At 74.9% G+C, this 111,998-nt stretch carries 98 protein-coding genes and 1 pseudogene; 56 read left to right on the forward strand and 43 right to left on the reverse strand.

Features of this window, described 5'->3' with window-relative positions; translation table 11 throughout:
- On the forward strand, positions 1-185 hold a 185-nt coding region (locus ACI6QG_RS11620), incomplete at its 5' end, for a hypothetical protein (protein WP_407024725.1).
- Here ACI6QG_RS11620 and ACI6QG_RS11625 read toward each other — a convergent pair.
- Together ACI6QG_RS11625 and ACI6QG_RS11630 are read right to left on the reverse strand one after the other, a co-directional pair.
- Complete coding sequence (locus tag ACI6QG_RS11625; RefSeq protein WP_407024726.1) at positions 160-2,352, reverse strand: glycosyltransferase; 2,193 nt, start codon at positions 2,350-2,352, stop codon at positions 160-162. The genes ACI6QG_RS11620 and ACI6QG_RS11625 overlap by 26 nt on opposite strands.
- Positions 2,353-2,414: 62 nt before the next feature.
- The gene (locus tag ACI6QG_RS11630) at positions 2,415-2,996 is read right to left on the reverse strand and encodes a D-sedoheptulose 7-phosphate isomerase (protein WP_407024727.1); all 582 of its coding nucleotides are present in this window, start codon (positions 2,994-2,996) and stop codon (positions 2,415-2,417) included.
- Positions 2,997-3,079: 83 nt separating this feature from the next.
- On the opposite strand from ACI6QG_RS11630, the gene ACI6QG_RS11635 reads away from it, so the two are divergent.
- The 6 genes from ACI6QG_RS11635 to ACI6QG_RS11660 all read left to right on the forward strand — a co-directional run bounded on the left by ACI6QG_RS11635 (position 3,080) and on the right by ACI6QG_RS11660 (position 10,661).
- Positions 3,080-4,054 (forward strand): NAD-dependent epimerase/dehydratase family protein, encoded by a 975-nt coding sequence (locus ACI6QG_RS11635; RefSeq protein ID WP_407024728.1) that lies wholly within the window; start codon positions 3,080-3,082, stop codon positions 4,052-4,054.
- On the forward strand, positions 4,051-5,466 hold the full coding sequence (gene rfaE1, locus ACI6QG_RS11640; protein WP_407024729.1) for a D-glycero-beta-D-manno-heptose-7-phosphate kinase: 1,416 nt from the start codon (positions 4,051-4,053) through the stop codon (positions 5,464-5,466). Before ACI6QG_RS11635 ends, rfaE1 begins: the two co-directional genes overlap by 4 nt.
- A 55-nt stretch (positions 5,467-5,521) precedes the next feature.
- Positions 5,522-6,892 carry a DUF1800 domain-containing protein gene (locus ACI6QG_RS11645; RefSeq protein WP_407024730.1) on the forward strand — a complete coding sequence of 457 codons (1,371 nt, stop codon included), beginning with the start codon at positions 5,522-5,524 and terminating at the stop codon, positions 6,890-6,892.
- Positions 6,889-8,070, forward strand: a complete 1,182-nt coding sequence (locus ACI6QG_RS11650) for a DUF1501 domain-containing protein (protein ID WP_407024731.1) — start codon at positions 6,889-6,891, stop codon at positions 8,068-8,070. The genes ACI6QG_RS11645 and ACI6QG_RS11650 overlap by 4 nt, the downstream gene beginning before the upstream one ends.
- A 74-nt stretch (positions 8,071-8,144) precedes the next feature.
- The gene (locus ACI6QG_RS11655; RefSeq protein WP_407024732.1) at positions 8,145-9,689 is read left to right on the forward strand and encodes a LicD family protein; all 1,545 of its coding nucleotides are present in this window, start codon (positions 8,145-8,147) and stop codon (positions 9,687-9,689) included.
- A 3-nt stretch (positions 9,690-9,692) separates the two neighbouring features.
- Entirely contained in the window at positions 9,693-10,661 is a 969-nt protein-coding gene (locus ACI6QG_RS11660; protein ID WP_407024733.1) for an NAD(P)H-dependent glycerol-3-phosphate dehydrogenase, read from the forward strand.
- 27 nt (positions 10,662-10,688) lie between these two features.
- On the opposite strand, the gene ACI6QG_RS11665 is transcribed toward ACI6QG_RS11660, so the two are convergent.
- Positions 10,689-12,170 (reverse strand): LicD family protein, encoded by a 1,482-nt coding sequence (locus ACI6QG_RS11665; RefSeq protein WP_407024734.1) that lies wholly within the window; start codon positions 12,168-12,170, stop codon positions 10,689-10,691.
- A gap of 86 nt (positions 12,171-12,256) precedes the next feature.
- A complete protein-coding gene (locus tag ACI6QG_RS11670; RefSeq protein WP_407024735.1) occupies positions 12,257-13,399 on the reverse strand; it encodes a hypothetical protein in 1,143 nt (380 codons plus the stop codon).
- A 77-nt stretch (positions 13,400-13,476) separates the two neighbouring features.
- On the opposite strand from ACI6QG_RS11670, the gene ACI6QG_RS11675 reads away from it, so the two are divergent.
- From ACI6QG_RS11675 to ACI6QG_RS11725, 11 genes are all read left to right on the forward strand, one after another.
- Positions 13,477-13,893 (forward strand): FAD synthase family protein, encoded by a 417-nt coding sequence (locus ACI6QG_RS11675; protein ID WP_407024736.1) that lies wholly within the window; start codon positions 13,477-13,479, stop codon positions 13,891-13,893.
- A 51-nt stretch (positions 13,894-13,944) separates the two neighbouring features.
- Positions 13,945-15,483, forward strand: coding sequence for a hypothetical protein (locus ACI6QG_RS11680; protein ID WP_407024737.1), 1,539 nt, complete (start codon positions 13,945-13,947; stop codon positions 15,481-15,483).
- Positions 15,480-16,715 (forward strand): glycosyltransferase, encoded by a 1,236-nt coding sequence (locus ACI6QG_RS11685; protein WP_407024738.1) that lies wholly within the window; start codon positions 15,480-15,482, stop codon positions 16,713-16,715. The genes ACI6QG_RS11680 and ACI6QG_RS11685 overlap by 4 nt, the downstream gene beginning before the upstream one ends.
- Positions 16,716-16,746: 31 nt before the next feature.
- The gene (locus ACI6QG_RS11690) at positions 16,747-17,568 is read left to right on the forward strand and encodes a hypothetical protein (RefSeq protein WP_407024739.1); all 822 of its coding nucleotides are present in this window, start codon (positions 16,747-16,749) and stop codon (positions 17,566-17,568) included.
- Positions 17,569-17,641: 73 nt separating this feature from the next.
- Entirely contained in the window at positions 17,642-19,066 is a 1,425-nt protein-coding gene (locus ACI6QG_RS11695) for a mannose-1-phosphate guanylyltransferase/mannose-6-phosphate isomerase (RefSeq protein WP_407024740.1), read from the forward strand.
- Positions 19,067-19,156: 90 nt separating this feature from the next.
- The gene (locus ACI6QG_RS11700; protein ID WP_407024741.1) at positions 19,157-21,340 is read left to right on the forward strand and encodes a peptidase domain-containing ABC transporter; all 2,184 of its coding nucleotides are present in this window, start codon (positions 19,157-19,159) and stop codon (positions 21,338-21,340) included.
- Entirely contained in the window at positions 21,337-22,677 is a 1,341-nt protein-coding gene (locus ACI6QG_RS11705) for an HlyD family type I secretion periplasmic adaptor subunit (protein WP_407024742.1), read from the forward strand. Before ACI6QG_RS11700 ends, ACI6QG_RS11705 begins: the two co-directional genes overlap by 4 nt.
- A 20-nt stretch (positions 22,678-22,697) precedes the next feature.
- Positions 22,698-24,017, forward strand: coding sequence for a UDP-glucose dehydrogenase family protein (locus ACI6QG_RS11710; RefSeq protein WP_407024743.1), 1,320 nt, complete (start codon positions 22,698-22,700; stop codon positions 24,015-24,017).
- Positions 24,018-24,022: 5 nt separating this feature from the next.
- Positions 24,023-25,003 (forward strand): KpsF/GutQ family sugar-phosphate isomerase, encoded by a 981-nt coding sequence (locus ACI6QG_RS11715; RefSeq protein WP_407024744.1) that lies wholly within the window; start codon positions 24,023-24,025, stop codon positions 25,001-25,003.
- A gap of 13 nt (positions 25,004-25,016) precedes the next feature.
- A complete protein-coding gene (gene kdsA / locus ACI6QG_RS11720; protein WP_407024745.1) occupies positions 25,017-25,835 on the forward strand; it encodes a 3-deoxy-8-phosphooctulonate synthase in 819 nt (272 codons plus the stop codon).
- Entirely contained in the window at positions 25,832-26,563 is a 732-nt protein-coding gene (locus tag ACI6QG_RS11725) for a 3-deoxy-manno-octulosonate cytidylyltransferase (protein WP_407024746.1), read from the forward strand. The genes kdsA and ACI6QG_RS11725 overlap by 4 nt, the downstream gene beginning before the upstream one ends.
- Positions 26,564-26,567: 4 nt before the next feature.
- Here ACI6QG_RS11725 and ACI6QG_RS11730 read toward each other — a convergent pair whose 3' ends face one another.
- The 5 genes from ACI6QG_RS11730 to ACI6QG_RS11750 are packed head-to-tail and all read right to left on the reverse strand — an operon-like array spanning position 26,568 to position 33,842.
- Entirely contained in the window at positions 26,568-27,842 is a 1,275-nt protein-coding gene (locus ACI6QG_RS11730) for a glycosyltransferase family 4 protein (protein WP_407024747.1), read from the reverse strand.
- The gene (locus tag ACI6QG_RS11735; RefSeq protein WP_407024748.1) at positions 27,839-29,551 is read right to left on the reverse strand and encodes a glycosyltransferase; all 1,713 of its coding nucleotides are present in this window, start codon (positions 29,549-29,551) and stop codon (positions 27,839-27,841) included. Before ACI6QG_RS11735 ends, ACI6QG_RS11730 begins: the two co-directional genes overlap by 4 nt.
- A 32-nt stretch (positions 29,552-29,583) precedes the next feature.
- On the reverse strand, positions 29,584-30,336 hold the full coding sequence (locus ACI6QG_RS11740; RefSeq protein WP_407024749.1) for an arginyltransferase: 753 nt from the start codon (positions 30,334-30,336) through the stop codon (positions 29,584-29,586).
- Between the two features lie 49 nt (positions 30,337-30,385).
- Positions 30,386-31,159 carry an enoyl-CoA hydratase/isomerase family protein gene (locus ACI6QG_RS11745; protein ID WP_407024750.1) on the reverse strand — a complete coding sequence of 258 codons (774 nt, stop codon included), beginning with the start codon at positions 31,157-31,159 and terminating at the stop codon, positions 30,386-30,388.
- 4 nt (positions 31,160-31,163) lie between these two features.
- A complete protein-coding gene (locus ACI6QG_RS11750; RefSeq protein WP_407024751.1) occupies positions 31,164-33,842 on the reverse strand; it encodes an Rne/Rng family ribonuclease in 2,679 nt (892 codons plus the stop codon).
- A 580-nt stretch (positions 33,843-34,422) separates the two neighbouring features.
- On the opposite strand from ACI6QG_RS11750, the gene ACI6QG_RS11755 reads away from it, so the two are divergent.
- Complete coding sequence (locus ACI6QG_RS11755; protein WP_407024752.1) at positions 34,423-35,214, forward strand: N-acetylmuramoyl-L-alanine amidase family protein; 792 nt, start codon at positions 34,423-34,425, stop codon at positions 35,212-35,214.
- A 133-nt stretch (positions 35,215-35,347) separates the two neighbouring features.
- Positions 35,348-36,946, forward strand: a complete 1,599-nt coding sequence (locus tag ACI6QG_RS11760) for an ABC transporter substrate-binding protein (RefSeq protein WP_407024753.1) — start codon at positions 35,348-35,350, stop codon at positions 36,944-36,946.
- 34 nt (positions 36,947-36,980) lie between these two features.
- On the opposite strand, the gene ACI6QG_RS11765 is transcribed toward ACI6QG_RS11760, so the two are convergent.
- The 4 genes from ACI6QG_RS11765 to ACI6QG_RS11780 form a co-directional block, all read right to left on the reverse strand.
- Positions 36,981-39,053, reverse strand: coding sequence for an EAL domain-containing protein (locus tag ACI6QG_RS11765; protein ID WP_407024754.1), 2,073 nt, complete (start codon positions 39,051-39,053; stop codon positions 36,981-36,983).
- A gap of 128 nt (positions 39,054-39,181) precedes the next feature.
- Complete coding sequence (locus tag ACI6QG_RS11770) at positions 39,182-39,808, reverse strand: DNA-3-methyladenine glycosylase family protein (RefSeq protein WP_407024822.1); 627 nt, start codon at positions 39,806-39,808, stop codon at positions 39,182-39,184.
- Complete coding sequence (locus tag ACI6QG_RS11775) at positions 39,808-41,184, reverse strand: hypothetical protein (RefSeq protein ID WP_407024755.1); 1,377 nt, start codon at positions 41,182-41,184, stop codon at positions 39,808-39,810. Before ACI6QG_RS11775 ends, ACI6QG_RS11770 begins: the two co-directional genes overlap by 1 nt.
- A complete protein-coding gene (locus ACI6QG_RS11780) occupies positions 41,181-42,056 on the reverse strand; it encodes a DMT family transporter (protein WP_407024756.1) in 876 nt (291 codons plus the stop codon). The genes ACI6QG_RS11775 and ACI6QG_RS11780 overlap by 4 nt, the downstream gene beginning before the upstream one ends.
- A 100-nt stretch (positions 42,057-42,156) precedes the next feature.
- Between ACI6QG_RS11780 and ACI6QG_RS11785 the strand changes: the two genes are divergently transcribed.
- Genes ACI6QG_RS11785 through ACI6QG_RS11795 form a run of 3 tightly spaced genes read left to right on the forward strand, consistent with a single transcriptional unit; the run spans position 42,157 to position 46,408 of the window.
- The gene (locus ACI6QG_RS11785; protein ID WP_407024757.1) at positions 42,157-44,043 is read left to right on the forward strand and encodes an AMP-binding protein; all 1,887 of its coding nucleotides are present in this window, start codon (positions 42,157-42,159) and stop codon (positions 44,041-44,043) included.
- Positions 44,040-44,810, forward strand: coding sequence for an enoyl-CoA hydratase-related protein (locus tag ACI6QG_RS11790; RefSeq protein WP_407024758.1), 771 nt, complete (start codon positions 44,040-44,042; stop codon positions 44,808-44,810). Before ACI6QG_RS11785 ends, ACI6QG_RS11790 begins: the two co-directional genes overlap by 4 nt.
- Complete coding sequence (locus ACI6QG_RS11795; RefSeq protein ID WP_407024759.1) at positions 44,807-46,408, forward strand: acyl-CoA synthetase; 1,602 nt, start codon at positions 44,807-44,809, stop codon at positions 46,406-46,408. Before ACI6QG_RS11790 ends, ACI6QG_RS11795 begins: the two co-directional genes overlap by 4 nt.
- On the opposite strand, the gene ACI6QG_RS11800 is transcribed toward ACI6QG_RS11795, so the two are convergent.
- From ACI6QG_RS11800 to ACI6QG_RS11830, 7 genes are all read right to left on the reverse strand, one after another.
- Entirely contained in the window at positions 46,392-47,555 is a 1,164-nt protein-coding gene (locus ACI6QG_RS11800) for an MFS transporter (protein ID WP_407024760.1), read from the reverse strand. The two genes, ACI6QG_RS11795 and ACI6QG_RS11800, sit on opposite strands and share 17 nt — an antisense overlap.
- Positions 47,555-48,154 (reverse strand): cysteine peptidase family C39 domain-containing protein, encoded by a 600-nt coding sequence (locus ACI6QG_RS11805; protein ID WP_407024761.1) that lies wholly within the window; start codon positions 48,152-48,154, stop codon positions 47,555-47,557. Before ACI6QG_RS11805 ends, ACI6QG_RS11800 begins: the two co-directional genes overlap by 1 nt.
- Positions 48,151-49,176, reverse strand: coding sequence for an ABC transporter ATP-binding protein (locus ACI6QG_RS11810; protein WP_407024762.1), 1,026 nt, complete (start codon positions 49,174-49,176; stop codon positions 48,151-48,153). The genes ACI6QG_RS11805 and ACI6QG_RS11810 overlap by 4 nt, the downstream gene beginning before the upstream one ends.
- Positions 49,173-50,150, reverse strand: coding sequence for an ABC transporter ATP-binding protein (locus tag ACI6QG_RS11815; RefSeq protein ID WP_407024763.1), 978 nt, complete (start codon positions 50,148-50,150; stop codon positions 49,173-49,175). The genes ACI6QG_RS11810 and ACI6QG_RS11815 overlap by 4 nt, the downstream gene beginning before the upstream one ends.
- Positions 50,151-50,298: 148 nt before the next feature.
- Entirely contained in the window at positions 50,299-51,207 is a 909-nt protein-coding gene (locus tag ACI6QG_RS11820) for an ABC transporter permease (RefSeq protein ID WP_407024764.1), read from the reverse strand.
- Positions 51,207-52,169 carry an ABC transporter permease gene (locus ACI6QG_RS11825; protein WP_407024765.1) on the reverse strand — a complete coding sequence of 321 codons (963 nt, stop codon included), beginning with the start codon at positions 52,167-52,169 and terminating at the stop codon, positions 51,207-51,209. The genes ACI6QG_RS11820 and ACI6QG_RS11825 overlap by 1 nt, the downstream gene beginning before the upstream one ends.
- On the reverse strand, positions 52,166-53,728 hold the full coding sequence (locus ACI6QG_RS11830) for an ABC transporter substrate-binding protein (RefSeq protein ID WP_407024766.1): 1,563 nt from the start codon (positions 53,726-53,728) through the stop codon (positions 52,166-52,168). The genes ACI6QG_RS11825 and ACI6QG_RS11830 overlap by 4 nt, the downstream gene beginning before the upstream one ends.
- Before the next feature lie 171 nt (positions 53,729-53,899).
- Here ACI6QG_RS11830 and ACI6QG_RS11835 point away from each other — a divergent pair, with 171 nt between their 5' ends.
- The 3 genes from ACI6QG_RS11835 (at position 53,900) to ACI6QG_RS11845 (ending at position 58,304) form a co-directional block, all read left to right on the forward strand.
- A complete protein-coding gene (locus tag ACI6QG_RS11835; protein ID WP_407024767.1) occupies positions 53,900-56,455 on the forward strand; it encodes a penicillin-binding protein 1A in 2,556 nt (851 codons plus the stop codon).
- A 10-nt stretch (positions 56,456-56,465) separates the two neighbouring features.
- Positions 56,466-57,597 (forward strand): peptide chain release factor 2 gene (gene prfB, locus ACI6QG_RS11840; RefSeq protein ID WP_407024768.1). Its coding sequence is split into 2 segments (ribosomal slippage): positions 56,466-56,534 and positions 56,536-57,597, totalling 1,131 coding nucleotides; the frame shifts between segments, so codons are not numbered across the junction.
- Entirely contained in the window at positions 57,594-58,304 is a 711-nt protein-coding gene (locus tag ACI6QG_RS11845) for a metallophosphoesterase (RefSeq protein WP_407024769.1), read from the forward strand. Before prfB ends, ACI6QG_RS11845 begins: the two co-directional genes overlap by 4 nt.
- Before the next feature lie 5 nt (positions 58,305-58,309).
- On the opposite strand, the gene ACI6QG_RS11850 is transcribed toward ACI6QG_RS11845, so the two are convergent.
- Both ACI6QG_RS11850 and ACI6QG_RS11855 read right to left on the reverse strand, forming a co-directional pair.
- Positions 58,310-59,524 (reverse strand): MFS transporter, encoded by a 1,215-nt coding sequence (locus tag ACI6QG_RS11850; protein ID WP_407024770.1) that lies wholly within the window; start codon positions 59,522-59,524, stop codon positions 58,310-58,312.
- Between the two features lie 79 nt (positions 59,525-59,603).
- The gene (locus tag ACI6QG_RS11855) at positions 59,604-59,936 is read right to left on the reverse strand and encodes a DUF1127 domain-containing protein (protein WP_407024771.1); all 333 of its coding nucleotides are present in this window, start codon (positions 59,934-59,936) and stop codon (positions 59,604-59,606) included.
- A 149-nt stretch (positions 59,937-60,085) separates the two neighbouring features.
- Between ACI6QG_RS11855 and ACI6QG_RS11860 the strand changes: the two genes are divergently transcribed.
- Positions 60,086-61,840 (forward strand): aminopeptidase P family protein, encoded by a 1,755-nt coding sequence (locus tag ACI6QG_RS11860; protein ID WP_407024772.1) that lies wholly within the window; start codon positions 60,086-60,088, stop codon positions 61,838-61,840.
- Here the strand turns inward: ACI6QG_RS11860 and ACI6QG_RS11865 are convergent, their stop codons facing one another.
- The 6 genes from ACI6QG_RS11865 to ACI6QG_RS11890 form a co-directional block, all read right to left on the reverse strand.
- Positions 61,841-62,281: an organic hydroperoxide resistance protein gene (locus tag ACI6QG_RS11865; RefSeq protein WP_407024773.1), complete on the reverse strand. Its 441-nt coding sequence runs from the start codon at positions 62,279-62,281 to the stop codon at positions 61,841-61,843. It abuts the gene before it with no gap.
- 31 nt (positions 62,282-62,312) lie between these two features.
- Complete coding sequence (locus tag ACI6QG_RS11870; protein WP_407024774.1) at positions 62,313-62,807, reverse strand: CreA family protein; 495 nt, start codon at positions 62,805-62,807, stop codon at positions 62,313-62,315.
- Positions 62,808-62,831: 24 nt separating this feature from the next.
- Positions 62,832-64,904 (reverse strand): NAD-dependent DNA ligase LigA, encoded by a 2,073-nt coding sequence (gene ligA, locus ACI6QG_RS11875; RefSeq protein ID WP_407024775.1) that lies wholly within the window; start codon positions 64,902-64,904, stop codon positions 62,832-62,834.
- 124 nt (positions 64,905-65,028) lie between these two features.
- Complete coding sequence (gene fahA / locus ACI6QG_RS11880) at positions 65,029-66,243, reverse strand: fumarylacetoacetase (protein ID WP_407024776.1); 1,215 nt, start codon at positions 66,241-66,243, stop codon at positions 65,029-65,031.
- Positions 66,243-67,556, reverse strand: coding sequence for a homogentisate 1,2-dioxygenase (hmgA, locus tag ACI6QG_RS11885; protein WP_407024777.1), 1,314 nt, complete (start codon positions 67,554-67,556; stop codon positions 66,243-66,245). The genes fahA and hmgA overlap by 1 nt, the downstream gene beginning before the upstream one ends.
- Before the next feature lie 5 nt (positions 67,557-67,561).
- Entirely contained in the window at positions 67,562-68,545 is a 984-nt protein-coding gene (locus tag ACI6QG_RS11890) for an MBL fold metallo-hydrolase (RefSeq protein ID WP_407024778.1), read from the reverse strand.
- Between the two features lie 75 nt (positions 68,546-68,620).
- On the opposite strand from ACI6QG_RS11890, the gene ACI6QG_RS11895 reads away from it, so the two are divergent.
- Both ACI6QG_RS11895 and ACI6QG_RS11900 read left to right on the forward strand, forming a co-directional pair.
- Positions 68,621-69,418 (forward strand): IclR family transcriptional regulator, encoded by a 798-nt coding sequence (locus ACI6QG_RS11895; protein WP_407024779.1) that lies wholly within the window; start codon positions 68,621-68,623, stop codon positions 69,416-69,418.
- 45 nt (positions 69,419-69,463) lie between these two features.
- Complete coding sequence (locus tag ACI6QG_RS11900; RefSeq protein ID WP_407024780.1) at positions 69,464-71,395, forward strand: sensor domain-containing protein; 1,932 nt, start codon at positions 69,464-69,466, stop codon at positions 71,393-71,395.
- Between the two features lie 10 nt (positions 71,396-71,405).
- On the opposite strand, the gene ACI6QG_RS11905 is transcribed toward ACI6QG_RS11900, so the two are convergent.
- On the reverse strand, positions 71,406-71,759 hold the full coding sequence (locus tag ACI6QG_RS11905) for a hypothetical protein (protein WP_407024781.1): 354 nt from the start codon (positions 71,757-71,759) through the stop codon (positions 71,406-71,408).
- Positions 71,760-71,838: 79 nt separating this feature from the next.
- Here ACI6QG_RS11905 and ACI6QG_RS11910 point away from each other — a divergent pair, with 79 nt between their 5' ends.
- The 4 genes from ACI6QG_RS11910 to ACI6QG_RS11925 all read left to right on the forward strand — a co-directional run bounded on the left by ACI6QG_RS11910 (position 71,839) and on the right by ACI6QG_RS11925 (position 77,122).
- Complete coding sequence (locus tag ACI6QG_RS11910) at positions 71,839-73,233, forward strand: FAD-binding oxidoreductase (RefSeq protein WP_407024782.1); 1,395 nt, start codon at positions 71,839-71,841, stop codon at positions 73,231-73,233.
- Positions 73,233-74,393 carry an MFS transporter gene (locus ACI6QG_RS11915; protein WP_407024783.1) on the forward strand — a complete coding sequence of 387 codons (1,161 nt, stop codon included), beginning with the start codon at positions 73,233-73,235 and terminating at the stop codon, positions 74,391-74,393. The genes ACI6QG_RS11910 and ACI6QG_RS11915 overlap by 1 nt, the downstream gene beginning before the upstream one ends.
- Before the next feature lie 110 nt (positions 74,394-74,503).
- Positions 74,504-75,967, forward strand: coding sequence for an NADP-dependent isocitrate dehydrogenase (locus tag ACI6QG_RS11920; protein WP_407024784.1), 1,464 nt, complete (start codon positions 74,504-74,506; stop codon positions 75,965-75,967).
- A 102-nt stretch (positions 75,968-76,069) separates the two neighbouring features.
- A complete protein-coding gene (locus tag ACI6QG_RS11925) occupies positions 76,070-77,122 on the forward strand; it encodes an alkene reductase (protein ID WP_407024785.1) in 1,053 nt (350 codons plus the stop codon).
- Here the strand turns inward: ACI6QG_RS11925 and ACI6QG_RS11930 are convergent.
- Positions 77,101-77,343: a hypothetical protein gene (locus tag ACI6QG_RS11930; protein ID WP_407024786.1), complete on the reverse strand. Its 243-nt coding sequence runs from the start codon at positions 77,341-77,343 to the stop codon at positions 77,101-77,103. The genes ACI6QG_RS11925 and ACI6QG_RS11930 overlap by 22 nt on opposite strands.
- A gap of 82 nt (positions 77,344-77,425) precedes the next feature.
- Positions 77,426-77,710 (reverse strand): annotated as a pseudogene (locus tag ACI6QG_RS11935) (methyltransferase domain-containing protein); the annotation flags it as partial.
- Positions 77,711-77,791: 81 nt separating this feature from the next.
- Between ACI6QG_RS11935 and ACI6QG_RS11940 the strand changes: the two are divergent.
- Positions 77,792-78,301 (forward strand): tripartite tricarboxylate transporter TctB family protein, encoded by a 510-nt coding sequence (locus tag ACI6QG_RS11940; protein WP_407024787.1) that lies wholly within the window; start codon positions 77,792-77,794, stop codon positions 78,299-78,301.
- A 5-nt stretch (positions 78,302-78,306) separates the two neighbouring features.
- Here ACI6QG_RS11940 and lysM read toward each other — a convergent pair whose 3' ends face one another.
- On the reverse strand, positions 78,307-78,786 hold the full coding sequence (lysM, locus tag ACI6QG_RS11945; RefSeq protein ID WP_407024788.1) for a peptidoglycan-binding protein LysM: 480 nt from the start codon (positions 78,784-78,786) through the stop codon (positions 78,307-78,309).
- A 38-nt stretch (positions 78,787-78,824) separates the two neighbouring features.
- On the opposite strand from lysM, the gene ACI6QG_RS11950 reads away from it, so the two are divergent.
- Both ACI6QG_RS11950 and ACI6QG_RS11955 read left to right on the forward strand, forming a co-directional pair.
- The gene (locus tag ACI6QG_RS11950) at positions 78,825-80,324 is read left to right on the forward strand and encodes a tripartite tricarboxylate transporter permease (protein ID WP_407024789.1); all 1,500 of its coding nucleotides are present in this window, start codon (positions 78,825-78,827) and stop codon (positions 80,322-80,324) included.
- Positions 80,325-80,372: 48 nt separating this feature from the next.
- Entirely contained in the window at positions 80,373-82,142 is a 1,770-nt protein-coding gene (locus ACI6QG_RS11955) for a stimulus-sensing domain-containing protein (protein WP_407024790.1), read from the forward strand.
- Between the two features lie 182 nt (positions 82,143-82,324).
- Here ACI6QG_RS11955 and ACI6QG_RS11960 read toward each other — a convergent pair whose 3' ends face one another.
- Positions 82,325-83,566, reverse strand: coding sequence for a Zn-dependent hydrolase (locus tag ACI6QG_RS11960; protein WP_407024791.1), 1,242 nt, complete (start codon positions 83,564-83,566; stop codon positions 82,325-82,327).
- A gap of 46 nt (positions 83,567-83,612) precedes the next feature.
- Here ACI6QG_RS11960 and ACI6QG_RS11965 point away from each other — a divergent pair, with 46 nt between their 5' ends.
- Positions 83,613-84,401 carry an aldolase gene (locus ACI6QG_RS11965; RefSeq protein WP_407024792.1) on the forward strand — a complete coding sequence of 263 codons (789 nt, stop codon included), beginning with the start codon at positions 83,613-83,615 and terminating at the stop codon, positions 84,399-84,401.
- 19 nt (positions 84,402-84,420) lie between these two features.
- On the opposite strand, the gene ACI6QG_RS11970 is transcribed toward ACI6QG_RS11965, so the two are convergent.
- Positions 84,421-84,663 (reverse strand): hypothetical protein, encoded by a 243-nt coding sequence (locus ACI6QG_RS11970; RefSeq protein WP_407024793.1) that lies wholly within the window; start codon positions 84,661-84,663, stop codon positions 84,421-84,423.
- Between the two features lie 138 nt (positions 84,664-84,801).
- Here ACI6QG_RS11970 and ACI6QG_RS11975 point away from each other — a divergent pair, with 138 nt between their 5' ends.
- The gene (locus ACI6QG_RS11975) at positions 84,802-85,761 is read left to right on the forward strand and encodes a tripartite tricarboxylate transporter substrate binding protein (RefSeq protein ID WP_407024794.1); all 960 of its coding nucleotides are present in this window, start codon (positions 84,802-84,804) and stop codon (positions 85,759-85,761) included.
- Between the two features lie 38 nt (positions 85,762-85,799).
- Here the strand turns inward: ACI6QG_RS11975 and ACI6QG_RS11980 are convergent, their stop codons facing one another.
- Genes ACI6QG_RS11980 through ACI6QG_RS11990 form a run of 3 tightly spaced genes read right to left on the reverse strand, consistent with a single transcriptional unit; the run spans position 85,800 to position 88,277 of the window.
- Positions 85,800-86,603, reverse strand: a complete 804-nt coding sequence (locus ACI6QG_RS11980; RefSeq protein WP_407024795.1) for an alpha/beta fold hydrolase — start codon at positions 86,601-86,603, stop codon at positions 85,800-85,802.
- Positions 86,594-87,382, reverse strand: coding sequence for an SDR family NAD(P)-dependent oxidoreductase (locus ACI6QG_RS11985; RefSeq protein WP_407024796.1), 789 nt, complete (start codon positions 87,380-87,382; stop codon positions 86,594-86,596). The genes ACI6QG_RS11980 and ACI6QG_RS11985 overlap by 10 nt, the downstream gene beginning before the upstream one ends.
- A 49-nt stretch (positions 87,383-87,431) precedes the next feature.
- Positions 87,432-88,277 carry an NUDIX hydrolase gene (locus ACI6QG_RS11990; RefSeq protein WP_407024797.1) on the reverse strand — a complete coding sequence of 282 codons (846 nt, stop codon included), beginning with the start codon at positions 88,275-88,277 and terminating at the stop codon, positions 87,432-87,434.
- A 64-nt stretch (positions 88,278-88,341) separates the two neighbouring features.
- Between ACI6QG_RS11990 and ACI6QG_RS11995 the strand changes: the two genes are divergently transcribed.
- The 3 genes from ACI6QG_RS11995 to rpmB all read left to right on the forward strand — a co-directional run bounded on the left by ACI6QG_RS11995 (position 88,342) and on the right by rpmB (position 90,932).
- Positions 88,342-90,225 carry an ABCB family ABC transporter ATP-binding protein/permease gene (locus ACI6QG_RS11995; protein WP_407024798.1) on the forward strand — a complete coding sequence of 628 codons (1,884 nt, stop codon included), beginning with the start codon at positions 88,342-88,344 and terminating at the stop codon, positions 90,223-90,225.
- A 70-nt stretch (positions 90,226-90,295) separates the two neighbouring features.
- The gene (locus tag ACI6QG_RS12000; protein ID WP_407024799.1) at positions 90,296-90,544 is read left to right on the forward strand and encodes a hypothetical protein; all 249 of its coding nucleotides are present in this window, start codon (positions 90,296-90,298) and stop codon (positions 90,542-90,544) included.
- 91 nt (positions 90,545-90,635) lie between these two features.
- A complete protein-coding gene (gene rpmB, locus ACI6QG_RS12005; protein WP_407024800.1) occupies positions 90,636-90,932 on the forward strand; it encodes a 50S ribosomal protein L28 in 297 nt (98 codons plus the stop codon).
- A gap of 19 nt (positions 90,933-90,951) precedes the next feature.
- Here the strand turns inward: rpmB and ACI6QG_RS12010 are convergent, their stop codons facing one another.
- A complete protein-coding gene (locus ACI6QG_RS12010; protein ID WP_407024801.1) occupies positions 90,952-91,803 on the reverse strand; it encodes an esterase-like activity of phytase family protein in 852 nt (283 codons plus the stop codon).
- Entirely contained in the window at positions 91,800-92,390 is a 591-nt protein-coding gene (locus ACI6QG_RS12015; RefSeq protein WP_407024802.1) for a TetR/AcrR family transcriptional regulator, read from the reverse strand. Before ACI6QG_RS12015 ends, ACI6QG_RS12010 begins: the two co-directional genes overlap by 4 nt.
- Before the next feature lie 82 nt (positions 92,391-92,472).
- Between ACI6QG_RS12015 and ACI6QG_RS12020 the strand changes: the two genes are divergently transcribed.
- The 6 genes from ACI6QG_RS12020 to ACI6QG_RS12045 are packed head-to-tail and all read left to right on the forward strand — an operon-like array spanning position 92,473 to position 99,107.
- Positions 92,473-93,285, forward strand: a complete 813-nt coding sequence (locus ACI6QG_RS12020; RefSeq protein ID WP_407024803.1) for an FAD binding domain-containing protein — start codon at positions 92,473-92,475, stop codon at positions 93,283-93,285.
- Positions 93,282-93,755 (forward strand): (2Fe-2S)-binding protein, encoded by a 474-nt coding sequence (locus ACI6QG_RS12025; protein ID WP_407024804.1) that lies wholly within the window; start codon positions 93,282-93,284, stop codon positions 93,753-93,755. Before ACI6QG_RS12020 ends, ACI6QG_RS12025 begins: the two co-directional genes overlap by 4 nt.
- Positions 93,752-96,145: a xanthine dehydrogenase family protein molybdopterin-binding subunit gene (locus tag ACI6QG_RS12030; protein ID WP_407024805.1), complete on the forward strand. Its 2,394-nt coding sequence runs from the start codon at positions 93,752-93,754 to the stop codon at positions 96,143-96,145. The genes ACI6QG_RS12025 and ACI6QG_RS12030 overlap by 4 nt, the downstream gene beginning before the upstream one ends.
- 26 nt (positions 96,146-96,171) lie before the next feature.
- A complete protein-coding gene (locus ACI6QG_RS12035) occupies positions 96,172-97,242 on the forward strand; it encodes a C4-dicarboxylate TRAP transporter substrate-binding protein (RefSeq protein WP_407024806.1) in 1,071 nt (356 codons plus the stop codon).
- 3 nt (positions 97,243-97,245) lie between these two features.
- On the forward strand, positions 97,246-97,791 hold the full coding sequence (locus tag ACI6QG_RS12040; RefSeq protein WP_407024807.1) for a TRAP transporter small permease subunit: 546 nt from the start codon (positions 97,246-97,248) through the stop codon (positions 97,789-97,791).
- Positions 97,791-99,107, forward strand: a complete 1,317-nt coding sequence (locus ACI6QG_RS12045) for a TRAP transporter large permease (protein ID WP_407024808.1) — start codon at positions 97,791-97,793, stop codon at positions 99,105-99,107. Before ACI6QG_RS12040 ends, ACI6QG_RS12045 begins: the two co-directional genes overlap by 1 nt.
- 167 nt (positions 99,108-99,274) lie before the next feature.
- Here the strand turns inward: ACI6QG_RS12045 and cobT are convergent, their stop codons facing one another.
- Genes cobT through ACI6QG_RS12060 form a run of 3 tightly spaced genes read right to left on the reverse strand, consistent with a single transcriptional unit; the run spans position 99,275 to position 102,794 of the window.
- A complete protein-coding gene (gene cobT, locus ACI6QG_RS12050; RefSeq protein ID WP_407024809.1) occupies positions 99,275-101,140 on the reverse strand; it encodes a cobaltochelatase subunit CobT in 1,866 nt (621 codons plus the stop codon).
- Between the two features lie 4 nt (positions 101,141-101,144).
- Complete coding sequence (gene cobS, locus ACI6QG_RS12055) at positions 101,145-102,152, reverse strand: cobaltochelatase subunit CobS (RefSeq protein WP_407024810.1); 1,008 nt, start codon at positions 102,150-102,152, stop codon at positions 101,145-101,147.
- Between the two features lie 60 nt (positions 102,153-102,212).
- A complete protein-coding gene (locus ACI6QG_RS12060) occupies positions 102,213-102,794 on the reverse strand; it encodes a J domain-containing protein (RefSeq protein WP_407024811.1) in 582 nt (193 codons plus the stop codon).
- A 64-nt stretch (positions 102,795-102,858) separates the two neighbouring features.
- Between ACI6QG_RS12060 and ACI6QG_RS12065 the strand changes: the two genes are divergently transcribed.
- The gene (locus ACI6QG_RS12065) at positions 102,859-103,134 is read left to right on the forward strand and encodes a BolA family protein (protein ID WP_407024812.1); all 276 of its coding nucleotides are present in this window, start codon (positions 102,859-102,861) and stop codon (positions 103,132-103,134) included.
- On the opposite strand, the gene ACI6QG_RS12070 is transcribed toward ACI6QG_RS12065, so the two are convergent.
- Entirely contained in the window at positions 103,127-103,708 is a 582-nt protein-coding gene (locus ACI6QG_RS12070; RefSeq protein WP_407024813.1) for a DUF2889 domain-containing protein, read from the reverse strand. The two genes, ACI6QG_RS12065 and ACI6QG_RS12070, sit on opposite strands and share 8 nt — an antisense overlap.
- 67 nt (positions 103,709-103,775) lie before the next feature.
- Between ACI6QG_RS12070 and secB the strand changes: the two genes are divergently transcribed.
- The 8 genes from secB to ACI6QG_RS12110 form a co-directional block, all read left to right on the forward strand.
- Positions 103,776-104,261: a protein-export chaperone SecB gene (secB, locus tag ACI6QG_RS12075; RefSeq protein WP_407024814.1), complete on the forward strand. Its 486-nt coding sequence runs from the start codon at positions 103,776-103,778 to the stop codon at positions 104,259-104,261.
- Between the two features lie 86 nt (positions 104,262-104,347).
- A complete protein-coding gene (locus tag ACI6QG_RS12080) occupies positions 104,348-105,493 on the forward strand; it encodes a DegT/DnrJ/EryC1/StrS family aminotransferase (protein WP_407024815.1) in 1,146 nt (381 codons plus the stop codon).
- Positions 105,490-106,701 carry a glycosyltransferase family 4 protein gene (locus ACI6QG_RS12085; protein ID WP_407024816.1) on the forward strand — a complete coding sequence of 404 codons (1,212 nt, stop codon included), beginning with the start codon at positions 105,490-105,492 and terminating at the stop codon, positions 106,699-106,701. Before ACI6QG_RS12080 ends, ACI6QG_RS12085 begins: the two co-directional genes overlap by 4 nt.
- On the forward strand, positions 106,698-107,825 hold the full coding sequence (locus ACI6QG_RS12090; RefSeq protein WP_407024817.1) for a glycosyltransferase: 1,128 nt from the start codon (positions 106,698-106,700) through the stop codon (positions 107,823-107,825). The genes ACI6QG_RS12085 and ACI6QG_RS12090 overlap by 4 nt, the downstream gene beginning before the upstream one ends.
- A gap of 7 nt (positions 107,826-107,832) precedes the next feature.
- Positions 107,833-109,752 (forward strand): polysaccharide biosynthesis protein, encoded by a 1,920-nt coding sequence (locus ACI6QG_RS12095; protein ID WP_407024818.1) that lies wholly within the window; start codon positions 107,833-107,835, stop codon positions 109,750-109,752.
- A 67-nt stretch (positions 109,753-109,819) separates the two neighbouring features.
- The gene (locus tag ACI6QG_RS12100; RefSeq protein WP_407024819.1) at positions 109,820-110,959 is read left to right on the forward strand and encodes a DegT/DnrJ/EryC1/StrS family aminotransferase; all 1,140 of its coding nucleotides are present in this window, start codon (positions 109,820-109,822) and stop codon (positions 110,957-110,959) included.
- Between the two features lie 46 nt (positions 110,960-111,005).
- Positions 111,006-111,689 (forward strand): DUF1194 domain-containing protein, encoded by a 684-nt coding sequence (locus tag ACI6QG_RS12105; protein WP_407024820.1) that lies wholly within the window; start codon positions 111,006-111,008, stop codon positions 111,687-111,689.
- Positions 111,690-111,732: 43 nt separating this feature from the next.
- A partial coding sequence (locus tag ACI6QG_RS12110; protein ID WP_407024821.1) for a hypothetical protein occupies positions 111,733-111,998 on the forward strand: 266 nt, incomplete at its 3' end.

Below are 111,998 nucleotides of genomic sequence, written 5' to 3' on the forward strand. Positions count from 1 at the left end.
GGGTGGCGGCCTCCCGCGCCTCCGCCCCCTTGCTGGCGCCGGGGCCGCGCGCCGCCTGCGACGCGCTGGCGGCGATGCTGGCGGCGCCGTCCTGGCGCCGGCCCGCCCTGGCGCGCGCCGCCGGCTTCCGCCACCACGCCGCGGCGGGCGAGGCCTGGCTCAGCCTGTGGCTGGCGCTGCCCTGAGGCGGCTGGCCGCCAGCGCCCGGCGGAAGCCGTCCTCCAGCGCGTCGCGCACCCCCTCGGGGGAGAAGCGCGCGGCGGCGTAGGCGCGCTGCGCCGCCACCTGCGCCCGCCAGGCGTCGTCATCCTCCAGCAGGCGCAGCGCCGCCGCCGCCAGCCCGGCCGCGTCCTCCGCCACCGCGCAGGGCGCGCCGTCCAGGCCCTGCACGCCCACCGGCGTGGTCACCAGCGGCAGGCCGGCATGCAGCGCCTCCACCACCTTCAGCTTCACCCCGGCGCCGAAGCGCAGCGGGCAGATGGCCAGCCGGGCGGCGGCGTAGCGGCGGCGCAACTCCTCGTCCGGGACGAAGCCGGTCACCTCCACCCCCGGCCCGGCCAGCGCCCGAACCTCCGGCGTGGGGCTGGAGCCGACGATGGACAGCGCCGCGTCCGGCCGCCGCGCGCGCACCAGCGGCATCACCTCCTGCACCAGCCAGGCCGCGGCGTCCACGTTGGGCGGGTGGCCGAAGCCCGCCACGAACACCAGGCCGGCGCGGCCTTCCGGCCCCGGCGGCGCCTCGGGCAGCGGCGGCAGCGTGAAGGACAGCAGCGTCATCGCCGCGGTGCCCGGCGCCAGGCGGCGCACCTGCGCCGTCTCCTCCTCCGACAGGTAGATGACCAGGTCGCTGCCGGCCCAGGCGGCGCGCTCCTCCGCCTCGGCGCGCCCGGCCTCGGCGCGCAGGGCGGCGGCGCGGGCGGGGTCGCGCGCCTCCACCACCGCGGCCTCGCGGCGCAGGCGCTCGTGGTGCAGGTCGTGGCCGTAGAACAGGCGCGGCACCGCGGGCGCCAGCGCCTCCAGCGCCGGCAGCAGCGCCGCCGCCACGTGCGGGCGCGACAGCACCGCCTGGTCCAGCTGCCCCGCGTTCTCGCGCAGCCAGCCGGCGAAGTCGGGGCGGCCGGGGCCGGCGATGCACTCCACCCCCAGCCGCTCCAGCGCGGCGCGGTAGGGCGGCAGGTCCAGCCCGTTCAGCGGCCAGAACTTCACCGCGTGGCCGGCGGCCAGCAGCGCCTGCACGACCGACAGCGTGGCGCGCGACCCGGCATCCTGGTCGGGGGTGGGGATGTTGTTGTCCGCCAGCAGCACCACGCGGCGCGCCCCGTCCGCGGGGGCGCGGTCGCGCGCGCGGATCAGGTGGGTGCCGTTGGGCTCGTGCCGCTCCAGCACCGCGCGGTGGCGCTCGAACAGGCGGCGCAGGTTGGTCACCTGGTGGGCCTTCACGCCTTGCGTCACGTCCGTCCCGTGCGAGGCGCCCTCGTGGTGCATCACCGTCGCCCACGGCACGTAGAGGGTGCGCCAGCCCGCCGCGCGCAGGCGGAAGGCGAGGTCGGTGTCCTCGCAATAGGCGGGCAGGAAGTGCTCGTCGAAGCCGCCCATCGCCTCCCAGGCGGCGCGCGGCAGCATGATGGCGGCGCCGGAGCAGTAGTCGGCCTCGCGCAGGTAGGTGAATTCGGGCTGGCGGGGGTCCTGCCGGTTGCCCCAGTTCCAGGCCGAGCCGTCGCGCCACAGGATGCCCCCGGCCTCCTGCAGCCATCCCCGGGGGTACAGCAGCCGCGCGCCCGCCAGCCCGACCGGCCCGGGGAAGCCGGGGTGGGGCTCGGTGAGCGCGGCGTGCAGCGCGTCCAGCGCGCCGGGCATCACCTCGGTGTCGTTGTTCAGCAAGAACAGGAACTGCCCGCGCGCCAGGGTGGCGGCGTCGTTGCAGGAGCGCAGGAAGCCCAGGTTCTCCGCGCGCTCGACGTAGCGCAGGCCGCGCACCGCGCGCAGCGCCGGCGCCTGCGGGTCGCCCGAGGCGTCCTCCACCAGCAGGACCTCGAAGGGCAGGGCAGGGGGGAAGGCCGCCAGCGAGGCGAGGCAGCGCAGCGAATGCGCCACCTGCCCGTAGGCCGGGATGATGACGGACAGCACCGGCGCGTCGGAGGTGGGCAGCACCACATCGCCGGGCCGCGGCACCGCCAGCTCGGGCGGCAGGCCCAGCGCCGCGCGCATGTCCAGGCGGCGTCCCAGGGCGCGCTGCCACAGGAAGCGCAGCCGCGCGGTGACGAAGCCGCGGCGCTTCCACACCTCCTCGCGCAGCCGCCCCTCCCGCGCCCAGCCCGCCAGCCGGCGGGCGCGGTGGAGCTGTCGTCTCACGAACGGGACTGCGGAGGCCATGCCGGCTTGTATCGCGCCGCGGCGGGGCGCGACAGGGCGGCTCACGGCGCCGGGTGCAGCGCCTCCTCCAGCCGCAGGCACAGCAGGTGGCCCGCCGCCAGCTGCCCCTGCTGGATCAGCGGCGTGGAGTCCGAGGGGATGCGCATCTCGGCATCGGCCAGCGCGGCCATGGCGCCGCCGTCGCGCCCGGTCAGCGCCACCGTTCCCAGGCCGCGGGCGCGCGCGGCGCGCATCGCTTCCACCACGTTGGGCGAGCGCCCGGAGGTGGAGATGCCCACCAGCACGTCGCCCGCCCGCCCCAGCGCCTCCACCTGGCGGGCGAACAGGCGCTCGAAGCCGTAGTCGTTGCCGATGCCGGTGAGGGCGGAGCTGTCCACCGTCAGCGCCAGCGCCGCCATGCCCGGGCGGTCGTGCATGAAGCGCGAGACCAGCTCGGCCGCCAGGTGCTGGGCGTCCGCCGCGCTGCCGCCATTGCCGCAGAACAGGATCTTGCCGCCGCGCCGCAGCGCCGCCTCGCACAGCGCCACGGCGGCGGCGATGGCGGCGTGCAGCGCCGCGTCGTCGCGCATGCGGTCCAGCACCTCGGCGGAACGGGCCAGGTAGTCGCGGGTCTCGGTCGGCATGGGGGCGTGTATCGCGCCCCGGCCGCGCCCGCGCAACTTGGGCGCGCTTCCCCTGCCGCGCGCGCCCCTGTAAGCACGCCGCCATGCCCATCCTCGTCACCGGCGCCGCTGGCTTCATCGGCGCGCACCTGGTCCGCGCCCTGCTGGCGCGGGGCGAGGAGGTGGTGGGCCTCGACAACCTCAACCCCTACTACGACCCGGCGCTGAAGCAGGCGCGGCTGGAGGCGATGACGGCGGCGGCCCGCCCAGGCCAGTTCCGCTTCCACCGGCTCGACCTCGCCGACCACGCCGCCGTGCTGGAGCTGTTCGCCGCCGAGCGCCCGGACCGCGTGGCCCACCTGGGCGCCCAGGCCGGGGTGCGCTGGTCGCTGGAGCAGCCCTTCGCCTACACCGCCGCCAACGTCACCGGCCAGCTCGCCATCCTGGAGGGCGTCCGCCGCTCGGAAGGGCGGGTGCGGCACGCGGTGCACGCCTCCACCTCCTCGGTGTACGGCGCGCGCACCGGCGGCCCCTTCGCCGAGGGCGACCGCACCGACCATCCCGCCTCGCTCTACGCCGCCACCAAGAAGGCCGGCGAGGTGATGGCCGAGAGCTACGCCGCCCTCTACGGCCTCTCGCTCACCGCGCTGCGCTTCTTCACCGTCTACGGCCCCTGGGGCCGGCCCGACATGGCGGTGTGGCTGTTCACCGCGGCGATGACGCAGGGCCGCCCCATCCGCCTGTTCAACGAGGGGCGGATGCGGCGGGACTTCACCTTCGTGGACGACATCGTCGCCGGCGTCCTGGCCGTGCTGGACCACCCGCCCGCCGCGCCGGGCCAGCGCATCTACAACATCGGCAACTCCCGCCCGGAGGAGCTGGGCACGCTGGTTGCCACGCTGGAGCGCCTGCTGGGCGTCACCGCGGCGAAGCAGCTGCTGCCGATGCAGCCCGGCGACGTGCCGGCCACCTACGCCGACATCTCGGCCATGCGGCGCGACTTCGGCTGGGCGCCCACCACCACGCTGGAGGGGGGGCTGGAGCGCTGGGTGGCCTGGTGGAAGGCCCGCGCGGCATGACGCCGCTGGAGGGGCGCCGCGTCGCCGTGCTGGGCGACGCCATGCTGGACCGCTTCCTGTACGGCGCGGCCGAGCGCCTGTCGCCCGAGGCGCCGGTGCCGGTGGTGCGGCTGGCCCGGCGGGACTCCATGGCCGGGGGCGCGGGCAACGTGGCGCGCAACATCGCCGCCCTGGGCGGGCAGCCCGCCCTGGTGGCCCTGGCCGGCGAGGACGCGGACGGCGCCGAGCTGGCCGCGCTGCTGGGCCCCGGCGCGCGGCTGCTGCGCGGCCCGGGGCGGCGCACCACGGCCAAGCTGCGCGTCATCGCCGCCCGCCAGCAGGTGGTGCGGGTGGACGAGGAGCACGCCGCCCCCGCCACCGCGGCGGAGGAGGCGGCGCTGCTGGTGGCGCTGGACGGCGCGCTGCCCGGCGCCGGCGCCCTGGTGCTGAGCGACTACGGCAAGGGCGTGTTGACCCAAGCGGTGTGCCGCGCCGCCATCGCCCGCGCCCGCGCCGCCGGCGTGCCCTGCCTGGTGGACCCCAAGGGCACCGACTACGCCCGCTACGCCGGGGCCGACGCCCTGACCCCCAACGCCAAGGAGCTGGCCGAGGCCACCGGCCTGCCCGTGGCCACCGACGCCGAGGCCGAGGCCGCCTGCCGCGCCCTGCTGGCCCGCGTGCCGGTGGGCGCCGTGCTGGCCACCCGCAGCGAGAAGGGCATGCTGCTGGTGCCGCGCGACGGCGCCCCCGCCCGCGTCCCCGCCGTGGCGCGCGAGGTGTTCGACGTCTCCGGCGCCGGCGACACCGCCATCGCCACCCTGGCGCTGGCGGTGGCCAATGGCCGCGGGCTGGAGGCGGCGATGCGCCTGGCCAACGCCGCCGCGGGCGTGGTGGTGGGCAAGCTGGGCACCGCCACCTGCTCGGCCGCCGAGCTGGACCACGCGCTGCGCGAGGCCGAGGGCGCGGAGGGCGCCGTGCTGCCCTGGGCCGACGCCGCCCGGCTGGTGCGCGAATGGCAGGGCCAGGGGCTGCGCGTCGGCCTGGCCAATGGCTGCTTCGACGTGCTGCACGCCGGCCATGTCCGCCTGCTGCGCGACGCGCGGCGCCACTGCGACCGCCTGGTGGTGGCGCTGAACGAGGACGCCTCGGTGGCGCGGCTGAAGGGTCCCTCGCGCCCGCTGAACCCGCTGGGCGACCGCGCGGCGGTGATCGGCGCGCTGGCCGCGGTGGACGCGGTGGTGGCCTTCGCGGAGGACACGCCGCTGCAGGCCATCCTGGCCCTGCGCCCCGACCGGCTGTTCAAGGGCAGCGACTACCGGCTGGACCAGGTGGTGGGCGCGGCCGAGGTGGCCTCCTGGGGCGGCGAGACGGTGCTGCTGGACCTGCTGCCGGGGCGCAGCACCACCGCGCTGGTGCGCCGCGCCGGCGGCTGAGGCGCGCCGCCGCCCGCCCGTGGACCCCCCTGCGGCCCCGGTGGTAGGCTGGGCCATGGCGCGCGACGACCGGCTCCTGCTCATCGCCAGCCAGCGCTTCGGCCTGGGCGGCGATGCCGGCGACATCGGGGCCGACCCGCGCGGCTGGGCGCGCGACCAGGCGCGCCGCCCCGCCGACCCGCTGCCCGATTCCCTGCCCGGCATCGCCGAGGCCATCGCGAACGAGCGCGCGGGCCGCGCCTTCAACACCCGGCTGCGCGCCGCCCGCGCCCTGGCGCAGGAGCGCGGGGAGGAGCCGCCCCGCCCGCCGCCGCGCGCCGAGCGCGGCTTCTCCGGCCCCAACGAGACCGCCAACGACCTGCTGGCCGCCTGGCTGGACCGCGCCCCGGCCACCGCCGCCCCGCTGGCCGAGCGCCTGGTGCTGCACTGGCACGACCACTTCACCACGAGCCGCGCCCGCACCATCGTCGGCCACTTCCTGCCGGACCTGGAGCGCACGGCCATCCGCCCGCACATCCACGGCCCCTTCGCCGCCATGCTGAAGGCGGCGGTGCTGCACCCGGCGATGCTGATCTACCTCGACGGCGCCGCCTCGGCCGGGCCGGATTCGCCCCTGGCCCGCCGCCGCCCTGGCCGCCTCGGCCTGAACGAGAACCTGGGCCGCGAGATCCTGGAGCTGCACACCCTGGGCGTGGATGGCGGCTACGGGCAGGAGGACGTGCGCGCCCTGTCCCTGGCGCTCTCCGGCTGGACCATCGGCTTCGGCGAGGACCCGCCGCCCTTTCCCTTCGACCCCGCCCGGCACCAGCCCGGGCCCAAGGTGCTGCTGGGCCGCACCTACGCCGAGGACGGGCCGGGCCAGGCGCCGGCCATGCTGGACGACCTGGCCCGCCACCCCGCCACCGCCCGCCACGTCGCCCGCCGCTTCGTGCGGCACCTGGTGGGCGGCGGGCTGCCGGGGCTGGAGGCGCGGATGGCCGCGGCCTTCGCCGCCTCCGGCGGCCAGCTGGGCGCGATGACCCGCGCGCTGGTGGAGGACCTGGAGTCCTGGGGGCCGCCGCGCAAGCTGCGCCCGCCCATCGAGCTGCTGCTGGGCGCGGCGCGCCTGCTGGGCGGGCTGCCGCCGCGCCCGGCGCCCGCCGCCGCGCTGGACGCCATGGGCCAGCCCTTCGCCACCGCGCCGCTGCCCGCCGGCTGGCCGGCGGCGGACGACGCCTGGACCTCGCCCGACGGGGTGAAGACCCGGCTGGACTGGGCGGCGCAGCTCGCCGCCGCCCTGCCGGCCGGCACGGACGCGCGGGCGCTGCTGCACCGCGCCCTGGGCCCGGCCGCCAGCGCCGAGACCCGCCGCGCCGTGGACCGCGCCGAGGACGGCCGGCAGGCGCTCGCCCTCCTCCTCCTGTCGCCGGAGTTCCAGCGCCGATGAGCCACCCCGCCGCCCGCCGCGCCGTGCTGGGGGGGCTGGGCACCCTGTTCGCCTGGGGCTTCGCGCCGCACCGCGCGGCGGCGCAGGGCCGCGACCCGCGGCTGCTGGTGGTGGTGCTGCGCGGGGCGCTGGACGGGCTGGCGATGGTGCAGCCGGTGGGCGACCCCGCCTTCGCCGCGCTGCGCGGCGCCGAATCCGGCACGCCGCACCGGCTGGACGACCTGTTCGCCCTGCACGCCGGCATGCCGCGCCTGCTGGCGATGTTCGCGGCGGGCGAGGCGCTGGCGGTGCACGCCGCGCACACCCCCTATCGCGGCCGCTCCCACTTCGACGGGCAGGACGTGCTGGAAAGCGGGCTGGGCGGCGTACCGGGCGGGGCGCGCACCGGCTGGCTGAACCGCGCGCTGGAGGTGCTGCCGCGCGGCGCCCGCCTGCCGGCGCCGCGCGGCCTCGCCATCTCGCCCACCGTGCCGGTCATCATGCAGGGCGCCGCCCCGGTGGAGACCTGGCAGCCCCAGGCCTTCCGCTACGCCGACCCCGCCCTGGTGGCCCGCCTGCTCGACCTCTACGAGGCGCGCGACCCGCGGCTGGCCGAGGCGCTGCGCCAGGGCGCGGCGCTGGACGACGCCCTGCAGGCCGAGGGCCAGGGCCGCGCCGCCCCCGGCCTGCCGCGCTTCGTGGCCGAGGCGCAGGCGGCGGCGCGCATCATGTCCCGCCCCGACGGGCCGCGGGTGGCGGCGCTGAGCGTCACCGGCTGGGACACCCACGCCGCCCAGGGCACGGCGCAGGGCGCGCTGGCGCAGCGCCTGGGCCTGCTGGACCAGGCGCTGGGCGCGCTGCGCGACGGGCTGGCGCCGGCCTGGGCCGACACGGTGGTGGCGGTGGTGACGGAGTTCGGCCGCACCGCCGCGCTGAACGGCAGCCGCGGCACCGACCACGGCGCGGCCTCGGCGGCGCTGCTGCTGGGCGGGCGGGTGGCCGGCGGGCGGGTGCTGGCCGACTGGCCCGGCCTGGCCCCGCACGACCTGCTGGACGGCCGGGACCTGCGCCCCACCACCGACCTGCGCGCCGTGCTGGCCGGGGTGCTGGAAGCCCAGCTCGGCCTGGGCGGGGCGGCGCTGCGGGCGGCCTTCCCGGACGCCGGGCTGCGCCCGCTGCGCGGCCTGCTGCGCGCGTGAGGGGGCGGCCCGGCTATCCCGCCGCGCCGGGAAATGCGACATGCCCGGGAGGCAAGCCGGGGAGCAAGGGCTGAATGTTCGCGCGTCTGAGCGACGGCAGGGCGAGGCTGCGGGCCGGCGCGCTCGCCATCCTGCCCGGGCTGGTGCATTTCGCCGCCGCCCCGCTGCGCCTCGCCCCGGCGGGCGGGCGGGTGTCCTGGCTGCGCCTGTTCCTGCCCGAGACGGAAATCCTCAACCTGCGCCAGCTGCGGCTGGAGGGGCCCCCGGCCGAGGCGCTGGCCCAGGCCACCGTCACCCTCTCCTCCATGCACCGCAGCATGCCCGCGCCCGACGCCTTCCTGCACGGCCAGCCCCTGCACACCGAGCGCGAGCCCTTCCCCTTCTGGCAGGTGCGCTTCCGCACCCCGGTGGAGGTGCGGCTGCTGGAGCTGGAGAACCGGCACGACGCCTGGTGCGGCCGCGCCTACGGCCTGTGCGCCGCGGTGGGCCACGCCGACGGCGCGGTCTGGAGCTTCGACAACCTGGACCCCGCCCTGCTGCGCCTGCGCCTGGGCGCCTTCGCCTGCCGCCTGCAGGACCTGGGCGCGCATGTGGGCGCCCTGCGCGGCCCGGCGCGGCCGCCCGAGGCGCTGGTGCGCGAGCTGCTGGCCGCCTCCGAATCCCTGCTGGCCCTGGCCGGCGAGCTGCTGGCCGGCGCCAGCCCGCCGCCCGAGGCCGGCCCCGCCGCCCGCGGCCGGCTGGTGGGCGTGCTGTCCGAGCTGTCGCACCTGCTGGAGGGGCGGCACCTCGCGGCCTTCCTGGGCCATGCCGGCCGGGTGGCGGACGCGCTGCTGCACCGCGCCGCCCGCCCGGCCGACGCCGCGCCCGAGCCCTTCGAGGCCGAGGCGCTGGCGCTGCTGTTCGGCGACATGGTGATGGCCGGCGGCAAGGCGCCGCTGGCCGCGGTGGGCGAGTGCGACGCCCTGCTGAAGGACGCCGCGCGCACCCGCCAGGTCGAGGCGCGGGTGAACGCGCTGTATGCCCGCGCCGGCAAGGACCCTGCCATCCAGCCCATCATGTTCCGCGCCCACGGCATGAGCGGCTCGGAGCTGCGGCGCGACCCGGCCTCCTTCGTGGCCGCGATGAAGGAGGTGGAGGCGGCGCTGGGCGCCCTCGGCCACCCGGCCGCCATCTGCTACGGCACGCTGCTGGGCGCCGTGCGCGAGGGCGACTTCATCGCCCATGACGACGACGTGGACATGGCCATGCAGGTGTCCGCCGCCGACGAGGAGGCGCTGATGGCGGAGCTGCGCGGCATCGTCGCGGGCCTGGCCGCGCGCGGGGTGAAGGCCATCGTCACCGAGGGCTACCGCTTCCTCAAGGTGCTGGCCCCCGCCGCCGGGCGCCACGTGGACGTCTTCCCCATCCTGCGCACGGCCCCCGGCACGGTGCGCATGTACATGGAGCAGCTTCGCATCCGCGACGTGCCGGAGGCCTGCGTGCTGCCCTTCGGCGCCATGGAGTTCCGCGGCGCGCGCTTCGCCATCCCCGCCGACCCGCCGCGCTTCCTGGAGGAGCGCTACGGCGCCACCTGGCGCACGCCCATGCGCGTCGTCGGCTCCAACAACCAGGAGGCCTGAGCCTTGGCCCGCATCGCCGTGCTGGGCGGCGGCTCCTTCGGGACCGCCGTCGCCGCCGCCGCCGCCCGCGGCGGCGAGGAGGTGGCGCTGGTGTGCCGCACCGCCCGCCAGGCCGAGGCCATCGGCCGCACCGGCCGCAACGCCGACTACTTCCCCGACATCGCCCTGCCGCCCGGCCTGCGCGCCACCGCCGAGGTGGACGCGTGCCGCGCGGCGGAGGTGCTGTTCCTCGCCATCCCGGCGCGCCACATGGACGACTACATGCCCCTGCTGTCCGGCGGGCTGCGGCCGGGGGCGGCGGTGGTGAACCTGGTGAAGGGGCTGGACACCCGCCGCCTGACCTTCGCCGAGCGCTTCGCGCAGGACGCGCCGGGCGTGGGCTACGTGGCGCTGAAGGGCCCGACCTTCGCCCGCCCGCTGCTGCTGGGCGAGTATTCCGGCCTGACCATCGGCACCGCCGACCCGGCGCTGGAGGCGCGGCTGCGCGCCCTGTTCGGCGGCGGCGCCATCGACTTCGACTCCTGCGCCTCCGCCGCCGCGGTGGACGCGGTCAGCGCGCTGAAGAACATCTACGCCATCATGCTGGGCGTGCTGGCCTCGCTGAACCTGTCGGACAACACGCGCTTCATGTTCATCACCCGCGTGCTGGCCGAGGCGCGGCAGGTGATGGAGGTGCTGGGCTTCGACCCCGGCGTCGTCTCGCTCTACTGCGGGGTGGGGGACATCCTGCTCACCGGCTCCTGCGACACCAGCCGCAACCGCACGCTGGGGCTGATGATCGGCAAGGGCATCCCGGTGGACCCCAACCGGCCGGACTTCCTGGCCGAGGGCGTGCGCTCCGTGCGCATCATCGCCGAGCACCTGCCGCCGGGCGCCGCGCCGCTGATCGGCGCGCTGACCGCCGTGCTGGACGGCGCCATCCCGCCGGGCGAGATGCCCGACATCCTGCTGCGCGGCCGCGCGGCGGCCTGAAGGGGGCGCGCCGAGGGGAAGGCGGCCTCAGCCGCCCACCATCTGGTGGCCCACCTTGCGCTGCGGCACCCGCCAGCCGGGGCCGTAGCGGTCGGCCAGGAAGTCCTCCGGCCGGGCGGGCGCGCCGAACTCCATCCCCCGGAAGGCGATGCGCCCCAGCGGCAGCACCAGCTCCCGCCGCACCGGGCGGATGCGCATGCCCTCCATCAGCATCGCCACCTGCCCGTCATCCAGCGGGATGATGGGGAACAGGTCCACCGCGAAGCGCCGGCCGGGCGGGCGCACCTGCGCGAACAGCCGCGGGTCGAGCCGGGCATGGAAGCCCAGCCCCTGCAGCCCCTCCACCACCGCCGCCATGCCGGCGGCGCCGTCCGCGGCGGGCAGCTCCACCGCCAGGTCCACGTCGTCGTCATGGGCGATGAAGTCGCCCTCGCGCACCGCGCCCAGCAGCGTGCCGTAGCACAGGGCGCTGCGGTGGCCGAGCGAGTCCAGCGCCGCCTGCACCTCCCCCATCACCGCCAGCACCATGGGGGCGTTGGGCGCCAGGAAGGGGCCGCTGAGGCCATGGACGCGCAGCATCAGCGGCATCTGCTCCGGCCGGCCGCCCAGGGCCGGGAACTCGGCGTTCACCGCCTGCTCGAAGGCGGCGACGGCGGCGGCGTCGGGCGGGATGCCGCCGCAGGCGCGCAGCCGCTCCACCGGCACCCGCGCGGCGGCCGGCAGGAAGTCGTCCAGCACGGCGAAGGCCAGGGCGCCCAGCGCCAGCTCCGGCGGGTCGGGCACCTCCGTCACGTCGCGGCCCATCAGGGCGCGCAGCAGGGCGGCGGCGGCGGGCAGGCGGGCGCGCCGCGCCTCGGGCGGCAGGGCGCGCAGCGCCGCCAGCAGCGCCGCCATCGCCTCCCACCGCAGGTCGCGCAGCGCCGCGGCGTCCAGCGGGCCGCCGGCCAGCGCGGCGCCGATGCCGCGGAACAGGCGCGTGGCGGCCAGCAGCGCCTGCGCCGGCGCCGGGTGGCCCGGCAGCTCCTCCGCCAGCGCCAGCACCAGGTCCTCCGCCGCGGCGCGCAGCGCGGCCACCCGCCCGGCCAGCCATGCGGGATCGTCGGTGGCGACGTCGAAGGGCTCCGTCCCCGCGCAGTCCAGCGTGATGCGCACCGCGCGGGTGCCGCGCCGCCCCGGCCGGCTGTGCAGCAGCAGCGCCGCCGCCGCCGCCGGCTCGGCGAAGCGCAGGCGCACCCAGGGGTCGCGCACCCAGCCCGTCGCCACCTCGCGGCCGCGCAGCGGGTCGCCCGCCATGTTGGTGACGTGGGAGGCAGTGACGGCGTAGCTGCCCTCCGGCGGCCGCGGCACGCCCTCCAGCGCCACCTTCACCAGCGCCACCCGGCTCATGCCGGTGGCGGCGACCTGCGCCTCGCGCAGGGGGGCGGGCAGGGGGATGCGCAGCGGCTCCAGGTCGAAGGTCATCAGGCCGGGCAGGGCCTCCAGCAACGCCGCGGCCCGCGCCTTCTTCATCGTCCCCGTCATCCCATGCCCCCCGGCCAGCCCATCCATGCGGGGGCCATCGCACGTCGCGCGGCGCCGGCATAGGCGCCCCGGCGTCAGCCGCCCGCCGTCATGGCCGCCATCGCGCCGAGCAGGGCAGGGGAGCCCTCCATCCCCTCGCCCTGCCAGACCGCGACGAAGGGCGCCTCCGCCGCGCCGGCCAGCCACAGGGCGGCCAGGCGGTGGTTGCCGTCCAGCATCGCGGCGTCCCAGCCGCCGCCGCCGCGGGTGCGGAAGGCGCCGCCGGGCACCGGGTCGAACAGCACCGCCGGGTGCGCCAGGCGGGCGGTGCACAGGATGTCCAGCACGCGCTCCAGCCGGCCCTCGATGCGCGCGGCCGCCCCGGGGCCGCGCAGCTCCGCCGCCATGCCGGGGTCGTAGGCGCCGCGGGCCGAGGCGTCGCGCAGGAAGGCGAGGTAGAGGTTGTCCTCCTCCATCCCGCCCCATTCGACGTGGCGCACCAGCCCCTTGAGCAACAGCATCCAGTAGCGCGCCGAGCCGAACCCCTCCGCGGGGCCGGCGGCGTCCTCCAGCCGGGCGGCGGCCCGGCGCAGGGCGGGCAGCAGGGCGAACCGCCCGCCGCCCGCGGCCGCCACCGCCTCGCGCAGCGCTTCCAGCGCGGGGGCGGCGGCGCGGTCGGCGCAGAGCAGGGCGGCGATGGCGGGCGAGGCGGCGACGTCCAGCCGCGGGCAGGCGGCGGGGTCGGCCGCCACGCCCAGGCGCAGCCCGATGGACCGCCCCCAGGCGCGCCGCGCGGCCAGGGCGGCGCAGGGCGGCGCGTCGGCCCGGCTCCAGCCCGCCGTCCAGGCCGGCAGGGCGGGGTGGCGGCGCAGCGCGGCCTCCAGCCCGGAAGCCGGCGCCGCGCCCACCAGCGCCTCCCGCGCCAGCGCCCCGGCTTCGGGGGAGAAGGCGCCGCCGTCATGCACCACGTCCCACTCCGCCGGGCCGCCGCGCGGGTCCGCCGCCAGGGCGGCCACGCCGGGCCCCGCCGGCCCCGGCCACGCCGCCGCCTCCTGCGCGCCGGCGGCGAGGGCCAGCGCGCCCAGGCCCGGCCCCTCCTCGCCGAGGTCCAGGAAGCGGCAGCCGGCGAGCGGCAGGGAGGCGATGAAATCCTTCAGGGCCGGGCGTCCCGCTGCTCGAAATCCGCGGAACGTCCCGCAGAATGCTTCGCGTCTTGCGCAAGTGTCGCGAAGAAGCAAGCAGTTTCACTTAGATTGACAGCAAGTAAAATCCTCAGGAATTTGATGCCAGGACAACAGCGGGCAAGGCGGGGCGCATGACGCGCAGCAAGACGGTGATCACCTTCGGGACCTACGACTTGTTCCACATCGGCCACCTCAACGTCCTCCACCGCGCGGCGGCCCTGGGCGGGCGGCTGGTGGTCGGCGTCTCCTCAGACGCGCTGAACTTCAGCAAGAAGGCCGCCTTCCCCGTCTTCTCCCAGGCCGACCGCATGGCGATCATCCGCGCCATCCGCGTGGTGGACGAGGTGTTCCTGGAGGAGAGCCTGGAGCAGAAGGGCGACTACATCCGCGCCCACCACGCCGACGTGCTGGTGATGGGCGACGACTGGGCCGGCAAGTTCGACATGTTCCGCTCCCTGTGCGAGGTCGTCTACCTGCCGCGCACGGAGGGCATCTCCACCACCGCCATCAAGCAGGGGCTGGAGCGCGAGCGCATCGTCCAGGCCTGAGGGGACGGCCGCCCCGTCGCCGCCATTCGCCATCGCAAGGAGCGGAGAGCCTTGAGCCCGCAGGATTCCACCTCGCCCGCGGCGCAGCTGCAGGCCGCCGAGGCGCTGACCACGCAGACGCTGCGCTTCCACCCCGACCACCAGGCCGGCTTCATCGAGTTCGCCGCGCCCGACGAATCCGGCCGCTGCTGGTTCGGCGGCTGGGTGCGCGACGCCGCGCCGGACGAGGACGGCGCGCTGCTGCTGGACCGGCGCAAGTTCCCCGGGCTGCTGCGCCTGTGCCGCTACCATCGCGACGACCTGCCGCCGGGCGCGTCGGGCTTCCTGGGCCTGTTCGAGGGCGAGTGGCAGCCCGGCCCGGCGACCACGGAGATCTTCCTCGCCCTCGCCGGGGCGGCGCCGGCGCACCTGCGCTCGCTGTCGCCGCTGCGGGTGGTGCCGCTGCGCGACGTCGCCCTGCTGTTCGAGCAGGTGGAGGGCTGCCGCCCCCGCGGCCCCTTCGCGGCGCTGCGCGACGCCCTGCTGGCGCCGGACAGCTGGATGGCCGGCAACGCCCAGGCCGCCGGGCTGCCGCTGCATTGCGGCTTCGACCAGGTGCTGCTGCTGCCCGGCTTCGGCTGCGTGGTGGAGGGCTGGGTGCTCAGCCCCGCCCGGCCGGTGGCGGGGTTCACCCTGCGGCTGGACGGCCTGTCCATCCCCGCCGCCGCCGAGGGCACGCGCCGCCGCGCCCGGCCCGACCTGCGCGAGGCCTTCCCGGCCCTGGCCCCCCTGGCCGCCGAGGCCGGCTTCGTGGCGCTCTTCCGCCACGCCGGGCCGCTGCCGCTGGCCGGCGCCATGCTGCGCTTCGTCCACCCCGACGGCACCGCCAGCAACGAGGAGCTGCCCGCCGCCCGCGCCGGCTGGGTGGAGGCGGGGCTGGGCGAGGCCGAGCTGCTGCGCGCCTACCCGGCGCTGGAATACGAGCCCTTCGCGCCCGCGCTGGCGCAGGCCCTGGCGGCGCGCCGGCTGGCCGGCCGCCCGGCCCCGCGCCCGGCCCTGCCGCCCGCCCCGGCGCCGCGCGCCGTGCTGCGCGCCGTCGGCGGCACCCGCAGCGAGGCCTTCCGCCTGTTCGACGAGGCCGCCGCCCACGCCCCGCTGCTGGCCGCGCGCGGCTTCGGCATCGCCTTCCTGGGGCTGGAGACGCAGCGCGACGTGCTGCTGCCGCTGTTCCACGGCTTCCGCCGCGCCTTCGCCGGGCCGGCCTCCCTGTTCCTGGCCGGCGGCGCCGCGCCCTCCCTGGCCGAGCCGGCGCCGCTGCTGGCCGCGCTGGGCACGGAGCGCTTCCTGGCCATGGAGGCCTTCACCCGCCTGCCCGCGCCGCTGCTGGAGCAGGCGCTGGACCACTTGGCGGCCCCCCGCCTGCGCGAGGCGGTGATCCTCGGCCAGGGGCTGGGCGCCGCCGCGGCCGAGCCCGCCGGCCTGCTGGGCCCGGCCGCGCCGGGCCGCGCCCGCCCGCCCGCCGTGCTGGGCACCGTGGCCTGGACCGGCCCGCGCCCGCGGCCCAGCGAGATGGAGCGCCGCCTGGCCCTGGCCGCGGCGGTGGCGGCATGAGCGCGCCCGCGGGGCCGGTGGCGGTCCTGTCCCACACGCATCCCTCCGTCTCCAAGGGCGGGGCGGAGATCGCGGCGCACACGCTGTTCCAGGGGCTGCGCCGCCTGGGCGTGCCCGCCATCTTCGTCGCCGCCGTGCCGCGCCGCCTGGCGGCCGAGGTGGTGCCCGGCGGGCCGGACGAGCACGTCCTCCTCCACGACGAGGAGCGCTACGACCACTTTTTCAACCTGGGCGACCCCGCCCTGGCGGCCGAGCTGGCGGCGCTGCTGCGGGCGCGCGGGGTGGCGCTGGCCTGCTTCCACCACTTCCTGAACTTCGGCGCCGGGGCGCTGCGCGCGGTGCGCCAGGGCCTGGGCATCCCCACCTTCCTGGTGCTGCACGAGTTCCTGGCGATGTGCGCCCACCATGGCCAGATGGTGACGCGCCCGGCGCGGCTGCTCTGCCCCGCCGCCACGCCCCTGCGCTGCCTGCGCTGCTTCCCCGAGGGCGGCATCGACCAGGTGGCCGCGCGCCACGACCTGATGCGCGAGGCGCTGGGGCTGATGGACGGGCTGGTGGCCCCCAGCGCCTTCCTGGCCGGCCGCTTCGCCGGCTGGGGCCTGCCGCCGGGGCGCATCGCGGTGATCGAGAACGGGCTGGCCGGCTTCGACGGCCTGGTGCCGCCGCCGCGCCCCGCCGACGGCAAGGCGGTGATCGGCGTGTTCGGCCAGCTCACGCCCTTCAAGGGCCTGAACACCGTGCTGGACGCCGCCGACCTGCTGGCCGCCGAGCCCGAGCTGGCCGCGCGGCTGGAGATCCGGCTGCACGGGCTGCTGGTGGGCCAGGAGCCCGCCTTCGCCGCGCGCTTCGAGGAGGCGCTGCGCCGCCACCCCTTCCTGCGCTTCGCCGGCCCCTACGAGAACGAGGGCGTGCGCCGGCTGATGGCCGCCACCGACGCCGTGCTGGTGCCCAGCACCTGGTGGGAGAACTCGCCCCTGGTCATCCAGGAGGCCTACGCCGCCGGCCGCCCGGTCATCTGCTCGGGCATCGGCGGCATGGCGGAGAAGGTGCCGGAGGGCGTGGCCGGGCTGCACTTCGAGCCGGGCAGCGCGGCGGGGCTGCTGGGGGCGCTGCGCGACTTCGCGGCGCGCCCCGCCGGCGGCTGGGCGCTGCCCGCGCCGCTGGACGAGCGGGAGATGGCGGCGCGCTACCTGCGCGCCTTCGGGATGGGCGCTGCGCGCCCGCGGGACTGAGACGGGACTCGAGGCTGGGGAAGGGCGGAGCATGAGCGGTGGATTCAAGGGTGCGATCGAGGCAGTGGCGCCGACGGAGGTGTCGGGCTGGGTGGCCATCCCCGGCCTGCCCCTGCGCGGGCAGACGGTGCTGGCCTTCCTGGACGAGGCCTGCATCGGCGCCGGCCGGGTGGAGATCTTCCGCGAGGACCTGGCCGATGCGGGAATCGGCGACGGCTTCGCGGGCTACGTGATCGAGACCTCGCCGGTGCCGGCCAACGACCTGGGCCGGGTGACGGTGCGCCTCGACGCCAGCGACTTCCTGCTGGTGCAGCCGGGCGCGCGCGTCTCCGGCGGGGGCGCCGCCGCGGCCGCGGCCCCGGCGCGCCGCCCGCTGGAGATCGGCCCGGCCAACCTGCAATGGATGGCCGCGCGCGGCTGGCTGAGCCAGCCCGACTACGACCTGCTGAAGTTCTTCGACCGCATGGGCGTCTACGAGCGCGCCCTGCCCGGCGCGGAGGAGGCGCGCGACCGCCCGGCCGCCCTGGCCCGCGCCAGCATGGAGCTGCTGTGCCTGCGCGAGGTGGAGGTGGAGAAGCGCCCCGCCAAGACCCTGGCGGAGCTGCGCGACCTGATGGCCGTGGTGGCCGCCGAGGCGCGCATGGCCCCCGTGCTGGCGCTGTGGTGCGCCGACCGCGTGCGCCTGGGCGTGCGCGAGGGCAGCCACGCCGCCGCCGAGGCCGCCACCGGCCCGCTGGTGGACTACGACCTGGGCCCGGACCGGCTGGTGCTGGTGGCCGCCGGGTTGGGCTTCGACCACCTGCGCGCCCTGCCGGGCGGCGGGCTGGTGGCCTATGTCGGCCGCCTGGCCTGACGGCGCGGGGGCTTCCGCGCGGCCCCGCGCCGTGGGATCGGAAGCGCCCCACCATCCTGGACGGACACCCCGCATGACCGACGACGCCCTGGTTCCCGTGATCCTTTGCGGCGGCTCGGGCACGCGCCTGTGGCCGCTCTCGCGCGAATCCCTGCCCAAGCAGTTCTGGCCCTTGCTGGGCGGCGAATCCATGCTGGTGGAGACGGCGCGGCGCGGGCAGGGCGCGGGCTTCGCCCCGCCCCTGCTGGTGGCCGGCGAGGCCCAGCGCTTCGAGGTGGCCGAGCAGATGCGCGCCGCGGGCATCGCCGGCGCGCGCATCCTGCTGGAGCCGGAGGGGCGCAACAGCGCCCCGGCCATCGCCGCAGCCGCCGCGCTGCTGGCCCGCCAGGACCCCGGCACCGTGCTGTGGATCCTGCCGGCCGACCACGCGGTGGCCGACGTGCCGGCGCTGCACGCCGCCCTGGCCCGGGCGGCCGCGGCGGCGCGGGCCGGCCGCGTCGTCACCTTCGGCATGGCCCCCACCGCGCCCGAGACCGGCTACGGCTACATCGAGCACGGCGCGCCGCTGCCGGGCCTGCCCGGCGCGCTGGCGGTGGCCCGCTTCGTGGAGAAGCCCGACGCCGCCGCCGCCCGCGCCCTGGCCGCCGACGGCCGCCATTCCTGGAACAGCGGCATGTTCGTCGCCACCGCCGCCACCCTGCTGCGCGAGCTGGCGGCGCACGCGCCCGCCGTGCTGGCCGCCGCCGAGGCCGCGGTGGAGGCCGCCGCGCACGACCTGGACTTCATCCGCCTGGGCGCCGAGGCGTTCCGCGCCGCGCCCTCCATCTCCATCGACTACGCGGTGATGGAGCGCACCGCCCTGGCCGCCGTGGTGCCGGCCGAGATCGGCTGGTCCGACGTCGGCTCCTGGGACGCGCTGTGGGCGGCCTCGCCGCGCGACGCCTCGGGCAACGCGCTGTCCGGCCCCGTCGAGGCGCTGGACTGCGAGGGCTGCCTGGTGCGTTCGGAGGGGATGCTGACGGCCGCGGTGGGGCTGCGCGACGTGGCGCTGGTGGTGACGGACGACGCCGTGCTGGCGGTGCCGCGCGACCGCGCGCAGGACGTCAAGCGCATCGTGGAGCGGCTGAAGGCGCGCGGCGTGACCCAGGCGGTGGAGCACCGCCGCATGTTCCGCCCCTGGGGCCACTACGAGGGCATGATCCGCGGCGACCGCTTCCAGGTGAAGCGCATCACGGTGAAGCCCGGCGGGCGCCTGTCGCTGCAGACGCATTTCCACCGCGCCGAGCACTGGGTGGTGGTGCACGGCACCGCGCGGGTGACCCGCGACGCCGAGGTGCTGCTGGTGGGCGAGAACCAGAGCGTCTACCTGCCTTTGGGCTGCGTCCACCGCATGGAGAACCCGGGCAAGATCCCCCTGGTGCTGATCGAGGTCCAGGTGGGCTCCTACCTCGGCGAGGACGACATCGTGCGCATCGAGGACACCTACGGCCGCGGCTGAGGGCGGCCGCCTGTTTCAACCAGGGCGCGAAGGCGCTACCATCGCGTGCAGACGAGGCGCCGCGCGGGACATCCCGGGGACCACCGCATCTTGGACCAGACCGCCGACATCCAGGCGCCGCCCCGCGCGGCGCTCCCGCCCCGCCCGGCGGCGCTGCACGCCCTGGGCCTGCGCATGGGCGTGGACATCGACCGGCGCACGCTGGCCATGCTCGCCGCCGCCGACGCGGTGGAGGCGCCGGCCCTGGTGCGCTGCGCCCAGGAGGCCGGGCTGGACGCGCGCGCCCTGCCCATGGGCTGGGCCGACGTGCTGAACCTGGCCGGCGGCGGCTCGGCCGCCATGCTGCTGCTCAAGGATGGCGGCGCGGCGCTGCTGGAGGGCCGGGTGCCGGGCCGCGACGCCGTGCTGCTGCGCGACCCGCGCGACATGACCGCCCCCGCGCGGGAGGTGGACCGGGCGCGGCTGGAGGAGAACTGGCTGCGCGGGGGCATCGTGATGCGCGGCGCCGACGCGCACCGCGCCGCCGAGACGCCCTTCGGCCTGCGCTGGATCTGGCTGACGCTGAGCCCCGACGCGAAGCTGGTGCGCGACATCGGGCTGGCGTCGGTGGTGCTGGCGGTGCTGGGCCTGGCGCCGGCGCTGATCTTCATGAGCATCGCCGACCGGGTGATGCTGTTCCAGACCTACTCCACCCTGGTGCTGTTCGCGGCGATGATGGTGGTGATCACCGCCTTCGACGTGCTGCTGGGCTGGGCCAAGCGCCACCTGTCGGCCGTGCTGGCGCGCCGGGTGGACGCGCGGATGAGCCTGTTCACCATGGAGCGCCTGCTGCGCCTGCCGCTGGACTTCTTCGAGAAGACCCAGGCCGGGGACATCCAGTCGCGCATCTTCCAGATGCACCGCGTGCGCGACTTCATCACCGGCCCGATGTTCCGCACCTTCGTGAACGTGGTCACGCTGGTGGTGGTGCTGCCGGTGCTGTTCCTGATCTCGGTGCCGCTGACTTGGCTGGTGCTGCTGCTCACCGCGATGCTGGTGCTGCTGATCCTGGCCTTCCGCCCGGCCATCCGCCGCGCCACCGCCCGCGCGGTGGAGGCCGAGCGCGCCAAGGCCGTGGTGCTGGCCGAGACGGTGCAGGGCATGCGCACCATCAAGGCCCTGGCCATCGAGCCGCAGCAGAGCGAGGTGTGGAACCGCCGCACCGCCGAGGCGGTGCGGGCGCATTTCGACCTCATGGCGCTGACCAACCGGCTGGAAACCCTGTCCGAGCCCATCGAGGCGATGTTCCAGCGCTCGGTGATGATCATCGGCGCGGTGCTGGTGCTGCGCAGCGGCGGCGACACCACCATCGGCTCGCTCTTCGCCTTCATCATGCTGGCCGGGCGCGTCTCCGGGCCGCTGATGTCGCTGGTGAACCTGCTGCACGCCATCGAGCACGTCCGCATGGCCGTGGGCGAGGCCGGCTCCGTCGTCAACCACCCGGCCGAGCGCCCGGCCGGCGCGCAGGGCATCCGCCCCGCCATCCGCGGCCGCGTCTCCTTCCACGAGGTGTCCTTCACCTATCCCGGCACCGCCGCCCCCGTGCTGCGCGAGGTGAGCTTCGAGGCGCCGGAGGGCAGCATCCTGGGCGTGGTCGGCCGCTCCGGCTCGGGCAAGAGCACCATCACGCGGCTGCTGCAGTCGCTCAACGCCGGCTACACCGGCCTCATCAAGGTGGACGGCATCGAGCTGCGAGAGCTGGACCTGCAGCACCTGCGCCGCAACATGGGCGTCGTGCTGCAGGAGAACTTCATGTTCCGCGGCACCATCCGGGAAAACGTCGCCGCCGGGCGCATGGGCGTCTCCTTCAAGGACGTCATCCACGCCTGCCGCCTGGCCGGGGCGGAGGAGTTCATCGAGCGCCTGCCGCGCTCCTACGACACGCTGATCGAGGAAGGCTCGCCCAACCTGTCGGGCGGGCAGAAGCAGCGCCTGGCCATCGCGCGCGCGCTGGTGACCTCGCCCCCCATCCTGGTGCTGGACGAGGCGACCAGCGCGCTGGACCCCGAGAGCGAGGCCATCGTCAACGCCAACCTGCGGCGCATCGCGCGCGGGCGGACCATCCTCATGGTCAGCCACCGCCTGTCCAGCCTGGTGGACGCCGACCGCATCCTGGTGCTGGAGCGCGGCGAGGTGGCCGGCTGCGCCCCGCACGCCGAGCTGCTGCGCACCGTGCCGGCCTACCGCGCCCTGTGGGCCCAGCAGAACCGCGACGTCCGGGAGGGCGCGCCATGAACGCCATGCCGGGCCGGCCGCGGCCGGAGGAGCCCACCCTCGTCACGCTGGAATTCGTCTCGCCCACCGCGGCCGAGATCGCGCGGCCGCCGCGGCGGCTGGCGCGCAGCATCGTGCTGATCCTGGCCGCGCTGTTCGCCTGCATCATGGCCGTGCTGATCCTGCTGCCGATGGACCGGGTGGTGGTGGCGCAGGGGCGGGTGGTCAGCACCGTGCCCAACGTGCTGATCCAGCCGCTGGAGCCCGCCATCGTGCGCAGCTTCCACGTGCGGGTGAACCAGGTGGTCCGCCGCGGCGAGCTGATCGCCCACCTGGACCCCACCTTCGCCGGCGCCGACGTGGCGGCGCTGAGCGCGCAGGAACTCAGCCTCGCCGCCGAGGTGGAGCGGCTGGAAGCCGAGGCCGCCGAGCAGCCCTTCGCCCCCGGGCCGGGCCAGGCCATGGCGCTGCAGGCCGCCATCTTCGGCCAGCGCCGGGCGGAGCGCGAGTTCCGCGTGGAAAGCCTGCGCCAGCGCATGAACGTGCTGCAGGAGGGCATGGCCCGCAGCCGGGCCGAGCTGGCGCAGCTGGCCCAGCGCGCCCAGATCGCCGGCCAGATCGAGACCATGCGCCGCGACCTGGAGCGCGTGCAGGTCGGCTCGCGCCTCAACTCGCTGATTGCCACCGATTCGCGGCTGGAGATCCAGCGCACCATCGCCGCGCTGGAGGGCCAGCTGCGCGGCAGCGCGCGGGAGCTGGCCTCCGTCGCCGCCGACCTCGACGCCTTCCTGGGCAACTGGCGCGCCCAGGTCTCGCAGGACCTGGCGGCGCGCCGGCGCGACCTGTCCGACGTGCGCGAGGGGCTGGCCAAGGCGCGGCTGCGCCACACCCTGATCGAGATGCGCGCCCCGGTGGACGCCGTGGTGCAGGAGCTTGGCAAGAACTCCCCGGGCTCCGTCCTCGCGGCGGGGGAGCTGCTGGCGGCGCTGGTGCCGCTGGAGGCCCGGCTGGAGGTGGAGGCCGAGATCCAGCCGCGCGACCTGGCGCATGTCGGCATGGACGACCGCGTGGCGCTGAAGTTCGAGACCTTCCCCTTCATCCGGCACGGCATGGGCTGGGGCCGCGTCCTCAACCTGTCGCAGGACACCACGCGCGCCCAGCAGGTGGCCAACGCCCCCGCCTTCTACCGCGCCCGCGTCTCGGTGGACGAGATGAACCTGGTGAACATCCCGCCCGAGTTCCGCCTCATGCCCGGCATGCCTGTCCAGGCGGACATCATGGTGGGCACGCGCACCCCGCTGCGGTATCTGCTCGAGCGCGCGCTGCCCAACCTGGTCGAGGCGATGCGCGAGCCCTGAGGCGGAGGATTGGAGACGCGATGAGGATTGCAGTCGTTGGCGCCGGCTATGTCGGCCTGGTCTCCGGGGCGTGCTTCGCCGAGTTCGGCGTGGAGGTGGCGCTGGTGGACACCGACGCGGCCAAGGTCGCGGCCCTGGGCGAGGGGCGCATGCCCATCTACGAGCCCGGGCTGGACAAGCTGGTGGCCGACAACGCGCGGGAAGGCCGGCTGTCCTTCACCACCGACCTTTCGGCCGCGGTGGCCGGGGCGGACGCCGTGTTCCTGGCGGTGGGCACCCCCACCCGGCGCGGCGACGGCCACGCCGACCTCACCTACGTCTTCGCCGCGGCCGAGCAGGTGGCGCGCGCCGCCCGCGGCCCGCTGGTGCTGGTGACCAAGTCCACCGTGCCGGTGGGAACCGGCCGGCGCATCAAGGCCATCGTGCAGGCGGCCCGGCCGGAGCTGGACATCGCCGTCGCCTCCAACCCCGAGTTCCTGCGCGAGGGCGCGGCCATCGGCGACTTCATGCGCCCCGACCGCGTGGTGGTGGGCGTGGAGGACGGCCCCTCCGGCGAGCGCGCGGCCGAGGTGCTGCGCCGCCTGTACCGCCCGCTCTACCTCATCGAGAAGCCGGTGATGGTCACGGCGCTGGAGACGGCGGAGATCATCAAGTACGCCGCCAACGCCTTCCTCGCCATGAAGATCTCCTTCATCAACGAGGTCGCCGACCTGTGCGAGAAGGCCGGCGCCGACGTGCAGGAGGTGGCGCGCGGCATCGGGCTGGACGGGCGCATCGGCCGCAAGTTCCTCCATGCCGGGCCGGGCTACGGCGGCTCCTGCTTCCCCAAGGACACGCTGGCCTTCGCCCGCACCGGACAGGAACTCGGCGCGCCGCTGCGGCTGGTGGAGACCACCATCGCGGTGAACGACGCCCGCAAGGAGGCGATGGCCCAGCGCGTGGTGGATGCCTGCGGCGGCAGCCTGGCGGGCAAGACGGTGGCCGTGCTGGGCCTGACCTTCAAGCCCGAGACGGACGACATGCGCGACGCCCCCTCGCTCGCCATCCTGCCGCTGCTGGCGCAGGCGGGCGCCACCCTGCGCGCCTTCGACCCCGAGGGGATGCCCTTCGCCCGGCAGATGCTGCCCGAGGGCATCCACTACGCCCGCAACGCGCTGGACGCCGCCCAGGGCGCCGACGCCCTGGTGCTGCTGACCGAGTGGAACGAGTTCCGCGCCCTGGCCCCCGCCCGGCTGGCCGAGGCGATGGCCGGCCGCGTGGTGGTGGACCTGCGCAACGTGTGGGAGCCGGCGGCGATGCGCGAGGCCGGCTTCGCCTACCACTCGGTGGGCCGGGCCTGAACGCGGTGCTGGACGGCGCGCGCGCGGCGACGGACGACCTGGCCACCGGCCGCGCGGTGATCCGCGCCGAGGCCGAGGGGCTGCGCGCGCTGGAGGCCTCGCTGGGCGAGGCCTTCGCCCGCGCGGTGGCGGCGCTGGCCGGCGCCACCGGGCGCGTCGTCGTCTCCGGCATGGGCAAGTCCGGCCATGTGGGGCGCAAGATCGCCGCCACCTTCGCCTCCACCGGCACCCCGGCGCAGTTCGTCCACCCGGGCGAGGCCAGCCACGGCGACCTGGGCATGATCGTGCCCGGCGACGCCGTGCTGGCGCTGTCCAACTCCGGCAACACGGCCGAGCTGACCGACCTGATCGCCCATGCGCGGCGCTTCGCCCTGCCGCTGGTGGCCATCACCGCCGGGGAGGACAGCGCCCTGGCCCGCGCCGCCGACGTGGCGCTGATCCTGCCCCGCGTGCCGGAGGCCTGCCCGATGGGGCTGGCGCCCACCACCTCCACCACCATGCAGCTGGCGCTGGGCGACGCGCTGGCGGTGGCGCTGCTGCACCGGCGCGGCTTCACCGCCGACGACTTCGGCACCTTCCACCCCGGCGGCCGGCTGGGCGCCCAGCTGTCCCGCGTGGCGGACCTGATGCACGGCCCGGCCGAGCTGCCGACCTGCGCCCCCGCCACGCCGCTGCGCGAGGCGGTGATCGTGATGACCGGCAAGCGCTTCGGCTGCGTCGGCGTGCTGGAGGAGGGGCGGCTGGCCGGCGTGATCACCGACGGCGACCTGCGCCGCGCGCTGGAGGCCGGCGAGGCCGGGCTGCTGGACCGCCCGGCCGCCGGCGTGATGACCCGAAACCCCCTGACCGTGCCCCCCGCCACCCTGGCCGCCGAGGCGCTGCGCCGCATGAACGAGCGCCAGGTGACCGCCCTGTTCGTGACGGAGGAAGGCCGCCCGGTGGGCATCCTGCACGTCCATGACCTGCTGCGCGCCGGCGTGCTGTGAGAAGGACCCCGCGATGACCGACGTCCCCGTCCGCGACCTGCTGATCGGCCAGGGCCGCCCGCTGGCCTTCATCTGCGGCCCCTGCCAGATCGAGAGCCGCCAGCACGCGCTGGAGACCGCCGGGGCGCTGGCCGCCATGGCGCGCGAGGCCGGCGTGCCGATGATCTACAAGTCCTCCTTCGACAAGGCGAACCGCACCAGCGTGGGCGCCGCGCGCGGCATCGGCCTGAAGGAGGGCCTGGCCATCCTGGCCGAGGTGCGCGAGCGCACCGGCCTGCCCACCCTGACCGACGTGCACGCCCCCGAGCAATGCGCCCCGGCGGCCGAGGCGGTGGACGTGCTGCAGATCCCCGCCTTCCTGTCGCGCCAGACCGACCTGCTGCTGGCGGCGGGCGAGACGGGCGCGGCCATCAACGTCAAGAAGGGCCAGTTCCTGGCGCCCTGGGACATGGTGAACGTGGCGGACAAGATCGCCTCCACCGGCAACCGGCGCATCCTGCTGTGCGAGCGCGGCGCGAGCTTCGGCTACAACACGCTGGTTTCCGACATGCGCTCCATCCCCATCATGGCGCGCACCGGCTACCCGGTGGTGTACGACGCCACCCATTCGGTGCAGCAGCCGGGCGGGCAGGGCGGCAGCAGCGGCGGCCAGCGCGAGTTCGCCCCCGTGCTGGCCCGCGCCGCGGTGGCGGTGGGGGTGGCGGCGGTGTTCATCGAGTGCCACCAGGACCCGGACGCCGCCCCCAGCGACGGCCCCAACATGATCCCGCTGCGGGAGATGCCGGCGCTGCTGGCGCGCCTCAAGGCCTTCGACGCGCTGGCCAAGGCGTGACGCTGGTCCTGATCCCCGCCCGGCTGCGGGCCACCCGCCTGCCGGGCAAGCCGCTGGCCGAGATCGCCGGCCTGCCGATGATCGTGCAGGTGATGCGCCGCGCCGAGGAAGCCGCCATCGGCGAGGTGGTCGTCTGCACCGACGCCGAGGAGATCGCCCAGGCCGTGCGCGCCCATGGCGGCCGCGCGGTGATGACCCGCGCCGACCACGAATCCGGCTCCGACCGCATCCACGAGGCCATCGAGGCGCTGGACCCGCGCGGCACGCAGGAGGTGGTGGTGAACGTGCAGGGCGACCTGCCCACCATCGCGCCCGCCGCCATCCGCGCCGTGCTGGCGGTGATGGAGGAGCCGGAGGTGGCGCTGGGCACGCTGGTGGCGGAGATCCACCGCGCGGAGGACCGCACCGCCTCCCAGGTGGTGAAGATGGTGGGCACCGAATGGGCGCCCGGCCGCTTCCGCTGCCACTACTTCACCCGCGCCACCGCGCCCTGGGGCGAGGGGCCGCTGTGGCACCACATCGGCCTGTATGCGTGGCGGCGCGAGGCGCTGCGCCGCTTCGTCGCCCTGCCGCCCTCCGTGCTGGAGCGGCGCGAGAAGCTGGAGCAGCTGCGCGCCATCGAGGCGGGGATGCGGGTGGACGCCCAGGCAGTGGACGACGTGCCGCTGGGCGTGGACACGCCGGAGGACCTGGAGCGCGCCCGCGCCCTGCTGGGCGCCGCGGCCTGAGCCCTCAGCTCCCTGCGGGCGCGCGGCGGCGGCGCGGCGCGGCGGGCGCGGCGCGTGGCGGCAGCGCGGCGTAGAGCGCCAGCAGCTCCTCCAGCCGGGCGCCGGCCGGGCGCGGCGGCGGCGTGCGCGCCTCTGCCGGCAGGGCGGCCATCCCGGCGATGCGCGCGACGAGGTCCAGCGGGTCGCCGGGGCGGAAGGTCACGCTGCCCGGCATCTGCGCCAGCTTCTCCCGGATGCCGCCGAGGTCGGAGCCGATGACCGGCCGCCCGGCCGCCGCCGCCTCCTGGATGATCAGCGGCGAGTTCTCCCACCAGATGGAGGGCACCAGCACGGCGTCCACGCCGCGCATCAGCGCCGTCACCTCCTCGTTGCGGTAGGGGCCGCGGGGGGCCAGGCGCGGCGGCGGCGCGGCCAGCACCTTGCGCACGTGCTCGCGGAAGCTGTCGGGCTGGTGCTCGGCGGTGCCGTGCAGCTCGATCACCGCGTCCACCCCCTGCTCCTCCAGCACCTCGGCGGCGCGCACCAGCACGTCCACCCCCTTCAGGCGCGAGAGCTGGCCGAAGAAGCCGGCGCGGAACGGCCCGCCGCCGGCGCGCGGCCCCGGCGGCGCCTCCGCGCCGGGCGCGGCGGGCAGCAGGTTCTCCAGCACCGCGAAGCGCTCGCGCGGCAGGCCCCAGGCGATGTGGCGCTCCATGAGGAAGCGCGAGGGGGAGATGAACAGGTCCACCTCGGCCAGGAAGCGCTTCAGCCACAGCTCGCGCAGGAAGAAGGCGCGCGGGTCGTGCTCGGGGAAGCAGCGGTGGCAGCGCTGCGGGCTGGCCTCGGTGCAGGGCGCCAGGTCGGGGCGCGTCACCATCTGGCCGAAATGCGCGCAGGGCAGCAGGTACTCGTGCAGGGTCAGCACCAGCCGCGCCTGGGGCGCGTGGCGGCGCACCGCCGCGAACAGCTCCACGCCCAGCCCCAGGTAGTGGTGGACATGGACGATGTCGGGCCGCAGCTCGGCCAGCAGCTCGGCGAATTCGCGCGCCAGGGCCGGGTTGGGGTTGGCGTGGCGGAAGTGGTCGTAGCCCGGCGCGTCGGCCAGGAACTCGTCCGGGCCCCAGGGGCGCTGGATGACCACGCCGCTGCGCCGCGCGTGCCAGCCGCCGTTGCCGGCCAGGAAGAAGGCGGTGACGCCCGGCGCCTCGCGCAGCCGGCGGAACTGCTCGTGGGCGGCGATCTCGGCCCCGCCGCGCGTCAGCCGCGGGTGGGTGTGCGAGACGGTGAGGATGCGCGTCATGCGCCGATGGTCCCGGCCCAGCGGCGGGCGTGGCGCCAGGCGTTGAACAGGGTGGCGTGGAAGCGCCAGCCCGCCCCCTCCTCCTGCGACTGCCGCTCCAAGTGGTACAGCCGGGCGCCGGTGTCCACGGCGCAGCGCAGGCCGCGCGCGCGCAGCCGCAGGCACAGGTCGCTGTCCTCGAAGTCGCCGATCACGAAGCCCTCGTCGAAGCCGCCCAGCGCCTCCCACTCGGCGCGGCGCAGCGCCAGGCAGGCGCCGGTGATGGCCGGCGCCTCCAGCAGCGCCGCGCCCGGCGGGGCGGGGTGGGCCTTGCGCGGGTGGATGGGGAAGGGCCAGGGCGGCAGGCCGCGCACCGCCTCGAAGCGCATGCCCTCGTGCTGCACGGTGCCGTCCTCGTACAGCAGCAGGGGGCCGACGGCGCCCAGCCCCTCATCGGCCTCCAGCCGGGCCGGCAGGGCGGACAGCGCCGCCATGCCCTCGCCGGGCAGGGGGAAGACGTCGCTGTTCAGCAGGCACAGGAAGGGGGCGCGGGCGCGCCGCGCGCCCTCGTTGCAGGCGGGCGCGAAGCCCAGGTTCTCCTCCAGCAGCACCAGGCGGAAGCCCAGGCCGAAGCGCGCCTCCGCCGCCAGGGCCATCTGCTCGCACTCGGCGCGGCGGGGCGGGTCGTCCAGCACGTAGATCAGCTCGATGCCCGGGTCCGGCCGGGCGGAGAACAGCGCCAGCTGCAGCTCCATGAAGTCCAGCCGGCCGTGCAGCGGCACCACCACCGACAGGCGCGGCCGGGCGGGCTGGGCGCCGAAGGCCAGCTCCTCCACCCGCCGCGGGCGTGCCAGGCGGGCGGCGTTCAGCGCCTCCACCGCCGGGCCCAGCGTGCCTTCCATCGCCGCTTCCAGCCGGCTGCCGGGGGCGCGCGGCAGCGCCAGCACCTGGCGGATGGTGGCCAGCCCGGCGGAATCGGCGGGTTGCAGCGCGCGCTCCCCCGTCTCGCCATCGGCCAGCTCCACCTCCAGCCACAGCGGGGTGCCGGGCGGCGCCTCCAGCGGCACGAAGGCGCAGAAGCCCCAGTCGTCATGGGTGGGGGCATAGGTGCGGGCGGCCTCGCGCACGTCGGGGCGCGGCACGGGGATGGCGGCCGCCAGGTCCAGCGCCGCCTCGCCCTGCGGCGTGCACAGGCGGATGGCGGAAACCGCGCCGCCCAGGTCCATGCGCCAGCCCCAGACCAGCAGCCCTGCGCCGGGCAGGCGCAGCACGCGGTCCACCTCCAGGTGGACGGCGCGGCTGGCCAGCAGGGGCACGGTGTCGGTGCCGCCGAAGGCGCGGCGCGGCAGCAGGGGGCGGATGGCGGCCTGCACCGCGGCCGGCGCGCCGGCCAGGGCGCGGCGCAGCGCCGCCAGGGCGTCCTCCGCCGGGGTGGGGCGGGCGGCGGCGATGGGCAGCACCCGCCCGGGCGCGACCTCCAGCGCGCGGGCCTGCAGGGCGGGCAGGTGCGGCAGCGCGAAGGCCAGGTGGAAGCGTTCCCCGGTGAAGACGGTGCGCAGCGGGCCTTCCACGCGGCCCAGGTTGGTGTGCAGCGCGCCGGCCTGCTCCCCCTCGGCCCAGGGGCGCGCGGTGGTGCCGGAAAGCAGGAGCAGCCGCTCGGCCGGCAGCACGGCGAAGCCGTCGCAGCTTTCCGGGGTGCCGGAGGGGGCGCCGTTGGGGGGCCTGGGCATCGGCGGCGGGATGGCACGCGCCCCGGGGCGCGTCAACGCGCGGCCACTGTCTCCGCCGGGGCCTCCGCCTCCGCCCCCAGGCGCGACCACTGGCCGTGCCGCAGCACCTCGGCCGGGCGGAAGGCGGCCTTGTAGGCCATCTTGCGGCTCTCCGGCACCCAGTAGCCCAGGTAGACGTAGGGCAGGCCGAGCCGGTTCGCCTCCGCCACCAGCCACATCACGGCATAGGCGCCCAGCGAGCGGCGCTCCTCCGCCGGGGCGTAGAAGGAATACACCGCCGACAGCCCGTCGGAGAGCCAGTCGGTCAGGCAGGCGCCCAGCAGCCGCCCGTCCGCCTCGCGGAACTCCACCAGCCCGGTGGTGATGGGCGTGTCCTCCACCATGGCGCGGTAATCGTAGAAACCCATGGAGGCCATGTCGCCGCCGGCGTGCCGCCCCTGCTGGTAGGCCTGGAACAGAGCGAACTGCTCGGCCGTCGCGCGGGCGGGCACCGGGCGCACCAGCAGCCCGGCGTTGCGCGCCGCCACCTTGCGCTGCGTGCGCGAGGGCGCGAACTCCGCCGCCACCACCCGGATGGGGATGCAGGCGCGGCAGCCCGGGCACACCGGCGAGTAGGCGATGTTGTGCGAGCGCCGGAACCCGGCGCGCGAGAGGCGGTCGTGCAGCGCCTCGCTGTCCGTGCCGGTCAGCTCGGTGACGATCTTGCGCTCCGTCCGGCCGGCCAGGTAGGGGCAGGGCAGGGGCGTGGTGGTGTAGAAGAACTGGGGGCGGCGGGGGCGGATCACCGCGCCAATATCGCGGCGCCGGGCGCGGGCTTCAATCCGCCGCCGGCCCTCACCTCGCCCATGCCGGGGCGCGCTTCCCGCGGAAGGCGGCGATGCCCTCGCGCGCTTCCTCGCCGCCCGCGGTGCGGCCGAAGGCGGCGGCGGCGGCGGCGCCGTAGCCCTCCGGCGCCAGGGCACCGAGGGCGGAGAGCAGGGCCTTGGTCTCGGCCAGGGCGCGCGGGGCGCCCTGCGTCACCTCGCGCAGGCAGGCCGCCACCAGCGCGTCCAGCCCTTCGCGGTCGGGCGCCATGGCGTGGACCAGGCCGATGCGCGCGGCCTGGGCGGCGTCCACCACCGCGCCTTCCAGCACCAGGCGGGTGGCCTGGGCGCGGCCCATGCGGCGCACCAGCCAGGGCAGGATCTGCGCCGGCACCAGGCCGCGCCGCACCTCGGGCGCGGCGAAGCGGGCATCGGCGGCGCAGAAGGCGATGTCGGCGCAGCAGACGAAGCCGATGCCGCCGGCATGGGCCGCGCCCTCCACCGCCGCGATCACCACCTGCGGCAACTCGCTGAGCGCGAGGTAGCGGGCGCCGACGGCGCGGTTGCGCGCCTCCTGCTCGCCGGGGGTGGCGGCCACCTCGGCCAGGTCCAGCCCGGCGCAGAAGTGCCCGCCCGCGCCGCGCAGCACCACCGCGCGGGCGGTGGCGTCCGCGCGCAGCTCCGCCACCAGCGCGTCCAGCGCCTCGCCCATGCCGCCGCCGATGGCGTTGCGCCGGGCGGGGCGGTTGAGCGTGACATGGACCACCGCGCCCTCGCGGGCGACGAGGACGGGCGGCTCGCTCACCGGCTCAGCGGCGCCAGAAGCCGGTGCGGCGCGGGGCGGCCGCGGCCGCTTCCTCCACCGTCCGCGGCTGGATGGCCGGGCCGACGACGACCGCGTCCGGCTCGGCCGCCGGCGCGGCGGGCGCCGGTTCCGACTGCGGCGCGGCGGCCTCGGGGGCGGCGGCCTCGGGCGCGCTCGCCTCCGGCTCCGGCTCCAGTGTGGCCGGCGCCGGCTCGCTGGCCTTGGGCGCCTCCGGGGCGGGCGAGGCCGGGTTCTCCGGCATCACCACCGGCGGCTGGCGCGGGGCCAGCGCCTCGGCGGCGGCGGCCTCGGCTGCCTCCATGGCGGCGATCAGCTGGTCCTCGTGGCCGTGGAACGGGTCGGCGGGGGTGGGGCCGGAATAGGAGCGGTGGGCCTCGGCCTGGGCGTGCACGGCCTCGGCCGGGGCTTCGGCGGGGGCGCCCTCCTCCTCGCGCCGGCGGCGGCCGCCGCGGCGGCCACGGCGGCGCTTCTCGGCCTCGCCCTCATTCGCTGCGGCGCTGTCCTCGGCCACGTCCTGCCCCTCCGGCTGAGCCGGTGGAACGTCGCCCTCCGCGGCGGGTTGCTCCTCCGCGCCCTCCTCCTGGCCCTCGGCGCGGGGCGCGCCCTCCTCGCGGCGGCCGCCCCGGCGGCGGCGGCGGCGGCGGCGCTGGCGCTCCTCGCTGGTCTCGCCCGCGGGGGCGGCGGCGTCCTCGGCCTCCTCGTCCTCCTCCGCGGCGGCCGGGGTGTCGGCGTAGTCCATGCGGATGGCGGCCGGGCGCTCCTCCTCCCGCGGCGGGGCGGGCGGCAGGCGCGAGCGCTCGATGCGCGTCTCGGCCCCCTGCAAGGCGGCGTCGGCGCTGAAGGCCACGTGCACGCCCCAGCGCGCCTCGATCTCCGTCAGGCGCTCGCGCTTGCGGTTCAGCAGGAACAGCGTCACCTCGGGGCGCACGTGCACGGTGATCTCGTGCGCGCGGCGGCGGGCGCATTCCTCCTCCACCGCGCGCAGCACGGCGATGGCGGAGGATTCGAGGCTGCGCACCGTGCCGCGCCCCAGGCAGTGCGGGCAGGTGACGAAGGCGGTCTCGTTCAGGGAGGGGCGGAGCCGCTGGCGGCTCATCTCCATCAGGCCGAAATGGCTGATGCGGCCTACCTGGATGCGCGCGCGGTCGTGGCGCAGCGCGTCCTTCAGGCGCTTCTCCACCGCCGCGTTGTCGCGGTTGCGGTCCATGTCGATGAAGTCGATGACGATGAGGCCCGCGAGGTCGCGCAGGCGCAGCTGGCGGGCGATCTCGTCCGCCGCCTCCAGGTTGGTCTTGAGGGCGGTGTCCTCGATGTGGCGCTCGCGCGTCGCGCGGCCGGAGTTCACGTCGATGGCGACCAGCGCCTCGGTCTGGTTGATGACGATGTAGCCGCCCGACTTCAGCTGCACCGTGGGCTCGTGCATGGCATCCAGCTGCTGCTCGACCCCGTAGCGGGAGAACAGCGGCACCGTGCCGTCGCGGTAGGGGTTCAGCTTGCGCAGGTGCTCGGGCATCAGCATGCGCATGAACTCGCGCGCCTGCTGGCAGGCCTCGTCGCCCTCCACCAAGATCTCGTCCATGTCGCGGGCGTGGCCGTCGCGGATGGCGCGCTTGATGAGGTCCGCCTCCTCGTAGATGAGCGCGGGCGCCGTGGAGGCCATGGTGCGCTCGCGGATGCTGTCCCACAGGCTCAGCAGGTACTCGCAGTCGCGGCGGATCTCGGTCTTGGGGCGCTGGGCGCCGGCGGTGCGCACGATCAGCGACATGCCGCGCGGCATCTCCAGCTCCTCGATCACCTCGCGCAGGCGGCGGCGGTCGGAGGAGGAGGTGATCTTGCGGGAGACGCCGCCGCCGCGCGGCGAGTTGGGCATCAGCACGGAGAAGCGCCCGGCCAGCGAGATGTAGGTGGTCAGCGCCGCGCCCTTGTTGCCGCGCTCCTCCTTCACGACCTGCACCAGCATGATCTGGCGGCGCTTGATGACCTCCTGGATCTTGTAGTTGCGCAGGAAGCGCGGCGATTCGCGGCGGCGCGGGGCGCGGTCGTCGTCGCCGCCCGCCTCCTCCGGCGCGTCCTCGGCGCCGGGCTGCGCCTCCTCCCCGATCACCTCAGGCAGGGGGGCGTCGTCCTCCGGCGGCAGCAGCTCGACGCGGCCGCGCGGCTCCTCGCCTTCCTCGGCCGCGCGGGACTGGGCCTCGGATTCCAGCTCGGCGGCCAGGGCCTCCTCCGGCTGCGGCTCGGCCTCATCGGCCGGCGCGGTCTCGGCCAGGATGGCCTCGGCGGCGGCCTTGCGGGCGGCGCGGGATTCGGCGGCCATGCTTTCGCGCTGGGCGCGGCGCTCGTCCTCGCGCGCCTCGGCCTCGGCCTCCTCGCGCGCCTCGGCCTCCTGCGCCTCCAGCAGCTTCTGCCGGTCGGCGACGGGGATCTGGTAGTAGTCGGGGTGGATCTCGCCGAAGGCGAGGAAACCGTGGCGGTTGCCGCCGTACTCGACGAAGGCGGCCTGGAGCGACGGCTCCACCCGCACCACGCGGGCCAGGTAGATGTTGCCCTTCAGGGGCAGCCGGTTGGCCGCCTCGAGGTCAAACTCCTCGATGCGGGAATTGTCCATCACGACCACCCGGGTTTCTTCCGGGTGGGCCGCGTCGATCAGCATGCGCTTGGTCATGGAAAGGGAACTCCGCGCCGCGGCGGGGCCGTGGGGCCAGGGGGCGGCGCATGGAAGATGGGACGGATTCCGGGCGGGGGCCGATCGGCGGCGATGTCACGGACACGCAGCGTCGTTCCTCGTTCCGGGGGCGCGGCCGCCGCGCGTCCCTGCATCGCAGGCGGCGGGGCGGGGCGCCCGATGGGGCAGCAGCCCCCGCGGCTGCGCGCGCCTGACGGCGCGGACGACCTTGCGGGGCGGGGCCGGCCGCGGCAAGGGCGGCGGGGCGCTGCATCGCGGGCGCGAAGGACGGGCAAGGCGGCCTGCTTCGCGCCGCCCGGGCCGGCAATGCGGGGGGCGGCGCTTGGCGCGCGGGGCGCGGCGACGGCCAGACCCTGGCTTCGCGCGGCTCCCCGAGCCTTGCCCGCAGCGCCGGTCGCTGGGGCAGGGCACCATTGCACCCCGCGCCCCGTCCCGCAAGGGGCGCGCCGCCGCCGCGTGCGGAGGGGGTGGCAGCCCTGCCGGGGCCGCGGGCGTCGGCGCTGGCAGGCGGGCCGCCGCCCGGCTAAGCTGGCGCGGTTGCGATGGGGGTCGCAGCGTCATGAGGGGACTTCACCGCCGCACCATCCTGGCCGCGCTGCTGGCGGCGCCGGGAATCGCCAGCGCCCAGGGCGCCCGGCCGCGCGCCGCGCCGCGCGCCAGCCTGCCGCTGGTGGTGCTGGACCCTGGCCATGGCGGGGCCGACCCCGGCGCCATCGGCCCCGGCGGCACGCAGGAGAAGCGCATCACCCTGGCCCTGGCGCTGGAGCTGAAGCGCCAGCTGGAGGGGCAGGGCCGGGTGCGCGTGGCCCTCACCCGCTCGCGCGACGTCTTCGTGCCGCTGAAGCGGCGGGTGGAGCTGGCGCGCGAGCGCGAGGCGGCGCTGCTGCTGTCCCTGCACGCCGATTCCCTGCCGCCGGGCCAGCCGCCGCTGCGCGGCGCCTCCGTCTACACCCTGAGCGAGACCGCGACCGACCCGCTGGCCGCCGCCCTGGCCCGGCGCGAGAACCTGGCCGACCGTGCCGGCGGCTTGCGCCTGCCCTCCGTCAGCCCCGAGGTGCAGCGCATCCTGCTCTCCCTGATGCGGCAGGAGACGCGGGCGGGCAGCGAGCGCCTGGCGCGGCTGGCGGTGAACGCGCTGGACGGCGACGTGCCGCTGCTGCAGCAGCCGCTGCGCCGGGCGCAGTTCGTGGTGCTCAAGGCGCCCGACGTGCCGGCCGCCCTGGTGGAATGCGGCTTCCTGAGCCACCCGGGCGACGAGCAGGCGCTGCGCCGGCCCGAGCACCGCGCCCGCGTCGCCGCCGCCCTGGCCGAGGCGGTGGGCGGCTTCGTGGGGCGGCGGGTCGCGGCGTAAGCCGCGCGTTCAAGATCGGCGTAAGCCGCGCGGGCATGGGCGGCGCAGGCCGCTTCGGCGAGAATCCCATTCTTCCCCGGCGCGGAATGGTCTAACGGGAAGTTCATCCGTTCCAAGAAGCCTGGGGGCCTGCATGACCGATTCCGTTTCCCGCCGCGCACTGGGCCTGGGCGCCGCCGGCGCCCTCGCCGCGCCCGCCCTCCTGCGCGCCCAGCCGGCCGGGCCGAACCTCACCATCGCCACCGGCGGCTCCATCACCTCGGTGGACCCGCACTTCTTCAACGCCGCGCCCAATTCCTCCCTGGCGCTGCACGTGTTCAACACGCTGGTGGACCGCACCCACGACGCCAAGCTGCAGCCCGGCCTGGCCACCTCCTGGCAGGCGGTGGCGCCCACCGTGTGGGAGTTCAAGCTGCGCGAGGGCGTGAAGTGGCATGACGGCCGCGACTTCACGGCCGAGGACGTCGCCTTCACCATGACGCGCGCGCCCAACGTGCCCAACTCGCCCGGCGGCTTCGGCGGCTTCATCCGCTCCATCGCGCGCTCCGAGGTGGTGGACCGCCACACCATCCGCTTCCACACCCACTTCACCAACCCGATCCTGCCGACCGAGCTGGCCTCCATCTTCATCATCTCGAAGCATGTGGGCGAGGGCGCCTCGACGGAGGACTACAACTCCGGCCGCGCCGCCATCGGCACCGGCGCCTACCGCTTCGTCTCCCACCGCCAGGGCGACCGCACGGAGCTGCAGCGCAACGAGGAGTTCTGGGGCGCGCGCGAGCCCTGGGCCCGCGTCTCCTACCGCTTCGTCGCCAACGACGCCGCGCGCTCGGCCGCGCTGCTGGCCGGCGACTTCGACATGGTGGACCAGGTGGCCTCCAGCGACCTCGCGCGCCTGCGCCGCGAGCCGCGGGTGAGCGTGAGCGAGACGGTGGGCCTGCGCGTGGTCTACCTGATGGCCGACTTCTCCCGCCGCGCGAACCTGCCCTTCGTGACGGACAACAACGGCAACCCGCTGGACCGCAACCCCTTCGACGACGTGCGGGTGCGCCGCGCGCTCAACCTCGCCATCAACCGCGAGGCGATCGCCGAGCGCGTGATGGAGGGCCAGGCCACCGCCACCGCGCAATGGCTGCCGCCGGGCGTGTACTCCCATGCGCCGGACGTGCGCCCGCAGGTGCTGGACGTGGAGGCCTGCCGCCGCCTGCTGGCCGAGGCCGGCTTCCCCAACGGCTTCCGCCTGACGCTGCACAGCCCGAACGACCGCTTCCCGAACGACAGCCGCATCGCCCAGGCGGTGGCGCAGTTCTGGACGCGCATCGGCGTGCAGACCACGGTGGACGCCATCCCCTGGGCCTCCTTCGCCGCGCGCTCCAACCGGCAGGAATTCGCCATGCGCCTCACCTCCTGGGGCAGCGTGACGGCGGAGGCGAGCTACATGCTGGTCAACATCATGAACACCTTCGACCAGCAGCGCCGCACCGGCGCCTCCAATGGCGGCCGCTTCAGCAGCGCCGAGCTGGACCGCATGACCGCCGAGGCCACCACCATCCTCGATGACGCGCAGCGCGAGCGCGCCCTGCAGGACCTGGTGCGCTGGGTGGCGCGCGAGGCGCCGATCATGCCGCTGGTGCAGCTCAACCACACCTGGGCGACGCGGCGCGGCCTGTCCTACCAGGCGCGCATGGACGAGCGCACGGTGGCGATGGGGGTGCGCCCCGCCACCGCCTGAGCCGGCCGGGACGGCCCGTGGCCCGCGGCGCGGGTCACGGCCCCGGCGGGCCGGCCGGCAGGGCGTGCCGGCCGGCCAGCCAGCCGCGCAGCGCCTCCCCGGCCATGGGCGGGGCCAGCAGACCGCCCTGCAGGCCGTCGCAGCCCATGGCGCGCAGCAGCGCGGCCTGGGCCGCGTCCTCCACCCCCGCCGCCACCACGGACAGCTGCAGCGAGTGGGCCAGGCGGATGACGCCCTCCACCACCCGCTCGGCGCGGCCGTCGGTGCCCAGCCGGGCGGTGAAGGCGCGGTCCAGCCGCACCGCGTCCAGCGGCATCCGCAGCAGCTGCGCCAGCCCAGCGTTGCCGGTGCCGAAATCCTCCAGCGCGATGGCCGCCCCCTGGCCGCGCAGCGCCGACAGGCGGGCGATGCTGGTGGCGGCCACCCGGTCCAGCAGGGCGTCCTCCGTGATGCCGAGCAGCAGCGAGCGCAGGTCCAGCCCGGCCTCGGCCACCTGCGCCTCCAGCACCTCCGCCACGTCGTCGCGCAGCAGCTCGGCGGCGGAAAGGCTCACCGCCGCCCGGCCATCGGCCAGCCCCTCGCGCCGCAGGGCGGCGAAGCGGCGCAAGCCCTCGGCGCGCAGCTGGCGGGCGACGCGGTGGGCCAGGCCCTGGCGCTGCGCCACGGCGAACAGCTCGCCGGCCGGCACCGCGCCCAGGGCGGGGTGGCGCCAGCGCGCCTGCACCTCCAGCCCCAGCAAGGCCCCGCCGGCCGAGAGCACGGGCTGCATCCAGGCCTCCAGCCCCGGTAGCGGGCCGTCGCCGGCCTGCGCCAGCGCCTGGGCCAGCTGCGCCTCGCGCGCCACGCGGGCGGAATCCTCCGGCGTGGCGCGGCCGACGCTGCCGCGGCCACGGCGCTTGGCGCGGATCAGCGCCTCGTCGGCGGCGCGCAGGATGCGCTCGGGGGTGTCGGCGTCGGTGGGGGCCAGGGCCACGCCCATGGTGGCGCCCAGGCGCAGGGAGCGCGGGCCGTGCGGCACCGGCTGGTGCAGCGCCTCCGACAGGCGCCGCGCCACCGCGGCCGCCTCCTCCTCCGAGGCGGTGTGGCGCAGGAAGGCCACGAACTCGTCGCCGCCCAGCCGGCCCAGGATGTCGCCGGGGCGCGTCGCCTCGCGGATGCGCGCGGCGGCGGCGCGCAGCAGGGCGTCGCCCGCGGCGTGGCCCTCGGCGTCGTTGGTTTCCTTGAAGTGGTCCAGGTCGATCGCGATCACCGCCACCGGCTCGCCGGTGCCCATCACCTCCGCCAGGGCGGCGGTCACGGCGCGGCGGTTCATCAGCCCGGTCAGGGCGTCCGACCGCGCCTCGTGGTCCAGACGCCCGGCCAGGGCGGCGATGCGCCCGACCAGGGGGCGGAACACCAGCACCGCCTCCACCAGCAGCAGCAGCAGCGCCGCGCCCACCGCCAGCTGGTGCACCAGCGAGAGGCGGCGCACGTCGGCGCGGGCCGCGTCCTCGTGCTGCGCCACCGCCTCGGACAAGGCGGGCAGCAGGCCGTGCAGGGCGGCGGCGCGCAGGGCGGCGGCGGCCTCCGGGCGGGCGGCGGCCTGGGCGGCGCCGTCCAGGAAGCCGCGCACCCGCGCGTCCAGCCCGCCCATGCCCAGGTAGAAGCGGCGCAGCGCCTCGCCGCGCTCGGCCAGGTCCAGGGTGCGGGCCAGCAGGCGGCGATGCGCGGCGTCCATCTCCTCCACGGCGGCGGGAAGGCGGGCCTGGGCCCAAGCGCGGTCCGCCGCCCCGGCATCCGCCGCCGTGGCGGCCAGGGCCGCGATCTCCACCGCGCGGGTGCGCTGGGCGCCGGCCTCGCTGATGAGCCCGGCATGCTCCGACTGCCGGTGCAGCAGGTCATAGACCAGCCAGCCGCCCCCCAGCGTCACCGAGGCCAGCAGCCCCAGCCCCAGCAGGTAGGCGTAGGTCAGCCCGCGCCAGGAGATGGAGCGCACATCCTGCGCGCGGGTGTCGGGCGCCTGGCGCACCCCGCCCCGCCGCAGGGTGGCGAGGGAGATGCGCGCGGGTTCCGCCTCGGCGGGGCGCAGCATGGCGGCCCGGCGCAGGGCGGCGTCACGGATGTTCAAGCAGGGCGGTCCGGCAGCGGAATGGAGGAGCGGAACCTGTGGCGTGCCTTTCCAGGACGCAACTCGTATGAATCCTCACTCATTTCTGGCCAGGATGCCCAATTGGCGGGCATGCAACCGGCCCGCCCTCACGGCGCCGGCGGCTTCACCTTCTTGTGCTCGTCCGCCGCGCGCCAGAGGTACCAGGCGGCGACCGAACGCCAGGGCGCCCAGGCGGCGCCGATGGTGGCCAGTTCCCTGGGCTTCGGCTGCGCCTCGGCCTTCGTGAGGATGCGGAAGCCCTCGCGCACGCCGAAATCATCCACCGGCAGGATGTCGGGGCGGCCCAGGGTGAAGATCAGCAGCATCTCCACCGTCCAGCGCCCGACGCCGCGGATGGCGACCAGGCGCTGCACCAGCGCCTCGTCCTCCAGCGTCGCGGCTTCCTCCAACGTCGGCACCAGCCCGCCCTGCGCCTTCTCGGCGATGTCGCGGATGGCGGCGACCTTGGACATGCTGAAGCCGCAGCCGCGCAGCGCCTCCGGCGGCAGGTCCAGCACGACGCGCGGCGGCGGGAAGCCGCCCGGGTGCAACCCGCGCAGCCGGCCCAGCACGGCGCGGGCGGCGTTGCCATGCACCTGCTGGTGCGCGATGGCGCTCACCAGCGCCTCGTAGGGCTCGCGCGGCTCCGGCAGCAGGGCGCAAGGGCCGATGCGCTTGAGCAGGGGGCGGAACAGCGGGTCGCGCCGCAGCGCCTTCTCGGCCTTGTCCCACATCAGCGCCACCACAGCATGAAGGCGGTCCCCCAGACGACGGCCAGCGCCATCGCTGGCCAGGCCCGCGCCCAGACCTGCCCCGGCCGCGCCGCGCCGTCCAGCGCGCAGAGCATGGAGGTGCCGGCGATGGCCATGCCCGCCCCCGCCGCCCCGGCGAAGTTGTGCAGCGCCGGGGCCACCAGCGGCCCCCAGCCCAGCGCCTGGCCCAGCGCCGCCTGCACCGGCATCAGGGCGGCATTGGCGCCGACATTGGAGCCGGTGACGAAGCCCGCCCCGAAGCCCATCGGCACCAGGGCGAAGGGCGCGGCGGCGCCCTTGCCGGCCACCAGCGCCGCCGCCAGCGCCGCCGCCACGCCCGAGCCCGCCAGCCAGCGCCCCAGCACCACGTAGAGCAGCATGGTCAGCGCCGGCCGCCCCGCCCGGCCCAGCGCGCCCCGCGCCGCCGGCAGCCGCCCGCGCGCCCCCAGCAGCGCCAGCGACACCGCCCACAGCACCACCGCCACATGGGTCAGCGGGAAGGCGGGCAGCCCGGCGAAGGGCGCCCAGGCCGGCGGGTGCGGCACGGCGCGCGCCGCCAGCAGGCAGGCGGTCAGCAACAGGTAGGGCCAGCAGGCCGCCAGCGCCGCGCGCATGGAGGGCGGCGGGTCGGCCCGCCACAGCGCCCAGGCGGCGACCGGCCCGGCGGCGGCGATTCCCGCCAGCTCGAACGGCAGCACGCGGTGGGCCAGCACCAGCAGCACGCCCAGCACGGCCAGGGCGGCGGCCTGCACCGCCGCCTCGCCCCCCGTCAGCCGCAGCCCGGCGGCGCGCAGCAGCCCCCACCCCACCGGCGCCAGCGAGGCCACCCAGAACGCGTTGGGCCAGGCGGCCAGGGCGGCGGCGTCATGCGCGCCCACCCCGGCCAGGGCCGCGCCCAGCGTGGTGCCCGGCCCCAGCCCGCCCCAGGGCACCAGCGTCAGCGCCAGCAGGGAGAGCGCGACCGCGACGGGCCCGCTGATGCCCATGCGCCGCAGCGCCACCAGCGCGAAGACCGCGCCGACCGCGAAGCCGGTGACGCTTTCCAGGAACATGCCCAGCGGCACGCAGGCGAAGGCGCGGGCGGCATTGGCCTCGCGCGGGGTGGCGTCGGCCGGGCTGGCGACGGCGGCCTGGAACAGCAGCCCGCCTGCCACCACCGCCATGGGCTGCGCGGCCAGCCAGGCGGCGCGCGGCGTCTCGGCCAGCAGGAAGGCGGGCAGCGGCCCCGGCAGGGTCAGCGCGATGCCGGGCAGGGCGGCCAGCAGCGCCGCGCCGCAGGCCGCCACCGGCCCCACCCGCCCGCTCGCCAGCAGGGCCAGCAGCAGGAGGAGCGGCAGCAGCTGCAGCGCCAGCGTCACCGCCGGCGGGCCTCCGCCACGGTGATGACCACGGCGCCGGAGAGGATGACCAGCGCCCCCGCCCAGGTCCAGGCGTCGGGCACCTCGCCCCACACCGCCCAGCCGAAGGCGGCGATGACGACCAGGCGCAGGTACTGGAACGGCGCCACCGCGCTGGCCTCGCCGGCGCGCAGCGCCTCGGTGATCAGCCAGATGATGCCCGGCGTGAACAGCCCGAACACAGTGAGGATGAGCAGGTCCGCCGCGCCGACCGGCTGCCAGGTGGCGATGGCGAAGGGCAGCGCCGCGGCGGTGGTGACGAGGCCGACCCAGGCGACGATGGTTTCCGTGCGCTCGGTGCGCGACAGCAGGCGGGAGGTCAGCGTGATGCCGCACCAGGTCAGCGCCGCGCCCAGCGCCACCAGCACGCCCAGCACCGGCAGGTCGGTGCCCGGGCGCAGCATGACGGCGACGCCGGCGAGGCCCAGCAGTGTGCCGGCCCAGCGCGCCGCGTCCACCCGCTCGCCCAGCAGCGGCCGGGCGAGGAGGGTGGTGAACATCACGTTGGTGAAGGACAGCACGGTGGCGGCGGCCAGCGAGAGCTGGGTGAAGCTGAGGAAGTACAGCCCCCAGGTGGCGGCGGAGGAGCAGCCGCGCAGCAGGTGCATCCCCACCCGCCGCGTGCGGAACACCGCCAGCCCGCCCGCCAGCACCACCGGCGCCATCCAGGCCAGCTGCCCGGCGGCGCGGAACAGCACCTGGGTGGCGGTGGGGATGCCGCGGTCGCCCATCCAGCGGATGAACAGCGCCTCGGCGGCGAAGATCAGCGCCGAGAGCGACATCAGGATGGCCCCGCGCAGGTTGCCGGGAAGCGCGGCAAAGCGCGTGGACATGACGCCATGCTGCGGCGCACCGGCGGGGGCTGGCAAGGGCATCCGCCGGGTCCTATGCTGCGCCGCAAGAAAAGCAATCCATCGCGGGAGGGGAACAGGCATGTCCAGCTACGAGGACCGCTACGCGGAATGGCGGCGCGACCCGCTGGGCTGGTGGCTCGACGCCGCGCGCGGGCTGGACTGGTCCCGCTTCCCCACCCAGGCCTTCGACGCCGCGCAGGGCCCCTATGGCCGCTGGTTTCCCGATGGCGCGCTGAACACCTGCCACAACGCGCTGGACCGCCACGTCCAGGCCGGGCACGGCGCCCGCACCGCCCTGATCTGGGACAGCCCGATGACCGGGCGCGTGCAGCGCTTCACCTATGCCGAGATGCTGGGCCGGGTGGAGCGGCTGGCCGGCGCCCTGGCGGCGCGCGGCGTGGGCAAGGGCGACCGCGTCATCATCTACATGCCCATGGTGCCCGAGGCCGCGGTGGCCATGCTGGCCTGCGCGCGGCTGGGCGCCATCCACAGCGTCGTCTTCGGCGGCTTCGCGGCGGCGGAGCTGGCCGCGCGCATCGCCGACGCCACGCCCAAGGCGATCATCGCCGCCTCCTGCGGGCTGGAGCCGGGGCGGGTGGTCGCCTACAAGCCGCTGCTGGACGCGGCCATCGGCATGTCGCCGCACAAGCCGGATTTCTGCCTCATCCTCCAGCGCGAGCAGGCCGTGGCGAGCCTGGAGCCGGGCCGCGACTTCGACTTCGCCGAGGAGGAGGCCAATGGCGCCTCGCACCCCTGCGTGGATGTGGCGGCGACCGATCCGCTCTACATCCTCTACACCTCCGGCACCACCGGGAAGCCCAAGGGCATCGTGCGCGACAATGGCGGGCATGCGGTGGCGCTGCACCGCTCCATCAGCCTGATCTACGGCCTGAAGCCCGGCGACGTGATGTGGACCGCCAGCGATGTCGGCTGGGTGGTGGGCCATTCCTACATCGTCTACGCGCCGCTGCTGGCCGGCATCACCAGCGTGATGTTCGAGGGCAAGCCGGTCGGCACGCCCGATGCCGGCACCTTCTGGCGCGTCTGCGCCGAGCACGGGGTGAAGCTGCTCTTCACCGCCCCCACCGCGCTGCGCGCCATCCGCAAGGAGGACCCGCAGGGCGCGCTGATGGCGAAGCACGACCTGTCGCTGCTCGAAGCCCTCTACCTCGCGGGTGAGCGCTGCGACCCGCCCACCGCGCTGTGGGCGGCGGAGACGCTGCGGGTGCCGGTGGTGGACCATTGGTGGCAGACCGAGACCGGCTGGCCGATCACCGCCGGCTTCCGCGAATGGGGGCTGTTCGCGCCACGCCCGGGCTCAGGCGGCCGCGCCGCGCCGGGCTACGACGTGGTGGCGCTGGGCGAGGACGGGCACGAGGTGCCGCGCGGCCAGCAGGGCGCGCTGGCCATCCGCCTGCCGCTGCCGCCCGGCTGCGCGCCGACGCTGTGGCAGGCGGAGGACCGCTATCGGCAGGCCTACCTCTCCACCTTCAGCGGCTTCTACGACACCTCGGACGCGGGGATGGTGGACGAGGAGGGCTTCGTCTGGGTGATGGGCCGCACGGACGACATCATCAACGTCGCCGGCCATCGCCTGAGCACGGGCGCGATGGAGGAGGTGCTGGCCAGCCACCCGGACGTGGCGGAATGCGCCGTGGTCGGCATGGCGGACAGCCTGAAGGGCCAGGCGCCGCTGGGCCTCGTCGTGCTGAAGGCCGGCGCGGCGCGCGACGAGGCGCAGGTGGCGAAGGAGCTGGTGGCCCTGGTGCGCGAGCGCATCGGCCCCGTCGCCGCCTTCAAGGATGCGCGGGTGGTGCACCGCCTGCCCAAGACGCGCTCGGGCAAGATCCTGCGCGCCACCATCCGCAAGATCGCCGATGGCGAGGACTACGCCGTGCCGCCCACCATCGACGACCCGATGATCCTGGAGGAGATCGGCGCCGCGCTGGGCCGCGCGCCGGCATGATCCGCGCCACGCGCGGGCCGGATGGCGTGGCGCTGCTGGTGCTGGACCGCCCGGCCGCGCGCAACGCCCTGTCGCTCGCCATGCTGGAGGCGCTGCGCGACGCGCTGCGGGAAGCCGAGGACGCCCGCTGCGTGGTGCTGGCCGCCGAGGGCCCGGCCTTCTGCGCCGGCCACGACCTGCGCGAGATGACGGCGGCGCGCGACGATGCCGATGGCGGCCGCGCCCTGTTCGCCCGCACCCTGGCGCTGTGCGCCGAGGTGATGCAGGCGGTGGTGAACCACCCCGTGCCGGTGATCGCCGCGGTGGAGGGCATCGCCACCGCCGCCGGCTGCCAGCTCGCGGCCTCCTGCGACGTGGTGCTGGCGGCGCCATCGGCGGGGTTCTGCACGCCCGGCGTGGCCATCGGGCTGTTCTGCTCCACGCCCTCGGTGGCGCTGACCCGCGCGGTGGGCCGCCGCGCGGCGATGGAGATGCTGCTGACCGGCCGCGTGGTCCCGGCCGCCGAGGCGGTTCAGATGGGGCTGGCGACGCGCCTGGAGGCCGAGCCGCGCGCGGCGGCGCTGGCCATGGCCGCCGGCATCGCCGCGCGCTCGGGGCGGGCCATCCGCCTGGGCAAGCGCGCCGTGCTGGACCACGCGGATTGCGACCTGCCCGAAGCCTACCGCCGCGCCTCCGCCGCGATGGAGGAGAACCTCCTGGCCGCCGACGCCGGGGAAGGCATCGCCGCCTTCCTGGCCCGGCGCGAACCGCACTGGACCGACCGATGAACGATACCCTGCCGCGCACCCCGGCCAACCACCAGCCGCTGACGCCGCTGCTGTTCCTGGAGCGCACGGCCCAGGTCTTCCCCGACGCGCCCGCCATCGCCTACGGCGCCACCCGCCGCCCCTACCGCGAGCTGCGCGACCGCTGCGTGAAGCTGGCCCACGCGCTGACGCAGCTGGGGCTGGGCCGCGGCGACACGGTGGCCGTGCTGCTGCCCAACATCCCCGAGATGGTGGAGTGCCATTTCGGCGTGCCGATGGCCGGCTGCGTGCTGAACACGATCAACACGCGGCTGGACGCTGCGACCATCGCCTACATCCTCGACCATGGCGAGGCGAAGGCGCTGGTGGTGGACCGCGAATGGGCGCCGGTGGCGCGGCTGGCGCTGGCGCAATGCGCCGCCAGGCCGCACATCATCGAGGTGAACGACAGCGAGGCGCCTTCGGACGACACGCTGGGCGGCACGGGCTACGAGGCGTTCCTCGGCACCGGCGACGCCGGCTTCGCCTGGCCGCTGCCGCAGGATGAATGGGACGCCATCGCGCTGAACTACACCTCCGGCACCACCGGCAAGCCGAAGGGGGTGGTCTACCATCACCGCGGCGCGCAGCTGCTGGCCATGGGCAACGTGGTGTCGGCAGGGCTGCCGCGGCATCCGCGCTACCTGTGGACGCTGCCGATGTTCCATTGCAACGGCTGGTGCTTCCCCTGGACCGTCACCGCCATGGCCGGCACCCATGTCTGCCTGCGCGCCGTGCGCGGCCCGGTGCTGTGGCGCCTGATCGCCGATGAGCAGGTGACGCACATGTGCGGCGCGCCCATCATCATGTCCACGCTGCTGGGCACCGACGCGGCGGAGAAGCGCAGCCTGCCCGGCCCGCTGACCTTCGTGGTGGCCGGCGCCCCGCCGCCCGAGGCGGTGCTGGCGGCGATGCGCCAGGCGGGCTTCGGCATCCTGCACGTCTATGGGCTGACGGAATGCTACGGCCCCTCCGTCACCAACGAGTGGCACGCGGCCTGGAACACGCTGCCCGCCGCCGACCAGGCGCGGCTGATGGCGCGCCAGGGCGTGCGCTACCTGCCGCTGGAGAACCTGGACGTGCTGGACCCGCAGACCATGGCGCCCGTCCCGGCGGACGGCGCGACGATGGGCGAGGTGATGATGCGCGGCAACGTGGTGATGAAGGGCTACCTGAAGGACCCCGATTCCACCGCCAAGGCCTTCGCCGGCGGCTGGTTCCACACCGGCGACCTCGCGGTGAAGTACCCGGACGGCTACATCCAGCTGCGCGACCGCTCCAAGGACATCATCATCTCGGGCGGCGAGAACATCTCCTCCATCGAGGTGGAGGACGCGCTGTACAAGCACCCGGCGGTGGCGGTGGCCGCCGTGGTGGCCCAGCCGGACGAGAAATGGGGCGAGGTGCCCTGCGCCTTCGTCGAGCTGAAGCCCGGCGAGGAGGCGGACGAGGCCGCGCTGGTGGCGCATTGCCGCGGCATCCTGCCCGGCTTCAAGGTGCCCAAGCGCGTGGTCTTCACCGAGCTGCCCAAGACCAGCACCGGCAAGATCCAGAAGCACGAGCTCAGGCGGCTCGTGTGACCCGGATGGCGGCGCGGAAGGCCAGCGCCGCCACCAGCCCCAGCAGGGCCAGCAGCCAGGGCGCCGCGGCGTAGCCGCCCTGCCATTCCCACAGCAGCGCCACCAGCACCGGCCCGGCCATGCGCGGCGCCACCGCCAGCAGCTGCAAGGCGCCGCTGACCGCGCCATAGCCCTCGCGCCCCAGGATCTCCGCCGTGCCGGCGGCGCGCACGATGGTCAGCAGCCCGTCGCTGACCGCCCAGAACAGCACGAAGGGCAGCAGCGCCACCACCTGCGCGGGCGACAGCGCCAGCCACAGCAGCGCCAGCGGCAGCAGCCATGTCGCCACATTGCCGGCCAGCAGCACCGGCAGCCGCCCCCCGGCGGCGAACAGCAGGGCGCGCGCCCCCACCTGCACCGGCCCGTGCAGCGCCGCCAGCAGGAGGACGCTGCCCTCGGCCAGCCCGGTCTCGCGCAGCAGGGGCACCAGGTGGGCGCCCAGCGCCGTGCCGATGAAGGAATGCGCCGCCAGGCACAGCGCCAGCGGCCGGAAGCCCGCCATGCGCCAGATGTCGCGCAGCGGCGGCGAGGGCGCGGCGGCGCGCGGCGCGTGCGGCGCGGCGCGGAACTGCCACCACGCCACCGCCGCGCAGGAGAGCTGCATGGCCGCCAGCACGCCCAGCGCGCCGCGCCAGCCCAGCTGCACCTCCAGCGCCGCCACCAGCGGCACGAAGACGGTGCCGGTGAAGCCGGAGATCAGGGTGATGCCGGTCACTGCTCGCGTGGGGTCGCGCGCCACCGCCACCACCACCGCCATCGCCGCCACCCACAGCGCGGTGGCGTGCGCCACGCCGATGGCCGCCCAGACGAGGTAGAAGGCGACCGGGTGCGTCACCAGCGCCCAGCCGGCCAGCGCCGCGGCGCCCAGCAGCGCCCCGCCGACCAGCGGCAGCCGCCCGCCATGCCGGTCGATGAACCGCCCGACCGGGATGGCCAGCACGCCGGCCACCAGCAGCCCCAGGGTGAAGCCGCCCGACAGCGTGGCGCGCGACCAGCCGAGGTCGCGCTCCATCGGCTGCAGCAGCAGGGCGAAGGGGATGAACAGGGTGCCCCAGCCCACCGACTGGGTGTAGGCGGTGGCCAGGACCAGCCCGGTGTCGCGCCGCATCACCCGAGCAGGATGCCGCGCTCGGCGTGGAAGCGCGCGAAGCTCGGCACGTCCAGGCGCGCGTCGCGCCGGGTGGCCGCCAGGTGGCCGGACGGGTTGTGGAAGCGCAGCCGGCCCTGCCGGTCGGTGCCGAACACCAGCACCAGGTGCCCGCCGGTCTGCGGCGGGTCGGCCGCCGGGGTGCGGATGGCCGGATGGACGGAGGCGACGTAGAGCCGCCCGGCTGCCAGCCAGCCGGGAATGGCGGCGGCGGGCTGGTCCAGGATGATCTCCGCCGGGATGCCCTGCCGGCGCAGCCAGGCGACGGCGCCGGCATAGACCAGCCCGCGGATGCTGCCATCCTGTTGCAGTTCGTAGCCGCCCAGGCGTTGCACGGCGCGGCGCAGGGCGTGGATGGTGGGCACCGGACGGCCCAGCGCGCCCAGCGCCATCTGCAGGCAGGCCATGCCACACAGGTGATTGGCCCAGCGCGCGTATTCGGCGCGGGAGCGCGCGCCGGTCTGGGCCCAGGCCGGGTCGTCCTCGAACGCGCCCTGGCCGAAGGCGAGGCGCCGCAGCAGCCGCGGCGTCGCCACCTGCGCGAAGAAAGGCGGGATCACGCCGCCTTGTCGTTCAGGTGGCAGGCCGAGAAATGGCCCGGCGCCACCTGCTTCAGCGCCGGCACCTCGACGCGGCAGCGGTCGAAGGCGTGCGGGCAGCGCGGGTGGAAATGGCAGCCCGGCGGCGGGTTGAGCGGCGAGGGGATCTCGCCCTGCACGGTGTTGAAGGCCCGCTTGCGCGCCTCGATGCGCGGCACCGCCGAGAGCAGCGAGACGGTGTAGGGGTGGTTGGGGCGCTTGAAGACCTCCTCGGCCGGCGCCTGCTCCACCACGCGGCCCAGGTACATGATGACCACGCGGTCGCTCAGGTGCTCCACCACGCCGAGGTCGTGCGAGATGAACAGGTAGGTCAGGTCCAGCTCGCGCCGCAGCGCCATGAACAGGTTGAGGATCTGCGCCTGGATGGAAACGTCCAGCGCCGCCACCGCCTCGTCGCAGACGATGAATTCGGGCTGCACGGCCAGCGCGCGGGCGATGCCGATGCGCTGGCGCTGGCCGCCGCTGAACTGGTGCGGGTAGCGCTTCTTGAAGGCGGGGTCCAAGCCGGCGCGGCGCATCTGCGCGTCCACATAGGCGTCGAACTGGCCGCGCGGCACCATGCCGTGGAAGGCGGGTGCCTCGCCCACGATGTCCTCCACCCGCATGCGCGGGTTGAGGCTGGCATAGGGGTCCTGGAAGATCATCTGCGTGCGCAGCTTGGCCTCGCGCTTCGCGGGGCCGTCCAGCGCGGCCACGTCCCGCCCGCGCCACAGCACGGTGCCGTCGGAAGGCGGCAGGATGCCGGCGACCATGCGGCCCAGGGTGGACTTGCCGCAGCCGGACTCGCCGACGAGGCCCACCACCTCGCCCTTGCGGATGGAGAGGTTCACGCGGTCCACCGCGTGAACCGTCTCCTCGCGCACCGGCGCGCCGAGGCGGCGGGCGATCTTGCCGGCGAAGTCGAGCTTCTTCTCGAAGCGGCGGGACAGGTCGCGCAGCTCGATGATTGGCCGCTCCGCGGCGGTGATGGGCGCGTCGCTCATGCCGGCACGCCTTCCAGGTGCGGGTGGAAGCAGCGGGCGCGCTGGCCCTCGCGCAGAGGCGTCAGGGCCGGTTCCTGCAGGCAGGCCTCGTCGGCGCGCTCGCAGCGGGTGCGGAAGGCGCAGCCGGCAGGCAGCTTGAGCAGGGAGGGCGTCATGCCGGGGATCTGGCGCAGCGGCTCGCCGCGGCGGTTGCGGCTGGGCACGCTGCCGATGAGGCCCACCGTGTAGGGGTGCAGCGGCGCGTCCAGCACCTGGCCCACCGGCCCGTCCTCGACGATGCGGCCGGCATACATCACGGCGATGTCGTCGGCGAGGCCGGCGACCACGGACAGGTCATGGGTGATCCAGATGATGCTGGTGCCGGTGGTGGCGGCCAGCTTCTGCACCTCGGCCAGGATCTGGCCCTGGATGGTGACGTCCAGCGCCGTCGTCGGCTCGTCGGCCACGATGAGGTCGGGGCGGTGCAGCAGGGCGATGGCGATGGCCACGCGCTGGCGCATGCCGCCGGAGAACTGGTGCGGATAGGATTTCAGCCGCTCGTCGGGGGAGGGGATGCCGACCATGCCCAGCGCGTCGCGCGCGCGCTGGCGGGCGGTCTCGCGGTCCACCTGCTCATGGGCCAGCACCGTCTCGATCATCTGCGTGTCCACGCGCAGGACCGGGTTCAGCGTCATCATCGGGTCCTGGAAGATCATGGCGATGCGGTTGCCGCGGAGCTTGCGCATCTCCTCCTCATCCAGCTTCGCCAGGTCCTTGCCCTGGAACAGGATGGAGCCGCCGACCACGCGGCCCGGCGCATCCACCAGCCCGATGACGGAGAAGCCGGTGACCGACTTGCCCGAGCCGGATTCGCCGACGAGGCCCAGCACCTTGCCGCGGCCGACGGTGAAGGAGACGCCGTCCACCGCCTTCACCACGCCGGCGCGGGTGAAGAAATGCGTCTTGAGGTCGCGGACCTCCAGCGTGGGAGTCATGGGCAAACCTTGAATGACATTCCGGCCGCACGGCGGCCGGCGCCGCCAGACCGGCTGCGAGGCAGGGCGCACCCGAGGCGCGGCGAAGCCAAGCGCGCGGAGCGCGCGCCCGGCGTCTGAGGGCACGAAAGAGGGCTCAATCCCAGGCTCATTTCTTCAGCCTGGGATTGAGCACGTCGCGCAGGTGGTCGCCCATCAGGTTGATGGAGACGATGGTGATGAGCAGCGCCACGCCCGGGTAGAAGCTGATCCAGTACTTGCCGCTCAGCATGTACTCGTAGCCATTGGCGATCAGCAGCCCCAGCGAGGGCTCGGTGATCGGCACCCCCAGGCCGAGGAAGCTCAGCGTCGCCTCCAGCGCGATGGCGCGCGCCACCTGGATGGTGCCGACCACGATCAGCGGCGGCAGGCAATTGGGCAGCAGGTGGCGGAACAGGATGCGCCGCGTGGGCAGCGCCAGGCATTGCGCGGCCTCGATGTATTCGCGCCGCCGCTCCACCAGCGCCGAGCCGCGCACGGTGCGCGCGTAATAGGCCCATTCGACGATCACCAGCGCGATGACGACGTTGAGGATGCCCTTGCCCAGGAAGGCCAGGATCATCAGCGCCGCCAGGATGGTGGGGAAGGAGAGCTGCAGGTCCACCACGCGCATGATCACGCTGTCGGTGCGGCCGCCGGCATAGGCCGCCAGCATCCCCAGCGAGGCGCCGACCAGCCCGGCGATCAGCGCCGACCCGGCGCCGACGGTGAGCGAGATGCGCAGCCCGTAGAGGATGGCCGAGAGCATGTCGCGCCCCTGGTCATCCGTGCCCAGCAGGTGGGTGATGCCCGAGGCGCCGACCGCCCCCGGCTCCAGCCGCCCGTCCATGATGTCGATGGTGCCGAGGTCGTAGGGGTCCTGCGGCGCGATCCAGGGCGCGAACACCGCCAGCAGCACGATGCCCGTGAAGACGATGAAGCCGCCCAGCGCGATCTTCGACGCCGCGAACTCGCTGAGGAAGCGGCGGAGGGGCGTCTCCTCCTTCGCCGGGGCGGGGGTGGCGGTGGTGGCGCTCATCAGCCCTGCCCCTCCAGCCGCACGCGGGGGTCGAGCACGCTGTACATGATGTCCACCACCAGGTTGATGACGATGAACATCAGCACGATGATCATCAGGTAGGCCACGATCACCGGGCGATCCAGCACGTTGATGCTGTCGATGATCAGCTTGCCCATGCCCGGCCAGGCGAACACCGATTCCGTGACGACGGAGAAGGCGATGGTCGAGCCCAGCTCCAGCCCCACCACCGTCACCACCGGGATCAGGATGTTCTTGAACACGTGCACGTAGGTGACGCGCGCCGGCGACAGCCCCTTGGCGCGGGCGAACTTCACGTAGTCCATCAGCATCGTCTCGCGCACGCCCGAGCGGGTGAGGCGGATCACCAGGCTGATCTTGAACAGCGCCAGGTTGATGGAGGGCAGGATGAGGTGGGAGATGCCGTTGGCGGTCAGGAAGGACCAGCCCCACAGCGTCTCCCCGCGGCCGGTGGAGGGCAGCCAGCCCAGCTGCACCGCGAAGACCATGATCAGCATCAGCCCGACCCAGAAGGTGGGCAGCGAGAAGCCGAGGATGGAGCCGGCCATGATGGCCTTGGCCCCCGCGCTGTCCGGGTGCAGCCCGGCATAAAGGCCCAGCGGCAGCCCGACCAGGATGGCGAAGATGGTGGCGCCGAAGGCCAGCTCCATCGTCGCCGGCATCTTCTGCAGGATGAGTTGCAGCGCGGGCTCATTGAACACGAAGGACCGCCCCAGGTCGCCGCGCAGCGCGTTCTGCACGAAGACCAGGTATTGCTGCCACAGCGGCCGGTCCAGCCCCAGCGCCACGATGGCGCGCGCGCGCTCCGCCTGGTCGGCGTCGGGGGAGATCAGGATCTCCACCGGGTCGCCCACCGCATATACGCCGACGAAGACGATGATGCTCATCGCGATGAGCACCAGCAGCGACTGGAACAGGCGCCGCAGCAGGTAGACGGTCATCGGGCGGGCTTCACGTCCTGCGCGCGCGTCAGCTCGTCGGCGCGCGAATCATGCCGCAGGTGGCGGCGCATCGCCCAGATGTTGGTCTGGATGTGCAGCGGGATGATCGCCACGTCCTCCAGCGCCATGCGCTGGGCGCGGATCAGGATCTGCTCGCGCTGCGCGTCGTCGATGGTGCGCAGCGCCTCGGTCAGCAGCGCGTCCACCTGCGGGTTGGAGTAGCGCCCGCGGTTGGAGGCCCCCCAGCCGCGCGAGGCGTCGAAGCCGGCGATGAGGTTGCGCAGCGGGTGCGATCCCTCGGGGTTGGAGCCCCAGCCGATCAGGAAGGCGCTGAACTCCTGCCGGCCGGCGCGGGCGACGAAGGTGGTCCAGGGCTGCGCCTCCACCGCGGTGCGCACGCCGATGCGCGTCCACATCTGGCCGATGGCCTGGATGATGCGCCCGTCATTCGGGTAGCGGTCGTTCGGCCCGTGCAGGGTGATGCGGAAGCCCTGCGGGAAGCCGGCCTCGGCCAGCAGGCGGCGCGCGCCCTCGGCGTCGAAGCGCGGCGGCGGCAGGTCGGGCACGTAGGAGAAGATGCCCGGCGGGAAGAACTGCCCCGAGGGCGTGGCCGCGCCCTCCATCACGCGCTCGGTGATGGCGTTGCGGTCGATCGCCATGGACAGCGCGCGGCGCACCCGCAGGTCGCGCAGCGGGTTGCGCTCGATCGGCCGCCCCTCGTTGTCGGTGACGAAGGGCGAGGCGCCCTCGCGCGGGTGGTCCAGCGAGAGGTAGATGATGCGCAGGCCCGTCACCTCGCTCATGTGCAGGCGGTCGTCGCGGCGCAGCCGCGCGAGGTCGGCGGTGGGCACCTGGTCGATGAACTCGACGTCGCCGGCCAGCAGCGCGGCGGTGCGCGCGCTGTCGTTGACGATCATGCGGTAGGTCACGCGCTGCCAGTGCGGCTTGTCGCCCCAGTAGGCGTCGTTGCGCTCGAACTCGATGCGGTCGCCCAGGCGGTGGGTGGCCACGCGGAAGGGGCCGGTGCCCACGGCGGCGCGCCCGGCGTTGAAGTCCTCGGTCGCGGCGTTCTGGTGGGTCTCGCGGTCCAGGATGTAGATGTTGGTGAGGTCCTGCGGCAGCAGCGGGTAGGGGCCGTCGGTGCGGAAGCGGATGGTGTGGGGGTCCACGACCGTCACCTCCCGGATCGGGCGCACGAAGGCCGCGAAGGAGGAGGGGGAGTTCGGCACGTTGGGGACGCGGCCCAGAGTGAAGGCCACGTCCTCGGCGGTGAAGGGGTTGCCGTTGTGGAAGGTGACGCCGCGGCGCAGCCGGAACTCCCAGGTGTCGGGCGCCACGGTGGACCAGGATTCCGCCAGCCCCGGCACCATGCGCGCCTGGCCGTCGGTGTTCACCAGCCGGTCGAACACCATGGCGGCGACGGCGTTGTTGGGCGAGAGCTGGTGGAAATGCGGGTCCAGGCTGGTCACCGGGGCGCCGACTGCCATGGACAGCGTCTGCGCCGAGGCGGGCAGCGCCAACGCGCCGGCCAGCGCCAGCGCCGCGAGGGTCATGCGCATCTCGTCTCTCCTGGAAGCCCCGTCAGGGTGACATGTCTAGCAGCATCATTCCGTCACGCGCCAGATGGCCTTTCCGTCATCTTCCGCGCCCCGCGCGGGCCAACCCGCCGGAAATGCCGGGCGTTGGAAGCCTGCCGCCTGTGCTAGAGTGACCCCACCATGCCGGAACCGATGCCCGAACCCACCGCCGCGCCCGAGGCGCGGATGGCCCCGCCGCCCGCGCCGCCGCCCGCCAAGGCGAAGGCCCGGCGCCGCGGCGTCGGGCTGTTCGGCGGCTTCGTGAAGCTGCTGCTCATCCTCGCGGTGGTCGGCGCGGTGGGGGCCGGGGTGGCGGGCTGGGGCTTCTACCGCCAGCTCTCGGCCGACCTGCCGGACCACAAGTGGCTGGCCGACTACCAGCCCCAGCAGATGAGCCGCATCTACGCCGCCGATTCCCGCCTGATGGCCGAGCTGGCGGCGGAGCGCCGGGTCTTCGTGCCCATCGAGGCGATTCCCCAGCGCCTCCAGCAGGCCTTCATCTCCGCCGAGGACCAGCGCTTCCGCGAGCACCAGGGCGTGGATCCCATCGGCATGGTGCGCGCGGGCGTGTTCTTCGCGCAGAACTACGGCAGCGGCCGGCGCATGCAGGGCGCCTCCACCATCACCCAGCAGGTGGCCAAGAACATGCTGGTGGGCAGCGACCGCACGGTGCTGCGCAAGGCGCGCGAGGCCATCCTGGCCGTGCGCATCGAGCAGGCGCTGAGCAAGGACCGCATCCTGGAGCTCTACCTGAACGAGATTTTCCTGGGCGCGCAGGCCTACGGCGTCGCCGCCGCCGCCCAGGCCTACTTCTCCAAGAGCCTGGACGAGCTGAGCCTGGGCGAGATGGCCTTCCTGGCCGCGCTGCCCAAGGGCCCCAACAACTACAACCCCCAGCGCTTCCCCGAGGCCGCGCGCATCCGCCGCGACTGGGTGCTGGATCGCATGGCCGAGGACGGCGCGGCCACGGCGGAGGAGGTGGCGGCCGCCAAGGCCCAGCCCATCCAGGCCCGCCCGACCCGCCGGCCGGAGGTGGTGCCGGTGGGCGGCCACTACACCGAGGAGGTGCGGCGCGAGCTGCTGCAGCGCTTCGGCGCCGAGCAGACCCAGGGCGGCGGGCTGGTGGTGCGCACCGCGCTGGACCCCGCCCTGCAGGCCGCCACCGAGGCGGCGCTGCGCCAGGGCCTGCTTTCCTACGACCGCCGGCGCGGCGGCTGGCGCGGCCCGGTGGCGCGCATCGCCGCCGGCCCGACCGAATGGCTGCCGGCGCTGGACGCCCTGCCGCCCACGCCCGGCATGCTGCCCGAATGGCGCCGCGCCGTGGTGCTGGAGGTCCGCAACACCGAGGCCCGGCTGGGCTGGATCGAGCGCCCCAACCCCCGCGCCCCGGCCGAGCCGCGCACCGGCACGCTGCCCTTCCAGGACATGGGCTGGGCGCGCCCGGTGCTGCAGACGCCGCCCCTGGTCGCCTTCCGCATCGGCCCCTCGCCGCGCCGCATGCAGGACGTGGTGGCCCCGGGCGACGTGGTGCTGGTGGAGGTGGAGCCCGCCCGCCCCGCCGAGGGCCGCACCCCGGCCCGCCCCGGCCGGCTGGTGCTGCGCCAGATCCCCGAGGTGGAGGGCGCCATCGTCGCGCTGGACCCCCATTCGGGGCGCGTGCTGGCGATGGCCGGCGGCTGGAGCTTCGACAAGAGCCAGTTCAACCGCGCCTCCCAGGCGCTGCGCCAGCCCGGCTCCTCCTTCAAGCCCTATGTCTACCTGGCGGCGCTGGAGGCCGGCATCCCGCCCAACCAGCGCTTCCTCGACGCGGCGGTGGAGGTGGCGACGCCGCAGGGCGTGTGGCGGCCGGGCAACTACTCGGGCAACGCCTCCGGCGGCTACGTCTCCATGCGCAACGCCATGGAGCGCAGCCTCAACCTCGTCACCGTGCGCATCGCGCAGGAGGTGGGGATGGACAAGGTGAGCGAGCTGGCCGGGCGCGTCGGCGTCATCGACAACATGCCGCGCTTCCTGGCGCTGAGCCTGGGCGCGGGAGAGACGACGGTGCTGCGCCAGGCCGCCGGCTACGCCGCCATGGTCAATGGCGGGCGGCGGGTGGAGCCCTCCTTCATCGACAGCGTGCAGGACGGGCGCGGCCGCGTCATCTGGCGCAACGGCGCGCGCGGCTGCGAGGGCTGCGACCGCGGCCCGGAGGCCGGCCCGCCGGAGGTGACGGACACCCGCCGACAGGCGCTGGACCCCATCGCCGCCTACCAGATGACCTCCATCCTGCAGACCGCGGTGCAGTCCGGCACCGGCACCCGCGCCGGCGCCGGGCTGAACCGCCCGGTGGCCGGCAAGACCGGCACGACGGACGACTACCGCGACAACTGGTTCGTCGGCTTCACCCCCGACATCGTGATCGCGGTGTGGATCGGCCATGACGAGCCGCGCTCGCTTGGCTCGGGCGAGACCGGCGGCACCAACGCCGCGCCCATCTTCCGCGAGGTGGCGGCCGCCGCCCTGCGCGACAGCCCGGCCGTGCCGTTCCGCGCCCCGCCCGGCGTGGCCCTGGTGCGCATCACCGACGACCGCGGCCGCTCCTTCCTGGAGGCGTTCCGCCCGGGCACGGAGAACAGCGCCACCGCCGGCATCGGCGGCATGACGCCCGCCGGCGGCGCGGCGGAGGCCGCGCGGCAGGTGGACACCGGGCTGGGCGGGCTGTATTGACCGCCCCGCCATGCGCGCCGATGCCACCCAATTGCAAGAGCAGATCACGGAATCCGTGTCCCTGCTGAGGAGGCATCTTTGACTGGGATGCCGCCACCGCCCGCCTCGCGGAGCTGACCAGCTTCTCCGAGGACCCCGACCTCTGGAACCGCCCCGCCGAGGCGCAGAAGGTGATGCGGGAGAAGAACCGCCTGCAGGACCAGCTCGACGGCGTGCGCGCCCTCGAGCAGGGCGTGGCCGACGCGCTGGAGCTGATCGAGCTGGCCGAGGCCGAGGGCGACGCCGCCACCGCCGACGCCGCGGTGGCCGACCTCCAGGGCTACGCCGCCGAGGCCAAGCGCCGCGAGATCGAGAGCCTGCTGTCCGGCGAGGCGGATTCCAACGACGCCTACGTGGAGGTGAACGCCGGCGCCGGTGGCACCGAGGCGCAGGACTGGGCCGAGATGCTGCTGCGCATGTACATGCGCTGGGCGGAGAAGCGCGGCTACAAGGTCACGCTCACCGAGCAGTCGGATGGCGAGCAGGCCGGCATCAAGTCCGCCACGCTGCAGGTGAGCGGCCCCAACGCCTATGGCTGGCTGAAGACCGAGAGCGGGGTGCACCGGCTGGTGCGCATCTCCCCCTTCGACGCCGCCAAGCGCCGGCAGACCTCCTTCGCCAGCGTCTATTGCTACCCGGTGATCGACGACAAGATCGAGATCGAGATCAACCCGGCCGACCTCAAGACCGACACCTTCCGCGCCTCCGGCGCCGGCGGGCAGCACGTCAACAAGACCGAGTCCGGGGTGCGCTTCACCCACATCCCCACCGGCATCGTCGCCGCCTCGACGCAGGACCGCTCGCAGCACCGCAACCGCGAGATCGCGATGAACATGCTGAAGGCGCGCCTGTACGAGCTGGAGCTGAAGAAGCGCGAGGCGATCAGCGACGCCACCGAGGCCGGCAAGACCGACATCGGCTGGGGCCACCAGATCCGCTCCTACGTGCTGCAGCCCTACCAGCTGGTGAAGGATCTGCGCACCAGCGTGGAGAAGGGCAACCCCGACGCCGTGCTGGACGGCGACCTGGACGAGTTCATGGCCGCCGCCCTGGCCGCCCGCGTGGGCGCCACCCGCAGCGAGGCGAGCGCCTCGGCGCAGTGAACTGGCAACCGGCCCCGGCGGCGCTGGAACCCGGGCACCGCCTCTATGCCATCGGCGACGCGCATGGCTGCGCCGAACGGCTGCGCGCCCTGCACCGGGCGGTGCGCGACGACCTGCGCGCCCGGCCCTGCGCCCAGGCCACCCTGGTCCACCTGGGCGACCTGATTGACCGCGGCCCCGACAGCGCCGGCTGCCTCGACGCGGCGCTGGGCTTCGACGCCTGCCCGTCGCTGAGCCTGCGCGGCAACCACGAGGACACCGCCCTGCTGGCCCTGGCCGGCGAGGGCTACGCCTGCGCCGACTGGCTGGACACCGGCGGGCGGGCGGCGCTGCGCTCCTGGGGCGTCAGCGACCTGTCGCCCCGCGCGACCTGGGCGGCGGGCGTGCCGCTGCGCCACCGCGACTACATGGCCGGCATGGCGCTGCACCACCGCGCCGGGCCCTACCTGTTCGTGCATGCCGGCATCCGGCCGGGCGTGCCGCTGGAGGAACAGTCGCGCGACGACCTGCTGCGCATCCGCCGCGCCTTCCTGGACAGCGAGGCCGACCACGGCTGCGTGGTGGTGCACGGCCACACCCCCACCCGCGACCGCCGGCCGGAGCTGCGCCCCAACCGCATCAACCTCGACACCGGCGCGGTGTTCGAGGGCGGGCAGCTCACCCTGGCGGTGTTCGAGGCGGACCGCGTGGGCTTCGTGCAGGCCTGAGGCCGTCAGGCCGGCGCCAGCCGCTGCCCCGGCGCCTTGGCCATCCAGTTCAGCACGGAGGCCCCCAGCCCCACCGCCACCATCACCGGCCAGAAGGCGGCGTAGGAGCCGACGGTGGAATACAGCACCGCCCCCGAGGCGGCGCCGATGAAGCCGCCGATCTGGTGGGAGAAGAACGACACCCCGTACAGCGCCCCGAGGTTCACCACCCCGAAGCGCCGCGCGATGGCCGCGCTGGTCAGCGGCACCGTGCCCAGCCAGACGAAGCCCATCACGGCGGCGAAGACCATCGTGCCCCAGGCGGTGGGCGGCGCCAGGGCGAAGGCGGCGATGGCCACGGTGCGCAGCAGGTAGATCCAGCCCAGCGCCGCCTCCGGCTTCACCTTGCCGGCCAGCCAGCCGCAGAACCAGGAGCCGGGGATGTTGAACAGCCCGATCAGCATCAGCGCCGTCATGCCCAGGGAAGGCGGCAGGCCGCACAGCGCGATGTGCGAGGGCAGGTGCACCGTCAGGAAGGCCAGCTGGAAGCCGCAGGCGAAGAAGCCCGCCGTCAGCAGCGCGAAGTCGCGGTCGGCCAGGGATTCGCGGGCCAGCCGCGGCAGCCCCGCCAGCCCGGCCGGGGCGGCGCCGGCGGCGCGCGGGGCGGGCTTCCACTCGATCAGGCGCGCCAGCGGCAGGATCAGCAGCGCGGACACCGCCAGCAGGGCCATGGCCCCGGCGGCGCCGAACCAGCCGATGCCGGCGAACACGAAGGGCACCATGGCCGCCTGCCCCAGCGAGCCGCCGGCCGAGGCGAGGCCGATGTATTCGCCCCGCTTCTCCGGCGGGGCCATGCGGCCGATGGCGGCCAGCGCCATGCCGGTGCCCGCCGAGGCGACGCCGAAGCCCGACAGCACGCCGATGCCCAGCAGCAAGGTCAGGTTGGAGGGGAACAGCGCCGCCAGCCCGCAGCCCAGCAGGTAGAACACCCCGCCCGCCGCCATCACGCGCCCGGCGCCCCAGCGGTCGGCCACCGCGCCGACGGCCGGCTGCGCCAGGCCCCAGGTGAGGTTGTGCAGCGCCACCGCCAGGCCGAAGGCCCAGGCATCCACCCCGTGCTCGCTGACATAGGGCAGCAGCATCAGCCCGTAGGTCTGGCGGATGCCCATGCCGATGGAGGAGGTGAGGGCCGCCGCCCCGAGCGCGATCCAGAGGGCGGAACGGGAAAGGCCGGGCGTCATGGTCGGCGATGCTGCGGGAGGGCGGCACCCTCCCGCAACGCGCAAGAACGCCGGGCGGGCCATGCGCCCGGCGCGGGCCTCAGGCGGCGCGGCGGCCGTCCTGGGCGTCGTTGGCCGGCAGCGGCGTCGCGGCGGCCGCGGCCCCGGCGATGCCGGCACGGTTCAGGCCGATGTCGGCCAGCTCGCGGTCGCTCAGGGCACGCAGCTGCGCGATGGTCTCGCGCCGCTGGCGCAGCGCGGTCATCAGCGCGCGCAGGCCGCGGAAGCCGGCGCGCAGGCGCGCGGCCAGGGCGGCGTCGCGGGCGCGGCGCGCCTCGGCGACGATGGCGCGGATGCGCTGGGCCTCCAGCGGCTCGCCGGAGGTGAAGGGCATCAGCAGCGCGGCTTCGGCTGGGGTGATGCGGGAATTCATGGTCGGGTTCCAATCGGTTGCGCCCTTGCGGCCTCGCCGCGGGCATGCCGCTGATGTAAGGCGGAATCCGGCGTCGCACTCGCGCGAAGCCCATGTCGCTCCCATGCGTGGGACGCATGCCATAAGGCGGACACATGTGTGAAGCGCAGATGAACGACAGGCTGGCGGCGTTAAGGGACGGCATGGCCAAGGCGGGCGTGGACGGCTTCCTGGTGCCGCGCTCCGACGAGCACCTGGGCGAGTACGTGCCCCCGGCGGGCGAGCGGCTGCGCTGGATCAGCGGCTTCACCGGCTCGGCCGGGACGGCGCTGGTGCTGGCCGACCGCGCGGTGCTGTGGACCGATGGCCGCTACACCACCCAGGCGCGCCAGCAGCTCGACCCCGCCGCGTGGGAGCTGCGCCACCTGGTGGACGACCCGCCGGCCGCCTGGATGGCGCGGCACGCAAGCGGGCTGCGCATCGGCCACGACCCCTGGCTGCACCCCGCCCCCGCCCTGGCCAAGCTGGCCGAGGCCGGGGTGACGCTGGTGCCGCTGCACCCCAGCCCGCTGGACGCCGCCTGGACCGACCGCCCGGCCCCGCCCGCCGCGCCGCTGCGCGCCCATGGCGTGGAATTCGCCGGCGAGGCGGCGGCCGACAAGCGCGCCCGGCTGGCGAAGGAGCTGGACGCCGATGCCGCCCTGCTGGCCGACGCCCATTCGGTGGCCTGGCTGCTGAACCTGCGCGGCGCCGACCTGGCGCATACCCCCATGGCCCTGGCCTTCGCCATCCTGCACGCCGACGCCACGGTGCAGCTGTTCCTGCACGCGCCGGAGCGCGCGGCGGCGGTGGCCGCCCACCTGGGCAACGGCGTCGCCGTGGCGGGGCGTGAGGCGCTGCTGCCCGCCCTGCGCGCCCTGGCCGGCCGCCGCGTGCGGGTGGACCTGGACGCCACCCCCGCCGCCCTGGTGGAGGCGCTGCGGGATGGCGGCGCCGAGGTGGTGGCGGGCGAGGACCCGGTGCGCCTGCCGCGCGCCTGCAAGAACCCCGCCGAGCAGCAGGGCGCCCGCGACGCCCAGCGCAGGGACGCGGTGGCGCTGGCGCGCTTCCTGCACTGGCTGGCGCGGGAAGCCCCGGGCGACGGGCTGTCGGAAGTGGCGGCGGCGCGGCGCCTGCTGGCCTTCCGGCGGGAGGTCCCGGGCTTCGCCGGCGAATCCTTCCCGGCCATCGCCGGCGCGGGCGGGAACGGCGCGATCGTCCATTACCGCGCCACCGCCGCCAGCGACCGCCGCATCCGGCCGGACGAGTGCTTCCTGATCGACAGCGGCGGCCAGTACCCGGAAGGCACCACGGACGTCACCCGCACGGTCTGGACCGGCCCCGGCCCGGCGCCGGCGGCGCTGCGCGCGCGCTACACCGCCGTGCTGCGCGGCCACGTCGCGCTGGCCACCGCCCGCTTCCCCGAAGGCGTGGCCGGCCCGCACCTGGACGCCATCGCCCGCCGCCCGCTGTGGGAGATGGGGCTGGACTACGACCACGGCACCGGCCACGGCATCGGCGCCTTCCTGTCGGTGCACGAGGGGCCGGTCAGCATCTCCCGCGCCGCCAAGCCGGTGCCGCTGCGCGCCGGCATGATCCTGTCCGACGAGCCGGGCTTCTACCTGCCCGGCCACTACGGCATCCGCATCGAGAACCTGCTGCTGGTGCGCGAGGCGGCGCGCCAGCCCGACCAGGCGCGCCCCTTCCTGGAGTTCGAGACGCTGACCCTGGCGCCCTACAGCCGCGCCCTGCTGGACCCGGCCCTGCTGGCGCCCGCCGAGCGCGCCTGGGTGGACGCCTACCACGCGCGGGTGCGCGCCGAGATCGGCCCGCTGCTGGACGCCCCGGCGCGCGCGTGGCTGGAGGCCGAGGCGGCGCCGCTGTAGCTACGCCCCCGCCACCTCCAGCCGCACGTCCACGTTGCCCCGCGTGGCGTGGCTGTAGGGGCAGACCTGGGCGTGCGCCGCCTCGGCGATGGCGCGCAGCTCCGCCGTGGGCATGGAGGGGTCCTGCACGCGCAGCACCACGGCCAGGCCGAAGCCGCCGCCCTCGCGCGGGCCGATGCTGACCTCCGCGGTCACCTGGGCGTTCTTCGCGTTCTTCTTCTGCTGGGTGGCGACGAAGTCCATCGCGCCGCCGAAGCAGGCGGCGTAGCCGGCGGCGAACAGGTGCTCGGGCGTGGTGGTGCCCTCCCGGCCCGGCCCGCCCATCGCCTTGGGCACCGACAGGTCGGCCGCCACCGAGCCGTCATCGGCCGCCGTGCGCCCGTTGCGCCCGCCGGTCGCGGTGGCGGTGGCGGTGAAGAGTGGGGTGATGCTGTCGGTCATCGGGCGTGCCTCCTGCTGGTCCTCGGGTGGATCATCGCCCCGGCGCGCCGGATGCGTAGGGGACGGCGGCCACCGCGTTCTCCGGCGAGCCGTCGATGAGGCGGGTGGACCAGGCGAGGTAGACCAGGGTGCGGCTGCTCTCGTCCACGAAGCGGTGCACGCGGGTCTCCTTGAAGAACAGAGAGGTGGAGGCCTCCCAGATCTGCTCGCCGCGCTCGCCCCGGCGCACGCGCTCGTCGATGGCGACCGGGCCGGTGGCGATGCAGTGCAGGGAGAAGCGCGCCGGGTCCTCCGCCAGCCCCACCATGCCCGACAGCCCGCCGGTGCGCGCCTGCGAGACGTAGCACTGCACGTTCGGCACCTCCGGGTCGCCGAAGCGCTCCACCACCACCTGGTGCGAGCGGGTGAGCCCGAGATTGGTGATGGCGGTGTTGACGTGGCCCACCCGCGCCGTGTCCTCGGCGGCGACGGGCCCGGGCGCGAGGAGGGGGGCGAGCAGGGCGAGGGCGGGGAGGGTCTTGCGCATGGCCCATCAAGCCACGCCCGGCCCTCAGGTTGCCAGCCTTTGCAGGAACTCCCCCTCCGTCAGCACCGCCACTCCCAGCGCCGCCGCCTTGGCCGCCTTGGAGCCGGCATCGGCGCCCACCACCACGAAGTCGGTCCTGGCCGAGACGCTCTTGGCGATGCGCCCGCCCGCCGCCTCGGCCTTCGCCTCGGCCTCGGCGCGGGACATGGTTTCCAGCGTGCCGGTGAACACCAGCGCCTTGCCGGCGAAGGTGCCGCCGGCGGCCACCTGCGCCGGCTCGGGCGCCACGAAGCCCAGCAGGTCGTCCAGGGCGCGCAGGTTGTGCGGCTCGGCGATGAACTCCACCACCTCGGTGGCGATGGCCGGGCCGATGCCGGCGATGCCGCCCAGCTCCTCCCGCGCCTCGCTGCCCACGGTGCGCGCCGCCAGCATCGCCGCGCGCCAGCGCTCCACCGTGCCGTAGTGGCGGGCCAGCAGCTTGGCGTTCTGCTCGCCGATGCGGCGGATGCCCAGGGCGAACAGGAAGCGCTCCAGCGGCACCGTGCGCCGCGCGGCGATGGCGCGGAACAGGTTGCGGATGCTCAGCTCGCCCCAGCCTTCCAGGGTGCGCAGCTCCGCCTCGCGCGCCGGCAGGCGGAAGATGTCGGCGGGCGCGCCCAGCCAGCCCTTGTCGTGCAGCAGCAGGATGCGCTCCTCGCCCAGCCCCTCGATGTCCATGGCGCGGCGGGACACGAAGTGCTTCAGGCGCTCCGTCGCCTGGGCCGGGCAGGTCAGCCCGCCGGTGCAGCGGCGCACCACCTCGCCGTTCACCCGCGCCGCGTGGGCGCCGCAGGCGGGGCAGGTGGCGGGCGGCACCCAGGGGGCGGCGCGCGCGCCATGCAGGGGCGGCAGCGCCTCCACCACCTGGGGGATGACGTCGCCGGCGCGCTGGATGGTGACGCGGTCGCCCTCGCGCACGTCCAGCCGGGACACCTCGTCCTCGTTGTGCAGGGTGGCGTGGGTGACGGTGACGCCGCCCACCGCCACCGGGTCCATCACCGCGCGCGGCGTCAGCGCCCCGGTGCGCCCCACCTGGATCTCGATGCGGCGCAGCGTGGTGGTGGCGCGCTCGGCCGGGAACTTCCAGGCGATGGCCCAGCGCGGCGCCCGGCCGACGAAGCCCAGCCGGGCCTGCCAGTCCAGCCGGTCCAGCTTGTACACCACGCCGTCGATCTCGTAGGCCAGGGCCGGGCGTTCGGCGGCGATGCGGGCCTGGAAGGCCTCGGGGTCGGTGACGCGCGCGCTCAGCGGGTTCACGCGGAAGCCCTTGGCCGACAGCCATTCCAGCCATTGCCAGTGGGTGTCCACCGGCACCGCGCTGGCCGCGCCCATGGCGTAGGCGAACAGGCGCAGCGGCCGCTGCGCCGTCACCTGCGGGTCCAGCTGGCGCAGGGAGCCGGCGGCGGCGTTGCGCGGGTTCACCGGCACCGGCACCGCGGGGCCCAGCTTCTCGCCGCGCTCGCGCCGCGCCTCGCGCTCCTCGGCCGCCTTCTGCTGCTGCGCGCGGAAGGCGGCGAAGTCGGCGCGGTCCATGAACACCTCGCCGCGGATCTCGATGCGCTCCGGCACCTCGCCCGGCAGGTCGCGCGGCAGGTCGGCGAGCGTCAGCAGGTTCTCCGTGACGTCCTCGCCCTCGGCGCCGTCGCCGCGGGTGGCGCCCTTCACGAAGCGCCCGCCTTCGTAGAGCAGGTTGACCGAGAGGCCGTCGATCTTCGGCTCGGCCACGAAGTCCAGCGCCTCCTCCTCCCCCAGCCGCAGGAAGCGGCGGATGGACGCGGTGAACTCCGTGAAGTCGGCCGGGCCGAAGGCGTTGTCCAGGCTCAGCATGGGCGCCAGGTGGCGCGACTTGCGGAAGCCTTCGGCGGCGGCGCCGGAGACGCGGCGGGTCGGGCTGTCGGGGCTGGCCAGCTCCGGGTGCGCGGCCTCCAGGGTCCGCAGGCGGCGCATCAGCCCGTCATAGGCGGCGTCGTCGATCTCCGGCGCGTCGGCCTCGTAGTAGAGGCGGTCGTGCCGCCGGATCTCGGCGGACAGGAAGGCGATTTCCTCGGCGGGCGTCATGCGGGGAAGGATAGCCGATTCACGGCGGGGCGTGACCCGCCCGGGGCTGCGCCGCGGGCGGGCGGCGCCTCCTCGCTCCGCGGGCGCGATGCGCCTCCTCACCCCGCGGGCGCGATGCGCATCCTCACTCCGCGGGCGCGATGCGCCCGACGCAAGGCCCGAAGCCGATGCCCACGGCGCCGGGCGCGCTGGCGCGTGCGGTCAGCGTCACCTCGTCGCCGTCCTGCAGGAAGGTGCGCGTCTCGCCGCCGGGCAGGGTGATGGGCTCCTTGCCGCCCATGCTGGTTTCCAGCAGCGAGCCGGCGCCCGCGCGGTCCGGCCCGCTGATGGTGCCGGTGCCCATCAGGTCGCCGGGGTTGAGCGGGCAGCCGCCGGAGGCGTGGTGCGCCAGCATCTGCGCCGGGGTGAAGTACAGGTGCTTCGCGTGGCTGAGGCTGATGCGCTGCGGCGCCAGCCCGGCCGCGCGCATGGCGGCGGTGGAGAGCAGCACCTCCAGCTCCAGGTTCAGGGCGCCGCGCGCCTGGTCCGCCTCGTCATGCAGGTAGGGCAGGGGGGCGGGGTCGCCCTCGGGCCGCGGCGGCACGGGGATGCGGAAGGGCTCCAGCGCCTCGGGGGTGATGATCCAGGGGCTGATGGTGGTGGCGAAGCTCTTGGCCAGGAAGGGGCCCAGCGGCTGGTACTCCCAGCCCTGGATGTCGCGCGCCGACCAGTCGTTCAGCAGGCAGTAGCCGGCGATGTGGTCGGCCGCCTGCGCGATGGGGATGGCCTCGCCCATCGCGTTGCCGGGGCCGACCCAGAAGCCGAGTTCCAGCTCGTAGTCCAGCTTGCCGCAGGGGGCGTAGCGCGGACCTTCGGAGGACGGGAGCTGCCCGCGCGGCCGCCGCACGGCATGGCCCGACGGCACCACGGAGGAGGCGCGGCCGTGGTAGCCGATGGGGATGTGCTTGTAGTTGGGCAGCAAGGGGTTGTCCGGCCGGAACAGCTTGCCGACCGCGGTGGCGTGGTGGATGCCGACGTAGAAATCCGTGTAGTCGCCGATGGTGGCCGGCAGGTGCATGGTCACGGCGGATTGCGGGTGCAGCCATTCCGGGCGGGGCGTCGCGCCGTGCGCCAGCAGCGCCGTCACCCGCGCGCGCAGCTCGCGCCGCGCGGCGGCGCCGCGGGCCAGGAAGGCGTTGAGCGGCACCGGCACGGCGATGCCGGCCGCCGCCAGGTCCAGCACCATGTCGCCGATGGCCACCCCGGCGCGCGGGGCGCCGCCCAGCGAGAACACGCCCAGCGGCAGGTTCTCCAGCGGGAAGTCCGGGTGGCCGTTCGCGGATTCGACCCAGGAGCGCATCACGGGCGCCCCGCGTCGAAGTGTCGCTTCAGCGACAGGCCGTAATGCTCGTAGGCGCGCTCGCGCTGCGGCAGGCCGGCGGCCCAGTCGGTGACGCGCTGCGGCAGCCGGGTCTCGAACATGAAGGCCATGGTGCCCTCCAGCTTGTGCGGCGCCAGCGCGGCGCTGGACGCGCGCTCGAAGGCGTCCACGTCCGGGCCGTGCGGCAGCATCTGGTTGTGCAGGGAGAAGCCGCCGGGCTTGAACCCCTCCGGCTTGGCGTCGTAGGCGCCGTAGATCAGGCCCATGAACTCGCTCATCACGTTCATGTGGTACCAGGGCGGACGGAAGGTGTTCTCCGCCACCATCCAGCGGTCGGGGAAGATCACGAAGTCGATGTTGGCGGTGCCGGGCGTCTCGCTGGGCGCGGTCAGCACGGTGAAGATGGACGGGTCCGCGTGGTCGAACAGCAGCGGGCCCACCGGGCTGTAGCGGCGCAGGTCGTACTTGTAGGGGGCGTAGTTGCCGTGCCACGCCACCACATCCAGCGGCGACCACGGGATCTCGCCCTCCCACAGCCGGCCGCCCCACTTCACCAGCAGGCGGTGCGGGGTCTCGCGGTCCTCGTAATGCGCCTCGGGGGTCAGGAAGTCGCGCGGGTTGGCCAGGCAGTTGGCGCCGATCGGGCCGCGCTCGGGCAGGGTGAAGGCGCCGCCGTAGTTCTCGCACAGGTAGCCGCGCGAAGGGCCGTCCACGTCCACCGCGAACTTCACGCCGCGCGGCACCACGGCGATCTCGCCGGGTTCCAGCGCGATGCGGCCGAACTCGGTGCGGAGGCGGATGGCGCCCTGCTGCGGCACCAGCAGCATCTCGGCGTCGGCGTTCCAGAACACCTCGTCCACCATGGAGCGGTCGCACAGCCACAGGCTGGCGGCCATGCCGGCCTGGGCGGCGGCGTCGCCCGCGGTGGTGGCGGTGTGGATGCCCTCGATGAAGGTGCCGCCGGTGACCGGCACCGGCGCCCAGCGCATCGGCGCCGGCGGCAGGTCGCGCCCCTCCTCGCACGGGGCGGCGCGCCAGGCGCGCATCGCGGCCGGGCGCATGGCGCCCCAATGCGCGATGGTGGGCCGGATGCGGTAGAGCCAGGAGCGCTCGTTGGACGCCCGCGGCGCGGTGAAGGGCGAGCCGGAGAGCTGCTCGGCGTACAGCCCGTAGGCGCAGCGCTGCGGCGAGTTGCGCCCCACCGGCAGCGCGCCGGGCAGCGCCTCCGTCTCGAAGCCGTTGCCGAAGCCGGACATGTAGCGCAGCCCGGCGAGCGCGGTGACCTGGTTCATCGCCCTCAGCCCCTCTCGATCTCGGCGGACTTCATGTCCGTGCCGTGCTCCAGCGCCTTCCACATCTCCACGTCGCGCTCGGCGGTCCAGATGCGCGGGTGGTCCAGCCCCTTCGCCTCGTCGAAGGCGCGGGAGACGTTGAAGGGCATGCAGTGCTCGAAGATCACCCAGTGGCCGTAGCGCGGGCGCATGGCGGCCATCGCCTCGTCGTACACCTGCTTCAGCGTGGCGCCCTTGGCCGCGCCGGCCTGGGCGATGCGGAACAGGTCCTGGGTGAAGGCCTCCGTGCCGTCCAGCGCCTCCGCCACCTCCGCCTTGCCGACCAGCGCGCGGCCGCGGCCGGGCACCAGCTTCTCCGCCCCCAGGGCGCGCACCGCGGCCAGCGTCGCCGGCCAGTCGCGGAAATGGGCGTCGCCGCAATAGGGGGTGGCGCCGTACTCCACCACGTCGCCGGCGAAGCACACCTTCTCCTCCGGCAGCCAGACCACCGTGTCGCCCGCGGTGTGGGAGCGCCCGACATGGATCACCTGCACCTCCCGCCGGCCCAGCCACAAGGACATCCGCCCGTGGAAGGTCAGGTGCGGCCAGGTGAGGCCGGGGATGCCCTCCTTGCCGCGGAACAGGCGCGGGAAGCGGCCGATCTCGCTGTCCATGTCCTGCTGGCCGCGCTCGGCGATGAGGTCGCGCGTCACGTCGGAGGCGATGACCTGCGCGCCCGGGTAGCCGGAGGCGCCGAGCACGCGCACCGCGTGGTAGTGCGTCAGCACCACCTGGGTCACCGGCTTGTCCGTCACGCCGCGCACCTTGGCCACCACGTCGGCCGCCATGCGGGGCGTGGCCTGGGCATCCACCACCAGCACGCCCTCCTCGCCCACCACGACGCCGCTGTTGGGGTCGCCCTCGGCGGTCCAGGCGAAGGCGCCGGGCGCGAGTTCCTGGAAGGTGACGGCCTTCTCGGCCAGGTCGGTGGTGGAGGCGAAGCCGGACATGCGCGTTTCCCCAGTTGCTACGCGATGCGTAGCGCGTTACGTTATGCATAGCAGATGTGCAGGGGGCGGGGTCAAGTGCCGCGCGATGGCGAGGAAGAGGCCCGCCGGGGCGGGGTGAACGCGGTGGAGGTGGCCGGCGGGCTGCTCCGCATCCTCGCCGAGGCGCCGGGCCCGCTGCGGCTGGCCGAGGTCGCGCGCGCCGCCGCCATGCCCTCGGCCAAGGCGCACCGCTACCTGGTCAGCCTCCAGCGCGCCGGCCTGGCCGAGCAGGAGCCCGCCACCGCCCGCTACGCCCTTGGCCCGCTGATGCGCCGCGCCGGGCTGGCGGCGCTCGGCCGCTCCGACGCGCTGAAGCGGGCCGAGCGCGCGCTGGAGGACATCGTTTCCCGCACCGGCGAGACGGCGGCCGCCGCCGTCTGGGGCACCCACGGGCCCACCCATGTGCGGCTGGTGGAGGCGCGGCACGACCTGGCCGCCACCGTGCCGCCCGGCCATGTCTGCCCGCTGACCTACAGCGCCTCCGGCTTGGTGTTCTGCGCCTGGGGCGAGGCGGCGCAGGTGCGCCCGCTGGCCCAGCGCGAGGTGGCGCAGGGCCGCGCCATGGGCCGCCCCGGCGTGCCGCGCTCCATGGCGGAGCTGGACCGCATCGCCGCCGCCGCCCGCGCCCGCGGCTTCGCCGCCACCGATGGCGAGGGCGACACCGGGCTGGCGGCGGTGTCGGTGCCGGTGCGCGCGGCCGGGGGCGCGCTGCGCATGGCGCTGACCGTGTTCAGCCGCGCCGGCCGCCTGAACACGGAGGCCGGCGGCCCGGTGGCGGCGCTGATGCGCGCGGCGGGCGCCGCGCTGGAGGCGGAGCTGCGCGACGGCGCCTGAGGCGGGCGCAACGCGGCGTTAACCCCCCACGTCCATCCTGGACGCATGCAATGGCTCCTCGCGGCAACGGGCATGGCCCTGGTCCTGGCGCTGGCGGCGCGCGCCGCGGCGCGCTGGCCGGTCGGCCTCGCGCTGCTGGACGGCGCGCAGCGGTGCCGCTGGCGCAACCCCCGGCTGGCCGGAGCGCCCGCCGGCTGCGGACTGGCGGCGCTGCTGGCGCCCTGGGCGCCGGAGGCGGAGGCGCTGGCCGCCCGCTGCCGCCGCCCGGACTTCGCGCCGCCGCCGGGCGGGCTGCCGGCCATCTTCCTGCCGCTGCCCCTGGGCTGGCGTTTGCTGCTGCTGGGCGGCCCGCCGCCCGTCCTGCCCCGCCTGCTGGATGGCGCGCCCATCGGCCTGTGGCAGCTCGACGCCCGCGGGCGCACCGTCTTCGCCAACCACCGCCTCTGCGCCCTGTTCGGCGGCGCCGCGCCGGCGGGGCTCGAGGCCGCGCCGCTGCGCCTCTGCGGCCCGGCCGACGGCGCCGGGCCGCTGGGCCTGCCGCTGGGCGAGGAGCGGGAGGCCGCCCTGGCGCTGCCCGGCCGCCCGGTGCGGCGGCTGGTGGTGATGGCCGGCGCGGCGGAGGACGGCGCGGGCCACCTGCTGTCCGTGCTGGACGTCACCCCCCTGAAGGCCGCGCAGGAGCGCATCGAGCACCTGGCCGAGCACGACCCGCTGACCGGCCTAGCCAACCGCGCCACCCTTGCCGCCGCGCTGGAGGCCCTGGCCGACGACCCGGCGGGTGGCGTGCTGATCCGCGTGGACATGGACAACCTGCGCGCCGTGAACGACCGCCACGGCCATGCCGCGGGCGACCACGTGCTGCGCGAGGCCGCCGCCCGGCTGCGCGACGCCGTGCGCCCCTCCGACCTGGTGGCGCGGGCGGGCGGGGACGAGTTCGCCGTGCTGTGCTTCGGCGCCCCCTGCGACGAGGCGGTGCACCTGGGCGACCGCCTGCGCGAGGCGCTGCGCCTGCCCTATGGCGAGGGGCTGGCCCTGACCGCCAGCCTGGGCCTGGCCTGCGCCCCGGCCCATGGGCGCGACGCCGCCGCGCTGCTGCGCGCCGCCGACCTGGCGACGCTGGAGGCGAAGGCGCAGGGCCGCGACGCCCTGCGCGTGTTCGAGCCCGCCCTGCTGGCCCGCGCCGAGCAGCGCGCCGAGCTGCGCGAGGCCTTCGTGGAGGCGCTGGCCGCCGGCGAGCTGGAGCTGCACGTGCAGCCGCAGCTGGACCACCGCACCGGCCAGATGGAGGGGGGCGAGGCGCTGATCCGCTGGCAGTCCCGCCGCCTGGGCCGCTGGGTGCCGCCGCCCGACATCCTGGCCGCGGCCGGCGAGGCCGGGCTGCTGCGCGAGCTGGACCTGTGGGTGCTGCGCACCGCGGCGCGGCTGCAGAAATCGTGGCTGGGCCTGCCCGGCGCCCCGGCACGGCTGGGGGTGAACATCACCTCCGTGACCCTGCACGACCCCGACTTCGCGCGGGAGCTGCGGGCGGCGCTGGAGGAATGCGCCCTGCCGCCCGACGCCCTGGAGATCGAGATCCCCGAGGACTTGGCGGTGCAGGACCTGCCGGCGGTGGCCCGCACCATGGCCGCCATCCAGGAGATCGGCGTGCCGCTGGCGCTGGACGACTTCGGCGCCGGCCATTCCAACCTGACCCACGTGGTCAACCTGCCGGTGCAGCGGCTGAAGCTGGATCGCTCCACCGTCTCGATGCTGCCCGATGACCCCAAGGCCTACGCCATCCTGCGCGCCACCATGGCGATGGCGCGCTCCATGGGCATCGAGGTGGTGGCCGAGGGCGTGGAGACGCCGGAGCAGGCGGAAGCCTTGTCCCGCCTGAACTGCCACGTCATCCAGGGCTGGCTGATCGCCAAGGCCATGCCGCCGGAGGACCTGCTGCGCCGCTTCGCGCCGCCGCCGGCCCAGGTGGCGGCAGGCTAGCCGCCAGGGGTCAGGAGGCGCAGGACACGCGGGACTGCGCCAGCGCCGCCGCCACCTCCGGCCCCGGCATGGCGGCGAAGCGCCCCAGCGCCACCCGCCCCGAGCCGTTCTGCGACAGCGAGAACTCCTGCGAGGCCTGGCGCCCCTGCATCCCCGGCACCTCCGGGGTTTCCACCGTGCCGCGCAGCGCGCCGCTGCCGGCCACCAGCGTCAGCCAGGCATCCACCCCGCCTTCGGCCGGCAGCATCTGCACCCGCGCCACGTCCAGGCGGTTGCGGCAGCCGGGGTCCACCCGCACCTGCACCTCCTGGGCGGCGGCGGGGAGGGAAAGCAGCAGGGCGAGGGCGGGAAGGATGGTGCGCATGGCCGCCCAACGCGCCAGGCGCACGCGGGTGGCAGCGCCCCCCGCGATGGGCCATGATGCCGCCAGGAAGGACAATGCCATGGACACCCTCGCGCCGACGCCCGTGCAGGCCGTCATCGCCGCCGCCCGTCCCATGTTCGGGGACCGCCTGAGCCTGAACGAGGCGGTGCGCGACGGCCATGCCCGCGGCGAGGACACCACGGTCCCCACCCGCCCCGACGCGGTCGTCTTCGCCGAATCCACCGAGGAGGTGTCCGCCCTGCTGCGCCTGTGCCACCAGCACGGCGTGCCGGTGACGCCCTTCGGCGCCGGCACCAGCCTGGAAGGCCACGTGAATCCGGTGCGCGGCGGCATCTCCCTGGACCTGTCGCGCATGGACGCCATCCACGAGGTGAGCGCCGAGGACATGGACTGCATGGTCGGCCCCGGCGTGACGCGCCAGGCGCTGAACGAGCACCTGCGCGCCCAGGGGCTGTTCTTCCCGGTGGATCCGGGCAGCGTGTGCTCCATCGGCGGCATGTGCGCCACGCGGGCGAGCGGCACCAACGCCGTGCGCTACGGCACCATCCGCGAGAACGTGCTGTCGCTGGAGGCCGTGCTGGCCGATGGGCGCGTCATCACCACGGGCTCGCGCGCGCGCAAGGCGGCCAATGGCTACGACCTGACGCACCTGCTGATCGGCAGCGAGGGCACGCTGGGCGTCATCACCAAGGTGCGGCTGCGCCTGCACGGCATCCCGGAGGCGACCAGCGCCGCCATCTGCCAGTTCCCCGGGCTGGGCGACGCGGTGAACACCGTCATCGCCACCTTGCAGGCCGGCATTCCGGTGGCGCGGATCGAGCTGCTGGACGAGGTGCAGATGGGCGCCTGCATCGCCTATTCGAAGCTGGATGGCCTCGCCGCCGCGCCCACGCTGTTCCTAGAGTTCCACGGCAGCGCCGCCGGCGTGGCCGAGCAGGCCGAGGGCGTGCAGGCCATCGCCGCCGATCACGGCGGCAGCGCCTTCAGCTGGGCCACCCAGGCGGAGGAGCGCAACCGGCTGTGGAAGGCGCGGCACGACGCCTACTGGGCCTGCCTGGCGATGAAGCCCAACCACCGCGGCATCGCCACCGATGTCTGCGTGCCGATCTCGCGCCTCGCGGAAGCCCTGCTGGGCGCGCAGGCGGACATCGCGGCCAGCGGCCTGACCGCGCCGATCGTCGGCCATGTGGGCGACGGCAACTTCCATACCGTCATCCTGGTGGACCAGGCGGACCCCACGGCGCTGGACCGCGCCTGGGCACTGGACCGCGCCATCGTCCACCGCGCGCTCAAGCTCGGCGGCACGTGCAGCGGCGAGCACGGCGTCGGCCTGGGCAAGCGCGAATTCCTGGAGATCGAGCACGGCGCCGATGCCCTGGCGGCGATGCGCGCGGTGAAGGCGGCGCTGGACCCGCGCGGCATCCTCAACCCCGGCAAGATCTTCCGCAACTGATGGCGCCCTGGCTGCCGGCGCTGCTGGCGCTGACCCTGGGCCATGTCTTCTCCAATGCCGTGCGCACCCTGCCGGCGGTGGCGGCGGACGTGCTGGCGCGCGACCTGGGCATCTCCACCCAGCAGCTGGCCGTCATCACCGGGGCGTTTCCCGGCGCCTTCGCCCTGGCGATGATCCCGGTCGGCGTGGCGCTGGACCGCTTCGGGGTGAAGCCGGTGGCGCTGGTGCTGCTGGGCATCGCCACCTGCGGGGCCGCGCTGGCGGCGCTGGCGCCCAGCGCGGGGACCATGCTGCTGGCGCAATGCGTGCTGGGCATCGGCTGCTCGGGCATGCTGATGGCGCCGATGACCTTCGCCGCCCGCACCATGGATGCGCCGCGCTTCGCCCTGTGGTCCGGGCTGGTGCAGGCCATCGGCAATTCGGGGATGCTGCTGACCGCCTCGCCGCTCGCCTGGCTGGTAGAGGCATCGGGCTGGCGGGCGGGGTTCTGGGCCTGCCTGGGCCTGGCCGGCCTCGCCGTGGCCGCGGTGGCGCTGCTGGTGCCGCGCGACCGCCCGGCGCCGTCGGGGCGCTCCCTGCTGGGCGATGCGCGGGAGGTGGTGCGGATCATGGGCCGGCCGGGGCTGCGCGGGCTGTTCGCGCTGGCCTTCGTCTCCTTCGGCGCGGTGCTGGGGGTGCGCGGGCTGTGGGGCGGCCCCTGGCTGATGGAGGTGCGCGGGCTGGACCGCATCCTGGCCGGGCACCTGCTGCTGGGCTGCACCGTGGCGCTGGTGGCCGGTCCGGCGCTGGCCGGCTGGGCGGTGGCGCGCACCGGGGCCACGCGCGGGCTGCTCGTCGGCGGGCACCTCTGCGCCGCCTTGCTGGCCTGCGCGCTGTTCCTGCGCGGGCCGGCGTGGCTGGACGCGCTGGTGCTGGCGGGATTCGGGCTGGCCATCGCCTACCAGGTGCTGTGCTTCTCCCTGCTGCGCGGGCTGGTGCGGACCGAGGAGGCGGGGCGCGCCATGTCGGCGATGAACATGTTCTTCTTCGGCGGGGCGGCGGTGCTGCAGTGGCTCTCGGGCCTGGCGGCCTGGTGGGGCGGGCCGGGGGCGGCGCTGCTGACCTTCGCCGGGGCGCTGGTGCTGGGCTGCGCGCTGTTCTGGCGCTGGCAGCGCGCCTGAGGCGCGGCCGGCGCGGGATGCCGCTGGATGCCGCCGCATCCCGCGCCGCGCGGCTTGCGCCGCGTTCCCCCGGCGCGCATATCCGCGGCGCGAACGACAGGAGCAGCCTGATGGACGGCACCCCCACCACCACCCGCACCAAGGTCACCGCCATTCCCGGCGACGGCATCGGGCCGGAGGTGATGCGCGCCACGCGCCAGGTGCTGGAGGAGGCGGGCGCGCGCATCGAGTGGGAGGAGGCGCTGGCCGGCGCCGAGGCCTTCCGCAAGGGCATCGGCGCCGGCGCCCCGAAAGAGACGCTGGACAGCATCGCCCGCAACGGCGTGGCGCTGAAGGGCCCGCTGGAAACCCCGGTCGGCTTCGGCGAGAAGAGCGCCAACGTCACGCTGCGCAAGGTCTTCGAGATGTACGGGAACATCCGCCCCGTGCGCGAGATTCCCGGGCTGCGGACCCCCTTCGCCGGGCGCGGCATCGACTTCGTGGTGGTGCGCGAGAACGTGGAGGACCTCTACGCCGGCGTGGAGCACATGCAGACGCCCGGCGTCGCGCAGTGCCTCAAGCTGATCACCGAGGTGGGGTGCGAGCGCATCGTCCGCCTCGCCGCCTGCCTGGCCGAGGCGGAGGGGCGCCGCAAGGTGACGGTGGCCACCAAGGCCAACATCATGAAGCTCACCGAGGGCATGATGAAGCGCGTGGGCGAGAGCGTGCTGAAGGAGCACGCCAACCTGGCGCACGAGCACATGATCGTGGACAACTGCGCGCACCAGATGGTGATCCGCCCCGAGCAGTTCGACGTGGTGGTGATGACCAACATGAACGGCGACATCCTGAGCGACCTCGCCGCCGGGCTGGTCGGCGGGCTGGGCGTGGCGCCCTCCGCCAACCTGGGCGACGGCGTGGCGATGTTCGAGGCCGTGCACGGCTCCGCCCCGCAGATCGCCGGCAAGGGGCTGGCCAACCCCACGGCGCTGCTGCTCTCCGCCGTGATGATGCTGCGCCACATCGGCGACTTCGCCACCGCCTCCAAGGTCGAGCACGCGCTGTACGTGACGCTGGAGGAAGGGGTGGACCTGACGGGCGACCTCGCGCCCGAGGGGCAGGGGGTGGGCACCGACGCCTACGTGGCGCGCGTGATGGCCAACCTGGGCCGGCGCAGCGAACGGCTGGTGGAGCGCGACTACCGTCCCATCGCCATGAAGAAGTGGCCGCAGATCACCTGGTACAAGGCGGCCTCGACCCGCGAGCTGGTGGGGGTGGACGTCTTCGTCGAGAGCGAGCGCGACCCGCACGCCATCGGCATCACCCTGCAGGCCGCCGCCGAGGGCTCGGCCTTCGACCTCAAGATGATCAGCAGCCGCGGCGCGCAGGTCTGGCCGCACATGGGCGGCAACACCTTCCTGGTGGACCACTTCCGCGCCCGCTTCATGTTCCGCGAGCCCCCCAAGGGCGACGCAGTGGCCGAGATCACCGACCTGCTCTCGCGCATCGGCCGCCAGCACCGCTGGATGCACATCGAGAAGCTGCAGCGCTTCGACGGCGCGGATGCCTTCACCAAGGCGCAGGGCGAGGGGTGAAGCCCCGGCGGGGAAATGACCATCATCACCAACGGCCATTTCCCCGCCCCCACATCCTCCCCACCTGCGCACCGGGGCCCCTTCGGGCCAACGGGACGCATGATGACCGACCTCTTCTCCCCCATCACCATGGGCGCGCTGTCGCTGCCCAACCGCATCGCCATGGCGCCGATGACGCGCAACCGCTCGCCCGGCGGCGTGCCCACGGCGCTGAACGCCGAGTACTACGCGCAGCGCGCCTCGGCGGGGCTGCTGATCGCCGAGGGCACGGTGCCCGACCCCTCGGGCTACGGCTACATGGACATCCCCGGGCTGCACGACGCGCGCACCCAGGAAGGCTGGCGCGGCGTGGCGCGGGCGGTGAAGGCGCGGGGCGGGCACATCTTCGTGCAGCTCATGCACATGGGCCGCATCTCGCACCCCGACTTCCTGGGCGGCGCGCAGCCGGTGGCCCCTTCCGCCCTGCAGGCGCCCGGGCAGGTCTGGACCCATGCCGGCCAGAAGGACCACGGCACCCCGCGCGCCCTGGCGGCGGAGGAGGTGGCGCCGCTCGCCGCCACCTATGGCCGCGCCGCCGCCCTGGCGGTGGAGGCCGGGCTGGACGGCGTGGAGATCCATGGCGCCAATGGCTACCTGATCTCGCAGTTCCTCGCCTCCAACACCAACCGCCGCACGGATGAGTGGGGCGGCAGCCTGGAGAAGCGCGCGCGCTTCCTGCTGGCGGCGACGGATGCGGCCATCGCGGCCATCGGCGGCGGGCGGGTGGGGGTGCGGCTCTCGCCCGGCTCCACCTTCAACGACATCCATGATGAGGATCCGGAGGCGACCCACGCCTTCGCCATCGCCGAGCTGGCGAAGCGGCCCATCGCCTACCTGCACATCCTCGACAGCCGGCCGGGCTGGGACGTGGCGGCGCAGGCGCGGCGGCTGTTCGGCGGCACGCTGATGCTCAATGGCGGCTTCGACCGGGCGCGGGCCGATGCGGCCATCGCCTCCGGCGCGGCGGAGATGGTGAGCTTCGGCACGCCCTTCATCGCCAACCCGGACCTGCCGGCGCGGCTGCGCGCGGACGCGCCGCTGGCCCCCGCCGACACCGCCACCTTCTACCGCGGCGGGGCCGAGGGCTACACGGACTACCCGCCGCTGGCGGCCTGAGCCAGCCACGCCGTCCGCCCGCCGCAGCCCGGATCCCCGGCGCGGTGGGCGATGGCGGCGAAGCCCTGCGCCGCCAGCAGCGCCCGGTATTCCGCCGGGCCCAGGCTGGCATGGTGCAGGGCTTCGCCGCCGAATTCGCCCCAGGCCTCGCCGGCGGCGGGGCCGGCGGTGAACATCAGCGCCGCCCCCGGCAGGGCATGGGCGGCGAGGACGGGCATCATGGCGCGCTGCTCCGCCGCGGGCAGGTGGAACAGGCTGTCCCAGCCCAGCAGCCCGCCGGGGGCGGCGGCCCAGCGCCAGATGGCGGATGTCGCCCTCGATCCATTCCCCCGCCGGCAGCCGCGCGCGGGCCAGGGCCAGCAGGGGGGCGCTGGTGTCCACGCCCGTCACCGGGTGGCCCTGCGCCAGCAGCCAGCCCGCCACCGGCTCCCCCATGCCGCAGCCCAGGTCCAGCACGGCGCCGCCGGGCGGCAGCAGGGCGCGGAAGCGTTCCAGCCAGGGCCGCTCGAACAGGCTGCGCTGGCGCAGGCAGTCGAACAGCGCGGCGTGGCGGCGGTGGATGCCCTGGACATCCATGTGCGCGAGCATGACGCGATTGCCATGCAGGAACCAGTTGCGCCGGGCGGAAATCCCGGGATTCCATCGCCGCAGCTTGGGAAGGAAGCGCCGATGCGCCGTTCCGTTTCCCGCGCCGACCTGGGCGCGGGGCTGTTCGTGGTGGCGCTGGGGGCGCTGGGGTGCTGGCAGGCGGCGGTGATCCCGGCCTCGCCGCTCTACGCCCAGGTGGGGCCTACGGTGGTGCCCTGGCTGGTGGCCGGCGTCATGCTGCTGCTCGGCGCGGGGCTGGTGGCGGCGGCGCTGCGCGGCGGCTGGTCCGCCGATGTGGCCGAGGTGGCGGAGGCCGGGCCGCCCAACCGCCGCGCGCTGGCGCTGATGGCGGCCGGGCTGGGCGCCAACCTGCTGCTGATCGGCCCGCTGGGCTTCTCGCTGGCCGCGGCGGCGCAGTTCGTGCTGGTGTCGGCGGCGTTCGGCTCGCGCTCGCTGCTGCGCGACGCCCTGCTGGCGCCCGTCCTGTGCCTGGGCGTGTGGTTCCTGTTCGTGCAGGCGCTGGGGGTGAACATCGGCGCCGGCCTGCTGGAAGGCGCCGTGCTCACCCTGCTGGGACAGGAGGTCCCGTGACGGCGCTACTGCGCCGGGATGCGCAGCACCTGGCCGGGATAGATGCGGTCCGGGTGCTCCAGCATCGGCTTGTTGGCCTCGAAGATGCGCATGTAGGCGTTGGCGTCGCCATAATGCGCCTTGGCGATGGCCGAGAGGGTGTCGCCCTTCTTGACCTCGTAGAAGGTGCTGGCGGGCGCGCCGGCCTGCCCAGCGGCCGCTTCCGTGCGGTCATCCACCTGGGCGATGCCGGCGGCGTTGCCGATGGCCAGCACGATCTTCTCCTGCACCGCCGGGTCGGCCTTGGCGCCTTCCAGGATGGCGGTGTTGCCCTCCACCCGGATGGTCATGCCGCCGAAGGGCAGGCCCAGCCGGTTCAGCTCCTGCTGGAGCATGTCCACGCTGGGGGCGGGGGTCGGCGTGGCCGCCTGGGCCTCCGCCGCGGTGGCCGTGGTGCCGAGGCCCAGGCGCCGGCCGACGTTCTGGATGAAGCTGAAGAGTCCCATGCCGCCCCAACGCGGCATCCCATGAAAGGTTGCGGCTGATGGATGCGATCAACGGGCTGGCGCTGGGCTTCGGCCACGCGCTCAGCCTCACCAACCTCGGCTGGGCGATGCTGGGCTGCTTCCTGGGCACCGCGGTGGGGGTGCTGCCGGGCATCGGCCCGGCGCTGACCATCGCGCTGCTGCTGCCCATCACCTTCCAGGTCAGCGCCACCGGGGCCTTCATCCTGTTCTGCGGGGTGTTCTACGGTGCGATGTATGGCGGCTCCACCGCCTCCATCCTGCTGAACGCGCCGGGCGAATCGGGCTCCATCATCACCGCGCTGGAAGGGGCCAAGATGGCGCGCAACGGCCGCGCCGGGCCGGCGCTGGCCACCGCCGCCATCGGCTCCTTCGTCGCCGGCGTGGTGGGCACGCTGGGCATCGCCTTCCTGGGCCCGGTGGTCGTGGACCTCGCGCTGCTGCTGGGGCCGGCGGAATACTTTGCCCTCATGGTGCTGTGCTTCGTGACGGTCTCCGCCGTGCTGGGCGGCTCGGCGCTGCGGGGGCTGGTGTCGCTGGGCTTCGGGCTGATGCTGGGGCTGGTGGGCATCGACCTGCAGACCGGCCAGCCGCGCCTGACCTTCGGCGTGCCGGAACTGCTGGACGGGGTGAACGTGGTGCTGGTGGCGGTGGCGCTGTTCGCGGTGGGCGAGGCGCTGCACATGGCCTGGCGCCACCGCGGCGGCACGCCCGAGGTGCGGCCGGTGGGCCGGCTGATGCTGTCGCGGCAGGACCTGCGCCGTTCCTTCTGGCCCTGGATGCGCGGCGCCGGGCTGGGCTTTCCCTTCGGCGTGCTGCCCGCCGGCGGCACCGAGATGCCGACCATGCTGAGCTACTACGCCGAGCGCAAGCTGGTGGCGCCCGAGCACCGCGCCGAGTTCGGCACCACCGGCGCCATCGAGGGCGTGGCGGGGCCGGAGGCCGCCAACAACGCCGCCGCCGCCGGCGTCCTGGTGCCGATGCTCACCCTGGGGCTGCCGACCTCCGCCACGGCGGCCATCATGCTCTCGGCCTTCCAGTCCTACGGCATCCAGCCCGGGCCGCTGCTGTTCCAGACCCAAGGCGAACTGGTGTGGACGCTGATCGCCTCGCTGTTCATCGCCAACGTCATGCTGGTGGTGCTGAACCTGCCGCTGGTGGGGCTGTGGGTGCGCATCCTCAAGATCCCGCAGCCGCAGCTCTACGCCGGCATCCTGGTCTTCGCGACCATCGGCACCTACGGCATCTCGAACTCCGTGGTGGACCTCGTCCTGCTCTACGCCATCGGCACGGTCGGCATGTTCATGCGCCGCTTCGACTTCCCGGTGGCGCCGGTGGTGATCGGCATGATCCTGGGCCCGATGGCCGAGCAGGCGCTGCGGCAGGCCCTGACCATCAGCCAGGGCGACTGGAGCGTCTTCCTCACCCGCCCGGGCTCGCTGGCCATCCTGCTGGCGGCGGTGGCGGCGCTGGCCGGGCCGCGGCTGTACACGCTGTGGCGGGTGCGGCGGGCGGCGTAGCGGTGCTTGACCGGCGATGCCGCGACGCCAAACTCCGGCGCATGAGCGATGCAGGGCGGGAAGCGGCGCCGGGGCCGGGCAGGGGCGCGCCCGCCGGGCGCCGGACGGCCTGAGGATGGCGCGCCGCGACCCGCACCGCCGGCCGGGCGGCCGCTGAGGGTGGACACCACCCCCGCCCCGCTGCTGCGGCCGGAAGCCGCCCCGGCCCGGCGCCGCCGCGTCTCGCCGCTGCTGCGGCGCATCCTGCTGGTGAACGCCCTGCCGCCGGCCCTGCTGGCGGCCTCGCTGCTCTACCTCGATCAGTACCAGGACGGGCTGCTGGCCGCGGAGGTGGAGGCCATGCGCACCCAGGCGCGCATCTACGCCGGCGCCATCGCCGAGGCCGCGGTGCGCGTGCAGGAGGACCGCGCCGCCCTGGTGCCCGAGCAGGCCCGCCCGCTGCTGCGCCGGCTGGTGGAGCCCAGCCCCGCCACCCAGGCCCGGCTGTTCGACGCCGCCGGGCTGGTGGTGGCCGATTCCCGCGTGCGCGAGGGCGCCGGCGGCACCGTGATCGCCGAGCCGCTGCCGCCGCCGGTGGCCGGCACCGGGCTGGTCGCCTCGCTGTCCTCGCTGACGGAGCGCGCGGGGGCGCTGCTGCCCCGCCCGCGCCGCGCGGTGCCGCTGGACACCTCGCCCGGCGCGCAGAGCTTCGAGTGGCAGCCCGACCTGGGGCCGGAGCGCCAGGCGGAACTGCGCCTGGCGCTGGAAGGCGGCGTCGCCCCCTACATCCGCCGCACCCCCGACGGCCGCCTGCTGGTGAGCGTGGCCGAGCCGGCGCGGCGCGGCGGGCAGAACCTGGGCATCGTGCTGCTGACGCGCGAGGCGCGGGAGGTGGACGCGCGCATCCTGGAGATCCGCCTGAGCGTGCTGGGCCTGTTCGTGCTGGCGCTGGTGCTGACGGTCGCCGTCTCGGTGTTCCTGGCGCGCACGCTGGCCACGCCGATGCTGCGGCTGGCGGCGGCGGCGGCGGAGATGCGGCAGGGCAAGGGCCGCGGCGGCTCGGTGCCCGAGGCGCTGCTGGCCCGGCGGGACGAGATCGGGGTGCTGGCGCGCGACCTGCAAGCGGCCGCCCGCGCGCTGTGGGCGCGCATCGACGCCAACGAGCGCTTCGCCGCCGACGTGGCGCACGAGCTGAAGAACCCGCTGACCAGCGTGCGCAGCGCCATCGAGACGCTGCGCCGCGTGGAGGACCCCGCCCAGCGCGCCCGCCTGCTGGCCATCATCGCCGAGGACGCGGTGCGGATGGACCGCCTGATCGGCGACATCTCCGACTCCTCGCGCGTGGATGCCGAGCTGTCGCGCGCGGTGGCCGAGCCGGTGGAGCTGGGGCCGATGCTGTCCGTGCTGGTGGAGCTGCACAACGCCACCCGCAAGGAGCGCGACCCGCGCATGGTGCTGGAGATGGAGGACGGGCTGTCCGTGCTGGGGGTGGAGGACCGGGTGGTGCAGGTGCTGCGCAACCTGCTGGGCAACGCCGTCTCCTTCAGCCCGGACGAGGGCACCGTCACCGTCTCCGCCCGCGCCGCCGGGCAGGAGGTGGAGATCACGGTGGAGGATGAGGGGCCGGGCATCCCCGAGGCGAAGCTGCTGGGCATCTTCGACCGCTTCTATTCGGAGCGCCCGCGCGGCGAGCGCTTCGGCCAGCATTCCGGGCTGGGGCTGAGCATCTCCAAGCAGATCATCGAGGGGCTGCGCGGCCGCATCAGCGCCGGCAACCGCCGCGACGCCGACGGGCGCGTGCTGGGCGCGCGCTTCGTCGTGCGGCTGCCGAAGGCGTAGCCGCGCGCGGGGAAGGGGTGCGGCTGCCGAAGGCGTAGCCGCGCGCGGGGAAGGGGTGCGGCTACCGAAGGCGTAGCCGCGCGCCACGAACGGGTGCGGCTGCCGAAGGCGTAGCCGCGCGCCGGGAAGGGGTGCGGCTGCCGGAGGGGAGCCGCGCCGGCGTGGGCGTGGCCGCCGAAGCCCTAGGCGCGCCCGGCGCGGGCCAGCACCGCCTCGAACAGCACCTGGCAGCCGGCCTCGGCCTCGCCGGGCTCGATGCTCTCCGCCTCGTTGTGGGACAGGCCGTCCTTGCAGGGGGTGAAGATCATCGCGGTGGGCACGTGCCGCGCGACGTAGACGGCGTCATGCCCGGCGCCCGAGACGATCTCGCGCGCCGGCAGGCCCAGCCGGGCGGCGGCGTCGCGCACCAGCCCCACGCAGGCGGGGTCGAAGGGCTGGTGGGGGAAGCGCAGCTTCTCCTTCAGCTCCAGCCGGCAGCCGGCTTCCGCCACCAGGGCCGCGGCCTCGGCGGGGAAGGCGGCGGCCAGCGCCTCGACCTCCGCGGTGCGCGGGTGGCGGAACTCGACGGAGAAGCGCACCTCGCCCGGCACCACGTTGCAGGAATTGGGGAAGACCTGCAGGAAGCCCACCGTGCCGCGCCCGTCCTCGCCCCGCGCGCGCATCAGCGCGTCCACATGGGCGATCACGCGGGCGGCGGCGACCAGCGCATCCTCGCGCGCCGAAGGCGGCGTGGTGCCGGCATGGGCGTCCTGGCCGGTGATGACGGCGTCATACCACACCTGCGCCTGCCCGCCGGTGACGATGCCGATGGCCTTGCCCTCGCGCTCCAGGATGGGCCCCTGCTCGATGTGCAGCTCGAAATAGGAGTCGGCCGGGAAGGGGCGGGCCGGGTGCGGGCCGCGATAGCCGATGGCGTCCAGCGCCTCGCCCACGCTCACCCCCTCGACGTCGCGCAGGCCGTTCACCTTTGCCTCGTCATAGACGCCGGCCCAGATGCCGGAGCCCATCAGCGAATGGCCGAAGCGGCTGCCCTCCTCGTCGGTCCAGTTCACCAGCTCGATGGGGGCCTCGGTCTCGATGCCGTGCTCGGCCAGCGTCCGCATCACCTCAAGCCCGGCGATCACGCCCAGCGCGCCGTCGAACTTGCCGCCCGTCGGCTGGCTGTCGAGGTGGGAGCCCATCAGCACCGGCGGCCGCGACGGGTCGCGCCCTTCGCGCCGGGCGAAGATGTTGCCGATGGCATCCACCCGCACCTTGAGGCCAAGCGCCTCGCACCAGCGGATGAAGGTGTCGCGGCCCTGCCGGTCCACCTCCGTCAGCGTCAGGCGCTTCACCCCGCCCTTGGGGGTGGCGCCGATTTCCGCCATGGCCATGAGGCTGTCCCACAGCCGGGTGCCGTTGATGCGCTGGTTGCTGCTGCTCATGCGCGGCAGTCTTCATGCCGGGCGGGGATTCCGGCAAGATGGCCCCATGGCCCATGCGCTCGACCTCGCCGCCCCCGCCGCCGCCCGGCTGAACCTGGACTTGGAGACGGAGGAGATCCGCGCCGCCCGCGTGGACCTCGCCGCCTGCTTCCGCATGGCGCACCGGCTGGGCCTGCACGAGGGCATCTGCAACCACTTCTCCGCCGTGGTGCCGGGGCACGAGCAGCTGATGCTGGTGAATCCCTATGGCCTCAGCTTCGGCGAGGTCACGGCCTCCAACCTGCTCATCACCGACCTGCACGGCGCCGTGGTGGCCGGCGAGGGGGTGCCGGAGGCGACGGCCTTCTTCATCCACGCCCGCGTCCACCTGAAGCAGCCGCGCGCGAAGGCCGCCTTCCACACCCACATGCCCAACGCCACCGCGCTGAGCATGACGGAAGGCCCGCCCCTGGTCTGGGCCGGGCAGACCGCGCTGAAGTTCTGGGGCCGCACCCTGGTGGACGAGGACTACAACGGCCTGGCGCTGGACGAGGCCGAGGGCGACCGCATCGCCGCCGCACTCGGCGACGCCGACATCGTCTTCATGAAGCACCACGGCGTGATGGTGCTGGGTGCCTCCATCGCCGAGGCCTGGGACGACCTCTACTACCTGGAGCGCGCCTGCGAGGTGCAGCGCCTGGCCATGTCCACCGGACGCGCCGTGCTGCCGGTGCCGGAGGATGTCGCCCGCCGCACCTACGAGCAGATGCGCGCCGGCGACCGCGAAAGCGCCCGCCTGCACCTGGAAAGCGTGAAGCGCGAGCTGCGGCGCACGGAGCCCGGCTTCGAGGCCTGACCCCGCCGCCCGCGCGCCGTCAGCCCCGGCGGGCGAGGGGCGCGGCGGCCGGCGCGGCGGCGCGGATGAAGGGCAGCACCCGGGCCGGACCTTCCTCGCGCAGGGTGCGGTGGATGGCGTCCGTCACCGGGCGCGGGGCGCGGGGCAGCAAGGCCCCCAGCTCGCTCAGCCCGGCCACGCGGTCGGGCTCGTGCGCCGAGCGCATCCGGCGGCAGGCGGACCAGAAACGGGTGGCGAGGGACTCGGTCTCGGACATCGTCATGCGTCGTGGCCTCCTGCTGTCGCAACGCGGCTTAGCAGGCGGGTGCGACAAGAACGGACGGAGAACGCGCGAAAAAACTTTCCCGTTGCGCCAGGCGGCCCGCCCGGCAAGATGGCGCCAAGACCGGAGGACCGCCCGATGTTCCTGCGCCGCCGCGCCTTGCCGCTGCTCGCCTGCGCCTTGCCCGTCGCCGCCGCGGCGCAGGAGGCGCGGACCATCCGCGTCGTCGTGCCCTATCCGCCCGGCGGCTCCAACGACATCATCGCCCGCTTCTTCGCCGAGGCGCTGCGCGAGGAGCTGGGCCAGGCGGTCATCGTGGAGAACCGCGCCGGGGCCAACGGGAATGTCGGCGCCGAATCGGTGGCGCGCGGCGTGGCCGACGGCACCGCCCTGCTGCTGACCGCCCCCAGCCCGCTGGCCATCAACCAGAGCCTGCACCGTTCCCTGCCCTACGACCCCGCGCGGGACTTCGCGCCGGTGGCGCTGGTGGCCAGCGTGCCGCTGGTGCTGATGGTGAATCCCGCCCTGCCGGCGCGCGACGTGGCGGGGCTGGTGGCGCACGCGAAGGCGCAGCCCGGCCGGCTGTCCTTCGGCTCCTCGGGCATCGGCTCCACCAACCACCTGGCGGGCGAGATGTTCCGCGCCATGGCCGGCATCGAGATGACGCACGTGCCCTATCGCGGCGCCGCCCCGGCGATGACCGACCTGGTGGCGGGGCAGATCCAGGTGATGTTCGACAACATGCCCGCCGTGCTGCCGCAGGTGCGGGAAGGCCGGGTTCGCGCCCTGGCGGTGGCCGGCGCGGCGCGGGCGGCGGCACTGCCGGAGGTGCCGACGGTGGCGGAATCCGGCCTGCCCGGCTTCGAGGCGGCGGCCTGGTTCGGCCTGGCCGCGCCGGCCGCGACGCCCGCCGCCACCCGGCAGCGCCTGGAAGCCGCCAGCCGCGCCGTGCTCGCCCGCCCCGCCTTCCGCGAGCGCCTGGCCGGTGCGGGCGCCGAGCCCGGCGCGCTGTTCGGCGAGGGCTTCGCCGACTTCCTGGTGAGCGAGCGCGCCAAGTGGGGCCGCGTGGTGCGCGACAGCGGCGCCACGGCCGACTAGGCCACGGGCCGCAGCGCGCGCCGCGCCACCGGGGCGCCTCAGGCCGCGAACAGGAAGTCTCGCACTATCGCCGCCGCCGCATCGGCGTCGGAGGCGGCGACGTGGTAGGAATCGCTCTCGATCACGGCGAGGCGCGAGCCGGGGATGCGCTCCTGCCAGGCGCGCACCTCCGCCACCGAGCCCAGGCCGCTGCCCGTGGTGGTGACGACCAGGGTGGGGGCGGTGATGCGCGCCACCTCCTCCGTCACGTCCACGCCGGGCACCATCTGCAGGAAGCCCTCCAGGGTGGAGGGCGCGGTGCGCGCCATCAGGCTGGCCCACCAGTCGAGCTGCGCGGGCGTCATCGCGCTGCCCATCCGGCCATCATTGGTGGCGTCCACCCAGGCGCGCACGCCCTCGCGCGCGATCTGCGCCCGCCAGCCCGGCGTGCGCCCGGCCATCTGCGTCAGCGAGGCCGGGGCGCCCAGCGTCGCCAGCCGGTCCACGCGGTCCGGGTGGCGCGCCGCCAGCGCCAGGGCGATGGTGCCGCCGATCTTGCCGCCGACCACATGCGCCTTCGCCACGCCCAGGTGGTCCAGCAGGGCCAGGGCGTCCTCCAGCAGCGTGCCGAAGCGCCAGGGGTAGTCCGCAGCCATGGGCGTGGAAGCGCCATAGCCGCGCAGGTCCAGCCGCACCACGCGGGCATGGCGCGCCAGGGCGGGCACGAAGGCGCGGAAGGCCTCGCCGCTCTCGGCCAGGCCGTGCAGCAGCAGCACGGTGGGCGCGGGCGCCCAGGGGTCGGAAAAGTCGTCCACCGCGTAGGCGAGGCTGACGCCCGCCTCGCGCTCGAAGCTCAGATGCACCGCGTGCCTCCTCCGTCCACGTCGATCATCGTGCCGGCGATGAAGCCGGCGCGGTCCGAGCACAGGAAGGCGACGAGGCCCGAGACCTCCTCCGCCGTGCCCAGCCGGCCCAGGGCGATGCCGGCGATGGCCGCCGCGTTCTCCGCCCCCGCGTCGCGCCCGGCGCCGGCCGCGCCCTGCGCCACCAGCGCGTCCCAGCGCGGGGTGGCGATGGGGCCGGGGTTCACGCCCGTCACCAGCACGTTGTCCGGCGCGCATTCGGCGGCCAGGGCATGGGTGAAGGCCAGCAGGGAAGCGTTGACTGAGGAGCCGACGATGTAGTTCGGCCGCGGCTGGTGCCCCGAGCGGCCGATGACGTTCACCACCCGCCCCCATTTCCGCGCGCGCATGGCCGGCGTCAGCCGCCGGGCGCAGCGCACGTAGCCCATCAGCTTGAGGGAGAGCGACTTGGCCCAGGTGGCGTCGTCGCTCTCGCCGATCCGGCCCATGGGCGTGGCGCCGGCGTTGTTGACCAGGATGTCCACCCCGCCCAGCGCCGCCTCCGCCGCGTCCATGGCGGCGTCCAGCGCGGCGGGGTCGGCCAGGTCGGCGGGGATGGCGTGGCAGGGGCTGCCCGATTCGGCGGCGATGGCGGCGGCGGCTTCCCCCAGCCGCTCCGCCCCGCGGGCGATGAGCGCCACGGCCACGCCCTCCATCGCCAGCTCGCGCGCCACGGCGCGGCCGATGCCCATGGAGGCGCCGGTGACGACGGCGCGCTTCCCGCGCAGGCCCAGTTCCATGCGGCGCCTCCCCCTGCCGGCGCGACGGTGCGCAGCCGCGGGCAGGGCGTCAAGCCGGGCCCTGGTCCAGCGCCGGGCGCAGCTCCGCCGCCTCGGCCTCCCCCAGCATCCCTTCGCGGATGAACAGGTCGATCAGCACCAGGTTGACGTTGAACTTCACCGTGTCGCGCTCGCGCACCTCGGCCAGCAGGCGGGCGGCGGGCCACAGCTCGAAGCGCTCCACCTCGTCGTCGTCCGGGCGCGGCTCCCACCCCTCGGGCAGCTCCAGGTCGAAGCAATGCAGCACGTCGCGGCGCAGCCCCTCCTCATTGGCCATGACGTAGGAGAGGCGGCCGGCGCGGCGGGCCTGCGCGGCCAGCCCGGGCGGCAGGGAGGCCTCCTCGGCGGCCTCCTTCATCAGGGTCGCCTCCGGCGTCAGCCCGGCCGGGATGCCGCCGGCCACCAGGTTGTCCAGCTGCCCGGGGGCCACCGCCTTGTCCCTGGCCCGCACGCCGACCCAGACGTGCAGCCCGTCCGGGCGGCGCACCAGCCCGTTCAGGTGCACCCCCTGGCCGATGACGCCGAACTGCGGCACCAGCCCGCGGTCCAGCGTGCCCAGCACCGGGCCTTCGGCGGTGGCGCGGATGTCGAACAGCTCCCCCCGCACCCGGCCGAAGCCCTGGCGGGCCAGGCCGGGGCCCAGCCGGGCCAGGGCGTCGCTGCGCTGCGCCGGGCTGCGCAGCCGGGCGGCCATCGCCACGCCGCGGCCGTCGAAGTGGAACTCGGCCGGGTGGAAGGTCAGCGCCTGGGCGAGGTCCGGCGCCAGCCAGCCCACCTGGGCGTCGCCGAGGCGGAAGGGCAGCAGGCCGGCGGGGGAGGGGGCGTTGTTGCAGGCCCGGACGTGGCGCATCAGCATGGCCGCCATGTGGCACGGCCCGCCGCGCTTTCCAAAGGGCGGGGGCTGCGCCATGTCAGGGCGCATGGCGACCAACCACGGCGCGGCGGTGCGCGCGATCCTCCCCTTCCTCTGGCCCTCGCCGCGCATGGAGGGCGCCCAGGGCGACGAGAACGGGCTGCGGCTGCGCACCACCCTGGCGGTGCTGTTCCTGGTGGCCGGCAAGGTGGCCAACGTCATGGTCCCCATCCTCTACGCCCGCGCGGTGGACGCGCTGGCGCCCAAGGACGGCACGGGGGCGATGCTGGCCATCCCGGTGGCGCTGGTGGTGGGCTACGGGCTGGTGCGGCTGATGGCGGCCGGCTTCAACGAGCTGCGCAACGCCGTCTTCGCCAAGGTGCAGGCCCGCGCCGGCCGCCGGGTGGCGCTGAGCCTGTTCCGCCACCTGCACGCCCTGTCCATGCGCTTCCACATGGACCGCGCGACCGGCGGGCTGAGCCGCGTGATCGAGCGCGGGGTGCGCGGCATCGCCGTGGTGCTGAACTTCATGCTGTTCAACATCCTGCCCACCATCGTGGAGATCCTGTTCGTCTGCGCCCTGCTGGCCTGGATGTTCGACGTCTCCTTCGCCGTCACCATCCTGCTGACCATCGCCGCCTACGTCGCCTTCACGCTGACCTTCACCAACTGGCGCCTGCGCTTCCGCCGCCAGATGAACGACATGGACCAGGAGGCCAACACCAAGGCGGTGGACAGCCTGCTGAACTACGAGACGGTGAAGTACTTCAACAACGAGCGCCACGAGGGCCGCCGCTACGACGAGAGCATGACGCGCTACGAGACCGCCTATGCGCGGTCCGAGACGACGCTGAACATGCTCAACGCCGGGCAGGCCGCCATCATGGCGGCCGGGCTGACGCTGGTGATGCTGCTGGCCGGGCGCGGCATCGCCAGTGGCGGCATGTCGGTGGGCGACTTCGTGATGGTCAACACCTACCTGATCCAGCTCTACCTGCCGCTGAACATCCTGGGCTTCGCCTACCGCGAGATCCGCCAGGGCCTGACCGACATGGAGGAGATGTTCCGCCTGCTGGACGTGCCGGCCGAGGTGAAGGACGCCCCCGGCGCCCCCGCCCTAACCGTGGCCGCCGGCGCCGTGGCCTTCCGCGACGTGCGCTTCTCCTACCGCCCGGACCGCGAGATCCTGAAGGGGGTGAGCTTCGAGGTGCCGCCGGGGCGGATGCTGGCCATCGTCGGGCCGACCGGGGCGGGCAAGTCCACCATCTCGCGCCTGCTGTTCCGCTTCTACGACGTCACCGGCGGCAGCGTGGAGGTGGACGGGCAGGACGTGCGCCAGGTGACGCAGGACAGCCTGCGCCGGGCCATCGGCGTGGTGCCGCAGGACACGGTGCTGTTCAACGACACCATCGCCTACAACATCGCCTATGGCCGCCCGGGTGCCTCGCAGGAGGAGGTGGAGCACGCGGCCAGGCTGGCCCAGGTGCACGACTTCGTGCTGCGCCTGCCCGATGGCTACCGCACCAAGGTGGGCGAGCGCGGCCTGAAGCTCTCGGGCGGGGAGAAGCAGCGCGTCGCCATCGCGCGCACCATCCTGAAGGACCCGCGCATCCTCATCCTCGACGAGGCGACCAGCGCGCTGGACACCCGCACCGAGCAGGAGATCCAGGCCGCCCTGCGCGGCGTGGCCCAGGGCCGCACCACCCTGGTGATCGCGCACCGCCTGTCCACCGTGGTGGAGGCGGACGAGATCATCGTGCTGCAGGACGGCCGCATCGCCGAGCGCGGCGACCACGCGGCGCTGATGGCGCAGGATGGCCTCTACGCCGAGATGTGGCGGCGCCAGAGCGAGGCGGTGGCGGCGGCGGAAGCGGCGGCGCGCGCCGAGGCCGAGGCGCGCTTCGGCGAGGGCATGTCCGCCCGCCGGCAGGGGGAAATGTCGCAGGGTTAACCCGGCGGGGTCTTTGCCGGGGCGCCGCCTCGCCCCATCTGCGGCCCGGATGCGAGGAGAAAGCCGGGACATGCAGCACGAGATGGGCGACGCGCCCGAGGACCTCAGCCACGCCGGGTCCGTCGTGGACAAGGCCATCGAATACATGCTGGAGCAACAGATTGCCCCGGTTTCCGCCGCTTCCGCCCTGCTGGGCGGGGCGCTGGGGCTGCTGGCGCGCTCCATGGATGACCGCTCCATCGCCGGCATCCTGCGCCAGGCGCTGCACAGCGTGGAAAGCGGCGAGCTGCGCTCCCTGCCCAGCCTCCCCAAGGGTTGACTCCGCGGCCCGGGCGGGGCATCTGCCCGGCTTCCGTTTCACCCGTGCGCCGGGATTCCGGCGCGCGTCACCGTGCTTGAGGGTACAGACCATGGCTCGCCGCTGCGGCATCACGGGCAAGGGCGTCATGTCCGGGAACAACGTGTCCCACGCCAACAACAAGACGCGGCGCCGCTTCCTGCCCAACCTGCAGGAGCAGTCCTTCTTCAGCGACGTGCTGGGCACCTCCATCCAGATCCGGCTGACGACCAACGGCATCCGCACCATCGAGCACAATGGCGGCCTGGACGCCTTCCTGCTCGGCACGCCGGACCGCCGCCTGCCGGCCGAGGCGCTGACGCTGAAGAAGCGCATCGCCAAGGCGCAGGAGAAGAAGTCCGCCGCTTGAGCGGAGGGCGCATCGCCCGCTAACGCTCCTCCAGCCGGAACACGGCGAAGAGGCTGCGCTGGAAGGGGCTCTGGTTGTCGTCGGAAACGAGGACGACCAGGGCCCCTTCGCGCGTCCGGGCCGCCGCCACGCCTTCCCAGTTTTCCGCCGGGATGCCGCCGGGCATCTCCAGCCAGGTCTCGCCGGCCAGCAGGGGCGCCGCCGGGTCTGGCAGGAAGGCCAGCCGCCCGCGGAAGCCGCCCAGCAGGGAGAAGTCGCGCTCCAGCACCAGGGCGCCGCCGCCGGGCAGGGCGGCCGCGTCCACCGGCAGCAGGCCGGGGGCGGGCTGGAAACGCCTCTCCGCCCAGGTGCCGTCGCTGCCCAGCCAGGCGCGGGTGCCGGGCGACTCCGCGATGGCCAGCAGCCGCCCGTCCGGCAGCAGCGCCAGCGCCTCCAGCCCCCCATTGGCCGGCGACTCCGCCAGCCCGGGCGGCGCGGGGAAGGGCAGGGCGGGCCCGTCCAGCCGCAGGTGGCGCTGGATGCGGTGCTCGCGCTCGAACCCCACCAGCCAGGAGCCGTCGGGCAGGCGCACCAGGGCCTCGGCGTCGCCGGCGCGGCCGCGCAGCGGGCGACCGGCGGCGTCCAGCAGCGGGCCGTGCCGGGCGGGGCCGAAGCCCGGCGGCGCCAGGCGCAGCGGCGCCTGCCACCAGCGGCCGCGGTCGCTCACCATCGTCACCGTCAGGTCCGCGGCCAGGTGCACGGCGGAGAAGCCGCCGAAGCCCCAGGGCGCCGTGTCCATCTCGATCACGTCCAGCAGCGACAGCCGCGCGCTGCGCGCCTGGGCGCAGGCGGGCAGCGCCAGGGCGGCGGCCAGCAGGGCGCGGCGCCTCATGCCCGCAGCCCGGCCAGGAAGCGCGCCACCGCGCGCGCGATCGGCTCGCGCGCATCCTCCGGCGTCGGCAGGCGGTAGATGAAGCGGCGGATGCCCAGGTAGACCAGCGAGCCGTGGAGGTTCCACAGATCCTCCATCACCGGTTCGCGCAGCCCCGGTTCGGCCGCCACCTCGGCCAGCAGGGGGCGCAGGTAGTCGCGCCCCACCTGCTCCAGGTAGCGGCGGTTCAGCGCCTCGCCCGCCAGCCCGGCCCACATGAAGATGCGCATCCATTCGGGGGTGAAGATGGCGGTGGTGTAGGCCTCGTAGAAGCGGCACAGGCGGTGCTCCAGCGGCACTGCGCGGTCGCGCAGCGCCTCCAGCCAGGCGGGGTCCAGGCGGTTCAGGTAGACGCGTTCGAACACCGCCTCCAGCAGCACCGCCTTGGCGGGGAAGTAGCGGTACAGCAGCGGCTGGGTCACGCCCGCGCGGGCGGCCAGTTCGCGGGTCGGCACGTCCAGCCCCTTCTCGGCGATCAGGGGCACCGCGGCGTCCAGGATGGCGCGGCGGCGGTCCTCGGGCGGCAGGCGGCGGCGGGCGGGGGGCATGGGTTGACGCCACCCTACCGCTTGTTGTTCGATTGACCAACAAGCACGGGCGCATCGTTGCGCGCCCGAGGGAGAAACATCCATGAAGTGGCCAGCGACCGCCTATCGGCGCGCGTCGAGCCTGGACGACGTGTGGCAGGCCTTCGCCGCGCAGGGTTCGGGCGTGCAGCTCCTCGCCGGGGGGCAGACGCTGCTCGCCACCCTGGCCTTCCGGCTGAGCGAGCCGGCCCTGCTGCTGGACATCACGGGCATCCCGGCGTTGCGCGGCATCGCGCTGCAAGGGAACACGCTGCGCATCGGCGCGCTGACCCGCCACGCCGAATTGGGCCGGGACCCTCTGGTGGCGCAGCACGCGCCGCTGCTGCACCAGGCGGTGCCGCTGATCGCGCACCCGGCCATCCGCAACCGCGGCACCATCGGCGGTTCGCTGGCCTATGCCGACCCCGCCGCCGAACTGCCCGCCTGCGCCGTGGCCCTGGGCGCGACGCTGGTGCTGGCCTCGGCCAAGGGCGAGCGGCGCGTGGCGGCGGAGGCCTTCTTCACCGGCCTGTTCACCACCGCGCTCGAACCGGACGAACTGATCGTCGCGGTCGAGGTGCCGATCGGCCAGGGCGGCAGCATCACCGAGGTGGCGCGCCGCTCGGGCGACTACGCCATGTGCGGGCTGGCGCTGGTGGGCGCGCGCCCGGTCTTCTTCGGCGTCGGCCCCGGCCCGGTGCTGGCGCGCGGCGCCGCCGCCGCCCTGGCCCGCGGCGAGGTCGAAGCCGCCTGCGCCGCGCTGGACACCGACCTCGACCCCCCGGCGGACCTGCACGGCCCGCCCGCCATGAAGCGCCACCTGGCGAGGGTGCTGCTGCGCCGCGCCACCGGCACGACGACGGAGATCGCGGCATGAACGCGCGCGTGGACATCACCCTGACCGTGAATGGCGAGCGCGTGACGCGCAGCGTCGAGGCGCGCCGCCACCTGGTGGACTTCCTGCGCCTGGACCTCGGCCTCACCGGCTCCCACCTGGGCTGCGAGCACGGCGTCTGCGGCGCCTGCACCGTGCGGGTGGATGGCGAGATCGTGCGCGGCTGCCTCGTCGTCGCCGCCAGCCTGGACGGCGCCACCGTCGAGACCATCGAGGGCCTGACCGACAGCGGCGAGGCGGCGGCGCTGCAGGCCGCCTTCGTCGCCCGCAACGCCGCGCAATGCGGCTTCTGCACGCCGGGCATGGTGATGACCGCCGCCGACATCCTGCGCCACCACCCCGACGCCACCCGCGCCGAGATCCGCGAGCACCTGTCGGGCAACTACTGCCGCTGCACCGGCTACCAGGCCATCGTGGATGCGGTCGAAGACGCCCTGGAGGCCGCACGATGAACGAGATGGGCCCTAACTCCATCGGCCTGTCGCGCGAGGACCTGCCGAACTCCTACATCGGCCGCTCGGTGGCGCGCCCCAACGCGCCCAAGCTGGTTCAGGGCCGCGCCACCTACACCGACGACATCACCCTGCCGCGCACCCTGCACGCGGCCTTCCTGCGTTCGCCGCACCCGCATGCCCGCTTCACCGTGCGCGGCACCGACGCCGCGCGGCAGGTGCCCGGCGTGGTCCGCGTCTTCACCGGCCAGGACCTGGAGGGCGCCTGCACCCCCTGGGTCGCGGTGCTGGAGCACCTGAAGGGCATGAAGTCCGCCCCCCAGCGCCCGCTGCCGCTGGACCGCGCCACCTGGCAGGGCGAGCCGGTGGTGGCCGTGCTGGCCGATACCCGCGCCGCCGCCGAGGATGGCGTCGCCGCTCTGGATGTCGAGTGGGACCCGCTGCCCGCCCAGGTGGACATGGAGACGGCGCTGGCCCCCGGCGCCGTGCTGATCCACCCCGAACTGGGCGACAACCTCGTCTTCCGCCGCACCGCCACCCAGGGCGACGTCGAGGCCGCCTTCGCCAAGGCGCACCGCGTGGTGGAAGCGCGCTTCGTCACCGGCCGCCACACCGGCGTGACGCTGGAAGGCCGCTCCATCCTGGCCGACTTCAACCGGGCCGAGGGCACGCTGACCGTGCACCACGCCACCCAGGCCCCGCACATGATCCAGGAGGTGCTGGCCCAGCACCTCAACCTGCCGGCGCACAAGGTGCGCGTCATCTGCAAGGATGTCGGCGGCTCCTTCGGCATCAAGGTCCATGTCTATCCGGATGAGGTGGCGGTGGCCGTCATGTCCGTGCTGCTGGGCCGCCCGGTGAAGTTCGTCGCCGACCGCTTCGAGAGCTTCGCCTCCGACATCCACGCGCGCGACCACCGCATCCTCGCGCGCATCGCGGTGGAGGCGGATGGCACCATCATCGGCTTCGACGTGGATGACCTCACGGGCATCGGCCCCTATTCGGTCTATCCGCGCACCAGCGCGGTCGAGGGCAACCAGGTGGTGAACCTCTGCGGCGGGCCGTATCGCTTCGACCACTACCGCTGCACCACCACGGTGGTGCTGCAGAACAAGGCGCCGACCTGCCAGTACCGCGCCGTCGGCCACCCCATCGCCACCACCGTGACGGAGGGCCTGGTGGACCTCGCCGCCGAGGCGCTGGGCATGGACCCGGTGGAGATCCGCCGCAGGAACCTCATCGCCGACGACGCCTACCCCACCACCTCGCCCGCCGGGATGCGCTTCGAGGGTCTGTCCCACCACGCCTCCCTCGACAAGCTGCTGGAGATGGTGCCGGTCGAGCGCATCCGCACCGACCAGGCGGAGGCGCGCCAGCGCGGCGTCCATCGCGGCCTGGGCTTCGCCAGCTTCATTGAACTCACCAACCCCTCGCCCTTCATGTACGGCATCGGCGGCGCCCGCATCTCGGCGCAGGATGGCTGCACGGTGCGGATGGACCCCGACGGCTCCGTGGTGGCGTCCTCCGGCGTGACCGAACAGGGCCAGGGCACCGAGGCCATCCTGGCGCAGATCGTCGCCCATGGCGTCGGCGTGCCGGTGGAGAAGGTGCGGGTGGTGACCGGCGACACCCTGGCCACCCCCTATGGCGGCGGCACCTGGGCGTGCCGCGGCGCCGGCATCGGCGGCGAAGCGGCGCTGCAAGGCGCGCTCGCGCTCAAGGCGCAGATCCTGGAAGTGGCCGGCAGCATGCTCCAGGGCAAGCCGGATGCGCTGGACGTGGTGATGGGCGAGGTGGTGGACCGCGCCACCGGCACGCCACGCCTCGCCTTGGGGGAACTCGGCCGCATCCTCTACTTCCGCGGCGACACCCTGCCGAAGGAGCTGCCGCGCGAGCTGGTGCAGACGCGCCACTTCATCACCAAGGAATACCCCTTCGCCTTCACCAACGGCATCCAGGCGAGCTGGGTGGAGGTGGACCCCGACACCGGCATGGTGAAGCTGCTGGAGCACTGGTGCGTGGAGGATTGCGGCCGCGTGATCAACCCGCTGCTGGTGGATGAGCAGGTGAAGGGCGGCATCGTCCAGGGCATCGGCGGCGCGCTCTACGAGCACTGCGTCTATGACGGCGAGGGCAACCTGCTGACCACCACCATGGCCGACTACCTGGTGCCCATGGCCGCCGAGATGCCCGAGATGCATGTGGGCCACGTCGAGACGCCCACCCGCGAATCCCTGCTGGGCGCCAAGGGCGCGGGCGAGGCCGGCACCGCCGGGGCGCCTGCCGCCATCATGAACGCCATCAACGACGCGCTGCGCCCGCTGGGCGCGCGCGTCACCGAGCAGCCCTTCACCCCCGCGCGCATCCTGGCCGCGCTGGGCCGCATCTGAACCAACGCAAAGGGAGGACCCGAGACATGACCACCCATCGCCGCAGCCTGCTGCTGGGCGCCTCGTCGCTGCCCCTCGTCGCCTACCATGCCAAGGCGCAGTCCGCGCTGAACCTCACCATCGCCAGCAGCCACCCGGTGGCCAACTTCTGGGTGGCGATGATGAAGAACGTGTTCCAGCCGGAGGTGGACAAGCACCTGCGCGACAACGGCAACACGCATCGCATCAACTGGCGCGAGGCCTATGGCGGCACGCTGTATCGCTTCCAGGACACGATGGAGGCGGTGCGCGACAACATCACCGACATCGGCTACGTGGGCACGCTCTGGGAGGGCAGCACCATGCCGCTCCAGAACGTCACCTACTTCACGCCCTTCGCCACCGGCGACCACGGGCTGATCGCCAACATCTTCGACCGCCTGAACGAGACCCAGCCCGCCATCCGGCAGAACTGGAACTCGCTCAACATGGTGCCGCTGAGCTCCTACATCACCGACACCTACCACATCTGGTCCAACTTCCCCGTCCGCACGCTGGATGACCTGCGCAACCGCAAGATCTCCGCGCCCGGCACCTCGGCCAACTGGCTGCAGGGCACGGGGGCGACGCCGGTGGATGGCGCGCTGACCACCTACTACACCGACATCCAGACCGGCGTGTCCGAGGGCGCGCTGAGCTTCTTCGTCGGCATCCTGCCCACCCGCGTGCACGAGGTCGCGCGCTTCATCACCAAGTGCGACGTCGGCGCGATGTACGTGGGCGGCATCGCCGCCAACCGCCAGCGCTTCGAGCGCTGGCCGGAGAACATCCGCCGCGCCATGGTGGCCGCCGGCAAGGCGGCGACGGCCGCGCACATCCGCGACGTCAGCGACCGCATCAGCAGCGCCGAGGCCGAGATGGTGCGCCAGGGCGCCCAGGTCTCCACCCTGCCGGCCGCCGAGCGCGAGCGCTGGATCCGCGGCCTGCCCAACCTGGCGCGCACCTGGGCCGACAGCTCCGGCCCGGCGGCGCGCGACGTGCTGGCCGCCTACTTCGCCGGCATCCGCGAGGCCGGCGGCCGCCCGGGCCGCGACTGGGACCGCGAGTTGACCGCCTGACCGATGGCCGATGACGTCAACATGGCGGCGCTGGAAGTCACCGCGCCGCCGCAACCCTTCGACCCCGTCCGCCTGGCGCTCGACGCGCTGGCGGCGATCGGCACCATCTGGACCTTCGCCCTGATGCTGCTGATCTGCGCCGACGTCATCGGCCGGTCCTTCCTCAACGCGCCCATCACCGGCGTGGCGGAAATCGCCGCGCATTCGGTGGTGGGCATCGTCTTCCTGCAGATCGGCGCCACCATCCACGGCAGGCGGATGACGCGCGCCGACTTCCTGATCGAGCGCATCCACCGCGCCGCCCCCGCCCTGGGCCGCGGGCTGGAGGTGGCCTTCTGCCTGGCCGGCGCCGCGGTCATGGCCTTCGTCGCGCAATCGGCCTGGCCTGGCATGTGGAACAGCATGGCCCTGCGCGAGTTCTTCGGCGTGCAGGGCCTGTTCACCGTGCCCACCTGGCCCTTCCGCGCGCTGATCGTGCTGGGCGGCGTGGCCGGCGCCATCGCCTTCCTGGTGGTGGCCTGGGCCGAGCTGCGCGGGAGGCGCGCCTGATGGACGACGTCTCCCTGGGCTTCGCGCTGATCGGCGCGATGGTGGCGCTGATCGTCATCGGCCTGCCCATCGGCATCTCGCTGATCTCCACCGGCGCGGCCGGCGTCTGGCTGATCCGCGACAACCCGGACCTGGCCTTCCGCTTCACCGCCCTGGCCACCTATTCCGGCATCCAGGACTACATCTTCGCCACCATCCCGCTCTTCGTGCTGATGGGGCTGCTGGTCAGCGTCTCCAATGTCGGGCGCGACACCTTCGAGGTGGCGGCGGCGCTGCTGGCGCGGCTGCGCGGGGGGCTGGGCATCGCCACGGTGGGGGCCAACGCGGTCTTCGCCGCCGTCACCGGCGTGTCCATCGCCTCGGCGGCGGTGTTCACCAAGGTCGCGGTGCCGGAGATGGTGCGCCACGGCTACTCCATGCGCTTCGCCGCCGGCACGGTGGCGGGCTCCTCCATCCTGGGCATGCTCATCCCGCCCTCGCTGCTGATGATCGTCTATGGCGTGCTGGCGGAGGTTTCCATCGGCGCCATGTTCATCGCCGGCGTCATCCCCGGCCTCATCATCGCGCTGGGCTTCGCGGGCATGATCTGGGGCTACGCCACCTTCGCGCCCGGCCGCATCATGCAGGGCGGCCCGCCCCCCGCGGCGAGCGAGCGCCCGCTGACCGGGGGCGAGATGGCGGCCAAGTCGGTGCCCATCCTGGTGCTGGTCGCGCTCATCCTCGGCGGGCTCTACACCGGCTTATTCACGCCGACCGAGGCCGGGGCGGTGGGCGCGGCCGGCGCGCTGGCGATCGCGCTGGCGCGGCGGCAGCTGGGCTGGCGCAAGCTGTGGCGCGTGCTGAAGGAGACGGGGCTGGTCTCGGCCTCCATCCTGTTCCTGCTGGTGGCCGCCGGGCTGTATTCGCGCATGCTGTCCATGGCCGGCGTCCCGCAGGCCATCGGCAACGCGGTGGAGCACCTGGGCCTGGGGCCCTACGGCTTCCTGCTGTGCTTCGTCCTCATCGTGCTGCTGATGGGCATGATCCTCGACAGCACCTCCATCCTGCTGATCATGGTGCCGATCGGCGCGCCCATCGCCACCGCGATGGGCTTCGACCTCATCCACTTCGGCATCGTCACCATCATCGCGGTCGAGATGGGGCTGCTGACGCCGCCCTTCGGCATCAGCGTCTTCACCGTGAAGGCGACGCTGGGGGACCCGCGCGTGGGCATCGAGACCATCTTCGCCGGCGCGCTGCCCTTCATCGCGGTGATGGGGGCGGCGCTGGTGGCGATCGCGCTGGTGCCCTGGCTGTCCACCGCGCTGGTGAGGTGAGGGGCGCTTCCGAAGGCGGCGAGGCGTGGCGCCGCGCCGCCCTGCCCGGTCAGATGATGGCCGGGGCGCGTCCGGCGGCGGCGCGGTGCGTCGTGCCGGAGGCGCGCAGTACGTGGTGCCGGAGGCGCGCGGGACGGCGAGGCGTGGCGCCGCGCTGCCCTCCTCGGTCAGATGATGGCCGGGGCGCGTTCGGCGGCGGCGCGGTGCCACGCCTCGGCGGCGTCCTCGTCGAACAGCTCGGCCAGCTTCTTCATCATGGTGCCGCCCAGTTCCTCGGCGTCCACGATGGTGACGGCGCGGCGGTAGTAGCGCGTCACGTCGTGGCCGATGCCGATGGCGATCAGCTCCACCGCCCCGCGCCCCTCGATCTCCTTGATCTGCTCGCGCAGGTGGCGCTCCAGGTAGTTGCCGGGGTTCACGGACAGCGTCGAATCATCCACCGGCGCGCCGTCGCTGATCACCATCAGGATGCGGCGATGCTCGGTGCGGGCCAGCAGGCGCTTGTAGGCCCAGGCCAGCGCCTCGCCGTCGATGTTCTCCTTCAGCAGCCCCTCGCGCAGCATCAGCCCCATGGCGCGGCGCGAGCGCCGCCACGGCGCGTCGGCCGCCTTGTAGATGATGTGGCGCAGGTCGTTCAGCCGGCCCGGGTTGCGCGGCTTGCCCTCCTGCACCCAGCGCTCGCGCGACTGTCCGCCCTTCCAGGCGCGGGTGGTGAAGCCCAGGATCTCGGTCTTCACCGCGCAGCGCTCCAGCGTGCGCGCCAGGATGTCGGCGCACATCGCCGCCACGGTGATCGGCCGGCCACGCATGGAACCGCTGTTGTCGATCAGCAGCGTCACCACCGTGTCGCGGAAATCGGCGTCGCGCTCGCGCTTGTAGGATAGCGCGTACATCGGGTTGGTGACGACGCGAGTGAGCCGCGCCACGTCCAGCAGCCCTTCCTCCAGGTCGAACTCCCAGGCGCGCTGCTGCTGCGCCATCAGCCGGCGTTGCAAGCGGTTGGCCAGCTTGGAGACGACGCCCTGCAGGTGCTGCAGCTGCTGGTCCAGCTGCTGGCGCAGCCGGGTCAGCTCGTCGGGGTCGCACAGGTCCTCGGCCTCGACGATCTCGTCGAACTGGGAGACGAAGGCGCGGTAGCGCGAGGAATCGTCCGTCTGCGGCACCTCCTTGCGGGCCTGGGGGCCGCCGGGCTTCTCGTCGCCCTCGGCGGCCGTGCCGTCCTCCTCGCTGTCCTGGGCCTCCTCGTCGGCGGCCTCGCCCTCCATGGTCTCGGGCTCGGCGCCCTGCATGGATTCCTGGTCCTGGCTCTGCGCCTCGCCGGCGCTGGCCTGCTGCTCCTGCGCCTGCTCCTCGCCGCCCTCGTCGCCTTCCTCGTCCTGGTCGGCCTCGCTCTCCACCTCGGCCTCGGCGAGGTCCAGCGCGGTGAGCAGGCGGCGGGCGGCGCGGGCGAAGGCGTCCTGGTCGTCGGTGGCGCCTGCCAGCTCGGCCATCGCGGCCTCGGCGTTGGCGTCCAGCGAGCCGCGCCACATCTCCAGCACGCGCTGCGCGGCCGGCGGCGGCGCCTCGCCCGAGATGCGCTCGCGCGCCATCAGGGCCAGCGCCGCGTGCAGCGGCAGCTGGTCCTTGCGCGTCATGCGGTCGTAGCCCTCGCTTTCCGCTTCCTCGGCCAGGCGCGCGCGCAGGTTGGCGGCGACGCCCTCCATGTGGCGGCTGCCGACCGACTGCACGCGCACATCCTCCAGCGCGTCGAACACCTCGCGCGCCTCGCGGCGGGCGGGGGCGCGGGCGGCGTGGGTGGCCTCGTCATGCAGGCGCAGCTTCAGCGCCACGGCGTCGGCGGCGCCGCGCAGCTTGGCCATTTCGGCCGGGGGCAGGGCGCGGGTGGGCAGGGGCAGGCGCGCGCGCTTGCCGGCCACGCCGGGCGGGCCGGGCTGGAAGGCCACCTGCACCTCCGGCACCTGCGCGATGGCGCGGATGGCGCCGGCGGTGGCGCGCTTGAACTCCTCTTGCCGCGTCAGGTCGGGCTTGGTCACGCGCTCACCCCGCCTTCTTGTACAGCCCCGTCTCGACCTCCTGGTTGAAGCAGCGCTGGTAGTACTCGGCCACCGTGGCGCGCTCCGCCTCGTCGCACTTGTTCAGGAAGGTCAGCCGGAAGGCGAAGCCGACATCGCCGAAGATGCGCGCGTTGTCCGCCCAGGTGATGACGGTGCGCGGCGACATGACGGTGCTGATGTCGCCGGCGATGAAGCCGGCGCGCGTCAGGTCGGCCAGGGCCACCATCGCCTCCACCTGCTTCCTCATCGCCTTGTCGCCCGGGTTCGCGCCCATCTTGGCCAGCACGATGTCCGTCTCCTGCGCGTGCGGCAGGTAGTTCAGCGTGCAGACGATGTTCCAGCGGTCCATCTGGCCCTGGTTGATCTGCTGCGTGCCGTGGTACAGCCCCGTGGTGTCGCCCAGGCCCACCGTGTTGGCGGTGGCGAACAGGCGGAACATCGGGTGCGGGCGGATCACCTTGTTCTGGTCCAGCAGGGTCAGCTTGCCCTCGACCTCCAGCACGCGCTGGATCACGAACATCACGTCCGGGCGCCCCGCGTCGTATTCGTCGAACACCAGCGCGCAGGGATGCTGGAGCGCCCAGGGCAGGATGCCCTCGCGGAACTCCGTCACCTGCTTGCCGTCCTTCAGGACGATGGCGTCCTTGCCGATCAGGTCGATGCGGCTGATGTGGCTGTCGAGGTTGACGCGGATGCAGGGCCAGTTGAGCCGCGCCGCCACCTGCTCGATGTGGGTGCTCTTGCCGGTGCCGTGGTAGCCCTGGACCATGACGCGGCGGTTGTGCGCGAAGCCGGCGAGGATGGCCAGCGTGGTGTCGCGGTCGAAGCGGTAGGTGGGGTCCAGCTCCGGCACGTGCTCAGTGCGCACGGAATAGGCCGGCACCTGCATGTCCACGTCCAAGCCGAAGGCCGTGCGCGCGTCCACCGTGGTGTCGGGCATGGAAATGGCCGCGGTGGGCTGGATCTCGGCCGTCTTCGCCATGGTGTTCATCTCAAGGAAGGTCCGCTTCGCTCTGTTGCGCCCAAGATTAGGGCAGGGGACGGGGATGCGCTACCCGGCGGCGGGCGCGCGCGCCGCGCCCTCGCCCAGCCGGGCACGCAGCAGGGCGTAGGCGCGCGCGATGTCCTTGAAGCGCTCCTCGGCCCGCTTGTCGCCCCGGTTGGCGTCCGGGTGGTGGCGCTTGGCCAGCTCCTTGTAGCGCGCCTTCAGCGCCTCGGGCGCCAGGGGCCAGGGCAGCTCCAGCACGCCCAGGGCGGCGCGCAGCTCGGGCGGGGCCTCGGCGGGGCGGAGGGCGGCCGGGCGGCGCGGCGCGGCGTCGCGCAGCAGGCCGAAGGGGTCGCCCAGCGCGTCCAGCTCCACCGTACGGCCCAGCCGGCCCAGCGGCCAGGTGGGGCGCTGCCAGCCGGTGTCGTGGCGGATGCCGGCCTCGATCTCGCTGGCCGGCATGCCCTTGTAGAAGTCCCAGCCGGCGTTGAAGGCGCGCACGTGCTCCAGGCAGAACCAGTGGTAGTCGCGCAGGGAGCGGTCCTTGGGCGCGCGGAACTCGCCGCCCTCGGCGCAGCCCGGGTGGTCGCAGCCCTTGGGGGGAAGCTTCGGGTCGCGCTGGGGCTGGAAGCTGCTCCTTCGGGCCATCGGGACGATATGGCCAAGCCCGGGGGGCTTGGCAACGCGCCCCGCCATGCGGAATCTGCGCCCCATGCCCAACCGCGCCGACCGCATCCACGCCACCCTGCAGGCCCGCTTTGCCCCCCGGCGGCTGGAGGTGGTGGACGACAGCCACCGCCACGCCGGCCATGCCGGCGCCCGGCCGGAGGGCGAGACGCATTACGGCGTGGTGCTGATCAGCCCCGCCTTCTCGGGGATGAGCCGCGTCGCGCGCTCGCGCGCCGTGCACGAGGCGCTGGCGGAGGAGTTCGCCGGCGGCATGCACGCGCTGGCGCTGACGCTGCGCGCGCCGGAGGAGGTCAGCTAGCGGCGTCGGGCTTCTCGGCCCATTCGGGCCACTTGCGCGCCACCACCGGCCCGGCGGGGTCGTAGGCGTGGCAGGTGCCCAGCAGGGCGGGGCGCTGGCGCGGCGCCCCCGCGGCCTCGGCGCCGCGCTGCTCCTGCTGGCGCCGGAAGCGGATGGGCCACAGGGTCTGGAAGGCCACGGTGGCCATCTGCGCCAGCACCTCGCGCAGGTGGGTGCAGCCGCGGGTGCCGCCCACCACCTCGTTCACCGCGCGGTTGAAGCCCGGCCCGATGCTCAGGCCCGCCAGCCTGGCGAAGTTGGGCGTCGCCCCCGCGCAGGTCTCGAAGGGCGAGAAGTCGGTGACGGCCTCGCAGGCGGTGATGACCAGTTCCTGGTTCACCGTCAGGCGCACCCACATGCCGTGCAGCGGCTCGCCCGGCTGCACCTGGCCGCGCCAGTCGGAGGGGAAGCCGTAGGTCTTGGTGTCCACCAGGTGCGCCTCGATGTCCACCAGCCCGTCCTCGCGCAGGAAGCCGCGCAGGGCGATGTCGCGCAGGTGGTGCAGCGCTCGGGGGGCGGGCGGAGAAAGGGGCATGCCGGCAAGGTAGGGAGGGCGAGGCCGGGGATGGAAGCCCCCGGCCATGCGTGGTAGGCGGGCCGCCATGTCCGACGCGATCAACCTTCCCCCCCAGGCCGCCGGCCAGCCGGCGCCCCTGCCCCTGGTGCTGAACATCCAGTTCACCAAGGACCTGTCCTTCGAGGTGCCGGGCGCGCCGGGCATCTTCGCCACCCTGCGGGAGCAACCGCGCATCGACCTCGCGCTCGACGTGCAGGCCCGCCCGGTGCAGGAGGGCGAGAACGTGTTCGAGGTGTCCCTCATCATCCGCGCCGACGCCAAGGCCGGGCAGGACACGCAGTGCTTCATCGCCGAGCTGACCTATTGCGGCATCTTCACGGTGAACGTCCCGCAGGAGCACGTGGAGCCTGTGCTGCTGGTGGAATGCCCGCGCCTGCTGTTCCCCTTCGCCCGCAACATCCTGGCCGACGTGACGCGCGAGGGCGGCTTCCCGCCGGTGCTGCTCAACCCCATCGACTTCGTCCAGTTGTGGCAGAGCCGCCGTCAGCAACCGGCCTCCGGAACCGCCTGAGGTTGAGCGCAAGAAATCCATGCACGCAGGAATTGCGTTAACCATTCGGTAAACTATAGTGCGGGTGTCAGCCACTGGTGCCACCCATGCAGATCGCCGCCCCGGCCGCCATCCTGCCGTTCCGCCGCCCCGGCCGTCCGCCGGGCCCGATCCTGCTTTCGCCCCCGGAGCTGACGGGGGCGGAGGGGGCGGAGTTCCAGGCCCTGCTGGACAGCGGCTGGCTGGCGCCGGCCGGCCCGACGCTGGAGCGCTTCGAGGCCGCGGTGGGCGCCGCCGCCGGCTTCGGGCACGTGCTGGCCACCGCCTCGGCCACCGCCGCGCTGTCGCTCGCCTTCCGCGTGCTGGGCGTGGCGCCGGGGGACGAGGTCTGGGCGCCCACCCTCACCTTCGTCGCCACCATCGCGCCGGCGGTGCAGCTGGGCGCCACCCCGCGCTTCCTGGACGTGGACCCGGCGCACTGGACCCTGGACCCCGGCCTGCTGGACGCCGAGCTGGCCGCCGCCGCCCGCCGCGGGCGGCTGCCGCGCTGCGTCGTCTCCGTGGACCTCTACGGCCAGCCGGCCGACATCCCCGCCCTGCGCCGCGCCTGCGACCGCTGGGGGGTGCCGCTGGTGTCCGACAGCGCCTGCGCCCTGGGCGCCGCCCAGCACGGCGGGCCGGCCGGGCAGGGCGCCACGCTGGCGGTGCTCAGCTTCAACGGCAACAAGATCGTCACCGCCGGCGGCGGCGGCGCCCTGCTGTCGGCGGACGCCGCCCTGGTCGCCCGCGCGCGGCACCTGGCCACCCAGGCGCGCGAGAAGGCGGCGCATTACGAGCACCTGGAGCTCGGCTCCAACCTGGCGATGAGCGCGGTGCTGGCGGCGGTGGGGCTGGCGCAGCTGCCAGCGCTGGAGGCGCGCGTCGCCGCCCGCCGCGCCTTGCATGCCCGCTACCGGCGCGCCCTGCCGGGCTTCGGCTGGCAGGAGGAGCCCGCCTGGGCGCGCTCCTCGCGCTGGCTGTCCGTGCTGCTGGCGGAGGACCGGGAGCGGCTGCGCCTGGCCCTGGCGGCGGCGGGCATCGAGAGCCGGCCGGCCTGGAAGCCCATGCACCTGCAGCCGGCCTTCCGCGGCGCGCCCTGCGCCGGCGGGGCGGTGGCGACGGAGGTGTTCGCCCGCGGCCTGTGCCTGCCCTCCGGCGGCGCGATGACGGAGCGGGAGGTGGCGCGCGTGGTCGCCGCGATCGCTGCGGCATGAGCCGCATCCTCTACCTCCACCAGCACTTCTCCACGCCCGAGGGCGCCACGGCGACCCGCGCCTTCGCCCAGGCGCGGGCGCTGGCGGCGGCGGGGCACCGCGTCACCCTGGCCTGCGGCGGCTATGCCGGCGCGCGCACCGGGCTGGACGGCCCGTTCCGGCACGGCAGGCGGGACGGGCGGGTGGCGAATTTCGAGGTGGTGGAGTTCGACATCCCCTATGACGGCGCCATGGGGCTGGCCGCGCGCAGCATCGCCTTCGCCCGCTTCGCCGCCCGCGCCACCCCGCTGGCGCGCGACGGCTGGGACCTGGTGGTGGCGTCCTCCACCCCGCTGACGGCGGTGGTGCCGGCGCTGCTCTCCCCCGCCCCCTTCCTGTTCGAGATGCGCGACCCCTGGCCCGAGCTGCCCGCCGCCCTGGGTCTGCGCGCCCGGCCGGTGCTGGCCGGGCTGGACTGCCTGGCCGACGCCGCCTGCCGCCGCGCCGCGGTGACGGTGGCGCTGAGCGACGGCATGGCGGAACTCGCCCGCCGCCGCGGCGCCCGCGACGTGGAGATGATCGGCCAGGGCTGCGACCTGGACCTGTTCGGCCCGCAGGTGGCGCCCTGGCGGCCGCCGGAGGCCGCGCCGGGCGAGCTGCTGGCCACCTATGCCGGCGCGCACGGGGTGGCCAACGGGCTGGACGCGCTGCTGGACGCCGCCGCACTGCTGCACGGCCGCGGCGAGCGCCGGATTCGCCTGGTGCTGGCCGGCGAGGGGCCGGAGCGCGCGCGGCTGATGGCCCGCGCCACCCCCAACGTCACCTTCCTGCCCGCCCTGCCCAAGCGCGAGCTGGCCGGGCTGCTGGCCGGCAGCCAGGCCGGGCTGCTCTGCCTGGCGCCGGTGCCCGAGTTCGCCGAATGGACGGCGCCCAACAAGCTGATGGACCTGCTGGCGGCCGGGCTGCCGGTGGTGTCCAACGTGCCCGGCGCGGCGGCGCGCCTGCTGGCCGAGGCCGGCTGCGGCGAGACCCTGCCGCCGGAGGACCCGGAGGCGCTGGCCGAGGTGCTGCAGCGCCTGGCGCAGCACCCGGTGCGCCGGGCGCTCCTGGGCGCGGCCGCGCGCAAGGCGGCGGTGCGCCGGCACGACCGCCGCCTGCTGACCGCGCGCTTCGTCGCCGCATGCGAGCGCGCGATGGCGCCCGAGGCGGGGGCGTGGGTGGCGGCGTGATCCTGCTGCTGTCGGCGGCGCACCCGCCGGACGACATGCGGGTGGTGCGCAAGGAAGGCGCCGCGCTGGCCGCCGCCGGCCTGGCGGTGCGCCACCTGTCGCCGCACGGCCCGGCGCCCGCCAGCCTGCACGGCGTGGCCATCGAGACCCTGCCCCCCGGCCTGTCGCGCCCGCGCCGCTGGTGGCCCCTGCTGCGCCGCGCCGTGGCGCTGCGCCCGTCCGCCATCCACGCCTCGGAGCCGGATGCGTGGGTGCTGGCGCTGCTGGCGGGCTGGCGCACCGGGGCGCGGGTGGTGCTGGACGTGCACGAGCACTACCCCTCGCGCCTGGATGCGCGGCTGCCGCCGGCGCTGCGGCCGCTGGCGCGGGCCGCGCTGCGCGGGGCCTGCGCCGCGCTGGGCCGGCTGGCCGACGCGGTGGTGCTGGCCAAGGAAGGGCTGGCGGCGGATTTCCCCGGGGCGCGCACCGTGCTGGCGCGCAACCACGCGCTGGTGCCGCCCGGGCTGGCGCCGCGCCGCCACGCGCCGGGCCCGCTGACGCTGCTGCATCTGGGCGCCATCGGCCGCGCGCGCGGCTGGCCGCCGCTGCTGGCGGCCCTGGCCCGGCTGCCGCCCACCACGCGCCTGCTGGTGATCGGCCGCTTCACCGACGGCAGCGAGGCCGCCTTCCACGCCGAGGCGGCGCGGCTGGGCCTGTCGGCGCGCATCGAGGTGGCGCCCTGGATGCCGGCGGAGGCCGCGCTGCGCCGCGCCGCGGCCGAGGCCGACGTGAACCTGGTGCTGTTCCAGCCCGGCGAGGAGAACCACCGCCTGGCGCTGCCGCACAAGCTGTTCGACGGCATGGCCGCCGGCCTGCCCGTGGTGGCGCCCGCCTTCGCCACCGGGGTGGCCGGCATCGTGCGCGCGGCCGGCTGCGGCGTGCTGACCGACCCCGCCGACCCCGCCGCCATCGCCGCCGCCGTCACCGGGCTGGCCGACCCCGCCCGCCGCGCCGCGCTGGGCGCCGCCGGGCGCCGCGCGGCGGAGGGCGAGTGGGGCTGGGCGGCGGAGGGCGCGCGGCTGGTGGCGCTGCACCGCAGCCTGTCCGGGCGGGAGGCTTCGACACCGGCCCTGGAGGCGGTATAGCCGCGCGATGGCGCGCACCGCCCCCACCCGCATCCTCCTCAACCTGTCGCTGGACGCGCTGCTGGCGGCGCTGGCCCTGCCGCTGGCGCTGTGGCTGGCCAGCCCGGGCGCCTGGCCGGACGTGCCGAACTGGTGGCGCGCCGCGCTGGGCCTCTCGGTGCTGGCGCTGGCGGCGCCGGCCTGGGCGCTGGGCCTGCCCAAGCAATACTGGCGCTATGCCGGGCTGGCGGACCTGCTGGCGCTGCTGGGCGCGGCGCTGGTGGCGGCGGGGCTGTTCTCCGTCGGGCTGCGCCTGCTGCAGATGTGGCTGCCGCCCAACCCGGCCTTCCCGGTGATCCACGCCCTGGTGCTGGGCGCGCTGCTTGCCCTGCCGCGGCTGACCGGACGCCTGCGCTCCCTGCGGCGCGGCGGCGAGGACGACCCGCTGGCCCAGCCGGTGCTGGTGGTGGGCGGGGTGGACCAGGCCGACCTGTTCATCCGCGCGCTGGAGCGCGAGCGCCGCCCGGCCTTGCGCGTGCAGGGCATCCTGGCCCGCCGCTCTCGCCAGGCGGGGCGCACCATCCAGGGCCACCCCATCCTGGGCACGGTGGAGGAGGCGGAGGCGGTGCTGGAGGGCCTGCGCGCCGAGGGCGCGCTGCCCGCCGCGCTGGTGCTGGCCTCGGCCGACATCTCCGGCCCGGCGCTGGAGGCGCTGATGGAGGCCGCCGACCGCCAGGGCGTGCCGGTGCGCCGCGCGCCCTCGCCCACCGCGCTGGGCCAGGCGGCGCGCGGCAACGAGGCGCCGCGCATGGAGCTGCGCCCCGTGGGCATCGAGGAGCTGCTGGACCGCCCGCAGGTGCCGCTGGACCGCGAGGGCATGGCCCGGCTGGTGCAGGGCCGGCGCGTGCTGGTGACCGGCGCGGGCGGCACCATCGGCGGCGAGCTGGCGCGGCAGGTGGCGGCGCTGGGCCCGGCGCAGCTGGTGCTGCTCGACCACGGCGAGTACGTCCTCTACGAGATCGGGCTGGAGCTGAGCGAGCGCCACCCGGCGCTGCCCCGCCGCTCCGTGCTGGCCGACGTGCGCGACGGCGCGCGCATGGCCCGCCTGATGGCCGAGCTGCGCCCCGAGCTGGTGTTCCACGCCGCCGCGCTGAAGCACGTGCCGATGGTGGAGGCCGACCCGCTGGAAGGCATCCTCACCAACACGGAGGGCACGCGCGTCGTGGCCGACGCGGCGCGCGCCGTGGGCTGCCGGCTGATGGTGCTCATCTCCACCGACAAGGCGGTGAACCCGACCTCCGTCATGGGCGCCTCCAAGCGCCTGGCCGAGATGTACTGCCAGGCGCTGGACGTGGCGGCGCGCGGCGGGGCGGGGATGCGCTGCGTCACCGTGCGCTTCGGCAACGTGCTGGGCTCCACCGGCTCCGTGGTGCCGCTGTTCCGCCGCCAGCTGGAGCGCGGCGGGCCGCTGACGGTGACGCACCCGGACATGCGCCGCTACTTCATGACGGTGCGCGAGGCGGTGGGGCTGGTGCTGCAGGCCGCCGTGGTGGGCGCCGACGACCGCCCCGACGCCCCGCCCGAGCTGCGCGAGGGCGGCATCTTCGTGCTGGACATGGGCCAGCCGGTGAAGATCGTGGACCTGGCGCGGCGCATGATCCGCCTGGCCGGGCTGCGGCCGGAGGAGGACATCGAGATCCGCTTCACCGGCCTGCGCCCCGGCGAGAAGCTGTTCGAGGAGCTGTTCCACGGCCAGGAGGCGCCGCGCCCCACCCGCTTCCCCGGCCTGCTGGTGGCCACCCCGCGGGTGGCCGACGCCGCCCTGGTGGCCCGCGCCCTGGACGAGATGGCCGCCGCCTGCCGCGCCGGCGGCCGCGACGCCGCCCTGGCCCAGCTGGGCCGGCTGGTGCCGGAGTTCGACCACCGCACCAACACCGGCGCGGCGTAACACCCCGATACCGCCCGTGACCCGCGCGGGGCTTGCGCGCCCGCCCGCCGGGCCGCAGGAAGCGCGCATGACGGACGCCCCGATCTCCCTCTTCGACATGGCCGCGCAGCAGGCGCTGGTCCGCGCGGACATGGACCGCCGCATCGCCGCCGTGCTGTCCTCCGGCCGATTCATCAATGGGCCCGAGGTGGCGGAGCTGGAGGGCCGGCTGGCCGCCTTCGCCGGCTGCGCGCACGCGGTGGGCGTCTCCTCCGGCACGGATGCGCTGCAGATCGCCATGATGGCCGAGGGGGTGGGGCGCGGCGACGCGGTGTTCCTGCCCGCCTTCACCTACACCGCCACCGCGGAGGTGCCGCTGGTGCTGGGCGCCACCCCGGTGTTCGTGGACGTGGACGCCGGGACCTTCAATCTGTCCATCCCCGACCTGGAGGCGCGCATCGCCGCGGTGAAGGCCGAAGGCCGGCTGCGCCCGCGCGCCGTGGTCGGGGTGGACCTGTTCGGCCTGCCCGCCGACTGGCCGGCCATCGAGGCCATCTGCGCGCGCGAGGGGATGTTCGCCCTGGACGACGCCGCCCAGGCCTTCGGCGCCGCGCTGGGCGGCAAGCGCCTGGGCCGCTGGGGCGGGGCGGCGGCGCTGAGCTTCTATCCCACCAAGACCCTGGGCGCCTACGGCGACGGCGGCGCCCTGCTGACCGACAGCGCCGAGCGCGCCGAGCTGTACCGCTCGCTGCGCACCCATGGCGAGGGCGGGCACCGCTACGAGGTGCTGCGCACCGGCATGAACGGCCGGCTGGACACCCTCCAGGCCGCCATCCTGCTGTGCAAGATGGACCTGTTCGACCAGGAGCTGCGCGACCGCGCGCGGGTGGCGGCGCTGTACCGCGCGCGGCTGGCCGGGCGGGTGGCGATGCAGCGGGTGGAGGCGGGGCAGGACAGCGCCTGGGGCCTGTTCACCCTGCGGCTGGAAGGGCCGGAGCAGCGCGCCCGCGTGCAGGACGCGCTGAAGGCGGCCGGCATCCCCAGCGCCATCTACTACCCCAAGCCGCTGCACCACCAGCCGGCCTACCGCGCCGCCCATGGCGAGGGCAGGGCGCCCTTGCCGGTGAGCGAGGCGCTGGCGCACCAGGTGCTGTCCCTGCCCATGCACCCCTACCTGACGGAGGCGCAGGTGCACCGGGTGTGCGACGCGGTGCTGGCCGCCGCCTGACGCTTTGCGCTTGCGCCGCCGGGGCGGGCGGCGCTTCCATGCGCGGATGCGCCGCCGCACCCTGCTCGCCGCCCCCGCCCTGCTCGCCGCGCCGGCCCGTGGGGCGGAGCCGGTGGACGTGCTGCTGGTGCTGGCGGTGGACGTCTCGCGCTCCATCGACGAGGACGAGGCCCGGCTGCAGCGCGAGGGCTACCGCAACGCGGTGAGCGACCCGCGCGTGGTGGAGGTGGTGCGCCGCGGCATGATCGGCGCCATCGGCCTGGCCTACGTGGAATGGGCCGGCTTCGAGTACCAGCGGCTGGTGCTGCCGTGGTCGCGCATCGCCACCCAGGCCGACGCCGACGCCTGGGCCTCGGCGCTGGCGGAGGCGCCGCGGGCCTCGCTCTCCTGGACCTCCATCTCCGGCGCGCTCGACTTCTCCCGCCGCGTCATGGAGCAGGCGCCCTTCGAGGGGACGCGCCGGGTGGTGGACGTCTCGGGCGACGGGGTGAACAATTCCGGCCGCCCGGTGACCCTGGCGCGGGACGAATGCGTGGCGGCCGGCATCACGGTGAACGGCCTGCCCATCATCAACGACCGCCCGACCTTCGGCCGCGCCCCGCCGGTGCCGCTGGACCAGTACTTCCAGGACAGCGTGATCGGCGGCCCCGGCGCCTTCATGATCGTGGCGGAGGATTTCGACGCCTTCGGCTCCGCCGTGCGCCGCAAGCTGATCCGCGAGATCGCCTGAGCCATCTTGCCCGGCCGGGGCCGGCGGGGGATGTTCCGCCGCGATGGACGACGCCGCGCTGCCTGCCCGCTGGGCCTACCGCCTGGTGCTGGGCCGCGAGCCGGAAGACGCCGCCGCCTTGCGCGCCTGGGCCGCCCTGCCGCCCGCCGCCGTGCCGGCCGCCATGCTGGACACGCTGGAGGCGCGCAACGGCGGCGGCCGCGCGCCGGCGCGCGGCGCCTGGGCCGGGGCGCCGGTCGCGCCGGAAGACCGCCGGGCGGTGGCGGCCCTGCTGGGCGAGGCGCCGGACGCCCCCACCGGCGCGGCGCT

Source organism: Sabulicella flocculans (assembly GCF_045449635.1).
Taxonomy (GTDB): Bacteria; Pseudomonadota; Alphaproteobacteria; order Acetobacterales; family Acetobacteraceae; genus Roseococcus.

Excerpts from the sequence above, each read along its gene's own strand:
- ACI6QG_RS11630 (WP_407024727.1), bottom strand. The coding sequence starts at position 2,996 with ATGCCGACCGAGACCCGCGACTACCTGGCCCGTTCCGCCGAGGTGCTG.
- ACI6QG_RS11635 (WP_407024728.1), top strand. The coding sequence starts at position 3,080 with ATGCCCATCCTCGTCACCGGCGCCGCTGGCTTCATCGGCGCGCACCTG.
- rfaE1 (WP_407024729.1), top strand. The coding sequence starts at position 4,051 with ATGACGCCGCTGGAGGGGCGCCGCGTCGCCGTGCTGGGCGACGCCATG.
- ACI6QG_RS11645 (WP_407024730.1), top strand. The coding sequence starts at position 5,522 with ATGGCGCGCGACGACCGGCTCCTGCTCATCGCCAGCCAGCGCTTCGGC.
- ACI6QG_RS11650 (WP_407024731.1), top strand. The coding sequence starts at position 6,889 with ATGAGCCACCCCGCCGCCCGCCGCGCCGTGCTGGGGGGGCTGGGCACC.
- ACI6QG_RS11655 (WP_407024732.1), top strand. The coding sequence starts at position 8,145 with ATGTTCGCGCGTCTGAGCGACGGCAGGGCGAGGCTGCGGGCCGGCGCG.
- ACI6QG_RS11665 (WP_407024734.1), bottom strand. The coding sequence starts at position 12,170 with ATGAAGAAGGCGCGGGCCGCGGCGTTGCTGGAGGCCCTGCCCGGCCTG.
- ACI6QG_RS11675 (WP_407024736.1), top strand. The coding sequence starts at position 13,477 with ATGACGCGCAGCAAGACGGTGATCACCTTCGGGACCTACGACTTGTTC.
- ACI6QG_RS11685 (WP_407024738.1), top strand. The coding sequence starts at position 15,480 with ATGAGCGCGCCCGCGGGGCCGGTGGCGGTCCTGTCCCACACGCATCCC.
- ACI6QG_RS11690 (WP_407024739.1), top strand. The coding sequence starts at position 16,747 with ATGAGCGGTGGATTCAAGGGTGCGATCGAGGCAGTGGCGCCGACGGAG.
- ACI6QG_RS11695 (WP_407024740.1), top strand. The coding sequence starts at position 17,642 with ATGACCGACGACGCCCTGGTTCCCGTGATCCTTTGCGGCGGCTCGGGC.
- ACI6QG_RS11705 (WP_407024742.1), top strand. The coding sequence starts at position 21,337 with ATGAACGCCATGCCGGGCCGGCCGCGGCCGGAGGAGCCCACCCTCGTC.
- ACI6QG_RS11710 (WP_407024743.1), top strand. The coding sequence starts at position 22,698 with ATGAGGATTGCAGTCGTTGGCGCCGGCTATGTCGGCCTGGTCTCCGGG.
- kdsA (WP_407024745.1), top strand. The coding sequence starts at position 25,017 with ATGACCGACGTCCCCGTCCGCGACCTGCTGATCGGCCAGGGCCGCCCG.
- ACI6QG_RS11730 (WP_407024747.1), bottom strand. The coding sequence starts at position 27,842 with ATGACGCGCATCCTCACCGTCTCGCACACCCACCCGCGGCTGACGCGC.
- ACI6QG_RS11735 (WP_407024748.1), bottom strand. The coding sequence starts at position 29,551 with ATGCCCAGGCCCCCCAACGGCGCCCCCTCCGGCACCCCGGAAAGCTGC.
- ACI6QG_RS11750 (WP_407024751.1), bottom strand. The coding sequence starts at position 33,842 with ATGACCAAGCGCATGCTGATCGACGCGGCCCACCCGGAAGAAACCCGG.
- ACI6QG_RS11755 (WP_407024752.1), top strand. The coding sequence starts at position 34,423 with ATGAGGGGACTTCACCGCCGCACCATCCTGGCCGCGCTGCTGGCGGCG.
- ACI6QG_RS11760 (WP_407024753.1), top strand. The coding sequence starts at position 35,348 with ATGACCGATTCCGTTTCCCGCCGCGCACTGGGCCTGGGCGCCGCCGGC.
- ACI6QG_RS11770 (WP_407024822.1), bottom strand. The coding sequence starts at position 39,808 with ATGTGGGACAAGGCCGAGAAGGCGCTGCGGCGCGACCCGCTGTTCCGC.
- ACI6QG_RS11780 (WP_407024756.1), bottom strand. The coding sequence starts at position 42,056 with ATGTCCACGCGCTTTGCCGCGCTTCCCGGCAACCTGCGCGGGGCCATC.
- ACI6QG_RS11785 (WP_407024757.1), top strand. The coding sequence starts at position 42,157 with ATGTCCAGCTACGAGGACCGCTACGCGGAATGGCGGCGCGACCCGCTG.
- ACI6QG_RS11790 (WP_407024758.1), top strand. The coding sequence starts at position 44,040 with ATGATCCGCGCCACGCGCGGGCCGGATGGCGTGGCGCTGCTGGTGCTG.
- ACI6QG_RS11795 (WP_407024759.1), top strand. The coding sequence starts at position 44,807 with ATGAACGATACCCTGCCGCGCACCCCGGCCAACCACCAGCCGCTGACG.
- ACI6QG_RS11800 (WP_407024760.1), bottom strand. The coding sequence starts at position 47,555 with ATGCGGCGCGACACCGGGCTGGTCCTGGCCACCGCCTACACCCAGTCG.
- ACI6QG_RS11810 (WP_407024762.1), bottom strand. The coding sequence starts at position 49,176 with ATGAGCGACGCGCCCATCACCGCCGCGGAGCGGCCAATCATCGAGCTG.
- ACI6QG_RS11815 (WP_407024763.1), bottom strand. The coding sequence starts at position 50,150 with ATGACTCCCACGCTGGAGGTCCGCGACCTCAAGACGCATTTCTTCACC.
- ACI6QG_RS11820 (WP_407024764.1), bottom strand. The coding sequence starts at position 51,207 with ATGAGCGCCACCACCGCCACCCCCGCCCCGGCGAAGGAGGAGACGCCC.
- ACI6QG_RS11825 (WP_407024765.1), bottom strand. The coding sequence starts at position 52,169 with ATGACCGTCTACCTGCTGCGGCGCCTGTTCCAGTCGCTGCTGGTGCTC.
- ACI6QG_RS11830 (WP_407024766.1), bottom strand. The coding sequence starts at position 53,728 with ATGCGCATGACCCTCGCGGCGCTGGCGCTGGCCGGCGCGTTGGCGCTG.
- ACI6QG_RS11835 (WP_407024767.1), top strand. The coding sequence starts at position 53,900 with ATGCCCGAACCCACCGCCGCGCCCGAGGCGCGGATGGCCCCGCCGCCC.
- ACI6QG_RS11850 (WP_407024770.1), bottom strand. The coding sequence starts at position 59,524 with ATGACGCCCGGCCTTTCCCGTTCCGCCCTCTGGATCGCGCTCGGGGCG.
- ACI6QG_RS11855 (WP_407024771.1), bottom strand. The coding sequence starts at position 59,936 with ATGAATTCCCGCATCACCCCAGCCGAAGCCGCGCTGCTGATGCCCTTC.
- ACI6QG_RS11860 (WP_407024772.1), top strand. The coding sequence starts at position 60,086 with ATGAACGACAGGCTGGCGGCGTTAAGGGACGGCATGGCCAAGGCGGGC.
- ACI6QG_RS11865 (WP_407024773.1), bottom strand. The coding sequence starts at position 62,281 with ATGACCGACAGCATCACCCCACTCTTCACCGCCACCGCCACCGCGACC.
- ACI6QG_RS11870 (WP_407024774.1), bottom strand. The coding sequence starts at position 62,807 with ATGCGCAAGACCCTCCCCGCCCTCGCCCTGCTCGCCCCCCTCCTCGCG.
- ligA (WP_407024775.1), bottom strand. The coding sequence starts at position 64,904 with ATGACGCCCGCCGAGGAAATCGCCTTCCTGTCCGCCGAGATCCGGCGG.
- fahA (WP_407024776.1), bottom strand. The coding sequence starts at position 66,243 with ATGCGCTCCTGGGTCGAATCCGCGAACGGCCACCCGGACTTCCCGCTG.
- hmgA (WP_407024777.1), bottom strand. The coding sequence starts at position 67,556 with ATGAACCAGGTCACCGCGCTCGCCGGGCTGCGCTACATGTCCGGCTTC.
- ACI6QG_RS11890 (WP_407024778.1), bottom strand. The coding sequence starts at position 68,545 with ATGTCCGGCTTCGCCTCCACCACCGACCTGGCCGAGAAGGCCGTCACC.
- ACI6QG_RS11900 (WP_407024780.1), top strand. The coding sequence starts at position 69,464 with ATGCAATGGCTCCTCGCGGCAACGGGCATGGCCCTGGTCCTGGCGCTG.
- ACI6QG_RS11905 (WP_407024781.1), bottom strand. The coding sequence starts at position 71,759 with ATGCGCACCATCCTTCCCGCCCTCGCCCTGCTGCTTTCCCTCCCCGCC.
- ACI6QG_RS11910 (WP_407024782.1), top strand. The coding sequence starts at position 71,839 with ATGGACACCCTCGCGCCGACGCCCGTGCAGGCCGTCATCGCCGCCGCC.
- ACI6QG_RS11915 (WP_407024783.1), top strand. The coding sequence starts at position 73,233 with ATGGCGCCCTGGCTGCCGGCGCTGCTGGCGCTGACCCTGGGCCATGTC.
- ACI6QG_RS11920 (WP_407024784.1), top strand. The coding sequence starts at position 74,504 with ATGGACGGCACCCCCACCACCACCCGCACCAAGGTCACCGCCATTCCC.
- ACI6QG_RS11925 (WP_407024785.1), top strand. The coding sequence starts at position 76,070 with ATGACCGACCTCTTCTCCCCCATCACCATGGGCGCGCTGTCGCTGCCC.
- ACI6QG_RS11930 (WP_407024786.1), bottom strand. The coding sequence starts at position 77,343 with ATGATGCCCGTCCTCGCCGCCCATGCCCTGCCGGGGGCGGCGCTGATG.
- ACI6QG_RS11940 (WP_407024787.1), top strand. The coding sequence starts at position 77,792 with ATGCGCCGTTCCGTTTCCCGCGCCGACCTGGGCGCGGGGCTGTTCGTG.
- lysM (WP_407024788.1), bottom strand. The coding sequence starts at position 78,786 with ATGGGACTCTTCAGCTTCATCCAGAACGTCGGCCGGCGCCTGGGCCTC.
- ACI6QG_RS11950 (WP_407024789.1), top strand. The coding sequence starts at position 78,825 with ATGGATGCGATCAACGGGCTGGCGCTGGGCTTCGGCCACGCGCTCAGC.
- ACI6QG_RS11955 (WP_407024790.1), top strand. The coding sequence starts at position 80,373 with ATGCAGGGCGGGAAGCGGCGCCGGGGCCGGGCAGGGGCGCGCCCGCCG.
- ACI6QG_RS11960 (WP_407024791.1), bottom strand. The coding sequence starts at position 83,566 with ATGAGCAGCAGCAACCAGCGCATCAACGGCACCCGGCTGTGGGACAGC.
- ACI6QG_RS11965 (WP_407024792.1), top strand. The coding sequence starts at position 83,613 with ATGGCCCATGCGCTCGACCTCGCCGCCCCCGCCGCCGCCCGGCTGAAC.
- ACI6QG_RS11970 (WP_407024793.1), bottom strand. The coding sequence starts at position 84,663 with ATGACGATGTCCGAGACCGAGTCCCTCGCCACCCGTTTCTGGTCCGCC.
- ACI6QG_RS11975 (WP_407024794.1), top strand. The coding sequence starts at position 84,802 with ATGTTCCTGCGCCGCCGCGCCTTGCCGCTGCTCGCCTGCGCCTTGCCC.
- ACI6QG_RS11985 (WP_407024796.1), bottom strand. The coding sequence starts at position 87,382 with ATGGAACTGGGCCTGCGCGGGAAGCGCGCCGTCGTCACCGGCGCCTCC.
- ACI6QG_RS11990 (WP_407024797.1), bottom strand. The coding sequence starts at position 88,277 with ATGCTGATGCGCCACGTCCGGGCCTGCAACAACGCCCCCTCCCCCGCC.
- ACI6QG_RS11995 (WP_407024798.1), top strand. The coding sequence starts at position 88,342 with ATGGCGACCAACCACGGCGCGGCGGTGCGCGCGATCCTCCCCTTCCTC.
- ACI6QG_RS12000 (WP_407024799.1), top strand. The coding sequence starts at position 90,296 with ATGCAGCACGAGATGGGCGACGCGCCCGAGGACCTCAGCCACGCCGGG.
- rpmB (WP_407024800.1), top strand. The coding sequence starts at position 90,636 with ATGGCTCGCCGCTGCGGCATCACGGGCAAGGGCGTCATGTCCGGGAAC.
- ACI6QG_RS12010 (WP_407024801.1), bottom strand. The coding sequence starts at position 91,803 with ATGAGGCGCCGCGCCCTGCTGGCCGCCGCCCTGGCGCTGCCCGCCTGC.
- ACI6QG_RS12015 (WP_407024802.1), bottom strand. The coding sequence starts at position 92,390 with ATGCCCCCCGCCCGCCGCCGCCTGCCGCCCGAGGACCGCCGCCGCGCC.
- ACI6QG_RS12020 (WP_407024803.1), top strand. The coding sequence starts at position 92,473 with ATGAAGTGGCCAGCGACCGCCTATCGGCGCGCGTCGAGCCTGGACGAC.
- ACI6QG_RS12025 (WP_407024804.1), top strand. The coding sequence starts at position 93,282 with ATGAACGCGCGCGTGGACATCACCCTGACCGTGAATGGCGAGCGCGTG.
- ACI6QG_RS12030 (WP_407024805.1), top strand. The coding sequence starts at position 93,752 with ATGAACGAGATGGGCCCTAACTCCATCGGCCTGTCGCGCGAGGACCTG.
- ACI6QG_RS12035 (WP_407024806.1), top strand. The coding sequence starts at position 96,172 with ATGACCACCCATCGCCGCAGCCTGCTGCTGGGCGCCTCGTCGCTGCCC.
- ACI6QG_RS12040 (WP_407024807.1), top strand. The coding sequence starts at position 97,246 with ATGGCCGATGACGTCAACATGGCGGCGCTGGAAGTCACCGCGCCGCCG.
- ACI6QG_RS12045 (WP_407024808.1), top strand. The coding sequence starts at position 97,791 with ATGGACGACGTCTCCCTGGGCTTCGCGCTGATCGGCGCGATGGTGGCG.
- cobS (WP_407024810.1), bottom strand. The coding sequence starts at position 102,152 with ATGAACACCATGGCGAAGACGGCCGAGATCCAGCCCACCGCGGCCATT.
- ACI6QG_RS12060 (WP_407024811.1), bottom strand. The coding sequence starts at position 102,794 with ATGGCCCGAAGGAGCAGCTTCCAGCCCCAGCGCGACCCGAAGCTTCCC.
- ACI6QG_RS12065 (WP_407024812.1), top strand. The coding sequence starts at position 102,859 with ATGCCCAACCGCGCCGACCGCATCCACGCCACCCTGCAGGCCCGCTTT.
- ACI6QG_RS12070 (WP_407024813.1), bottom strand. The coding sequence starts at position 103,708 with ATGCCCCTTTCTCCGCCCGCCCCCCGAGCGCTGCACCACCTGCGCGAC.
- secB (WP_407024814.1), top strand. The coding sequence starts at position 103,776 with ATGTCCGACGCGATCAACCTTCCCCCCCAGGCCGCCGGCCAGCCGGCG.
- ACI6QG_RS12080 (WP_407024815.1), top strand. The coding sequence starts at position 104,348 with ATGCAGATCGCCGCCCCGGCCGCCATCCTGCCGTTCCGCCGCCCCGGC.
- ACI6QG_RS12085 (WP_407024816.1), top strand. The coding sequence starts at position 105,490 with ATGAGCCGCATCCTCTACCTCCACCAGCACTTCTCCACGCCCGAGGGC.
- ACI6QG_RS12095 (WP_407024818.1), top strand. The coding sequence starts at position 107,833 with ATGGCGCGCACCGCCCCCACCCGCATCCTCCTCAACCTGTCGCTGGAC.
- ACI6QG_RS12100 (WP_407024819.1), top strand. The coding sequence starts at position 109,820 with ATGACGGACGCCCCGATCTCCCTCTTCGACATGGCCGCGCAGCAGGCG.
- ACI6QG_RS12105 (WP_407024820.1), top strand. The coding sequence starts at position 111,006 with ATGCGCCGCCGCACCCTGCTCGCCGCCCCCGCCCTGCTCGCCGCGCCG.